The sequence below is a fragment of the Taklimakanibacter albus genome, assembly GCF_016595235.1.
Classification (GTDB): Bacteria; Pseudomonadota; Alphaproteobacteria; order Rhizobiales; family Aestuariivirgaceae; genus Taklimakanibacter; species Taklimakanibacter albus.
This window is the reverse complement of record NZ_JAENHL010000008.1, coordinates 1,392,078-1,506,593: the sequence shown is the minus strand read 5'-3', so window position 1 is coordinate 1,506,593 and position 114,516 is coordinate 1,392,078. Positions and strand designations below refer to the sequence as shown.

Genomic DNA, 114,516 nt, shown 5'->3' with positions numbered 1-114,516 from the left:
CGGGCCATTCGTCTTGACGTTCTCCATCGAGACGCAGGTCCGGAAGCTCTTCACATTGCCGCCTTCGAAGAAAAGCGCGCGGGTGAGCTCGGTATATTCCTCCATGTCCCTGACATTCATGATCAGGATGAAATCCATATCGCCGGTGACGTAATAACACTGGCGGACCTGCGGGCAGGCGAGGAAACGCTCCTTCATCGTATCGAGGAGGTCGAGCCGCTCATTTTCGGTGGTGACCTCGACCACGATGGTCAAAGGCCGGCCGACCGCCGTCTCGTCGAGCACCGCGATGTCGCGCGCGATGACGCCCATCTCGCGCAAGTTTTGCAGCCGGCGCGCCACCGCCGGCGCCGACAGGCCGATGCGCTCGGCGATGATCCGCTGCGGCATCTGATTGTCGAGCTGGACGACATTCAAGATCTTCAGGTCGAAATCGTCGAGCGCCACGGGTTGCGGGTGTCGGGCCATGCAGGTCTTTCTCGCATCTTACGGCTTTGACGAGATTTCTTTGCAGAGAATGGCGCAAAATCAAGCGCAATCCTCGAGTATCTTGCAATATTCTCTCGACACATGAGCAATAGAGTACATCTCAACACACTACCGGCCTTCGGTTCGCCTCTGAGCGAGGCCGACCGGGCTACCGTCGGCCGCAGCGCCCCGGACCTCGTCCGCCCCTTTCTGGGCCTCTGGGGGCCGATCGAAACGACACCACTGATCGCACTGCCGGGGATCGCCGCGGAGGCAGACGTCGGCCAGCTCTTTCTCAAGAACGAGGCGCTGCGCCTCGGCCAGGGCAGCTTCAAGGCGCTGGGCGGCGCCTATGCGGTGATGGTCCTGTTCAAGCGGCTGCTCGAAGCCCATCTCGGTGGTGAGGTGAGCGTCGCCCAGCTCCTGTCGCCGACGGCCAGAGAATTCGCGCGAACCGTCACGGTCTGCTGCGCCACCGACGGCAATCACGGCAAGTCGGTCGCGGCCGGCGCGCGCCTCCTCGGCTGCCGCTCGGTGATCTTCGTGCATCAAGGCGTATCGGACGCGCGCACCCAGGCGCTGGGCGCCGATGAGATCGTGCGCGTGCTTGGTTCCTATGACGACTCGGTCACTGAATCGGAACGTGCCGCTCAGGAGAAGGGATGGCATCTCGTCTCCGATACGTCCTGGCCTGGCTATGAGGAAACACCCGCCTTTGTGGGGCAGGGCTACACGATCCTTAGCGATGAGGCGCTTCAGCAGATGCAGGCGCCACCGACCCATGTCTTCCTGCAGGCGGGTGTCGGCGGTTTCGCCGGCAGCATCGCCGGTTATCTGGCCGACCGTCTCGGCGCCGCCAAACCCGTCACCATCATCGTCGAGCCGGACCGCGCCGCCTGCGTCATCGCCAGTGCCAGAGCAGGCAAGCTGGTCAGCGTCACGCCGGGTGAGCCGACGGTGATGGCCATGCTCGAATGCTTCACGCCCTCGCTCATCGCCTGGCGCATCCTGGAAAAGACCGCCGACGCCTTCATGACCGTCTCGGAAGAAGACGCGAAGCAGGCCATGCGGGCGCTGGCTTTCCCCAAAGCCGGCGATCCGCCGGTCGTCGCCGGCGAAAGTGGCGCCGCGGGCCTTGCCGGGCTTCTGGCGATCGTGGGCGATAAGGACGCTCGCGCGGCGATCAAGCTCGATAAAGATAGTCGCGTCCTCGTCATCAACACCGAAACTGCCACCGATCCCGCCTCCTATGAAGCGATCGTCGGCTTCTCTCCCGAAAGGATAATTCATTGAAGATCCCGCAGCGCGGCTTCACGGCCGCCGAATTCGAGAAACGCACGGCACGCGCGCAGAAGATCATGGACCGTCATGGCTTCGATGCGCTGCTTCTCACTGCACCTCCCAATGTGCGTTATTTCACCGGCTTCGACTCGCAATTCTGGGAAAGCCCGACACGACCCTGGTTCGTCGTCGTGCCGCGCGAGGGCGCACCGATCGCGGTGATCCCGGAAATCGGCGCGCCGGAAATGGCGCTCACCTGGATCAAGGACATCCGCACCTGGGCGGCGCCGAACCCTGAGGATGACGGCCTGTCGCTGCTCAAATCGACGATCGAAAGCCTGCCGCGCAAACATGGCAAGGTCGGCGCCGAGATGGGGCGCGAAATGGCCTTGCGCATGCCGGTCGCCGAGTTCCTCCAGCTGCGCGGCAGCTTGGGCTTGAGCCTCGAAAACGGATCGCCCTGCATCTGGGAGATCCGAATGGTCAAGACCGAAACCGAGATTGCTCATATCCATTACATCTGCCAGATCGCCAGCGACGCCTATGAGGCGCTGCCTTCGCAGATTTCGATCGGCGAGAGCGAACGTGAGATTGTGCGCAAATTGCGCATCGATATCGCGCGCCGCGGTGCGGATTCGACGCCCTTCATGCCTGCCATATCGGGGCCGGGCGGCGTCGCCCAGATCGTCTGCGGCCCGCATGACCGCCTGATCGAAAAGGGTGACATCCTGTTCATCGATACCGGCTCGACCTTCGATGGCTATTTCTGCGACTTCGATCGCAATTATGCGGTGGGCCAGGTGTCGGACGACGCCAAACGCGTGCATGAGGCCTTGTGGCTCGCCACCGAGGCGGGCATCGCCGCCGCGGTGCCGGGCGCCAAGACCGATGATGTCTGGCGCGCCATGGCGACGATCATCGAGGCGGCGGGCGCCATCGGCAACAATGTCGGCCGCCTGGGACATGGCCTCGGCATGCAGCTCACCGAGCCGCCGTCGCACCGTTTGGGCGACGGCACCCTGATCGTCGAGAACATGGTTCTCACCATCGAGCCCGGCATGGAATACGCGCCGGGCAAGATGATCGTGCATGAGGAGAATATCGCGGTGACCAGGGATGGCCCGCGTCTCCTGACCAAGCGGGCGCCGCGCGAGCTGCCGGTCATCTGCTGAGCGAAGCGTATCGAGAATGTCAGCGTCCGAGCAATTGGGCGAAGGCGAAGCGCTGTCTGAAATCATAAGAGCAAGGGAGTGAAATATGAAACTGATGAAGAGCCTTCTGTGCGCTGCGACATTGCTGCTCGGTATTGCCGGCGCTCACGCGGCCGAACTGGAGACGATCGAGAAGGGCACATTGCTGATCGGCTCCGACCAGGTCTATCCGCCCTATGACTATATCGAGGATGGCGAGACCAAGGGCCTCGATGCCGATGTCATGGCGCTGATCGCGCCGAAGCTCGGTCTTTCGGTGAAATTCGTCGATACACGTTTCGCCAATCTGATCTCAGGCCTCCAGGCACAGCGTTACGACATGATCGCCTCGGCGCTTTACGTGACGCCCGCCCGCGCCAAGGTTGTCGACTATATCCCCTATGCCAAGACCGGCGGCTCGCTGATGGTGCGGGGGGATGACAGCTTCGCGCCCAAGAAGCCGGAAGAATTGTGTGGCAAAAGGGTAGGCAATCTGAAAGGCGCCGCCTGGGTGCCGGAGCTTCAGAAAGTGTCGGATGCGAGCTGCGCCTCATCTCCCATCCAGGTGCAGGAATATGCGACCTCAGCGGAAGCGGTACAGGCCTTGTTCTCGCGCGGCGTCGATGTCGTCTTCGACGATGCCGGCGTCTCGCAGGCGGCCGTTACCACGGCGGGCGGCGATCGTCTGCGTATCACTTCCGACGAGATCCTCTTCCCGATCGTGATGGGCATCGCGGTCAAGAAGGGCAACAGCGCTCTGGCCGAGCGGGTCGACGCCGAGCTCAAAGGGCTCATTGCGTCAGGCGACTACGACAAGCTCCTCAAGAAATACAATCTCGCCATGCCGACCCCGGAAGAAATCCAGAAATCTCTGACCGAGTGAGGCCTGAGATCTCATGGAATTCGATTGGACCTATCTGTTGCGGCTCTTCTGGAGCCGCGACTTCTGGAAGGCGACACTGCTCGTCGTCGAATTGAGCCTGGCCGCCTGGGCGTTGAGCGTCGTGCTGGGTTTCCTCGTCGCGTTGGCGCGCCAGTCTCCTTATGCGCCGGTGAGCCGGCTCGCCTCGGCCTATATCTGGTTCTTCCGCAGCCTGCCGCTGCTGGTGCTCCTGATCTTCGTCTACAACCTGCCGCAGGCCTTCCCCTCGACCGGCGCTTTTCTGTCCCTGCCTTTCGTCTCCGGCCTCATCGCTCTGGTGCTGAGCGAGACGGCCTATATCGCCGAGATCCATCGCGGCGCGCTGATGGCGGTCAATCGCGGCCAATATGAAGCGGGCCGTGTGCTGGGGCTGGGCAAGCTCGGCATCCAGCGCCTGATCGTCATTCCGCAGGCCTTGCGCATCGCGCTGCCGGCGCTTGGCAATGAATTCGTCTCGATCGTCAAATTGACCTCACTCGTCTCGGTGATCTCGCTGTCGGAAATTCTTCTCGTCGGCCAGCGTTATTACACGCAGAACTTCAAGGTCATGGAGACGATGCTGGCGGTCGCCTTCTATTATGTACTGATCGTCACCGTCTTCGACCGTCTGCTCAAGCTGCTCGAGAAGCGTCTCGATTTCTCCAAGAAAGAGGCGGAATTGTCGACGGCGCCGGCTGACGGGCAAGCGGTGGCGGCGACACAATTCACCGCTTCATCGCAGCAGCCGGCCATCAGCCTCGAGCGTGGCGAGAAACGTTTCGGTGAAAGCACCGTTTTCAGCGACCTCTCGCTGGCGGTAAAGCAAGGCGAGGTGGTGTCGATCATCGGACCGTCGGGCTCCGGCAAGACGACCTTGATCCGCTCCTTGAATGGTCTTGAAGCCCTCAATCGCGGCGTGGTGCATCTCCATGGCGTCGCCATCCTGGCCGGGAGCGAGGAGAGCCTGAAGCTGCCGAAGCTCAAGCATGAGATGCTGGAAATCGGCATGGTGTTCCAGAGCTTCAATCTCTTCCCGCACAAGACCGTTCTCGACAATGTCATGATGGCGCCGCTCTATCACAAGCGCGGCGGCCGGCCGGAGACCGAGGCGAAAGCGCGTCTGCTGCTCGATCAGGTCGGCATGCTCATGCATGAGAACAAATATCCGCATCAATTGTCGGGCGGCCAGCAGCAGCGTGTCGCCATCGCCCGGGCGCTCGCCATGGAGCCGCTGGTGCTGCTTTTCGACGAGCCGACCTCGGCGCTCGATCCTGAGACGGTCGGCGAGGTCCTGCGCATCATCGCCGATCTGGCGAAGTCGGGCCGGACCATGGTCATCGTCACCCATGAGATGAAATTCGCGCTCGACGTCTCCGACCGCGTCGTCTTCATGGAAAAGGGCCGCATCGCCTTCAATGGGTCACCCGATGAGCTGCGCCGGCAAGTGGCGCGGGGCGACCGGCTGGCCGATTTCGTGCGTTTGTAGGAGAATGGCGCATGGCCCTCACCAATCTCACGATCGACCCTGACCGTCTCCTGGCCCGCCTCAAGCAATTGGGCGAGATCGGCCGTGACGGTGAAGGCCGGCTCATCCGGCTCGCCGCATCCGATGCCGACAGGCTGGGCCGCGACCGGTTCGTCGCCTGGGCCAAGGCCTCCGGCCTCGCGGTCAAGGTGGACCGGATCGGCAATATCTTCGCGCTGTGGAGCGAGCCCGAGAATGCGCAAGAGGCGCCTTTGATGCTGGGCTCGCATATCGACACGGTGATCGATGCCGGCATCTATGACGGCTGTTATGGCGTGCTGGCCGGGCTCGAAGTGGTGGCGACCTTGAAGGAAGCGGGCCTCACACCGAAGCGACCCGTGGTCGTCGCCGCCTTCACCAATGAGGAGGGCGTACGTTTTTCACCTGATATGCTGGGCTCGCTCTGCTTCGCCGGCGGCATAACGCCGGAAGAGGCGCTGGCGGCGCGCGGCACTGACGGCAAGATCCTCGGCGAGGAGCTGGCGCGTATCGGTTATGCGGGCAGCGATGAAGTCGCGCGGCCGGCCGCCTATATCGAGCTGCATATCGAGCAGGGACCGGTGCTGGAACGCGAAGGCGTGGCGATCGGGGCCGTCGAAAACCTGCAAGGCATTTCCTGGCAGCGCATCATACTCGACGGCGTCGCCAATCATGCCGGCACGACGCCGATGACGATGCGCCACGACGCCGGCGCCGCGGCCGCGTCGGTGATCACCTTCCTGCAGGCGCGCGCCAGAGCGTCCAAGACCGGCACGGTGGCGACGGTCGGCACCATCGCTTTTGAGCCCAATGCCATCAATGTCATCCCGGCCCGTGCCGTCTTCACCGTCGATCTCCGTGATCCCGACGAGGCGAGCCTCAAGGCGCATGAAAAGGCGTTGGCTGATCATCTGGCCAAGCTCGAAGGCATCACGGTCACGGTCGAGCGCCTTGCCCGTTTCGAGCCCGTCGTCTTCGACCAGGACCTGGTCGCTGAGATCGAGATGGCGGCGAAGGCGCGCGGCCATTCGGTGCGCCGCATGACCTCGGGCGCCGGGCATGACGCGCAGATGATCTCACGCATCACGCCCGCCGCGATGATCTTCGTGCCAAGTATTGGCGGCATCAGTCACAATCCCAAGGAACTGACGCCCGATGCCGATCTCGTGGCCGGTGCCAATGTGCTCCTCGATGTGGTGCGGACCTTGGCCTTTCGCTGAGAGCAGCGGAATAGCAGCGGAATTTCTGCAGCGGATTAGCAGGGGAAGAGCAGCGGATCAGCAGGGATCTGCAGGGAATTTCAGAAATTCAAAAACAACAGCGGGGCGCGTGGCCCTGGTATTTCCCATGGCACGCGCCCGTCCGTGACAGCAAGAGTACATTTCCCCAAACCCCTCATGCTGAGGTGCAAGCGCAGCGAGAAGCATCCATCAGGATAGAGTGAGTTCGTTGCGAGAGACCCTTCGAGGCCCGGCTTCGCCGGGCACCTCAGGGTGAGGGGAATAGACGAGCTCCTCTCATCGCCCTCTCGGGCGCCCGCGCGGCAGGACACGCCCGATCGGCTCGTCATATTGCGGGATCGTCTCGACGCGCGGTGAATATTTGCCCTGGTCGATGAGCGTCTTCACATGGGCAGCGATCTCTTCCAGAGGCGCGAACCAGACATCGCCCTGGGCGACCAGCTTCTCCAGGAACTCGGCGAAGACATGCCAGCGCGCCAGACGGCCGGTGGCGAAGGGATGGACGACCGGCATCCACAGGCCGCCATATTCATAAGCCGCCTCGAACTCCTGCTTATAGATCTCGAAGCCTTGGCGCGGCGCCCTGACCGGCATCATGTAATGGAGATCGAAGGACTGCACCCATTGCGGCCAGTCATCGACACCCCAATGTGCCGGCAGTTCGATCAACGTGCGCCCGTCGACCCGACTCTTGATCACATAGGGAATGTCGTCGCCCATCAGGGAGGCGTCATAGACGAAGCCGCGCTCGAGCAGGAGATCGATCGAATTGGCCGAGAAATTATAGAGCGGGGCCCGCCAGCCGCGCGGCTTCTTGCCGGTGGCGCGCTCGATCACCTCGATGCCGACATCGAGCCAGTGCGCCTCGTCGGCGCGCGTCTGATCGAGCGGATTCTCGTGGATATAGGAATGATGGCCGATCTCGTTGTCGCCTTTGAGAATGGCTTCGACGGCTTCAGGATATTGCTCGATGCACCAGGCCGGCACGAAGAAGGTCTGGCGGATGCCGAGCTGCTTATAGGTGTCGGTGATGCGCGGCACCGCGACCGTCGGCCCATAGCGCAGCATCGAGATGGCCGAGACGCGGTTATGGCCATCGGTCGGATAGTCGACATGGATCAGGCTGTCGGCATCCATGTCGAAGGTGAGGCAGGCGGCGCATTTGGCGCCATTGGGCCAGGGAATGGGATTGCGGATCATTGCTATCGCACCTCTATGATTTGAAGCCGGGGCTGTTGGCCATGACGCAGAGAAGCTCGAACATCATCGTCGCGCCGGCGAGCGCCGTGGCGCCGGTCGGATCGAGCGGTGGTGAGACTTCGACCATGTCGGCGCCGATGATGTCGATGCCGTCCAGCATGCGCACCATGCTTTGAGCCTCGCGCGTGGTGATGCCGCCGATCTCGGGCGTGCCGGTGCCCGGGGCGAAGCACGGATCGAGCGCGTCGATATCGAAGGTGACATAGGTCGGGCCGCTGCCGACCAGCTCGCGCGCTTCCTTCATCACCGATTTCGGTCCGCGCTCGGCGAATTCCTCGATAAAGACGATGCGCACGCCGGCTTCGCGGGCGAAGTCGTAATTGGCAGCATCGGAAATGGCGCCGCGAATGCCGATCTGGATGAAGCGCTTGGGATCGATCAGGCCTTCCTCGATGGCGCGCCGGAACGGCGTGCCGTGATTGAAGCGGCTGCCGAAGAAGCTGTCATAGGTGTCGGAATGGGCGTCGAATTGAATCAGGCCGACCGGACCGTCGGTCGCGAGCGCGCGCAGGATCGGCAGGCTGATCAGATGATCCCCGCCCGCCGTCAACGGCCGCGCGCGGGCCTTGTGAATTTCGGCGTAGAAGCTGGTGATGCTGTCGAGCGTCGCCATGAGATCGAGCGGGTTGATCGGCGCATCGCCGCAGTCGCCGACCTTGACCTTGTCGAAGGGCGACAGGCCGGTGACATGATGGACGCGGCGCACCAGGCTCGACTGGCTGCGGACCTCGCGCGGGCCATGGCGGGCGCCGGTGCGGTTGGTCGTACCGCCGTCGAAGGGAATGCCGACCAGCGCGATATCGACCTCCTCGGGACGCGCGATCGACAGGCGCATGAAGGTCGGCAGGCCGGCGAAGCGCGGCACCACGCCTGAATCGAGCGGCTGGAAATCCGCATTGCTGAGTTTCTTGTTCATTTGCTGCCTCTCGTTACTGCTTTAGAACATCGCCGCGCCGCCATTGGGGCTGACGCATTGGCCGGTCATGAAGGTGGAGCCGGGCCCGGCGAGGAAGAGGGCCGCGGCGGCGATCTCTTCCGGCCGGCCGAGGCGGCCGAGCGGGTTGTTCGTTTCCTGGGCCAGCGTCTCGGCCGAGGTCTGCTCGATGCCGAGCATCGGCGTGTCGGTCGGGCCGGGGGCGATCGTGTTGACCAGAATCTTCGGGGCGAATTCGCGCGCCCAGGACCGCGTCATCGACAGCACACCGCCTTTCGAGGCGCAATAAAGCGAGCAGTTCTCGCGCCCGAGATAAGCAAGCTCGGAGGCGATATTGATCACCCGTCCGCCGCGGTCCTGCGCCACCATCAGCCGCAGCGCTTCGCGTCCGACCAGGAAGACGCCCTTCAGGTTGACGCCGATTTGCCGGTCGAAATCGGCGACGCTGGTTTCGAGCAGGGGCTTCTCGACCAAGATGCCGGCGCAGTTGACGAGAATGTCGATGCCGCCCGATTTGCCGACCGCGTCGAAGAGCTGGACGACGTCCTTCTCATCCGCGACATTGACGCGCCGGCCTTGGGCGCCGTTGCCCGCCGCCTTGACGGCGTCGGCAATGCTTGCCTCGCTCGCATAATCGGCGATGGTGACGGTGCCGCCTTCCTTCGCGAAGGCGAAGGCGATCGCCCGGCCGATGCCGCTGGCGCCGCCGGTGACGACTGCGTGTTTTCCGTTGAGCATGCCCATTACGCCATCACCTCGCCGCGATCGACATTGACGGCCTGCCCGGTGATGTTCTTCGCCAGGTCGGAGGCCAGAAACAGATAGAGATTGGCGACGTCATCGGGCTCCATGAGACCGGGAAGCGCCTGGCCGGCCAGGATCTGGCTCAGCATTTCGTCTTCGCTGATCTCTGCATGCGCCGCGACTTCGGTCAGGGAGCGCAGCGCGGCGCGCGTCTTCACCCAGCCGGGACACACCGCGTTCACCCGGATATTGCGCGGACCCAGCTCCTTGGCGAGGACGCGCATGAAGCCGAGATTGCCGTGCTTGGACGTCACATAGGCGGCGAATTCGGGTGCTGCGCTTTTCGACCAGACCGAGCCGGTGATGATGATGTTCGAGCCCGCCGGCATCTGGGTCAGCGCCTGGCGCGTGACGTAATAGGTGCCGATGAGATTGATCTCGATGATGCGGGCGAAGAGCGCCTCGACCTCATCGCCTTCCTCATACATCGGGGTGAGGCGCTCGAGCCCGGCATTGTTGATCAGGATGTCGAGCGGTCCAAGCCCACCGACCGATTTGCGTACTTGCGCGCGATCGGTGATGTCGCAGATTTCGGCCCTGACCGGCTTGCCGGTGGCCTTCGTCATCTGCCCGGCGGCCTCCTGGATATCGGCGGTGCTCGACAGGATCGTCACCTCCGCACCGGCGCGCACGAAACCTTCAGCCACGGCGTAGCCTATGCCGTGGCTGGCCCCGGTCACGAGCGCCTTTTTGCCTGTGAAGTCGAAAGCCCCCATTTATTCTGCTGCCTCCATGCTACGTTCTTCATTGCGGATCAGCGCCAGCACGTCGCGGCGGATCTTGCGGAAATCGGAATGATCGAGAATGTCGAGCCCGCGCTTCTCGGGCAGCGTGGCGCTGACCGGAATATCGGCGAGGATACGGGCGGGACGTTTCGAGAAGACGACAATGCGGTCGGCGAGCAGCACCGCTTCATCGACGTCATGGGTGACGAAGATGACGGTCTTGCGCTCGGCCCGGCGCAGATCCATGAGCTGGAGCTGCAGCCGTTCGCGGCTCAAGGCGTCGAGCGCGCCGAAGGGCTCGTCCATCAGCAGCACCAACGGATTGGCGGCGAGCGTGCGCGCGATGGCGACGCGCTGGCGCATGCCGCCCGATATGCGGTTGATCGTGTAATCGGCGAAAGGCGTCAGCCCGACGAGATCGAGATAATGACGGGCGATCTTTTCCTTCTCGGCCGCCGAGATGTCGCTCCGGTATTTGAGGCCGAAACGGATATTGCCGAGCACGGTGAGCCAGGGAAAGGACGAATAGGACTGAAACACCATACCCTTGTCGCGGCTCGGTCCCTCGACGAGCTTGTCTTTGAGATAGATCTCGCCCGACGTCGGCGTCTCGAGCCCGCCCACCATGCGCATCACGGTGGTCTTGCCGCAGCCCGAAGGCCCGACGAAGACGACGAACTCGCCTTCCTCGATGTCGAGCGAAAGCGGCCGCACCACCGGAATGGTGCCGCCATCAGGTGTGGTGAACTGCTTGGCGACGTCGCTGATGCGGATAAAGCTCATGCGTGGCCTCCTCTTTCACCCTCGCCCCGCGAAGCGGGGAGAGGGTAGGGGCCCGTCGCGAAGCGACGGGAAGGGTGAGGGGCTCGGGGACAATCACGACGAGGCCCCTCACCCTCCCATTGCTGCGCAATGGGGCCCTCCCTCTCCCCGCTGAAGCGGGGCGAGGGCAAGAGCGCCGTGGCGGGTTCGTACAAGCCCCTCATTGCAAATACCGGAACCAGCGCCGGTGCAGATAGCGGATCGCCTGGTCGGAAACGAGGCCGATGATGCCGATGGTGAGGATGCCGGCGAAGACTTCCGGTGATTTGCCGTAGCGCCGCGCCGTCCACAATTCGTAGCCGATGCCGGAGCTCGAGGCGACGATCTCAGCGACGATGAGATAGGTCCAGCACCAGCCAAGCGTGATGCGCAGGCTGTCGACCATATTGGGCAGCATGGCGCGCAACAGGACATCTTTCATCAAAGACGAATCGGAGGCGCCGAGGGTGCGCCCGGTCTCGATGAATTCCTTCGGCACTCGCCTTGCGTCGTCGGCGACGAGCAGGATGAGCTGGAAGAAGGTGCCGATCCACAGAAGCGTGATCTTTGAGCCTTCGCCGATGCCGAGCCAGATCAAGGTGAGCGGCACCAGCGCCGGTACGGGCAGATAGCGCACGAAATCGATGATCGGTTCGAGCAGAGCGGTGATGGCGCGATAGCCGCTCATCAGGATGCCGAGCGGGATGGCGATGAGGGCGGAAGCGAGGAAGGCCGCCCAGACGCGCCCGACGCTGATGCCGATATCGCCGATATAGCCGTCGGCGAAGAGCCGGCCCCAGGCCGCCACCACAGCGAAGGGGGACGGCAGGATCTGCGGCTGGACGAGACCGGTTTCGGCAACGAGTGCCCAGGCGCCCAGCACTGCCAGGAAGGCGGCGATGCTGAGCCACAATTCAAGCCCCGGCTGCGGTGGTCCGCGGAAGGTGACGACATCGCGCCACGCCGGCCGGCGCGCCGGCGGAGCTGCATTGCGCTCCGCCGCCGGCTTTCTGGCTTCCTCGCTCGCCACGGTCGCGCTGCTCATTTGACCTGGTTGACGATCGTCCGGTCGATATGGTCTTCCGGCAGGAGCTTCACGTCGGAAGAGCCGAATTCGAGATTGAGATCCATCGTCTCCTTGAAGATCTCATAGACGCGGCCTTCCTTGTCGACCGAGCCGATGAAGTCTTTCGATTCGGCGAGCGGCGTGTAGCGGAAATTCGGCAGCGTCGCCTTGAAGTCGTCGGGCGTGATCGAGAAGTGCTTGGCGATGATCGGGATCGCTGCTTCCTGATTGGCGTTGAAATAGTCGACGGCGCGATAGACCGCGCGCAGGAACTTCACATATTTGTCCGGGTTGGCCTTCAGCTCACCCGTATGCGCCATCACGATGTCGAGGATCAGGTCTTTCTGGTCCTTGGACGAGGTGAGGATATGGGCGCCGCGCTCCTTATGCGCGATGACGACCTGGCTCAGCACCGGCTCATAGGTGCCGATCGCCGCCACCTTGGGGTCGCTGAACACGCCGATCGCATCCGCCGCCGCGATATCGGTCAGCGTCGTGTCCTTGATCGACAGATTGCATTCCTTCTTGAGCGCCATCTGCATGATGAGGCGCGCCGGCAGGTTCGGCTCGACCGCGATGGTCTTGCCCTTGAGATCGCAGACCGACTTGATCGACTGGTCGGCCGCCCAGCCATCGCCGCCGGTCGACAGATCGATCGTGCCGATGATGATGCCTTGCGTTTCCTTGCGCCGGCCGAGCCCCTGATATTCACCGACGGTGCGCAGATAGCAGTCGATATCGCCGCGCTCCATGGCCGCCACGGCGTTGGGCATGTCGTCATCGAGGATCTCTTCGACCTCGATGCCTTCTTCCTTGAAGTAGCCGAGCTCATTGGCGAGATGGACCGGCCCGAAGCCGACCCAGACCGGATACATGCAGGTCACTTTTTGCGGATTGCCGACGCCGGCCTCCGCCGGCGCGCCGGCGAGGCTGATGGCCGCCCACGCGGTGCCGAGGCATAAAACAAGTGTTCTGAAAGACTTCAGCATGGTCGTTCTCCCTGTCCCGCGCGGTCTCTGGAGGCTGCCGCGCTGATTGCTAGCGAGCCGATCTTATTTGCTTCCGAAACCATCGGAAAAGAGGCAAGATCAGATCATTACATTCGGAAAACGGAAGTATTCATGCGCCAGCTTCTCGATGTCGATTTGCGGCTCATCCGCATCTTCCGGGTCATCGCCGAGTCCAAGGGTCTGGCCGGCGCCCAGCTCGTCCTCAATCTCAGCCAGTCACGCATCTCGACCAGCCTCGCCGAGCTCGAGGCGCGGCTCGGCGCGAGATTGTGCCGGCGCGGCCGCTCGGGTTTCGCGCTGACCGAAGCCGGGCGCGCCGTCTATGACGCCTCGCATGATCTCTTCGCGGCGGTCGACCGCTTCTGCAACGAGGCCGGCACGGTGTCGCTCAATCTGCGCCGGGTGGTGAAGCTCGGCGCCGTCGACGCGCTCGCCACCAATGCCGAAATGGCGCTGGCCCGCGCCGTCGGCCATTTCCGCCAAGCAGCCCCCTCGGTGCAGATCGATTTCACGATCTCGGGCCCGGAGGAACTGGAAAGCCAGCTCATCGCCGGGGCCCGTGACGTCATCATCGTGCCCAGCATCACCAAACGCGCCGATCTCGCTTATTTGCCGGTCTGCGCCGAGAAGCAGTCGCTCTATTGCGCCAAGGGTCATCCGCTGTTCGGCGCGGAGGAGAAGACTGCCGAGCGCGACCTGCCGCGCCATGCCATCGTGGCGCGCGGCTATCTGCACAGCCAGGACCTGAAGCGGCTCGGTTATCGCCAGGCCGATGCGACGGTGGAGATGATGGAGGCGCAGCTCATTCTCATCCTGAGTGGCGGCTTCATCGGTTACCTGCCCGCCCATTATGCGCTGCCCTGGGTCGAGCGCGGCGAGCTGCGCTGCCTGTGCGACGACAAATTCGGCTATGAATCGACCTTCTATGCGGTGAGCCAGAGGAGCGCCCGCGAGAACCCGCTTCTGCGCCGCTTCCTGGCGAGCCTGACGGAAACGAAGCGCCAGCGGGCAGTTCTCGAGCGTGTTGATTGATCGAACAATCAAAATTATTGACTCGGCCAGACTGGGACGCCTATCCTCGGGCTGAATTCAGAAAGAGCCATCAAAAGCCCTCATGCTGAGGTGGCCGCGAAGCGGCCCTCGAAGCATCCCTCAGGATAGAGTGAAGGGTGAGGATGATGAGTGGCCCGGATCAATAAGAGGAACCTCATGTCCGACACACCTGGCGCGCAATGGAATGCCGGCGACACGGAAGCGGATGCGAAATCGCATCTCCTGTCGCCGTCCGAGGAGATGGCGAAGCTTGGCCAAAGCATGCGGCCCTTGATCGCTTATGGCGAGGGCATCCATGTCGTCGACGCGCATGGCCGGCGCATCATCGACGGCCCGGCCGGCATGTGGTGCACCCAGATCGGTTATGGCCGCAAGGAGATCGCCGACGCCGTGTCGGCCCAGGCGCTCAAGCTCTCTTATAATTCGCCCTGGTACACGACCAACTCACCCTCGGCGGAACTTGCCAGGCGCATCGCCGAGGTGACGCCCGGCGATCTCAACCGCGTCTTCTTCACCACCGGAGGTTCGACCGCGGTGGATTCGGCACTGCGTTTCACCGAATTCTACAACAATGTGCTGGGCCGGCCTGAGAAGAAGCACATCATCGTGCGCCGCGAGGGCTATCACGGCAGCACCAGCCTCACCGCCGCCTGTTCCGGCCGCTCCTTCAACTGGCAGAATTTCGATATCGCGTCGCCGCGCATCACCTTCATCTCGAGCCCCAATATCCGCCAGGCGCCGGGACTCAGCGAAGCGCAGTTCCTCGATCAGCTGGTGCGTGAATTCGAAGACACCATTGCGAAGATCGGCTCCGACAAAGTGGCCGCCTTCCTGGCCGAGCCGCTGCTCGCCTCGGGTGGCGTGATCATCCCGCCCAAGGGCTATCATGCCCGCATCAAGGCAGTCTGCGAGGAGCACGACATCATCTATATTTCCGACGAGGTGGTGACTGCGTTCGGCCGCTGCGGCGAATGGTTCGCCTCCGAGAAGGTCTTCGGCGTCGTGCCCGACATCATCACCTTCGCCAAGGGCGTCACCTCAGGTTATGTGCCTCTGGGCGGCTTCGCGGTGTCGGAGCGTCTGATCGCCAAGGTCTCGGGCGAGAATGCCAAGGGCAGCTATTACAGCAACGGTTATACCTATTCGTCCCATCCGGTGAGCTGCGCCGCGGCGTTGGCCAATATGGATGTGATCGAGAAGGACGGCATACTGGAGCATGTGCGTGATGTGGCGGTCCATTTCGCCGAAGGCTTGCGCAGCCTCAAAGGTCTGCCCCATGTCGCCGACATAAGGGTCGAAGGGCTCGTCGGCTGTGTCGAATGCCTGGTCGATCCGTCCTCGCCGGAGGTGACGGATCGCGACAAGAAGCTCGGCGGCCGCATCGATACGCATTGCTTCGATCTGGGCCTCCTGGTGCGCCCGCTCGGCAATATCTGCGTCCTGTCGCCGCCGCTCATCATCACCAAGGCGGAGATCGACCAGATGATCGGCATCCTGCGGCAAGGCATCCTCAAGGCGGCCGCCGACCTCAAGGAGCCGGTCGCCGCTTGACGTGAGGACCGGACCCGCATATCGGGGGCTTTCGTCAACAAGGTAAGACGGACTTGGCTGTCAAAGCCCGCATCGCCTCGCGCGAGGATCAGGTTCAAGAACGCCGGCGTTCGCTGCTCGACGCTGCGGCCAAGGTCATCGCGCGCAAGGGCCTGACCGGCATCACCATGAACGACATCGCGCAGGAAGCGGGCTGCAGCTATGGAGTCGCCGCCTTCCATTTCAAGTCCAAGGACGGTCTCATCCAGGCGGCGCTCGATCATCTCGTCGCCGAATATGACACGGCGCTCAACCGCCCGGGCACTGAGAACGAGACACCCGCCGACCGGCTGAAAGCGATGGTGCTGCTCGACTTCGACGCCAAGATCTCCAATGCCGAGCATGTGGCGGTATGGAGTGCCTTCTGGGCGGAATCGGCGCGCAATGCCGAATATCGCCGCCGTCTGGTCGAGCTCAAGGCGCGTTACCATGCCTTCGTGAAGGCGGAAGTGGTGGCGCTCGCCAAGGCGCGCAAGCTCAAGGTCGACGCGGCGGTGATCGCCAGCACGCTGAACGCCATCGTCGACGGCTTCTGGATCGCAAATCAGGTCCAGGCCTCAGGCCTTCTCGGCCAGAAGCAGGCGCGTCATGCCTGCTTCCTCTATCTCAGGTCGATCTTCCCGGAAGATTTTTAGGCAAAGGCCTCGGCATCGGCGCCGATGCAGGACACCTTGCGCAAGGCCGCGAGATATTTGTCGAAGTTGGCATGGAAGCGTTCGGTCGGCACCGAGATGCCGAGCGCGAAACCGCTATGGGGGCCCTCGAGCGGAACGGCCAGGCAGCACAAGCCGTCCCAGAACTCCTCATTGTCCAGCGCATAGCCTTGCTGCGCGATCTGCTGCAGCTCAGTGTCGAGGCGCTCGCGTGAGGTGATGGTGTTGGCTGTCAGCGCCACCAGCGCCGTGCCGTCGAGATACTCGGTGCGCCGTTCCGGACTCGCCAGCGCCAGCAGCAGCTTGCCGGCGGCGCGGGCATGGGCATGCTCGCTGTAGCCATGCGGCACTTCGGCGGCCTGCACCGGCGATTTGCCCCTCGCCGTCGCCAGCACGGCGATACGGCCGTCGATCCACCCACCCGCATAAGAGGTCTCGCCGGTGGCCGCGACCGCGGCGCGCACGCGTGGCGCCAGATGTTCGGGCGGCGCCAGCTGGCGGCGGAAGCCATCGGCGATCGTGGCGGCCGACAGGCCCAGCACGTAGAAGTTCCGATCGTTGCGGCGCAGGATGCCGGTCATGCACAGCGTGTGCAGCAGGTGATAGGTCACTTGCCGCGGCAGGCCCACCTTCTGGCTGATCTCCATTGCCTTGAGACCACTGGCGCTTTGCGCCACGGCGAGCAGGACGGAGATGGTCCGCGCCGCGGTCTGCACCCGGGGCTTCTTGTCTTTCGTATCGTCTTCCAGAGTCATGTCAGCCGCCAATATGGGATCCGCCATTGGGATGCAACGCCTGGCCGGTCATGAAGGCCGCGCCATCGCTGCATAGAAACGCCGCCACCGTGGCGACTTCCCGAGGCAATCCCAGCCGCTTCAGCGGCGTGGCGGCGAGCATACTCTCTCCCCATCGGCGCATAAAGCCGTCGATCATCGGCGTATCGATGCAGCCGGGAGAAATGGCATTGACCCGGAGCCGGGGAGCAAGCTCCTTGGCCAGCGCCTTGGCGAGGCCGAGGACGGCGCCCTTGGAGGCACCGTAATGCGCATGGCCGGGGGAAGCGCCTTCATGGGCCGCGTCCGAGGCGATGATCACGATCGAGCCCTTGTCGGCCATGACCGGAACGGCGCGCCGGCAGATATAGAAGACGCCGTCGAGATTGATCGCCAGCGTTTTGCGCCATTGCGCGTCGGTCATCTCGGTGAAGGGATGATCCTCATAGATGGCCGCTGCCGGAATGACGAAATCGAGCCGCCCGAACCGGCTGAGACAGGTTTCCACCGCCGCCGCCGCATCCTCAGGAACCGCCGCGTCGTATTTCACGGCGATGACCCGTTCGCCGCCCGGATCCAGTGTCCGGGCTGAAGCGGCGAGGCGCTCCCCATCCAGATCGGCGAGCAGGATGCGCGCACCAAGCTCGTGGAAATGCTCCGCGATCGCCTTGCCGATGCCGCCGCCGGCGCCGGTGAGGAGCAGAACGCGGTCTTTCAGATCATACATCGAGGACTCCTTTCAATTCTGGGGCGGTTGCAGGAATTCCAGGATGAAATCATCCGGATCCCGCAGATAGCAGGCGAAGCCGCCTTTGTTCTTGCCGGCGGCGATGGCGACCGGCGTGCTGATGAAGGTGACGCCGTGCCGCGACAGGCGCTCATAAAGTCCCTGGCAATCATCGGTATGAAAGGCGAAATGCGCCGAGCCCACATCGCAGGGGCGCGTCGTTGCTTTGATGCCGGGTGGGCTCAGATATTGCAGGAGCTCGATCATGTGGCCGGATGGGTCGCCGGGCAGCTTGAGTATTGCATATCTGATATTGGCGCCCGGAAGGCCGACCAATGTCTGGATATAGGGATGGTCCTGGGTATTGCTGTAGACGACTTCCAGGCCGAGAAGATCGACATAGAAATGCAGCGACCGGTCGAGATCGGCCACCGTCCATCCGGTGTGGAATGCTGTCAGCGCCATGTCCTCTCCTCCTTCATTGCGCGTGGATCATGGATGGAGCGTTCTGCGCGCTTTTTCTGCCTTCGATCAACTCCCGGAGTGCGGCGACAATCTGGTCCACATTGGGGAGCAGTTCCGCCTGCAAAATGGGCGAGGCGGGCATGCGGTTATTCGCGCCGGCGAGCCGCTTGATGCGCAAGGGAGCGTCATCTTGATGGAATTCCCGGATGCGCATGGCGATCTCGGCGCCGAAGCCGCCGGTCTTGACGGCTTCATGCACGATCAGAACCTTGCCGTCCGATTGCGCGACGGCTTTCATGAGCGCGGTTTCGTCGAGAGGCGACAGCCAGCGCAGATCGAGCACCGAAACATCGATGCCGTCTTGCGCGAGGATCGCCGCGGCGTCGAGGGCCGGTTTGAGCATGGTGCCCCAGGTCACTATCGCCGCATCCTTGCCGTTGCGATGGAAGCGGGCAAGGCCGGCGGGTTCGGGAGCCGACGACAAGGTGACGGGCCCGCGCGTCTGGTAGAGGCTGCGCGCTTCGATGACGATGCAGGGATCGGGGTCGGCGGCGGCGGCACGCAGCAGCGTATAGGCATCCTGCGCCGTTGCCGCGAGCGCGACCTTGAGTCCGGGGAAATGCGCGAAGACCGCTTCGATCGATTGCGAATGCTGGGCGCATGAACCAGGCGTGGCGCCTTGTTGCATGCGCACCACCAGGGGGACGGACTGGCGGCCTTGCGTGATATAGCGCACATTTGTCGCCTGGTTGACGATCTGGTCGAGCGCCACGAAAACGAAATCCGCCCACATGATCTCGACAATGGGTTTGAGGCCCGCCAGGGCGGCGCCGACAGCCGAGCCCAGGATCGCGCTTTCGGCGATCGGGGTGTCGAAGACACGGGTCGCGCCGAAATCACGCTGCAGATAGCGCGCGGCGCCGAAGATGCCGCCGGACTTGCCGACGTCCTCACCATAGACGACGGTCGCGGGATCGCTTTCGAGCTCGGCGCGCAAGGCCGCATTGACCGCTTCGATATAGGTCATCTCGCGCGTTTCGGCAGGTTCCGCGCTGGCGCGGGAAGGCCGTGCCGGCGCCGTCACATGGAGGCGCGCCTCATGCGGATCGGGGAGGGGGGCCGCGAGCGCGACCTCGGCGATGCTGGCGACCGCGCTCTCCTGCTGGTCGATGACCGCTTGCGTTTCTTCCTCCGTCATGAGGCCCGTCTCGATAAGCCGCGCGGTGATCAGCGTGATCGGATCCTGCGCTTGCGCCTGCTGCTTGTCCGCTTTCGAGCGATAATGCTCGATATCGCGATTGTAATGCCCCCACAGGCGCGGCACGCGAAATTCGATCAGCCTTGGACCTTCGCCCGACCGGCACTGCTCGGCGGCGACGGCGATCGTGTCGCGCACGACGATCGGATCGGTGCCGGTGACCGTGGCTGCCGGAATGCCATAGCCTGATCCGCGCTTGGCCAGCCGGTCGATGAGGAACATGTCGGCGGTCGCGGTCAGCTCCGACCAGCCATTGTTCTCGCAGATGAAGAGGATCGGCAGCTTGCGTACCGCGGCGAAAGCCATGGCTTCATGCACCGAGCCCTGGTTCATGGCGCCGTCGCCGATCGAGGTGATGACGATGCGTTCGTTACCGGCATGAAGATTGGCCATGGCGATGCCGCAGGCGATCGGGAAGCCGGCGCCGACGATGGAGTTCTCGCCGATGAAGCGGGTACCGGGCGCCATGAAATAGGCGGAACCGCCGCGCCCGCCATTGAGGCCGGTGCGGCGATGGCAGATCTCATCCATCAGGGCCTGCGGATCGAGCCCGGCGGCGAGCGCCCAGCCATGGCCGCGATAGGTGGCGAGGATCTGGTCGTCGGGCCGCATGCCGGCGACGGCGCCGAGCGGAACTGCTTCCTGGCCGGCGCAGAGATGAGTCGAACCCATGAGCTGCGGCGGGTTGGTCTGGGTGAGAGACAGGATCTTCGCCTCGAAGGCGCGGATGAAGCTCATGCGGGCGAGCATTTCGCGGGCGAACTCGGCGTCGTTCTCATCGATCAGATCGGGCTTCAAGGTCTTCTCCGTGCACGGGCGGTTGCGGTTCGGCGCGGAACGCTAGCGGAAATATCTTGTGTATGTCAAATATTTGAGTAATCATCAGGTAATGATAATAAATAACCGAAAATAAGGCAATACTGTTAGTTTATATCATTACCTGATGATTATAAATTTACTTGACACTATTTGGTCCTTTCATATGATCCGCGCACTCGCCGAAAGCGAGGTGAAGAGGCGGCAATCATGCGCCGCGTTGTCAAGAAAAGCTCCGGGAGAGAAAAACCATGAAGAAGCAGCATCGTTTCAAATTTCCGACGCGCCGTGCCGTGCTCGTCTGGGCGGCCCTGTCGCTCGGATCGGCGACCGCCTTCGCCGAAACCACGCTGACCATCAACGGTTATGGCGGCGCGTCATGGGACGCCATCGCCAAATACATCCACGCGCCTTACACGGCGGATACGGGTGTCAAAGTGGTCAACACGACCCAGCCCAATCTCGCTCAGCTCAAGGCCATGGTGGAGAGTGGCGAGATGATCTACGAGGCTCTCGAGCTGAGCACCCAGGAATATGTGACCGCCGTCAAGAACGGCTGGCTCGAGGAGATCGATTACAGCCTCGCCGATCCCGAGAATGTCCAGCCGCCCGAGGCCAAGAAAAGTCACGGTGTTGTCTTCTCGACCTTCTCGACGATTTTCGGCTACCGCACCGACAAGTTTGCACCCGGCAAGGAGCCGAAGAGCTGGGCCGATTTCTGGAATGTGAAGGACTTCCCCGGATCGCGCGCGATGCAGAATTCGGTGACGACCAATCTCGAATTCGCCCTGATGGCCGATGGCGTGCCGAAGGAGGATGTCTACAAGGTGCTCGCCACCGATGAGGGCATCGACCGTGCCTTCCGCAAGCTCGACGAGATCAAGCCTCATGTCGTGAAATGGTGGACTGCCGGCGCCGAGCCGGTGCAGCTCCTGGCCGAGGGTGAGGTGACGATGACGACGTCCTGGAGCGGCCGTATCTTCGATCTGGCGAAGACCAAGCCGGTCAAGGCCGTGTGGAACCAGGGAATCATCGACTATGCGATCATGGCTATCCCTAAAGGCAACAAGCTCGCCAAGGAGACGATGAAATATCTGACCGCCTGGAACCATCCCGAGCGCATCGCCGAATTCGCCAAAGTCACGCCCTATCCCAATCTTGTTCCCGGCGTCGAGAACTTCCTGCCGCCCGAGGTCGCCGCCAATCTGCCGAGCACCAATGCGTCGATCCAGCTCGCAGCCGACAGCGATTTCTGGGATAGCCGCCGTGATGCTCTGCTGGAACGCTGGAACGCCTGGCTGCTCGAATAGAACTCACGATCGCCGTCTCTGAGCGCGGCCGCCAGGCGCGGCCGCGTTTCTCGTCAAGGAAAAGCCGATGATGATGAATGAGCAAAAACAGGCCAGATCGGAAGGCAGCGCATTCTGGCTCCTCGTGCCGGCCATATTGCTGCTGATCGGCCTGTTCGGCTATCCGCTGCTCAAGGTGCTGATCACCAGCATTCTCGATCCTGGATTTACACTGGCGCACTATCTGCGCATCCTGGATCGCCCGATCTATCTCACCGTCCTCGCCCGCACCGTCGAGGTGTCGCTGATCGTGACCGCGCTGTGCTTCCTCCTGGGTTATCCAGCCGCTTATTATCTCGCGCATTGCCCGCCGCGGCTCAGGACCTATCTCTTCCTTCTCATCCTGCTGCCGATGTGGACGAGCCTCTTGATCCGCTCCTATTCCTGGATCGTCGTGCTCGGCAAGAATGGTGTCATCAACTTGGGCCTGATCCAGCTTGGCCTCATCGCGGAGCCACTGCAGATGCTCTACACCACGGGCACCGTCTATCTCGCGATGGTGCAGATCCTTCTGCCGATCATGATCCTCACCTGCTACGGCGTGATGATCAAGATCGACCAAGGCCTGGTGCGCGCGGCGCGCGTTCTCGGCGCCTCGGCCTGGCGCGCGTTCGCCACCGTCTATTTCCCCTTGAGCCTTGCCGGTGTTTCGACCGGCGCGGTCATTATCTTCATCCTGGCCATGGGGTTCTTCGTGACGCCGGCTTTGGTCGGCAGCCGCCAGGATATCATGCTCGGCAATCTCATCGAGACGCAGATCAATCAGGCCGTAAATCTGGGCTTTGCCTCGGCCCTCGGCCTTCTCCTGCTCGCCGCCACCATCGCCGTCGTGATGCTGTTCCGGGCCGTCATGCGCTGGAGGTTCTCCCATGCATCCGTCTGACGACCCGGGCTGGGCCGGCAAGGGCTGGTCCATGGCCTTCACAGCCTATTTCATACTGCTCCTCATCTATCTGCTGCTGCCGCTCCTCATCGTCATCCCGGTATCCTTCGGCGAGGATCAGTGGCTGCAGTTCCCGCCCACTTCCCTGTCGCTGCGCTGGTATCGGAGCTATTTCTCCGACCCGGGCTTCATCGCCGCGACCTTCACCAGCTTCTGGATCGCCTGCGTCGTGTCGGCGCTGGCGACGGTGATTGGAACTGTGACCGCGCTTGGTCTCTCCCGCACCCGCTTCCGTGGCAAGAGCCTGCTCTACGGCTTCATCATCGCGCCCATGGTCATCCCGATCATCATCTTCGCTCTGGCGCTGTTCATCCTGTTCAATCAGCTGAAGATGACGGGCAGCGTCGCCGGCCTGATACTGGCGCATGTCGTGCTGGCCCTGCCATTCCCAGTGCTCATCGTCTCGGCGGCGCTCGAGCAGTTCGACACGACACTGGAGCGTGCCGGCCGCATTCTCGGCGCGACGCCTTTGCGGGTCTTCCTCCATATCACGCTTCCCTATCTGGCACCGGCGGCGCTCGCCTCGGCGATCTTCTCCTTCTTCGTCTCCTTCGACGAGCTGGTCATCGCGTTGTTCATCACCGGGCGCTGGGACACGCTGCCGAAGCGCATATGGAGCGATCTCAGGCTCGAGATCGATCCCACCATAGCGGCGGTCGCCGCCATTCTCATCGCCATCACCCTCATCGGCATCACCGCGGGCGAGCTCCTGCGGCGTTGGGCGATGGCGCGCGCCGCCAATTGATCACGATGGAAAAAATGAGTATGAGAAAAGCAGACATCCAGACCGGCGCCACCGTCGATTTCCAGGCGGTGGGCCGCAGCTTCGGCAAGCTCGACGTGCTGAAGGATTTCTCGCTCGCGATCGCGGCCGGAGAATTCCTCACCTTGCTAGGCCCTTCGGGCTCTGGCAAGACGACGGCGCTCAATATGATCGCAGGTTTCCTGCAGCCGACCAGCGGCGACATTCTGATCGACGGCAAGTCCATCGCCAGCCTGCCGCCGGAGCGACGCAATGTCGGCATGGTCTTCCAGAACTATTCGCTCTTTCCCCATATGAATGTGTTCGACAATGTCGCTTTCCCGCTCAAGATGCGCCGCGCGTCGGCGCAGCTGATCAAGGAGAAGGTGGAAAAGGCGCTGGAGCTCGTTCATCTCGCCGATTATGCCGCGCGCATGCCGACACAGATTTCCGGCGGCCAGCGCCAGCGTGTCGCTTTCGCCCGCGCCATCGTCTTCGCGCCGCGCGTCCTCCTTATGGATGAGCCGCTGGGGGCGCTCGACCTCAAGCTGCGCGAGCATATGCAGCTCGAGATCAAACGCTATCGCGACGAGATCGGTTGCACCATGATCTATGTCACCCATGACCAGGGCGAGGCGCTGACCCTGTCCGACCGCATCGTGGTCATGAACAACGGGCGGATTGTGCAGATCGGTGGCCCGGAAGAGATCTATGACCGGCCGGCCAACCGCTTCTCCGCCGAATTCATCGGCGAGAATAACATCCTGAGGCTCCAGCCCAACGGCAAGGCCGGGCATTGGGTGATCGAGGAATTGAAGCAGCCTTTCGCGTCTCCCGCGGCCGCGGGCCCGGCGCCTCAGGCCCTGTCGATCAGGCCGGAGAAGATCGCGCGTCTGAAGGCCGGCGAGGCGCGGGGACCTGGCAGCATCGCCTTCGACGCCACCATTGCCGAAATCCTCTTCTTCGGCGATGTGATCAAATATTCGGCCCGTCTTGCCGATGGCGCGCTGATCAAGTTCAAGGAGCATCGCGCCGCCGCGACGTCGGTGATGCGCGTCGATCAGAGCGTGACCCTGGCCTTCGCGCCCGGCGATGCGGTGCTGCTTGCCGATGAATGAGATTTCCGAGGAGGCGAGTATGGTGCTGAAGGGACAGCTGGCGCTGGTGACGGGCGCCGCGCAGGGCATTGGCAAGGCTATTTCCCGCGCTTTGGCGGCGGCGGGGGCCAGGGTGATCATGGCCGATATCAGCGCCGGAAAGGCAAGACAGGCAGCCGCCGAGCTTTCGGAACAAGGCCTCGACTGCCTGGGCGATGAGCTCGATGTCACGCGCCGTGACGCCGTCGACGCCTTCGCCGCGCGGATCGGCGCCGGTATGGGGCCGATCGCGATCCTGGTGAACAATGCCGGCATCGGCATCAACATGCCGCTCGATGACGATCAGGCGCCGAAAGTGTGGGACGACACGATTGCCGTCAATCTGACCGGCGTGTTCAATGTCTCCCGCGCCCTTCTGCCGGCGCTGAAAGAGACCCGGGGATCGATCGTCAATATCTCGTCCGTCGTGGCTTTCACCAGCGGCTTCGCCGATGCCGCCTATGTCGCGTCCAAGGGCGGCGTGCGCGCCCTGACCCAGAAAATGTGCCGCGACCTCGCCCCGCATGGCATTCGCGTCAATGCCGTAGCGCCGGGTTATGTCGATACGGCGATGGGCGGACCCAGCGATCCCGTCTATGTGGACTGGCTCAATTGGCATTGCCCGATGAAGCGCTTCGGCCGGCCTGAGGAGATCGGCGGACCGGTCGTTTTCCTGGTTTCTCCGGCCGCGAGTTTCGTCAATGGCGTGACGCTGCCGGTCGATGGCGGCTATCTGGTGATCTGAGGGAGTAAGCAATGATCAAAAGTGTCTTTCACACCTCCTGGACGGTCGAGGATCTCGAACGCTCCGTCGCCTTCTATCGCGATCTGCTGGGCTTCGAGCTCATCGGCAGGCGCGAGCGGCAGGGGACCGCGATCGAAACCGTTGTCGGTTTCCCGAAGACCGATCTGCGCATGGCTTTTTTGCGTATTCCCGGCGCTCCTGTCGGCACCTCAGGTCATCATCTGGAGCTGATCGAATATCGGCATCCCAAGGGCCGGAAGCTCGACATCCGCACCTGTGACACGGGATCGGCGCATCTGGCGCTCGAGACCACCGACATCCATGCCGACCATAAGCGGCTGCAGGCGGCGGGAGTCACCATCGTCTCCGGGCCGGTCACCTTCGATGGCGTGGCGGGCAAAGTCCTTGCCTGCTATCTGCGCGATCCCGACGGCTTCACCATCGAGTTGGTTCAACTGGCCTGACTCTGCGGCCTGGCAGGCTTGGCTACCCAGAATGCCAAAGCGGCGGCGACGAAGCTGACCGCGATGCTGGCAAGGATCGGCACCCGGTAGCTGTGGCTGATGTCGAAGGCGAAGCCGGCGGCGCTGGGTCCGATCAGCGTGCCGAAGGCGACGCTGGTATAAAGCACGCCGAGAATGCCGCCGATATGGCGCCCGCCGAAATAATCGGTGGCGACGGAAGGGATGATCGCCACCCAGCCGCCATAGAAGACGCCGAACAGGAAGGCGAACAGCGCCAGCGTCCAGAAGCTTCCCGCCAGCGCCCAGATGATGAGCGACAGAGCGATGCCCGCATGCATGGCGACGAGCGAGGCATGGCGGCCCATCCGGTCGGCAAGGCCGCCCAGGAAAAATCGCCCGGCGGTGCTGCCGACGCCGATCATGCCGAGCAGCAGCACCGCCGAGGTCGGCGCGATGCCGAGATCGAGCGCATAGGGGACGAGATGAACGAACGGCACGAAGACGCCGAAGGCGCAAGCGAGGCTCGCGGCATAAAGCCCGATGAATTGCCGGCTCCGCACCGCTTCGCCGACTGTGCTGCCGGAACGCGCGCTGGAAGCCGCTGCGGCGGTGAGCGGATCGCCATCAGGGCCCAGGCCCTTGTCGCGCGGATCATTGACCAGCAGCCATGACATGGCGATGCCGAGCAAGGCGGCTGCGAGGCCGAGCGTGATATAGGCGTGGCGCCAGCCGATGAGGTCGATGAGCCAGGCGGCGAGCGGCGGCATCACCAGCGTGCCAAGCCCGATGCCGCTCACCGCGAGACCCGAGGCGAAGCCGCGCCGGCGCACGAACCAACGTTGCACCGCGCCGACCGCCGGCACATAGGCGCAGCCGACGCCGATGCCGACACCGAGCCCATAGGCGACATAGACTTCCATGATGGTGCGCGCCAGGCCGGCGAAGACCAGCCCTGCGCCGACCAGCAGCATGCCGAGCACCGCCATGGTGCGCGCGCCGTAACGATCGGCGAGCGGCCCGCTGATGATGCCGAGCGCGAAATAGAGGAAGCCTGCCAGCGAGAAGACGAGCGATACCTCGCCGCGCGAGGCGCCGAATTCCTGTTCGAGCGGCGTGAGGAAGGCGCTGAATGTATAGGCGCTGCCGAAGCCCAGAAGCGTCACGGCGAAAGCGGCGCCGACAATGGCCCAGCCATAGAAGAAGCGTGTGGGAGCGGAGGTCGGGGTCATGTCAGGCGAGTGGATGCTGTTGATGCCAGGACGTGACCGACTGGAAGGCGGCGCCGGCGCGCACCAGCCTGGCTTCACCCAGATGCGGTGCGACGAGCTGGAAGCCCATCGGCAGGCCTTGCGCGGTGAAGCCGCCGGGCAGCGTGATTGTCGGATGACCGGTCATGTCGAAGGGGCAGGTGTAACGCTGCAATTTTGCAATAAGCGCCGGCTGCGCGCCGAGCGACTGGATATCGGCGAGGGTCAAAGGCGCAAAAGGTTGAACAGGGGTGAGCATCACGTCGATGGTTGTGAGGAGGGCATTCACGCGGCCGCGGAACTCGGCGCGCCGGAGCAGGATCTTCTGATAGTCCGTAGCAGACAGCGCCCGCCCCGTCTCGATGACGGCGCTGAGGATCGCGCCATACTGATCCTTGTGTTTCGCATAGGTCGCTTCATGCGCGACGGCGGCTTCGATGGCGCAATTGGGTGTCCAGTCGGCGATCGCCTGGGTGACGTCGGGCATGCGGATGGCGACGAATTCGGCCCCGAGCGCGGTGAAGGTTGCGATCGCGTTGGCGATCATGCTCGCCGTTTCATCATTCACATCAGCCGTGTTCCAGTCGGCATCGATACCGATGCGCAAGCCTTTCACGCCATCATCGGCGAGGCTGAGATAATCGGGCACCGGGTCCTGTAAGGCCGTCGGATCACGATCATCGCTGCCGGCGATCACGCCGAGCAGGAGGCCGGCATCCTTGGCGCTGCGCGCCATGGTGCCGATATGATCGAGCGAGGCGGCGAGCTCGGCGACGCCGTGACGGCTGACCCGGCCCCAGCTGGGTTTCAGTCCGGTGACGCCATTGGCGGCGGCGGGCCAGCGGATCGAGCCGCCGGTGTCCGACGCGATCGCGCCGTAACAGAGGCCGGCGGCGGTCGCGACGCCGGAGCCCGAGGAGGAGATGCCGGTCCAGTAATCGGCGTTCCACGGATTGGATGGCGGCGTGATCGCCGCATGATGGTCGGAATAGGCGCCCTCGCTGAGCTCGGTCTTGCCGATGAGAACGGCGCCCGCCTGTTTGAGGCGGCGCACCAGCGTCGCATCTTCGGTCGCGATCCGGCGCAGGCCGGGCGCCATGCCGGCGCCGGTCGGCGCACCGGCGATCCAGCACAGATCCTTCACCGCGATCGGAACACCCTGCAGGGGGCCACGATGGATGCCGCGCGCAATCTCGGCATCGGCGGCCCGGGCCTGGTCGAGCGCCCTATCTGCCGTCACCAGCGCGAAGGCATGGAGCTCGGGCTCCAGTTTCGCGATGCGGGCGAGCAGGGCCTGCGTCGCCTCAAGCGACGAAATTTCGCGCCGCGCGATATGCCGGCCGAGCTCGGTCATGTCCAGATAATGCACGGTATTTCCTTTAGAATACTTGAGTCATATAGATACTGTGTTATCGTTATATTCTCTCAGTAATGGCCATTTCAAACCATGATTTCTCTTCTTTTTGAATTAGAATTTCTAAATGAATAGATTGCCGCCTCTGAACGCGCTCAAGGCCTTCGAAGCGGCTGCCCGGCATCTTTCGGTCAAGGCGGCGGCCGAGGAGTTGTCGGTGACGCCGGGCGCCGTCAGCCAGATGCTCAAGACGCTGGAATTGCATCTGGGGCGCCAGCTTTTCGACCGGGTCAATCGCGGCATCGTTCTCACTGAAGCGGGACGCAACTACCTGCCGCCGGTCCGCAACGCCTTCCGGCAGATCGCGGAAGCGTCCCGCCGCGTCGCCGCGGAGGAGGAAACGGGTGTGCTGACGGTCAGCACGACGCCGTTCTTCGCCTCCGCCTGGCTGGTGCCGCGGCTCGGCTCGTTTCGTGCGGCACATCCCGACATCGATCTCCGGATTCTCACCGGCAACGGCCTTGCCGATTTCACCCGCGACGGCGTCGACGTCGCCATCCGCCATGGTCTCGGCCGTTATCCGGGACTCAAGAGCGATCATGTCCTCGCGGTGGCGATGATTCCGGTTGCCGCCCCTGATCTCGTCACGCGTTTGGGGAAACCTGCGAATCCTGCCGAGCTTCTCGACTGGCCGCTGGTGCAGGATGCTGATCGCAAGGGTTGGGCCCTGTGGTTCGAGGCACAGGGCCTCACCGAGTCAGGACCGACGCGCGGTCCTTCCTTCGATGATCCGGGTCTGCTGCTCAGCGCCATCATCGCCGGCCAGGGCGCCGGCCTGCTGCCGGATGCCATGGTCGAGACGGATGTGAAGGAAGGCCGGCTCGTACGTCTCGCCGAACCGAAGGAGATCGAGGTCTTCGCCTATTATCTTGTCTATCCTGAGCTCGCGCAGGGCCGGGCGAAGATTCAAGCCTTTCGGGATTGGATTCTTGGTGAGGAATAGAGGTTCACATCCCCCAGCCGTCATCCCGGCGAAAGCCGGGATCCATTGAAGTCTTTCCGCAATTGCAGCTCTGCCGAGCTTGCATCTATTCAATGGGCCCCGACTTTCGTCGGGGTGACGAATGCTGATTCATCCGCCAAATCGCGACTCCGGAATTCCCTTGATGCCGAGGCCGGTGATGGCGAAGAGGCTGCCACGCAGCACGCCGTCGCCGGGGAACCGCGGCAGAGGCGGCTTGGCCATCGATGTCACATAAAGAGTGTCGAGCTTCGGGCCGCCGAACATCACGCTCGTCACCTTTTTCACCGGCATGTCGATGACACGTTCGACCTTGCCGTCAGGCGTGTAACGGATCAGCTTGCCGTTATAGACCTGCGCGTTCCACAAGCAGCCTTCGGCATCGACGGTCGACCCGTCGGCGGCGCCGCCGGTCGATGTGTCGAGCTTGGTGAAGGTGCGCCGGTTCGAGACCTTGCCGGTTTTCTTATCATAGTCATAGGCCCAGATCTCGCCCGACCAGGAATCGGCGAAATAGAAGATGCGGTCATCCGGGCTCCAGCACGGGCCGTTCGACACGATGATCCCCGTATCGACCTTCGTGACCTTGAAATCCGGATCGAGACGATAGAGCGCGCCATTGGGGCCTGATTCCTGGCTGTCCATCGTGCCCGCGAAAAATCTGCCGGCGCGATCCACCTTGCCGTCATTGATCCAGTTGGCCGGGCGGTCCGGCTCGATCTCGGCGATGAGCGGACAGTCGCCCGTCGCAAAGTCGAGCGCATGGAAACCTTTCGCCAGGGAGCAGATCGCCCCCTTGCCGTCCTTGCGGATGGCGATCGAGCCGACACGCGACGGCACATCCCAGGCGCGGATCTCGGTGCCTTGCGCCGTCGCCCGGAAGACCCGCATGCCCGGTGCGTCGATCCAATAGAGCCGCTGCTGCTCGACATCCCACAAGGGGCCTTCGCCGAGCGTCGTCTTCACATCGACCAGAACGTCGATCTTCATATCGTGTCCTCCTGTGTCATCCCTTGAAACGTGGTTCCGGCAGGCCGCGCACGCCGAGGCCATGAATGGCGAAGACGCATCCCGCCTCGCGCTCGCGGTGATATTGGTTGTTGAAAGGCCGCGCCATCGAGGTCACGAAGGCGATATCGAGATCGGGACCGCCGAAAATGAGGCTCGTCGTCGACTGCACCGGCAGGCCGACGATGCGGTCGATGACACCATTGGGATCAAAGCGGATCAAGCGGCCGGAATAGACCTCAGTGCTCCACACATAGCCATCCGCGTCGACGGTGGCGCCGTCCGGCAGGCCGCGCAAATTCTCGAAGCTGGTGAAGACGCGGCGCGAGCGGACCTTGCCGGTCTCCGTGTCATAGTCATAGGCATAGATCAGCTTCTTGCCGGTATCGGCGAAATAGAGCGTCCTGCCGTCGGGGCTGAAGCATGGGCCGTTGGAGCAGATGATGTCACGGTCGAGCTCATGCACGGAGTGGTTGGGATCGAGGCGGAACAATTTGCCGACGCCGTTGCGCTCCTCGAAGTCCATCGAACCGGCGATGAAGCGGCCCTGACGGTCGACCTTGCCGTCATTCAGGCGTGGTGTCAGCTCACCCGGCTGCGTCTCGGCGATGAGCGTCACCTCGCCGGTGGCGAAATCGAGTTCATGGAAGCCGCTGCGCAGCGATACGATGGCGCCGCCATTCTCGCGCAGAGCGAGCGAGCCGACGGGCTCGGGCAACGGCCAGTGGCGGCGGTTCCCGCCCGTCACATCGGCGGAATAGACGGCGGGACCGTAAGAGTCGATCCAATAGAGCCGCTGCTCGGCGACATCCCAGAGCGGGCCTTCGCCGAGCGCGTCGCGTTCCGCGCTGAAGATCTCGATGCGCAGCATGAGCGGGCTCCCTAGAAGGATACTTTGTCACCACCCTTGAGCGCGAGGATGTCGCGCGCCTCATCGGGGGTAGCCACCTGCATGCCGAGGCCTTCGATGATCTTGCGTGCCAGCGCCACCTGCTCGGCATTGGATTTGGCGAGCTTGCCCTTGCCGGCCCACAGGCTGTCTTCGAGGCCGACGCGGATATTGCCGCCGAGCGCCGCCGCTTGCGCCGCGATACGCAATTGCGCTGCGCCGGCGCCCAGCACCGACCAGCGGAAGCTGTCACCGAACAAGCGGTCGGCGGTACGTTTCATATGGGCGACGTCTTCCGGATGGCTGCCGATGCCGCCCAACAACCCGAATACCGACTGCACGAACAGCGGCGGCTTGACCAGGCCGCGATCGAGGAAATGTGCGAGATTATAGAGATGCGCGATGTCGTAGCATTCGAACTCGAAACGCGTGCCGTTGTCGTAGCAGGTTTCGAGGATGAATTCGATGTCCTTGAAGCTGTTGCGGAAGACGAGATCGCGCGTCGCCTCGAGATGTGGCTTCTCCCAGTCGAATTTGAAAGTCTTGTATTTGTCGACCAGGTGATAGAGGCCGAAATTGATCGAGCCCATATTGAGCGAGGCGACTTCCGGCTTGAACTGCGCGGCGGGCTTCACCCGCTCCTCGACTTTCATATAGGGGCTGCCGCCGGTGGTGATGTTGATGGCGGCCTTCGTCGCCTGCTTGATGCGCGGCAGGAAACGGGCGAAAGCTTCCGGTGTCTGGTCGGGCTTACCGTTTTCAGGGTTGCGCGCATGGAGATGCAGGATTGCGGCGCCCGCTTCCGCCGCGGCGATGGCTTCCTTGGCGATCTCGTCCGGCGTGATCGGCAGATAGGGCGACATGGTCGGCGTATGGATGGCGCCGGTCACCGCGCAGGTGATGATGACTTTGCCTTTATTGTCTTTCGTCAATTTCCGATCTCCTTCGCGGCGCGCTTTTTATGCGCGGCCAATGCCATCAGTCTCTTGTCGCGCCAGACCTGCCGGTCCTGGAGCTTGTCCTTGCCGACGCGTTTGCGGCGCTCCGGCTCGATCACGTTCATGACCTCGCCGGCCCAGTCGACGCGGCGCTGCATCTGCGGGAAGAGGTTCTCATAGATACCCTGGTAGCGTTCGGCGTAGTCGCGCACGCCGCCCGGCGCATTGAGGTCGATGGTCTCGAAAGGGCCCATGAAGGACCAGCGCAGAGCCAGGCCGTCGCGGATGCCGATATCGACATCCTCGACGCTGGCATAACCATCGGCCACCAGGCGGAAGGCTTCTTCGAGGAGGGCGCCCTGCATGCGGTTCATGATGAAGCCGTCGAGCTCCTTCTTCATCACGAGCGGCGCATGGCCGGCCGACAGCAGGAACTGACGCGTACGCTCGACCGTCTCGGGCGAGGTCCAGGGCGCCGGCACCACTTCGGCGGCGGGGATCAGATAGGGTGGGTTGATCGGATGCACGACGATGCAGCGCGCCCGGCCTTTGAGGCCTTCGGTGAAGCGCGACGGCAGGATCGCCGAGGTGGAACTGGCCAGCACCGCATCGGGCCTCGATGCGGCATCGAGCGCCTCGAACACCTTGATCTTGGTGGCGAGCACTTCCGGCGTGTTCTCCTGCACATGCTGGGCCTCGGCCACCGCTTCCGCAAGCGTCGTGGCGGGCGTGATGCGGGCGAGGACCGTTGCCGGCTTGGCACCATTGAGCAGATCGTTCTGCGCCAGGTCTTCCAATACGCCGGCGATATAATCGAGTGCTTTCGCAGCGGCGCCGTCGGCCTGGTCCCACAGGCGTACCGTGGAGCCTGCGCGCGCGAAGCTGATCGCCCAGGCACGCCCGATAAAGCCCGAGCCGATGACGGCCGTCGCCGGCGGATCAGAGGGTTTCGACATTTCCATCCACTCCAAGTGATTGTCCTGAAACATTGATGCCGGCATCGGAGAGCAAGAAGGCCACCATGCTGGCGACGTCATAAGGGCTCACCATACGCCGGAGCGACACTTTCTCGAGATAGGCCTTCTCCATCTCGGCATGGCTGATGCCGATCTGCTTGGCGCGATCGCCGATCACCTTGTCGATGCGCGGGCCTTCGACGATGCCGGGCAAGATGGCATTGACGCGGATGCGATGCGGTCCGAGTTCCTTGGCGAGGCTCTGGGTGAAGCCGACGACGGCGAATTTGGCCGAGGAATAAGGCGTGCGGAACGCATAACCATGGCGGCCCGCGGCGGAGGACATGTTGACGATCGACCCGCCGCCTGACGCTTTGAGCATCGGCACGGCGAGGCGGGCGCAAAGAAATTGTCCGGTCAGGCAGACATCGATGCAGCGCCGCCAGTCGGCGATCGAGATTTCATCGACGCCGCCGGTCGGCCCGGCGATGCCGGCATTGTTGATGAGCGCATCGAGCCCGCCCCATTCCTTGGCGAGGAGCGCGAACATCCGCTCGACATCCTCGTCCTTGGCGACATCGGCCTTGGTGGCGAGCGCGTTGGGCAGGGACTTTTTCGCTTCGGCGATGGCAGGGTCGGCGATGTCGCAGATGGTGATACGGGCGCCGAGCGCCGCCAAGGTGCTGGCGATGGCAAAGCCGATGCCCGAGGCGCCGGCGGTGATGAGGACACGCTGATCCTTGAGGCCTGACAGGAAATCCGCCGGTGAAGAGGGTGCTTTATTGCTCATGGAGTCTCCTTAACTTCGTCTGTCGCGCAGCGCGATCACGGCGCCCAGAACCACGAGCCCGAACAATATGGCGCGGGTCGCATAGGGCAGTGTCGTGCCGGCGAGGAAGGTCTGCAAGGCGGTGAGCAGCAGCACGCCGCCCAGCATGCCGAGATAGTGGCCGCGGCCGCCGGTGATGAGGGCGCCGCCCACCACCACGACGGCGATGGAAGGCAAGAGATAGTCATCGCCCATGCCGAGGCTCGCTTGCCCCGAAAAGCCGGTGAGCAGCACGCCGACCAGGCCGGCGCAGAGCGAGGACAGGACATAGACGAGCACCAGGTGACGCCCGACCGCGATGCCGGATAATTGCGCCGCGCGCACGCCATTGCCGATGCCATAGATGCGCCGGCCGAAGGCGGTGCGCCCCAGGAGCGCCACGGCGAAAACGACGAAGGCGACCATGAACAAAACGACGGGCGTGAAGATCCAGATTCGCCCCGTCATGAACCAGCGCAGCATCGGCGAGGAGAAGCCATCGGGCGTGCCGTTGGAATAAAGGAGGGCGACGCCCTGCAGGAGGCCATTGGTGGCAAGCGTCATCACGATCGGTGACAGCCCGAGGAACACGATGCCGAGGCCGTTGATGAGGCCGATGAGGCAGGCGAGCAGCAGCACGGCCGGCAGCGCATAGAGGAGCGCCGCGTCGGAGCCCTTCACCATTCCGGCGAGAATGATGCCGCAGAGACCGATGGTCCACGGCACCGAGAGATCGAGCCCTCCGGTGAGGATCACGGTGCCTTGGCCGAGCGCCAGGATCGCCAGGAAGGACGACAGCACGATCAGTGAATTCCAGTAACCCGGATTGAGCACCGTATTGCCCAACCAGAATTGCGTCACCAGCACCACCAGTACGAAGCAGATGTAAGCGGGCAGCGCGTAGCGCAGTGTCTCGGCATTGCGGGTGAGGAAGGACGGCGGCGTTCCCAGCGCAATGGCCTTGGTGGAAGGCGCGAGAGCTAGCCGTCTGTCCTGCTGCGGCAGTTGCGAGACAAGCGTGCCGGCGCGGCGCGCCTGCAGTCTAGTCTTCAAGGCGCGCAATTGCTGCGCCAGCGTCGAGCTCTCCGAGATCGAGCCGGCCAGCACCGCGAGCAGCAGGATGGCCGCTTCGGCGATGGTCGAATAATAGGCCGAGATATTGAGGACGAGCAGGATATTGACGACGATCATCAGCACAAAGGCGCCGATGGCGCTGCCGAGCGGCCCGCCGCGCCCGCCGCCGAGCCTGGTGCCGCCGACCACGACGGCGGCGAACATCGACAGCAGCAGCGGATTGCCGACCAGCGGATCGCCGCTGCCTGTCTGGGCGCTGATGAAGACGCCGGCGAGGCCGTAGCAGCCGCCGGCGATTACATATACGAGGAAGCGCGTCAGGACGGTCGAGACGCCGACCGCCGTCGCCGCCTCCATGTCGCTGCCGACCGCATAAATGGCGGTGCCAAGCCTGGTATTCTTGAGCCAGGCCCACAGCAGCAGCACGACGCCGATCACCGCGATCGGCATCGGCAGGTAGCCGGTGATCGCGTCACCCAGATAGAAGGTGCCGAGCGAGGGCGAAACAAAGCCGCCGGGCTTGTCCATGATCAAGAGCGTCACGCCCTGGATGATGAACATGGTGGAGAGCGTCACCACGATCGGCTGCAGCCGCAGCACCGCGATGAAGAAGCCGTTGACGGCGCCGGTCGCCATACCGATGCCGATCCCGACGGCGGTCCACAGCATGATGCTCGCTTCCATGTCGGCCGGGTCCATCGACTGCGCCAGGACCACATTGACGAGCGAGATGACGGCGCCCGCCGAAAGATCGAAGCCGCCCGACAGGATGACGATCGTCTGGCCGATGGCGGCGAGCGCCGAGGTGGCGCCGCCGCTCGCCAGGAACGAGATATCGAAATAGCTCAACGGCCCGGCGCTGATGAGATCGACCACCGCGAGCAGGATGAGGAACACCACCGCCGCGACGGCAACGCCGCGATGCTGGGCGAGGAAGCGGCGGGCGGGCGCTGCGCTGACGGCCATACTCATGCCGCCGCCCCCGTTCTTGCATGTGCGGTTTTGGAAGAGATGAGGTCTCTCCTATTTTCCCCCTCTCCCGTCCGCAGGATGGGAGAGGGTGCCCGATAGGGCGGGTGAGGGCTCTTCCTATCGCACAGAAAACTCGAAGGAAGAGCCCTCATCCGGCCTTCGGCCACCTTCTCCCATTGCTTCGCAACGGGCGAAGGGGAAATGTGGGGAGACTTCCCGCTTTCACATATACTCATATGCGATCGCCCTTCGTCACCGCTTGCTCCTCATGGCCGAGCGCCGGGCGCATGATGGCGCCTTCGCTGAGCTTGTGTCCGTCGATCTCGGCGACGATCCGTCCGCCGTAAAGCACCAGCACGCGGTCGCAGAGATGGACGAGCTCCGGCACTTCGGTCGAATGGAACAGGATGGCGCCGCCTTTGTTGGTGAAGTCGCGCATCATCACATAAAGCTCGTGTTTGGTGCCTACATCGATGCCGCGCGTCGGATCGAAGAGCAGGAGGATGCGGCTCTGCGCCACCAGCCATTTCGAGATGGCGATCTTCTGCTGGTTGCCGCCGGAAAAGGCGCCGGCCCTGGTCCACAAAGCGCGCTCATTGACTTCGACGGTCGAGAAAGCCTGGCGCACTGCCTCGGCCTCACGGGTCTTGTCGATCAGGCCCAGACGCTGGAAGCGCTCGATCACCGGGATCGAGGCGTTGGTGCGGCCCGACAGCTTGAGAAAGAGACCTTCCGTCTTGCGGTCTTCCGGCACGAAGCCGATGGCGATATTGGGCCGCATCGCATCGACGGGCGAGGTGATGCTCGCCTTGCGGCCGTCGACCTCGATGCCGCCGGCCTTGATTTCCGCCATGCCGAAACAGGCGAGGAAAAGATCGAGCTGGCCCATGCCCTGCAAGCCGGCAATGCCGAGGATTTCGCCCTGGCGCAGATCGAAGCTCGCCTCGCTGAGCTTGTCGCCGGCCTTGAGATTGCGCGTCGACAGGACCGGCGCGCCGAAAGCGGATGGATCGCTCGGACGCTTGGGGAAAGTCTGGGCGATCGAGCGGCCGACGATCTTCTCGATGACGTCATTGTCGGAAATGCCGGCGACGGCGCCGGTCATGATGTGCTGGCCGTTGCGCAGGATGGTGAGATGATCGCAGAAGGCACGCACCTCGCGCATGCGGTGCGAGATGAAGACGATGGTCTTGCCTTGCGCTTTGAGCTTGGCGATCAGCTCGCCGAGCCAGGTGACATCGGCGCCGGACAAGGTCGAGGTCGGCTCGTCGAGGAGCAGGATGTCGGGATCGCGATAGGTGGCGCGCGCGATCTCGATCTTCTGCTGCAGAGCGAGATCGAGCTCGCCGGTTTCGGCGTCGAGATCGATATCGAAACCGATCCTGTCGAGATGCTCGGTGATCTTGGCGCGCGCCGCCTTGCGCCGGATAAGGCCCGAGAGGCCCGCTGGCGCGTAAGGCAGCATCATATTGTCGAGCACCGAGAGGTCCGGCACCAGCGTCATTTCCTGGAAGGCGGTCTGGATGCCGTGCCGGTGCGATGAACGGGGCGAGGAAAGTTGCGCCACCTTGCCGGCGATCTCGATATGGCCGGTATCGGGCTGGACGAGCCCCGACAGCAGTTTCACCAGCGTCGACTTGCCGGCGCCGTTCTCGCCCAGCAGCGCATGTACGCTGCCGGCCTTGATGTCGAAGGAGACGTCATTGACGGCGACGGTCGGGCCGAAGGCCTTGCGCACGCCTTTGACGCTGACCGCGAGTTTTTCGCTGTTCATCGGCCCGATCATGCTGAAGGAAGGTCCGCGCGGCAACTCGAGGTCGCCGCGCGGTGAAAATCAATTTTCCGGTTGGCCGACCAGCGCGGCATTCAGGCCGATCTCGGGCGTCTCGGCCGAGAAGATCGAGGCGAACCAGCCCGGATTGGAGACGAGCGACGGCAGGAACACGTTGCAGCCGTCCTTCATTTCCTGCCAGGTGCCTTCCTTACAGAGCTTCACCGTGTCGTTGGTGACGAGCGGCAAGGGCAGTGTGACCCGCTTCGGCACGTCCTTGCCTTCCAGCGCCTGCACCGCGAGCTTGAGGGCCAGGCCGCCGGAATAGGGCGGCGAGGCGTAGGAAATGCGCGGCGCGCCGAGCGGTGCATAGGGGCTGGCGGCACCTTCGACCTCAGTGCCGGCCGGCAGCATCTGGATGCGGCCGCCATTCGAGCCTTCACCGGCGCAGGGCAGCAACTGCTCGGCCGTCTTGCCTGCCTCGAGCTGCATCGCATTCGCCGTGTAGCAGCCGGCCTGCATCCACAGGCCGTTGATCTGGTCCCAGCTCCTGGTCGCGGTGATCTTCGAGAGCTCGGTGCGCGCCACGGCCTGGCTCCACATGCCGACTGCCTCACCGACGATCTTGATGTCGGGATGTTTGGCGAAGACTTCCTTGGCCGCCTTGGTGCGCAGATTGTCGACCGAGGTGCCGGGTACGCCGGTGACCAGCACGATATCGCCCTTGCCGTTGAGCTTCTTGACCAGCCATTCGGCGGTCACGCGGCCGGCCTCTTCCTGGTCGATCGAGATGTTGTGGGCGCAGGGCTCGGTGATCTCGCCGTCATAGGCGAAGACCTTGACGCCCTTGTCGCAGGCATTCTTGACCACCTGATTGAGGGCGGTCGGCGAGATCGGGAAGATCACGATGGCCTGGGCGCCCGCTTGCACCATGGCGTTGATCTGCTGGATCTGGCGCTGCGCATTGGGACCGGCGACCTGAACCTGCAAGTCGACCTTGTCGGCGAGGCTCTTATGCGCCGCCATCGCTTTGACCATGTTGGCGGCTTCCGCCTGCCAGTCATTGCCGATGAAGCTCATGCTGAGGAAGATCTTGAACTTCTCGGCGGCCTGGACGCCAGTGGCGCCGCTGATGAGGCTGGCGGCAAGCGCCGTGCCGAGAGCCAGAGTCTTGAGACGGGCAGTAATCTTCATGTCGTTAACCTCCCATGGTTGATGTGTCGTGCGCCCGGTTTGTTGTCTTGTTCCGGGAGCGAGGCCGGATAATTTCCTTGTTTTGATCAAAGATCAATGATTAATTTTGAAAGGAGAATCCCGGGCCCTTGCGGCGCAGCCGATTCAGCTTGAAAGAGCAGGTGAAATTACCGGGGGCGGGACTTCAGAGACGACGAATGACAGGCGTGCCCAGAACCAAGACCAGCCTGAAAGTGGTGCCGCTCAACCGCGAGACGCTGCAGGACCGCGTCTATCGCCGAGTCTGCGACCTGATCCTCGACGGCGAGATCGCGCCCGGCCAATTGGTCACCATCCAGTCGCTGGCGGATGCCTGCGAGGTGAGCCACATGCCGGTGCGCGAGGCGTTAAAGCGGCTCACCGCCGCCAATGCGCTGACCGTCGTCTCCGGCCGCTCGATCGGCATTCCGCCGTTGAACCGCGCCAGCCTCATGGATCTGCGCAATGTGCGCGTCGAGGTCGAGGCGATCGCCGCCGTCTGGGCCTGCCGCAACATCACCGACGCGGAGCTCGGGGATCTGGGCGCGGTCTATGACCGCCTGACGGCGGCCAATGCGACGGGCGACGCGCGGGCCTTCCTGCGCGCCAACCACAATTTCCATTTCACTCTCTATCGCGCCGCCCGCTCGGAAACGCTCCTCACCATTATCGAGAAGCTCTGGCTGCAGATCAGTCCCTATTTCAACCTGCTGCGTGGGTCGGGCAATTACATCGTCTCCAACACCCATCACCAGGCCATTGTCGATGCGCTGAACGCCCGCGACGAAAAGTGCGTCGCCGATGCGGTGCGCGCCGATATCGACGACGCCTATCTGGTGCTGCTGGATCTGGTTAGTCCATAGCTAGGAAAGGTGCCTCTTCGCTGAAGATAGGGGGCTAATTGCCCTAGACCAATTGACAGAGAATGCAAATAATGTCTCCTGTTCGGCAGATCGCTCCGAGGGCTGGGCGATTATGAGGTGATTTTTTGAAGCGAGAATTGCTGGAACTGAAGATGAATTCAGAAGCTGAGATCAAGGCCGGTGTCCTTCAGCTTCTGACATCGAGAGGGCTCGTGCAAGAAGGTGATGTCCTCATTGCGGAGTTTCCGGTTGCCTCGGCTGCAGTTCGTGCGGACTTAGTCGTCGCATATTGTGATCGATTGTTGTGTTTTGAGATAAAAACAAAAAGAGATACTTTGGCACGATTGAGTAATCAAATGCGCGGATATATGCCGGTTTTTGATGAGATTGTCTGCGTTGTAGATGAGCGCCACGTTGTGGGCGCGTTAAAAATCCTCCCGAAGCGTGTGGGATTGTGGAGCGTTGAGGCTGGCCGAATTGTGGTTGTACGAGAATGCGCCGCTAGGCGGCCCCCTAAGGATCAAATGTGCTCGGTTCTGACCGTGTCGGAGTTAAGGCGGTGTTGCCGGGATCTCGGATTGACTCAGGGTGGGGATAGAGCGCGGTTAACGCAACGGTTAAAGGGAGGGGCTTATGACTCTTTGAGGCTGGTGGCGCTTGAGCGGATTAGGAGGCGTTACGCGCGAACGAGCGGTGCTTTCTCTAGAAAGACCGCCGGTCATCCTATTGTTGGCGCCCACATTCGATTGCTCAGTCCTAGAGCAGCAAAGAGAAGCCGATTAGAGGCGCTTGTGAAGAATGAAATTGCTCGGTGGTCAGCTTGGTCGAGCGCTTAATGTCAGTTTTTAGTCAACCCAATCATCTTCTATTTCTTGAAGCGCGAGCGGTGGGTCGTCAAAATACAGTTGATGATGCAAATGAAGATTTATCCGTGTCGCCGTTGATCTGACTGGCGACACGATTGCATACGGATCGCCCTTTGCGGTTCGCTCAATCATCTGAGTGCCCCAAATTTTCATCTTTGGTTCCCATGATTTGTGAGTCATGGCGGCCTTCGCTGCTGCTTGGTACGTCGGTATCTTTTCTGGCTTAAAGAAGTACCAATTCTTAAAACTGGGATAATCAACTCGCGGAGGCGGTAAGCCTCCGCCACCTGTGCGTTTCTCTGCCCGAGCACTCCCTCGGTCGCTGTAGATCAAGCGAAATTGCCCAAGTTGGGCCTTTATCAAAGAAAAAAAGCCACGCTCTGCAATCGCTTGCTCTTTCAGGCCATTGAATGAGTCGGGGAAAGTTGTTGCAGATATAGCGATTTCTGCTCCCGGTATTTTTCCTTTTATAGTGTTGATAAGCCCGATGGCGGCGGCGGCATTGCTGAGTTCGTTCATGGTCGCCTGCTCGAAATCGAGGATAAAGAGAACGGATGTAACATTCTGCGCATTTAGAATGTCTGCAATCTGACCAATGCCTCCAAAGCCAGCTCTCGGGATTCGAAGGCAAATGCCTCGTTGCATAGCCGAAAACGTTATAATCTCCTGAGTTAAGGCGTTGATATTATTGGGGTCCAATCGAAGACAGGGAATTGCTCGCGGGTCGGCCTCAATAAATGCGCACCAATTTGAGTATCCGTTTGCCGGATCCTGAAGAGCCTCTATTTCTGAGAAGACCTTCTTAGGGTCTGCTTCGTCGTCGTCGTCATCATCATTGGCCAATGCAGCTGCGTAGAAGGGGTCTATGTCTGCGAGCCAAGGCCTCGTCTCGCCATACGCTTCCTTAAAGCGGTTTATTGACTTGGATAGAGTGTTCGCGGACAGCCAGGGTCTTATCAAGATGAGCGGAAGCATCGAATCTTTGTCAACTTCTGGAAGCTCTTCCAAAGCTTTCATCTCTGCAGGGCGGATTGCCAATATTGGCACATAGCGACAGGGCATTTGATCTGACAGCAAAGTCACTCTTCTACCCCGTTGATGCCGAGCCGAATCTTCAGCGCTACCTCAGAAACCTCAAGATAACTTGCTAGCTGTGGAGCTAGCGATCTGATGTCAACTCCCTTCAATCCTGTTCTCCAAGAGTCGACGAGAGACCAGGGCATCAGTATGTCGGCAGCTAGGCGGTTTGCCTCTGCCTCTCGTTTATTAGTCAGCTTTGAGCGATAGAGGATGCTGTCCGTTAGGCCATCCTTGATGAGGTGCTTGTGCAACAGAAAATGTGCAATTTCATGCGCAATCGTAAAACGCTGACGCGTCTTCGCCTCATGCTTGTTTACTCTAATCTGAAAGCCGGCCGACGCGTGGGTGTCGGGCTTGATCTCACCCGATATGTCTACGGGCAATGTTGCGACCTTAACCGCAAGCCCTAGGCTTTTGGCGATTGCGCCGACAGGAACTGGCGCTATTCCTTGGTGTTCAGCAATTAGTGCGATCTGACTTTCTGGCAATGCCAGCCATTCCGCGGAAGGACGATTTTTCATGGCGCTCTTCCTTTGGTTGAGGCTGTCTCGCCATATTCATCGGCTTCATTGCCCCAAATTGCATCTCCTCGCTGGACACGAAGTTGGGCCAGTTGCGCCCTAATCTTCTCGTCAATCGCTCTATCGATATAGGCCCTGATAGTTCCTTGCTCATCGGATATGGCGGATTGAATGGTTTTGTTCGCAGCTACACTGAGTTCACCACCGTCTTTCATTGCATCGACTATACATTCATTGGCTTTATCGAGTGCCTCGCGTCTCGCGAAGACAAATGCAAAAATGCCGGCTAACGGAATGACTACACCAACCACTAGAGTTAGGGCTCCCAGAACTAAGGCAATTACCTCTCCTGAATTCATGGTTTCACCAAAAAAATTGCCCCGCGGGAGCACTAGGCATGCCGACACAAAGCCGATTAGGACACCGCAAGAAATCGTTCCAAAGACAGCCGAATGTGTGAGGTCTTTCTGTCGCATCCGGCAAACCGTATCCGAATCGATTTAACTCAAGAGTGCCCTGGCGTTAGGAAATTATCAATATAGCCACGTTGGCTGCTTGACATCAACCTGTATCAGATAGGATGTCAGGGAAAATCCAACCCGATATCGAGCGCCGGGGCGCTGTGGGTCAGCCAGCCGACCGAGATGAGATCGACGCCGGATGCGGCGATGGCGGCGACCGTCTCGCGGGTGACGTTGCCTGAAGCCTCGGCGAGGCAGCGTCCATCGATCATCTTCACAGCTTCACTGAGCGTCGCAGGCGACATGTTGTCGAGCAGCACGACATCCACCTTGAGGGCGAGAACCTCTTCCAATTGCGCCAGCGTGTCGACCTCGACTTCGATCTTGGTGAGATGGCCGGCATGCTGGCGCGCCCTTTCGACCGCCGGGCGGATGCCGCCGGCAATGGCGATGTGATTGTCCTTGATCAGCACCGCGTCATCGAGCCCGAAACGGTGATTGCCGCCGCCGCCCATGCGCACGGCGTATTTTTCGAGTGCCCGCAGGCCCGGCGTGGTCTTGCGGGTGCAGACGATGCGCGCTTTGTGGCCGGAGGTCGTGGCGCAGAGATCTGCCGTCGCTGTCGCGATGCCGCTCAGATGGCAAAGGAAATTGAGCGCGGTGCGCTCGGCGGTGAGCAGAGCGCGGGCCTTGCCGGTGAAGCTGGCGATGGTCGCGCCGGCGGCGATCTTCGTGCCGTCCGGAGATTCTATCCTCACTGACATATTCGGATCGAGCAGACGGAAAGCGTGAACCGCGACATCGAGACCCGCCACGACGCCGGGCTTGCGCGTGACGAGGGCAGCGCTCGCGGTGAGAGCTTCCGGCACGATGGCGTCGGTGGTGACATCGCCAGCTAGGCCCAGATCCTCGCGCAAGGTGGCGCGGACGAGGTCATCGAAAAGAAGGGATGCGGTCATGACTGTACCTGACGGGCTAAAGGCGAGGGGGCGAGGACGGATTTCTGCGGGAAGTCTGTGCGGTAATGCGCGCCGCGGCTTTCCCGCCGGGCGAGCGCCGCCTCGGCGATCATCAATCCGACGAGCGCGGGATCGGCTGCTTCGGTGTGACCTTCAGCGAGCGGCTGCAAAGCCGCAATGGCGGCGCGCAGGCCGGTCTCGTCGCGCGTGACGCCGAGATGTTGCGAGAGAAGCGGGCGAACGGCCGACGGATGGGAGGCGCGCGGCAGGTCTTGCATCCGGGGCTTGCGCAAACGCTTGGGCGAGGAGCCTGAGAGATCTTCGCCGACCCTGAGGCCGGTGATCAGCGCCTCGGTGAGCGAATTGCTGGCGAGGCGGTTGGCGCCATGGAGACCGGTGCGCGCCACTTCGCCCGCTGCCCACAGGCCGGCGAGCGAGCTGCGGCCGGCTCGGTCCACCGCGATGCCGCCCATGTGATAATGCACGGCCGGCCGCACGGGCAGCGGATCGGTCGCGGGATCGATGCCATTGGCGCGGCAGGCGGCGGTGATCACCGGGAAATGTTCGGCGAAGCGGGCGCCGAGGCACTGTCGCGCATCGAGGAAGACGCGTTTGCCGTGTTGGAGATGTTTCCAGATGGCGCGCGCCACGACATCGCGCGGTTCGAGCTCGCCGCCGAGACGGGCACCCGTCTCATCGATCAGGATCGCGCCTTCGCCGCGCACCGCCTCGCTGATGAGCGGCATGGGCCGGCCGGGACCGTCGAGCGCGGTCGGATGAAACTGGATGAATTCGAGATCGCAGAGCCGCGCACCGGCGCGCGCCGCGAGCGCCAACCCCTGGCCGAAGCTGCCGAGCGGATTGGTGCTGTCGAGAAAGAGGCCGCCAATGCCGCCGGTCGCCAGGACCACGCGGTCGGTGACGATTTGGACGGCGCCATTTGGGCCGTGCGCCAGGATGCCGGTGACGTTGCCGTCCTCGGTGAGGAGACGGCGCGCTTCGAGCCCTTCCAGCACCGTGACTGATGGCGTGTTCTTGACGGCGTCGGCGAGCGCCCGCATCACTTCGCGTCCCGACCCGTCGCCCTGGGCATGAACGATGCGACGACGGCTATGTGCGGCTTCGAGGCCGAGGCGCAGGCTGCCATCGGGATTCGCATCGAAACGGGCGCCATGGCGGATTAGCATCTCGATCGCGTCCGGCGCCGCCGCGAGAATATCGCGCACGACATGCGGGTCGCACAGGCCGTCGCCGGCGGCGAGCGTGTCGGCGACGTGAAGATCGACACTGTCGTCGGATCCGAGGCTCGCAGCGAGGCCGCCTTGCGCCCATACGCTCGACGCCTCGCGCCCGACCGGGGCTTTCGAGAGCAGCAGCACGGGCTCAGGCGCCAGCGCCAGCGCCGTCATCAATCCGGCGACGCCGCCGCCGATGATGACCAGGCGCCCCGAGAGATGGAAAAGCTCGGCGCTCATATCGCCAGCATCCTTTCGACGGCGCGCCGCGCTTTGCCGGCGATAGCGGGATCGATCGTCACCTCATGCCGGTTGTGCTCGAGCGCCTGGCGGATGTTCTTGAGCGTGATCCGCTTCATATGCGGACAGAGATTGCAGGGGCGGACGAACTCGACTTCCGGATTGCCGACGGCGATATTGTCGCTCATCGAGCATTCGGTGAGAAGCGCAACGCGTGGCGGCTTGCGGCTGCTGATAAAGTCCGACATCACCGCGGTCGAGCCCGAGAAATCGGCTTCCTTCACCACCTCCGGCGGGCATTCGGGATGCGCCAGCACGATGACGCCCGGATGAGCTTCGCGCACGTCGCGCACATCGGCGGCGGTGAAGCGCTCATGCACTTCGCAGCGCCCTTTCCAGGTGATGATCTCGACATCGGTCTCGGCCGCGATATTGCGGGCGAGGAACTCGTCCGGGATCATGATCACCCGTTTGACGCCGAGCGACTCGACCACCTTGCGGGCATTGCCGGATGTGCAGCAGATATCGGATTCGGCTTTGACGGCCGCCGATGTGTTCACATAGGTGACGACCGGCGCGCCTGGATGAAGCGCGCGCAGGCCGCGCACGTCTTCCGCCGTGATCGATTCGGCGAGCGAGCAGCCGGCCTCTTGATCGGGAATAAGCACGGTCTTCTCGGGATTGAGGAGCTTCGCCGTCTCGGCCATGAAATGCACGCCGGCCAGCACGATGATGTCGGCCTCCGTCGTCTGGGCGAGACGCGCCAGCGCCAGGCTGTCGCCTACCAGGTCGGCCACGCAGTGATAGATTTCCGGCGTCTGGTAATTATGCGCGAGGATCACCGCGTTGCGCTGCCGCTTGAGGGTGAGGATCGCGTCGATGTCGTCGGCGAAAACCGGCCATTCGGCGGCCGGGATGAAGTGGCGGACTCGGTCGTGTAGAGGGGCGGTACGGTCTATGGAGAGTGTCATAACTATAATACTCACTTTGAGCATTTATAGCTTATACTTATCCTGAGCATAAGAAATGTCAAGGTCTGAGAAGCGGTAATTTTGTCCCGGCGGCGGCCCTTTCCGCCAACACCGCCTGGCGGAAGCGGAACAATTTGGCCGGCCGGCCGCCGGTCTCGAAGCTGGACAGGCCGGTTTCCTCGACCAACTCCTGCTGCTCGATCAGGCGGCGGAAATTCTGCTTATGCAGCAGCCGGCCGGCGAGGGCCTCGACGCTGCGCTGAAGCTGCAGGAGCGAGAAGGCGGGTGGCATCAGCTCGAAGACGACGGGGCGGTATTTGATCTTGGCGCGCAAGCGTGCAATGCCGGTGGCGAGGATGCGGCGATGATCGGCGAGCATGGCGCGGCCCGGCAGCACCGGCTTCTGTCCGCGCTCCGCTTCGGTGACGAGGCCCGCTTCATAAAGAAGCTCGTAGCGCTGCAGCACCAGCTCTTCGTTCCAGGCGAATTCGTCGAGACCGAAGGTGATGGCGGCACGTTGCCAGCGATCGGCACGCGCCGCTTTGCTGGTTGACTCATCGGCCCATTGCTTGAGGCGCGGCGCTACCACCGCCTCGAAAAGCTCGGGCGTTCCCTTGCGGTGGTCTTCCCAGGGGAAATAATCATACCAGTCGCGCCATTCGGAATCGCGGGCGTCGGCCCGGCTTTCCTCGCGGGTGAGGCCCAGATAGCTGATCGAGATGGCGCTTTTGCCCTCATGCCCGCGGTCGCGGTCGGCGAAAGTATAGAGCTGCTCCATATAGCCGATCGGATGGCCGGTCTGCTGCTCGACCCATTCCCTGAGGCCCGACTGCAGCGACCGATGGCTCGATTCGAAGGGGCCCGAGGGAAGCGCCCGGGCGTCGCGGATGGTCATGATATGCGGCGCTTCGCCGATCACCGCGACCAGGACGGCGATGAGCTCGGCGGCGATTCCGCGGCCGGCCGGGATATGCAGCGGGTCTTTCGTTTCCATCGTCATCAGAGCCATTGCTATAGCATGACGCTGGGAAACGAAACAAAAGAGCGAACCGGATCGCTCCGGTCCGCTCGCCTATGGAAGGTTAGATGCCGATCCAGATCCAGACCGGACGTCTGCGGCACCGGCGCCGCCAGCGGCCATGCCGCCAATAGGTCCGGCAGGTCCGCCGCCATCTCCGCCGCCGCCACCTGCGCCGCCGGCGGCGACGCCAGTGATCCCAGCGATGCGATGCGAGCTCGACGCCCTCATCGAGGCCGGTTTCCGGATTGGCTTTGAGTTCTTCGAGATTGGGCAGAACGCTCGAATCCGGCTTCTGACCCAGGGACGGAATACCTGCATGCGCCTCGGATTGTGGTAGAACTGCAGCAACCGCCGCAGCGCCAGCAAGACCGAAGATGCCCTTGAGCAGCAGTCTTCTATCCATGCTTCACCCCTTTCAGTTGAAAGCATTGCCTGTGTGCCCGCAAAGCGTCCACGACACTCGTGGCAACGTCATGGCAAACGAAAGGTTCCCGTACGAAAGGTATTCCCGCGGCGATCACGGTCCTTTTATCACGTTGCGTAATTGGCGTGCGCTCCTTCACCAGCAGGTATAGCCTCCGTCGATGACCAGGATGCTGCCGGTCGCGAAGCTGGCCGCGTCGCTGGCGAGATACAGCATGCCATAGGCGACCTCTTCGGGCTTGCCGAGCCGGCCCATGGGCGTGTTGTGGGTCCAGATGTCATACCAGCCCGACTTGGTGATCATATCCTTGGTCATGTCGGTCACGATAAAGCCGGGCGCCACCGCATTGACGCGGATTTTGTGCGGCGCCAGCTCGACCGCGAGCGACTTCACCATCTGATGCACGGCCGCCTTGCTCGCATTGTAATGCGCCTGCGGCTGCGGCCGGTCGACGATGAGGCCGGAATTGGAGCCGATCGCCACGATGCTGCCGCCGCCCGTTTCGGCCATGCGCTTGGCGACCGCCTGCGCGATGTAGAACTGCGCATTGACATTGATGTTCATGACATCCGCCCATTCCTGCGCCGGGATATTCAGGACATCCGTATTGGGTCCGATGCCGATGCAGTTCATCAGCACATGGAGGCGGCCGAAATCATCGGCAATCTGGGCGGTGACCTCTTCCGCCTTGCGCCAGTCGGCGAGATCACCGCCATAGAAGCGCACCTTGCGGCCCGATGAGGTGGCGAGACGCTCGGCGGAGGCGCGGCCCTGGTCTTCCAGCCGGTCGATGATGGCGATGTCGGCGCCGGCCGCGGCGCAAAGTTCGGCGACGGCGAGGCCGATGCCGCGCGCCCCGCCGGTGACGATCACGCTGCGGCCGTCGAGACGGAATTTGTCCATCGGAGTCATGGCTGTTCTCTCTTTCTCTCTAGGGATCTCTGTGAAGTTCCTGTGGGAAGCCGCCGAGATGCAGGCAGGTGCGGGTCGCGATCTCGCGGCCTTGTTCCAGGCACTGCAGCAGCGGCAGCGCCTTGAGGCGTGCGTCGAGGAAGCCGGCGATGAAAGCATCACCGGCGCCGGTCGTGTCGACCGGATCGATCGGCAGAGCGGGGAGCTCGACGACGGTGTCGCCATCGCTGGCGAGACTGCCGCGCGAACCGCGCGTGATCACCACGAGCCTGGCGCCGGCCGCGATCAGCTCGCGCGCCCTCGCGGCTGCTTCAGCGCTGGGACCGTCCGATGTCGCGAAGGCGATGGCGAGCCCGGCGACGCCGAGATTGCGTGCTTCGGCATTGACGGAGGTATCTTGCGAGACGCTGATTCCAGCCCCGGCCAAGGCCATGCGCAAGGCGCCATCGTCATTCAGCCAGCCGATATGGACATGGCGCGCCGATTTCAGGATCGCGAGATCCCGCGCATCGGTCCGGTAGTCCTCGACCACACCGAATTCCTCATGGACGAATTTACGGTCGCCCTCTTCATTGCGCGCCACTTCCGTATAGGCGGTGATGCCGGGAACCGTGCGCACATGATCGACATCGACGCCGTTTTGGCTGAGGATACGGACGGTGCGTGTCCCCGCCGCATCGGTGCCGACGGCGCCGAAATAGGCGGCCTTGCGGCCGAGCCGGCAGAGCTGCACCGCGACATTCACTGCATTGCCGCCCACCAGCGAGAAACGTTCCGCGCCGGTGAAGCGGTCGATGCAGTTGTCGCCAACAGCGGCGATCTCGAGGCCGGCCATCGGCAACCCCGTCAGTAAGCGACGCGGTTGTAATAGCGCCTGGTGGTCAAAGGATGGTTGCGCTTGACCTCGATATGCGCGTTGACGCGCTCGAGGAGGGCGGCGAGCACCACCGGCGAGACGAGGGCGCGCAGCTCCGGCCCGATGCCATCAAGCTTGATCCCGGCCGTGTCGAGCACATGCAGCTGATCCGTATATTGCTTGGCGAAATTGATGACCCGCTCGGTCAGGGGCCGATATTGGTCCTCACCCTGGAAGACGAAGAGGCTGACGCCCTTTTCGACCACTTCCAGCGTGCCGTGGAAAAAGTCGGAGGCGTGCACCGGGCGGGTGCGGATCCACTGCATCTCTTCGAGGATGCACATGCCGTAATAATGCGCCTCGGGCCAGGTATTCCCGGCGCCGGTGAAGATGTGATAGCTCGAGGCGGCGATGATGCCGGCAACCCGGTTGGCTTCGTCCTCGAAGGCGCGCTTGGCTTCGAGCAGCGCTTTCGGCAGTGCGGCCATCTCACGGGCGAGCGTGGCGTAATTCGCGATCTCCTTGCGCTGCGCCATGATCGACAAGGCGATCAGCAGCGACTGGACATAGAAGGATTCGCTCGACGTATCGTCGGCGACGAAATTGACGAGCACGTGATCGCCTTGCTCGCCGAGCGGCGTGTCCTTGTGGCCGACCAGCGTGATCACCTTGGCGCCGACCTTCCTGGCGGCGGCGAGCATCGCGATGCTCTCCTTGGTTGTGCCCGAGCGCGACGGGATGACCACGATCGAGCGCTCATTGAGATTGACCGAGCCTGAGATGATGAGCTCGGCCGAATATCCGGCATAGGCGCGGAAACTCGACTGCCGCTGCAGCAGCGCCACCGCCGGCTGCATCAGATAGGCTGCACCGCCGGTGCCGAGGAAATGAATGTTGTCGGCGCCACCTTTAAGCAGTTTGCCGATCACGGCATCGATCTCCGGCGCCAGCGCCACGGCGCCGGTCTGGATCTTGAGATAGCGGGCTTCGTCGAAATTCAGCATGATGTTCTCCTTGAATTCTTTCATTCCATCCAGGCGCCGCCGCTCACGGTGAGCGCGATGCCGGTCATGAAGTCGGCCTGGGGCGAAGCGAGGAAGCCGACGACGCCGGCGACATCATCTGGCGTCTCCAGCCGCCCGAGCGGCGTATCCTTGATATAAAGCTCCTTGACGGCCTCGGGCGTGAGGCCGCGCAACGACGCCTCCCAGTCGATCTCGCGCTGCTGCATCGAGGTGCGCACATAGCCGGGGCAGATGGCGTTGACGGTGATGCCGTCCGGCGACAATTCGCTGGCCATGGCCTGCGTCATGCCGACGACGGCGAATTTCGATGCGATGTAATGCGACAGGAAGGCCGCTTTGCCGGTCTTGCCGGCGACGCTGGCGATATTGATGATCTTGCCGCGTAGGCCGTCCTCGCGCCGCGTCTGGGTGAGCATCTGGCGCCCCGCCGCTTGGCCGCAGAAAAACGCCCCCTTGGCATTGACGTCGACATTGAAGTCCCAGTCGGCCTCGCTGACATCGACGAAGCGCTTCATCGAGCTCACCCCGGCATTGCTGCACCACAGATCGATGCGGCCGAGCGCGCCGGCGAGCTTCGCGACGGTGCCGGGAAGCGCCGCTATGTCGGTGACGTCGAGCTCAGTGGTGATGGCCTTGCCTTTCGCGGCGGCGATCAGGCTCGCGGTTTCTTTCGCCTTGGCGAGATCGCGGTCGGTGATGGCGACCTCTGCGCCGAGTGCCGCCAAGCGGAGGGCGATGGCGCGTCCGATGCCGTCGCCGGCGCCGGTCACGACCGCGGTCTGGTTCGCCAGTGTCTGATTTTCCGTTTTCATCATCACGCTACGATTACATTGGTGAGTTTCTGGAGACCGCCAAGGATCCGGGGATCGGCATCAGCGCTGGTGATCAGCGTATGCGCCGAAGACAGCGTGTCGATGACGCCGAGCGAGTTGCGCCCGAGCTTGCTGTGATCGGCGAGCACCACGACGTCGCGCGCGGCGCGCATCATGCTCTGTTTGACCAATGCCTCTTCGACATCGGGAACCGTCAGCGTGCCGGCGTTGTCGATGCCCTCGACGCCGAGGAAAACGCGGTCGCAGCGGAAGGATTCGAAGAAGCGCGCCGCCACCTGGCCCACCGCCGCGACGGGACCGCGCCTTAGCGCACCGCCGCAGAAATGCAGGTCGATCTGGCGGCAATCGATGAGGTCGGTCGCGACATTGAGAGCGTTGGTCACCACCGTGATGCGCCGCTCCTTCAGGCAGCGGGCGAAATGGCCGGTGGTGGTACCCGAATCGATGATGATCCGGTCGCCGTCACGCACCATCTCGGCGGCGCGCTCGGCGATGCGTTTCTTCTCCTTGACGAACTGGGTCGTCTTGGCGGCGAAGGAGATTTCGAAAAAGGCCGTCTCCATCAGCTTGGCGCCGCCATGGGTGCGGATGAGAAGGCCTTCGCGCTCGAGCTCCGACAGATCACGCCTAATGGTCATCTCCGACACGCCGAAGCGGCGGCAGAGCTCGTCGATGCTGGCGGTGCCGGTCTCGCTCAGATGGTCGAGCAAGGCCTTGTGGCGGTCGTTGCGCCCAATCGTCATATCGTTGCTCGATCCATAAGAATGTTCGGAGAATGGTAGTTTCAAACATTCAATAGCGACTGTCTAGCTTATTCTCAAGGAATAATGATTGATTTATGGTTGTTATTGACAATTATCGAACATCGGTTCAGCCTGAAGGCAGTCTTGAACAAAACAAGGGAGGTATCGACATGCGTATCAACAGGCGGCTGGTCAGCGCCGCGCTGGGCTTGACGGCCGGTTTCGGCCTCATGCTGGGCGGCGGCGCGTCAGCCGAGGACGCCTTCAACTGGAAACAGGCCGAAGGCCAGACATTGCGGGTGCTGCTCGATTCGCATCCCTGGCAGGAATCGATCGAGAAGCGCATTCCGGAATTCGAGGCGCTCACCGGCATCAAGGTCGAGGTGTCGGCGCTTGCCGAGGCGACCTTCTGGGACCGGCTGACGCTGGGCCTGAGCTCGGGTGAGCCGCCCTTCGACGTCTTCATGCTGTCGCCGAACCAGACCGGTTTCACCGGCTATCAGAATGGCTGGATCGAGCCGCTCGACGATTATATCGCCGACAAGAAGAAGACGAATCCCGACTACGATTTCGATGACGTCTATAAATACACGGTCAACGGCTTCCGGCTGCCGACGGCGGACGGCAAGGCCTATGGCATTCCGATCTCGCTCGAGACCTATATGCTGTTCTACCGCACCGATCTCTTCGCCGAGCAGAAGATCGACGTGCCGGCGCTCAAGACGGTCGACGACTGGCTGGCAGCGCTCGCCAAGATCGATGCCGCCTATAAGGACAAGGGCATCGCCGCCGTGGCGATCCGCGGCCAGGACCCGACCATGCCCGACGAATTGCTGGCGGCCGTCGCCGATTATTGGGGCGAGCGTCCCTTCATGGCCCAGCGCATGTTCTATTTCGACGAGAACTGGACGCCGCGCTTCACCGATCCTGCCGTCGTGAAAGGCTTCGAGCTGTGGGCGAAGCTCCTCAATTATGGACCGCCCGGCGTCGAGAATTTCACCTGGTATGAAGTCTCCAACAGCTTCGCCCAGGGGCGCACCGCGACCATCTGGTTCGACGCTTCGGTCTTTGCCGGCATCCTGAACGATCCCAAGCAGTCGACGGTCGTGGGCAAGGTCGGCTATGCCGCGGTGCCCAAGACCGAGACCGGCCACGCCACCACCCATTGGGGCTGGGGCATCAGCATGGCGGCGAAATCGCCGAACAAGGATGCGGCCTGGCTCTTCATCCAGTGGGCGACGAGCAAGGAATCCGACCTCGACACCGGCAAGGCGACCTTCGGTCCAGTGCGCGCGTCGAGCTGGGCGAAGCTCTCCCAGACCTTCCCGCCCGAATTCACCAAGGCGGTGGACGAATCCTTCAAGATGTCGGTGCCGGGCTACATGTATTTCGACGGCGCCCGCGAAGTCGCCGACCGGATCATCGACGCGGTCATCCGCATGAAAGGCGGCGAGGACTCCAAGACCGTCATGGGCGAGCTCAATGACGAGGCGGCGAAGATCGTCAAGAAGAATAACCTGACCAAGTAACTCGCAAATGCCAGCCAGGCCGGAGGCTCTCCTCCGGCCTGGGGCGTTTCAGGGCCTTCATTGATGTCTCAAGCTGCAAGCCAAGTGCTCGATCCGCGCCGGTCCTTCGTCGGCACGCGGGCCTTCTATGGCTATCTGTTCACCGTTCCGGGCTTCCTCGCGGCGTCGGCGCTCATCCTCTATCCGCTGCTCTTCGGGCTTTATGTCAGCCTGAACGACTGGAACTGGAGCAGCGGCACCGGCCGCATGACTTTCATCGGCCTCCAGAATTATGTGGAGATCGCAGGGGACAAGCTGTTCTGGAACGCGCTCCTCAACACCTTCTATTTCACCGGCGGCGCGCTGGTCGTCGAGATGGTGCTCGGCACCGTCTGCGCACTTCTTCTCAATGCCATCAGCACCGGCTCGGCCTTCTTCCGCACCATCCTCATCTTCCCGTTGATGATCTCCGACATCGTCGCCGCGATCATGTGGAAGATGCTGCTCGATCCGAGCCTCGGCTTCGTCAATTACCTCCTGTCGCTCGTCGGCATCCCCGCCATCAGCTGGCTGTCGGACGCGCATCTTGTCATCCCGGCCCTCATCCTGGTCGATGCCTGGTGGCAGACCGGCGTCATCACCCTCATCATTCTCGCCGGCCTGCAAAGTCTGCCCGAGGAGCCGCGCGAGATCGCCCGCGTCGACGGCGCCAGCGCCTGGCAGATCTTCGTCCATGTGACGCTGCCCGCCATCACGCCTTTCCTATGGACGGCGGCGATATTCCGCGTCATCGATCTCCTGCGCGTCTTCGCCATTGTCTGGGGCACGACCGGCGGTGGCCCGGCGCGCGCCTCGCAGGTCGCCCAGCATTACATCTACGCCCAGGGTATCGGCGGCTATCTCCATATCGGCTATGCGACCTCGCTCGCCGTCACCTTCGCCGCCTTCATCTGCATCACGGTGGTCGTGCTGCTCGGCGTATCGAAACGGGCGGAGGCGACATGAAAGCGTCTCGCATCGGCATCTATGCCAGCCTCATCCTGCTGGCGCTGCTTTTTGCCTTGCCCGTGGTCTGGCTGGTCTGGACATCGCTCAAACTTCCCGTCGAGGCCGCGGCGATCCCGCCGGTCTGGGTCTTCACGCCGCAATGGTCGAACTATGTCGACGCGTGGTCCGACCGCGGCTTCGCGTCGGCCTTCCTCAACACGGTGGTGATCGGCATCGGCACGGTCATCGTGTCGATCGCCTTCGGCCTGCCGATGGGGTATGGCCTGGCGCGCTCTCCCATTCGCGGCAAGCAGGCGATCGGTATCGGTATCCTGTTCCTGCGCATGCTGCCCGAGATGATCTTTCTCATCCCGCTTTATGGCATCTATCGCAGCCTCGGCCTGTTCGACACCTGGACGGGCATGATCCTCGCCTTCCAGATCATCACATTGCCCTTCGCCGTCTGGCTGCTGCGCGGCTTCGTCGAGGGTGTGCCCGTCGATATCGAGGACGTGGCGCGCGTCGACGGCTGCACCGATTTCCAGGTCCTCACCCGCATCACCATGCCGCTGATCCTGCCGGGCATCGTCGCCTCCGCGATGTTCACTTTCGTGTCGGTGTGGGGCGGCCTCCTGTTCCCGCTGGCGCTGGGCTATTCGCATGCCGAGACGATCTCCGTCGCCATCGCCAATTTCCGCGGCTACAGCAATTTCCAATGGCCGGTCATGGCGGCCGGCGCCATCATCGCAACCATTCCGCAGATTCTCTTCTTCGGCTTCGTGCAGCGCCATCTGGTGGCGGGGCTCACAGTCGGCAGCGTCAAAGGATAACGCATGATCCGGAAAAGTGGGGACCGGTTTTCCGACAAGATCATGCGCAATGTTTAAGATAGGAATGTTCAGTGGCAGACATCACCTTTGACCGGGTCGGCAAGTCCTATGGATCGACCAAGGTCATCACCGATCTGAGCCTCAAAGTGGCCGATGAGGAATTCATGGTCTTCGTCGGTCCGTCAGGCTGCGGCAAGTCGACCGCCTTGCGCATGGTGGCGGGTCTCGAAAGCGTCAGCGAGGGCAGGCTTCTCATCGGCGACCGCGTCGTCAATGATCTGGAGCCGCGCGAGCGTGACGTCGCCATCGTGCTGCAGAGCTATGCACTCTATCCGCATAAGACGGTGCGCCAGAATATCGAATTCGCGCTGAAGATCAGGGGTATGCCGAAACCAGAGGTGGATCGCCTCGTCGCCGAGGCGGCGGGCATCCTCGAATTGACGCCCTATCTCGACCGCAAGCCGCGCGCTCTGTCCGGCGGCCAGCGCCAGCGCGTGGCGCTGGGACGCGCCATTGTGCGCCGACCCAAGGCCTTCCTGTTCGACGAGCCGCTCTCCAATCTCGATGCGGAGCTGCGCGTCACCATGCGCGCCGAGATCGTCAAGCTGCGCAGGAAATTCTCGACCACGACGATCTATGTCACGCATGACCAGACCGAGGCGATGACCATGGGCGACCGCATCGCCGTCTTCGCCCCGCTGGCTGAGGCGGGTGCCAGCAATCTCATGCAATGCGACACGCCGATGAAGCTCTATCGCGAGCCCGCCAATGTGTTCGTGGCGCAGTTCATCGGCAGTCCGAAGATGAACATCCTGGAAATGGCCGTCGACACCGAGAAGGGCCGCTTCATTGCCGACGGTCAGGCCGTCGCCATTCCGCCGGCCTGGAAAGGCGCCGTTTCCGGCTGGCCCAAGGTGCTGGTCGGCATCCGGCCGGAACATCTGCGTATCGAGCCCGCCGCCGCGGCAGGCACTTTGGCTGCCGAGGTGGAGATGGTCGAGGTGCTGGGCGATGAGGCGGTGGTTCATCTCAAAGCCGCCGGCCAGCCGATGAGCCTGCGCACCACCCGCGGCGAGCCCGTGCCCACGGTCGGCGATGTCATCCGCCTGCGCCCCGACCCGGCATCGGTTCATGTCTTTGATCCACAGACAAGACAGAGACTGCGTGCCGCCTGATCCGGTGCCGACTGAGGGATCGGCCATGGTATTTGTCTCACGTCGAGGCGGTGGTTCGTGACAAGGGACAGCGCAAGGTCTGGGCGAGCACGACGCCCGCCAGCGTCAGGCCACCTCCGATGAGGTGATAGGATCTGAGCGGTTCGCCGAGCAGCATGATAGCAGCGCCCGCCGTCATCACCGGCAGGAGATTGATGAACGCCGCGCAGCGGCTGGGCCCCAGCCGGTCGATGCCGCGCAGCCAGAGAAAGGGCAGCACGACCGAGGCCACCCCGCCGGCATAGAGAATGAGCGGCAGGGTCTCTTCATTGACGGCGCGCGCCGGAGCCGGCGTCGCGAGGAAGGCCGGAAACATGACGGCGAGAGCGCACAGCGCCTGCTGATAGGTCGACAGCCAGCTCGACACCGGGATCTGCCAGCGTTTCACCAGAACACAATAGAGCGCGTAGACGATGGCCGCGGCGAGCATCAGCGCATCGCCGATACGCATGCCGTTCTCCATCAGCTTGAGCGGCATGCCCCCGCTGACGAGATAAACGAGACCCGCGAGCGACAGGGCGCCACCGACGAGCATGCCGACGGTCGGCTTCTCGCCCAGCACCGCAGCACTCAACGCCACGGTGAGGAGGGGCGTCAAGGACGTGAAGATCGCCATATTGGTCGCCGTCGTCGTTTCGGCGGCGACATAGGAAAGGCTCTGGAACAGGCACATCGCCAGGAAGCCGAGGATGAAGAACTGCCCGAGATGCGGCCAGCTGGCTTGCCGGTTGCGCCACAGCGGCCGCGCCAGGAACAGACTCATCAGAGCGACGGCAAAAACCAGCCGGTAGAAGGTGATCGCCTGCGGGCCGATGACATGAGCCGACAGGCGGGACACGACGACATTGCCGGCCCAAATCGCGATGGCCGTGAAGGGATATAAAAGAGCGAGCTGTTTTCTGAACATGGGACTGCCGGGGAATTGTGGTGGGCCGGCACGTCTAGTCGATTGCGCCTGGGTCAGTATCTCGCTAATGGAACAGTTGTTATCGAGTTTGGGACATGGAAAGCGACAGGCGAACCCGTCATCTCGATTTTCATGCCACCGCCCGGCCGATGGCGGCGATGGAGATCGATTATCCGGACGGCAGCTCGACCGGCCGCCACGCCCATCCGCGCGCCCAGCTGCTATATGCGATCGCGGGCGTGATGATCGTCAGGTCTGCGGCCGGAATCTGGGTCGTGCCGCCCAATCGGGCAGTGTGGCTGGCGCCCCATCTCGACCATGACGTGTTCATGCGCGGTGATGTGAAGATCAGGACCGTCTTTGTTTCCGAGGATGCCGCGCCCAATCTGCCGCGAGCGAGCTGTGTCATTACCGTCTCGCCGCTGCTGCGCGAGCTGCTGACGGCGGCGATCAAGGTGCCGCTCGATTATGCGCCGGGCTCACGCGATGAGCATCTGCTGCTTCTTCTGCTCGACGAATTGCGCCAATGGGAGACGCTTCCGCTCCATCTGCCGATGCCGGCGGAGCCGCGTTTACGCAGGATCTGCGAGGCGCTGACCGCCAATCCCGACGACCGGTCGACGGCAGAGACATGGGGGCTGAGCCTCGGCGTGACCGCCAAGACCATTCATCGGCTGTTCCAGCGCGAGACCGGACTTTCCTTCGCGCAATGGCGCCAGCAGGCGCGCCTCCTCAAGGCGCTGGAGCGACTGGCGCTGGGCGAGCGCATCATCGATGTGGCATTCGATTGCGGCTATGCCAGCCAGAGCGCCTTTACGGCGATGTTCCGCCGCCATTTCGGCATTCCGCCCAGCGCTTTCTATAAATGATCCTGGCAGGCGTTGACGCCGCCGGCCTCCCCCTTATAACGCTTGGTTTCCGGCAGGCCGGTTTAGCCCGGCCACCCCCCTGTCCGTAAGGCTGGCCCTGCGTCGAAGGAGGTCCGCCTGAGGGTTGCAGATGACCGTCCGTCCCTCTAAAATTCGGCATCCAATAGGAATGCACATGAAACCCTGTATCTACATTCACACGAACGAGAAGCAGATCATCGGCGCGCTCGTTTCCAAATATTCCTTCGAGCGCTTCGCCTCCGACAAGAACGCGTTCGACGTCAAGCTCATCCACACCAAGGACTATCCGTTCCTCGACGCGCATGAGGGCCGCAAATATCTGCGCGGCGGCCTCACCCGCGAATGGGTGAATGACGACCTCCAGTCCTTCACCGTGCTGCGCTTCATGCCGCCTGAGCTGATGAGGTATGAAGGCCGCTCCGTCGTCGTCGATCCGGATGTGTTCGCCGTCTCGGACGTCATGCCGCTGCTCAACCGCGAGATGAACGGCACGGCGATCATGGCGCGCAAACGCGGCGCCTCGACCGCCAAGGAATTCGCCTCGAGCGTCATGCTGCTCGACAATGCCAAGCTCAAGCATTGGCAGGTCGAGAAAAGCTTCGAAGAGATGTTCGCCTTCAAGCGCGATTATTCCGACTGGGTCAATCTCAAGCTCGAGCCCAAGGACTCGATCGGCATCCTCGAGCCGGTGTGGAACGACTTCGACACGCTGACGCGCGAGACGCGCATGATCCACAACACGCATCGCCGCACCCAGCCCTGGAAGACCGGCCTCAAGGTCGACTTCCGTCCCGCCGAGCGCGCCGGGTCCTTCAAACTGTCGAACATCATTCACCGCACGCGCCGTGCGCTGTTCGGCGAATATGGCCTTCTCGGCAGCTATCACAAGCACCCGGACAACAACCAGGAGCGGCTGTTCTTCGCGCTGCTCAAGGAATGCGTCGATAAGGGTATCGTGACCCAGGCCATGCTGGACGAGCAGATGAAGCTCAACCATGTGCGCCACGACGCGCGTGACGTGCTGGCGCGCACCCGCACGCTCGCCGAGCAGCCGCTCTTCGCAGCCTGACCCATTGCGGTGGGCGCGCGGACGGTCTGGATCCTGACGCATAGCCGGTTGGGCGACCGCCAGCAGATGGAAAAGCTGGCGGCCGCTCTCGGCTGGCCTTCTACTGTGAAACAGCTGGTCTTCCGGCCGCCCAACGTGCCGTTCCTGGCGCGGCTGCTGCTCGACCGCGGCGCTTCCGATTCTCTCGATGCGCCCTGGCCCGATGTCGTTCTATGCGGCGAGGCGCGCACCAGCGTCATCGCGCGGGATCTCAAGCAACGATCGGGTGGGCGCATTAAGGTGGTCTGCCTCGGCCGGCCCGCCGGTGATCCGGCACAATTCGATCTCGTCTTGACCACCGCGCAATATCGCCTGCCGAAAGCTGCGAATGTCGTCGAGCTGGCTCTGCCGCTGGTGGTTGAGGCGCCCGCTCTTCAGCCCGATGCCGGCGGCGATATGCCCGATCTCGCGCGGCCGGTGACCACGGTTCTGGTCGGTGGCACGGCGGTCCCCGAGCGTCTCGATGGCGCGGCGGCGACTTCCTTGGCGCGCGATCTCCTGGCCCATCAGCACAAGACGGGCGGCACATTGCTCGTCGTCACCAGCCCGCGCACCGGTGCTGAGGCGGGCGAGGTGCTGGCCCGCGCCATTCCGTCTCCGCACCGCGTGCATCTGTGGCGTAAAGGCGAGGACAATCCCTATCGCCGCTTCCTGGCGCTTGCCGATGAGGTCGTGGTGACCAGCGACAGCGTCTCGATGGTTGCCGATGCGCTGGCGGCGGGGAAAAAAGTATCGGTCTATCGCCTGCCGCGCCGGGCGACGGTCAAGGATGCCGTCGTCGAAAACCTGTTCGCGCGTGTCTATGGCGAAGCTCCCTGTCCCTTCTGGCTGAAGCCTGCCAAGTGGCTGTTCGACGCGGGCCTGATCGAGGTGCGTGCCGATCGTCCGCGCCTCTTCGAGAGGCTTGTCCGGGAAGGCCGTCTCGGCTGGTTCGGTGCGGCGCGCGCGGAAAAGCGTTTCACCGCGCCCGATGAGCTCGACGTGATCTTGCCGCGCATTCAGGCGTTGTTCTGATGGCGCGCTACGACGTGGCGATCATTGGCGGCGGCTCGGCCGGGGCGTTGCTGGCAGCCCGGCTCAGCGAAGATCCGGCGCGCCATGTGGTGCTGATCGAGGCCGGTGGCGAAGCCACCGATCCCGACATCTGGAAACCCGCGGCATGGCCCGCCTTGCAGGGCCGCAGCTTTGACTGGGACTATCGCACCGAGCCGCAGGCGGGGACCGCGGGACGCATTCATCCCTGGGCGCGCGGGCGCATCCTCGGCGGCTCGAGCTGTCTCCATGCCATGGGCCATATGCGCGGCCATCCGGCGGACTTCGCCGCCTGGGAGGAGGCGACCGGCGACGCGCGCTGGAGCTGGGAGAGACTTCTGCCGGCCTTCATGGCGATCGAGGATCACAGCCTTGGCGGTGATGGCGTGCATGGCAAAGGCGGACCGCTCCCGGTGTATCTGCCGTCCGAGGAAGTGAGCCCCGTCGCGCGCGCTTTCATCGAAGCGGGCGCCGCTCTCGGCCTGCCACGTATTCGCGGCCACAATACCGGTGAGATGGTCGGCGTGACGCCGAATTCCCTCAACATCCGCGCCGGAAGGCGGGTGACGGTGGCGGATGCCTGGCTGACGCCCGCGGTGCGCCGCCGGAAGAACCTGACGATCCTCACCGGCCGTTCCGTCCGCCGCCTGAAGCTTCGGGGAAGCCGGGTCACCGCGCTGGACATGCACGGTCCGGAAGTCACGGCCGACAATATCATTCTCAGTGCCGGGTCACTCGAAAGCCCGGCTCTCCTGATGCGTTCGGGCATCGGCCCGGAGGATGTCCTGACCGATGCGGGCGTCGATTGTGTGATCGCAGCACCCGATATCGGGCGCAATCTGCAGGATCATCTGCTCGGCGCCGGAAATCTCTATGCCGCAAGGCGCACCGTGCCGGCGTCCCGGCTGCAGCATTCCGAATCCATGGCCTATATGCATGCAGGCGATTTCACCGGAGGCGGCCGGCCGGAGATCGTCGTCGGCTGCGGCATCGCCCCGATCGTGTCAGAGCGTTTCACGCCGCCGGCGGCCGGATCGGCTTATTCGCTTCTCTTTGGCGTGACCAATCCGACGAGCCGCGGCAGCCTCAGCATTACCGGGCCTGAGCCCGGCGACCGCTTGCGCATCGATCCGGCCTATCTCCAGACCGAGCACGACCGCAGCCTGTTCCGGCAAGCGCTTGCCGCGGCGCGCGAGATTGGTCATAGGCCCGAACTCGCCGAGTGGCGCGAAAGCGAGATCCTGCCGGGCCCGCTGCAGACGCAAACGGAGATCGATCGCTTCATCGCTGAGGCCGCCATCACCCATCATCATCCCTGCGGCACCTGCCGCATGGGACATGACCTGCGTTCGGTGGTGGATACGGAGCTGAAGCTGCGCGGGCTCGACAATCTCCACATCGTCGACGGATCGGTGCTGCCCAGCCTGACCGCCGGGCCCATTCACGCCGCTATTCTGGCGATTGCCGAGACTTTCGCCCGTCAGATGATCGGCTAGCCCATTTCTCCGCCAGCGGCTTGCTCAGGATGACGAGCTCGCCCTCGAAGCGTTCGAGCGTATCGAGGATGAAATCGAGCTCGCTGGTGCGCTCATGGACGACGACATAATCATTGGGCGTCTGCGTGTCCCCCGGATAGGCGCCGGCCGGATCCTCGAAAAGATCGATCCCTGAGATCACGAGCCGCTTCGGTTGGAGCGCCACGGCGACCGCCAGCATCGTCGCGCCATTGGTCGGGCGCACGCCGTCCCAGTCGAGCTGGCCGAGGATCTGCAGTCGTTCCAGCGTCACGAAGCGCATATGGCGGCAGAGCGGATTGAAGATCTGATGGGTGACGAGCAGCGCCTCGGCGCGCCGCGTCTGGAAGGCGAAGATCGGCCGGCTGCGCAAGGTGAAGAGCGTGCGCTTCTGTCCGGTGAAGACGACCTGCGGATCGGCATAGAGACCGCGTTTGAGCCAGCGGTGATTGACGCGGAACAGGCAGTCATGGCTCTGCTGCGCCAGCGCCGGATCTTCCGAGGACGGGCCGTTGCCGAGGCAGAGGATCGCGTGAGGATGCTTGAGCGTGGCGCTGAGCTCATCGAGCGTCTCGATGCGTTCGGTGCGGAGTTTCAGAAGGTGCCGTCCGGCGGGTTTGTCGAGCCAGCCCGCGACCAGCGCCTGCAGCGGATTGCGGGCGGGCGGGCGGCGCGCCAGGAGGAAGTTGAGGCGCTGCATCGTCGCCGACTGCAAATCGAGGGAGGCAGGGTCGCCCATCGGCGCCAGCACGATGCGGTCCGGTGCGACGCCTCGCGCTTGCAAGGCCTTCTCGACCTCTGCCGATTGCGCCAGCCACATATCGACGGCGGTGAGCCGCGTGGTGTCGGGCGCATCGGCATCGGACCTGTCGCCTGCGATGAAGGCGACGCCGATCCCCATGAGATAGGCCTCGCGCACCAGGCGCTTGGGCAAGGCGTCGATCCGTCCGGCGCCGATCAGAAGGCGGGCGCGGGACATCAGAAGGAAGATCACGCTGCTCACGCGGTTGTTCCAGGGCGCGTCGATCACCGCCGCGTCGCCGAAGCGGGTGATCAGCTCCTGCTTCACTTGCGGATTGCCAGGGATGAAGAGGACGGAAATCCGCTCGCGCCGCAACGCGGTGAGCAGCGGCTCGATGGTCGCGAGCGCCGGCCGGTCGGCGACCGAGACCAGGATCGAGCGGTTCGAGGGGATCGGAACCCAGCCGCTGCGCTGGAGCGCCGATCGCGGCTTAAGACGGATGGCCATTATGTCCTTCGGCGTGGGTCCTGAATTGTCGGGTCTCCGCCAGCATATGCGCGAAGCGCGCCTCGAATGCAGCAAAAATATCGGGCATATCGTCGAGCGCCACCAAGAGCTCGTTATTGAGGTAGCGCGAGGTGAGGGTGAGATTCATGCTGCCGAACAGGACACGCCGGACGCCTCCCGCTTCGAGCAGGATGAACTTGCAATGCATCGGCAATTTTTCCGGATGCGCATAGCGGATGAAATCGATGCCTTGCGCCTGGGCGAAGGTCTCGATGCGTTTGGGCACGCGTCGCAGCGTGTCATGGGTGATCACCGTGACGGAGGCGCCATCCTTGACCTGGCGGCCGAGCAGCCTTGCGATCGACCTGTCGCGAAAATGCGACGCGGCGATTCGGATGCGGTCATATTTGTGTTCGCCGATCAGCCGGTCGACGACCGCATTGTCCCAGCGCGGATAATGAAAGAGGCCGAGCTTGCCGCTGCTGAAATCGGATTTTGCCGCCCGGTTGAAATAGAAGGGCCAGCCTTGCGCGCCGGCATGGAGCGACAGCACATGCTGCCTGAGGCTCGCCACGGCGGCGGGATCGTCGAGGGCGACGAGGCAGTTATGACCGCGATCCTGGTCACCGATCCGGCGCACCACCTCGGGGTCTTCCGGCGTGTTGCCGGACGGATTGAACGAGCCGACGAGGACGACCGGCCAGGGGTGGCTGAAGTAGTAGATCTTTTCATGCAGATGCGCCGGCAGCAGATGTTTGACGGGCTTGAAGCCGTCGCCCAGGCCATCGGCGGCAGTGAGGCGCGCCCGCACCGCCTGGTTGGCGGTGGAGAGCTTCGGTGACGCCTCGAGGCAGAGCTTGACGGTGACGCCCCTTTGCTTGGCGCGGACAAGCGCCTCGGCGAGAGCGAGATCGCGGAAATAATAGGTCGTCCACAGGATCTCGCCGCCCTGGGGCACGGCGTCCACGAAGCGGGCCAGAAGATCACGGAGGAGGCCAGGTGGCTGATCCGGGCCGCCAAAAAAAACTTGAGTCATTCCGGGCCTATATAGGTGACCGGTTCCAGGTGGGTCCAGACTTTCAAGAGCCGGACTGGTTGGGCTATTGACTCTATCCTAGCGTAAGATACTGTTGCGAAAGAAGACTGCATGAAAATGCCCGGTTGCCCGAGCTGCTTGGGCTCCTGATTTCAAACGCATAGCGTCGGTTGTTGGTCCGTTGGAAGACGTAAGGTGGCGATTCGCTGTCGGACGCCTCGCAGCGTGCCGGAATAGCTGAGGGCGTGGAGGCTCGCGATATGAAAGCCTCTCATCGATGAGACTGGGCGCGCAATGCCATTCACAGCCGAACAACTGGATCGTCTGACCGGCATCATCAGCGAATATGTGCCTCTCGCGATCGTGCTGGACCTGCCGCAACCCGGCGCAGCGCTGCCCATCAACGAGTGGCGGAAGAAATTCGTCAACGACTATCCGGGTTTTTCGCGCCAGCTCGTAGACGCTTATCATCGCCGGCACATGATCCCTCTCCTGGCGCGTGCGCTCTATCGCCGGTTCCATCGGGACGATCTCATCGCCACGAAATTCGTTGAGTTCTGCAAGGACCCGGCCAACAAGGATATCGCCTACCAGGCCGCTTTCGTTCTGCGCGCGAACATGCTGTCGGCAGCCAAGCTGCGGCACTTCATTGCCGATGTCGAGCCGAGGATGTGTGTGGTTCTCGCCGACGCGGGACCCATGGGGCTGCGGAAGGGAACCGGCTTTCTCATCGGTCCCGATCTCATCATCACGGCATATCACACGCTCAAATATCACCTGCACGATGAGGAGATGCTTGCCGATCCGCCGGGAGACTGCCGCGCGGTCTTCGATCACCTCTATGGTGACCCCATTGATACTGTAGATCCCGATGACCCTGACCTGCGGTGCATTCCATTCGCAAAGGAATGGCTGAAGAGAGCGAGCAACGAGGACAAATTCGACTATGCCCTGGTCAAGCTCGCCGAGAAGATCGGCGACGAGAGTTACGCCGCCAATGGTGGGCGACGGCGCCATTGGTTCAGCTACGCGGACTGCAAGCCTGGCCCGGATGAGCGCATCATCATTCCTCAACACCCCGAAGGCTCGAATCTGCAGCAGGATTTCGGGCGTTATGTCGAGTCCGACGACAAGGAAATCCGCATCCGCTACACGACGGAGACTTTCCCCGGCTCCTCGGGCGCCCCCTGTTTCGACGGCAAACATCGCCTCGTCGGAATGCACCATGGTGTCTACAAGCCCAACGACGTCGAGGTGTTGAACCAGGCAATCCGCTTCGATCATATCGCCCATGAGATCGACGAGTATCTCAAGGAAAGCTGCAAGGAGGCCGAGCGAGCCGAGATCTGGAGCGTCACGGCGAGCCCGCAGCCGCCCCGGCCTATTCTCGGCCGCAGAGCCCTGATCGACTGGATCAGCTCAGCCGAAGCCGTCGCAATCAAGCCAGGCAGCCGGGTTCTGGTGGTCGAGGCATCGGCACCCTATGCGGGGCGGGGCTTTACGATCGAAATTCTAAGGGCCGCGCGGCGGGAGTCGCAGGATCCCGTCGTGGTCCTCGGCAATGAGCGCGGCGCGGATGGCAAGCGCCAGCCTCTGCCGCAGCTCGCCGACGACGCGCTCAGGATCATTCTGCAGCAATTGCCATTCGCGGTCCGGTCCAATCCCTTCCCGCCGCGGCCCGGAATTGGGACGCCCGGCGAGTCGAAGCTGGAAAAATGGGTCTCCGACGATTTGCTCCGCGCCCTCGAGGAAACCCTGGCCTCCAACCGTCGGCAGACCGTCGATGAGCGGAACGTGGCGGCCGAGACTGCCCGGCAGATCAAGGTACTCGTCGAAGATGCGCGCAAGCAGGTGCAAGGGGAAGCCGAGGAAAAGCGCGTTGCATTGATCGAGGAGCAGGGGCTCAAGCTCGAAGCTTCGGCCCAGCAGGTAAATGCCCAGCCGGTGTCGCAGACCCGATGGGAGCGTATCTGGATCGCCGTGATCATGACGAAGGACACGCATCTTTCGAAGGAATTGATCGAGCTCCTGGCTGGATTGGCAAAGGCCACGAATGACGAGCTATCGCGCCTTCGGCTTCTGTTTATCGGCGACGTCCCGCAGTCTTTGAAATCGCTCAGCTTGAATACGGCCGAGGCCCTCGACCCTGCCAGCATTGGCATCGGAGATTATTCCCGCTGCGTGCAGCAGATTGCCTCGAGCCTGGGCCGCCATCCCACACCTGAATTCATCAACGGCATCGTGGCCGGCTCGAGCGAGTTCATCGATGAGAGCAAGATGAGGCCGGACCGGCTGACCTTTCTTCAAGGGGCGCTGACGCGCACTTCTACCAACCGCAAACTGTGGGATAGTTTGCAATGACCGACTGGAAAGCCATCTTCAAGGACATTGCCGACGCGACGGCCAAGGAGTCGGCCACGAGCGATGGTTCCGGACCGGCGAATACACCTCCACCGCTCCCGGAATTGACCGATGCGGTCATTATGGCTGCGATCACCGATACGTTCCGCTCGATTCCATATGGGCCGCCCCTTCCGGACGACATCCTGGCGGGCGATGAGGAGGCCGCACTTCTCACCCACTCGGTTGTGGTCACCATTGGCGGCCAGCGGCGCCTGCGATTGAGCGACGGCGCGCGAGCGGATCTTCTGCGTGAGGCCGCGGAACTGCCGCGGGTCGGCGAATTGCTCAGGCAGGCCGTCGACTATGATAGCCGTCCCGACATATTCGATGAGATCACCGGCAATCCCGCCCGCCAAGCCAGTGCCTGGCTTCGCTGCTTCCTGGCGGGCAGGCTGGGCGATATCCACAGGGCACCCCCTGACGAGCTGCGTGCCGCGTTGACGGCGCGCGCGAGTCTGACCGGTTGCCCGATGCCGGACGGGATCCCGACCATGGAGGATCTTCGTCGCGCGCTGAGCTATGCGGAGCTGCTGGAGCCTTTGCGCATCCTCATCGGATCCGAAAGCGGCTGGGCGGGCCGTGAGCCATGGGACCGGTTTGCCGGACGGAAGAAGGAGCTGGAGCGGCTGCGAAGCTTCGTCGACGAGCTTGAGTCGCTCTCGATCGGAGAAACGATCAGGCGTGGTGTCGCACGTGGCGTCGAGACCGCCGCGGGCTGGTTCGGGTTGACCAAGGCTTCGCTCCTGACGGTCATCGCGGGCGGAGGGTTGGGCAAGTCCGCCCTCATCGCAAAATTCGTGCTGGAACATGCCGTCCGCCATAGTGAGCCCGATCGCCGGACCTTTCCTTTCGTCTATATGGATTTCGATCGCGCCACCGTGCGCACGACCGATTCCCGTCTGCTGCTGCTGGAGGTCCTGCGCCAGTTGTCCTTCCAGTATCCGAGCGCTGCCGGAGACCTTGGCGAGCTCGCCGAGACCTTGCGGTCGACGCTTGGTGGAGCCCTGACGCCGGAGCGCGAGCCATATGCGGAGCTGCGTCGCATCCTGCGTGATTTCGCCGGCGTCGGCGAACGGCGCTTCCTGCTGGTTCTGGATACATTCGAGGTTGTGCAATTCGACCAACAGACCCTCGAGGCGGTCGACAACTTTCTCGCCAGATTGATCGGTGCCGAGGGATTCCCGGAGTTGCGCATCGTCATCGCCGGGCGCGAGGCGCTCGAACAGGGAATGCTCTTTCCAGTGCTGGTGGTAACGGCTCAGCCCCTTTCGCTGCGACCGCTGAATGTTTCGGATGCGATCGAGATGGCGAACAAGCTGGGCGAGTCGCTCATGGGGCAGGAGTGGAACCCCCGCTGGGCGCGACGGATCGCAGGTAAGGCGACAGAGGACAAATCGGGTCGCCGGGAGCCGTTGTCGATCCGCGTGGCGGTGGACCTGTTGAAGTCAGAGAGTCCGGAGAAACGCGACGAGCTTTCCCTTGAGATAAAGGCGAAAGGCGAGAAGGCACATGCGAGCTTTGTGGGGACCCTGTACCAACGGCGCGTTCTCGGTCATGTCAGGGGCGGATCCGACGTCGGCAAACTCGCTTGGCCCGGACTTGTCTTCCGCAATGTCACGATCGAGATCGTCCAGGAAGTACTCGCGCCGATGTGCGGTCTCACGCGCGTGGCCGCGGAGGAGGCTTTCGATCTGCTCGGAAAGGAAGTGTGGCTCGTCGATGTCGTCGAGGAGGCGACGGGCAAGGTGCTTCGCCACAAGCGGGAGCTGCGGGCCAGGACCCTGCCGCTCATGCGCCGCCACAAGGAGAAGACGGCGGAGGGCAAGGTCCTTTCATTCGACGACGTGAACAATCGCGCGATCGAATATTACCATGACCGGCGAACCCTGCCAGGCAGTCGCGCCGAATGGATCTATCATCGCCTTCTCGCCGGAGAGAGTCCGGAATCGGTCGATGAGCAGTGGTCCGATGAGTGCCGCACGCGGCTGAGTGATGCCGCCTTCGACTTCGAGCCGGACGATCGGGCGCAATTGTATATCCTCGGCAAGACGACGAGCCGCCTGGTGACTCCGCGCAAGCTTGCCGGCATGCGCCAGGCCGGCGCGTGGATCGTATTCGACCATGTGGAACGGGTTGCGCCGGAGCTCGGCGACTTCGACGACGTGGCGATACGGCCGGAGGTGATCGAGCTTGCCAAGACGCAAAAGGCTGGTCGCTTGCGGCCGGAAGCTGAGGCTGTGCGCAGGACGATCCTGGCGAAGGCGGGGCAATGGGGAACGCAGCCATTGACCGTTGGCGCCGCCTCGCCATGGGCCTCGCGGATCGATTTCGCCAGTCGCTATTTGCGTGCGCATAACGCTCTCTACGACATCGGTGAGTCCGAGCTTGCCGAGGCGGTCCACGGCGCGCAGGCGGAGGTCTATCGAAGTCTCGCCCAGGATCTCGCCACGGCCGCGATGCTCGGCAATGTATCCTACTATCAAGTGATCGATGAGAGGCTGTCCTATTGCATCGAAGACCTGCGGCCCATGACACCCAGGCTCGATGGCGGGTCGCTTCGCATGGCGGCCATCTTCGGAAATCGCTCCTGTACGCCCGCGGCCCGATTGCTGCTGGCCACGATGGGGAACTCGCCCACCTGCAGCGGCGATGAGCTGCGCCTGATCGTGAGCGAAATGGGAGCGGATTTCGTGCTGCAGGTGCTGCCCGACCAGGCGGACTTGATCGACGCGGCCCTGCAGGCGACCGGCCCGTTGCGGATCGAGGGCCTGAAGCTGGGCAAGTTGCTTTCCGAAGCTTACGACGTCATGCCGACAAAGGGCATCCAGCGTATCCGGAAATTCTTCTCATTGCGGCGCGAGGATTGGGTCACGGTGTTTGGTTACGCTTGCGCGCGGAGCGTGCCGAAGGTCGACAACGCGCTGTCAGACCAGATCAAGGAACGCCTCGATCAATATGTGTCTCATATCGGACGATCCTGGTATGATCGCTCCTTCTGGCGAAGCCCGGATGAGCTTTGGGATTCGTCCGCCGGTCGCGATTTCATTTCGCTCATGCGGATTGCGGATGAGGCCAGCGATCTTGCGGGAATGGCGCGCGTCATCGAAGAGGCGATTCCCCAGCCGGATGGCGTCGATCTGCGCCGGCTGCTGCATGCGGAGAGAACCTGGAGCGGCAATATCGAACGGCTGGTGGTGGCTGAAGGCGGCGATACCGCGGAGCGGCCGCCTTCGCCTGGGCCGATCATCGATGCCAGTGATCCCCAGAAGGGGCGCTGGGGCGGCTTGGCTGAGCGGGACGGCAGACGTTTGCTGGCAAAGTTCACGGACACGAAGTCGTCCTGGACCTTCCAGGTCGACCTGATCGTCGAATCGGCTGATGGGAGCGAACTCGTTGGACCCGTCGTGTTCCATTTGCATCATACGTTTTCGAGCAGCGCCATCCATATCCGCCGCGTCCAGGAGAAACGCCGATGTGTGCTTTATGATGTACGCGCCTGGGGGGCGTTCACGATCGGCGCGCAAGTGCGAGATAAGGACGATCAGTGGATCGGGCTCGAACTCAATCTCGCCGATCTCAGCGAGTTGCCGCGCAAGTTTCGCGAGCGCTAGAGGTGTTGAGGAGTTTCAAACGTATTTTGCCCCTTGCGCTTTCATCTGCTCTTTGAGCGCGGAGAAGGCATGCGCCCAGTTGGCCGAGCGGGCGAGGCCGCCAAAATGAAGCCCGACGACGCGAGCGCCTTCCGTCGCGAATTCGACGACAGCGGAGCCTGAATTTCCGCCCAGCGTCGAGCAGTCATGCACGAATACCCAACGATTTGCCTTGTCGTCATCGAGTGAGCCAGGCGACTTCCTGATCCGGCCGGGGGCGAATTTCTTGCACTCGAAATCATCGTCGAAAACCTTGGCGATCACCGAGGCGACTTCGTAACCTGGCGGCGGTTTCGTCTTGATCTTCCAGGGTATCGGGCGTCCCGGAAAGCCGACGGCGTAGACCCAGCTCTTCGCCTTCACCTTGTCCTCGCCGCCGTCGAACATCACAGTGCTGGGCCATGGCGCATCTGCGATCGGCGCGATCTCCAGAACCGCCAGATCCAGGCGCGCGAAATCAATTTCCCGGTTGATCCGCTCGGCGCCGCAGAACTTTACATTCACGATCTTGAAGCCCGGCTCGGGCTTGCGGCCCGCCTCACCGACAAAATCGATGGTCGTCTTGCCGGGTGAGGTAAAAGACCAGCGGCCGTTTGGTTTCTGGGTCGCGATCTCCTCGAGCACATGACGGGCCGTCACCACACAGCCTTCGGCGAAATGGACGGCGGTTCCGACAAGTGTGCCGTCCGGCTTGCTGATCCGGCCGACGGCGGCGGCGACGTTGCGGATCTCGTCCTGCATCTGCAGCAGCTTGAACTCGAAGGGCTTGTATCCCGGCGCCGCCGGATTGACGAACCCGTCCTGAATATTGAGGCTGGGCCGTTCGAATATCTGCACGACCGCCTCGAGGCCGAGAGCTTCACGAAAATTGAATTGCGCCTTGGGGTCGCCTGCCTTGCTCAGTGCCGATGCGGCGCCTTTGGCGATTTCGTGAGCGAGCTCGGGATCGCGCGTCGTGGCCAGGCGCTGCGCCAGCAGGCCCATCCGGTCCTTCGGATCGAGCCCGGCGCCGCTCGATTCCTTTCCGCCCGCACTTCCCCCGAGCTTCAAAAGCTCGGTCGAGCCTTTGTCGATCGCAACAAGTTCATCCAAGTCGAGCATTAGCGTTTCCACTCGCCGCACCAACCGATGGAGTTCAAAATATAACCCAAGGGCATATTTGTGCGCAGCTGAAGTTTACTTAGATTTCTATCTAACCAAATATTATTACTTTCGGATATTTCAAAGAGTGGAGCGGCGTTAGATATCGCGACGAGACAAACAGATGCAGTCGGGAGGAAACCATGACCAATGCATCGTCGCGCCGTGCCTTTCTTGCCAAAGCGGGAGCCGGTGCCGGTTCTCTTGCTTTCCTCGCCGGTCTTAATCGATCGGCCGAAGCTCAAGACAGCTCTCCGGTCATCGTCGGCGGACCTCTGCCCTTGACTGGCGCCGTTGCCGCCGACGGCGTCGAATTCAAGCGCGGCCTCGAAATGGCGGCCGAGGAGATCAATGCGCTGGGCGGAATATTGGGTCGTCCGATCCAGCTCGCTTTCGAGGACACCGAATCCAAGGGTGATGACGTCATCATCAGCGCCGGCCAGCGCCTCATCGACAAGCACAATGCCAATGTTCTGATCTCGGGCTACAATCTGGGCTCACAGACGGCCTTGCAAGGTGTCGCGTCGGCGGCGTCTCTCATCTATCTCCATGCCGATACGGCGCGGGCCCATACCGATCTCGTCGCCAAGGAGCCGGACAAATACTGGAGCTGCTTCATGTATTGTCCCTCCGAGCTCTATTACGGTTTCGCCTATCTCGATTTCGTCAAACATCTCGAAACCTCAGGCCAGCTCAAGCTGCCCAACAAGAAGCTGGCGCTGATCACCGGGCCCATCACCTATTCGATTAACATCGCCAAATCCATCGAGGCCAAGGCAGCCGACTATGGTTATGAGGTCTCCCTTTATGAGACCGTGCAGGCGCCGACCTCCGAATGGGGACCGACGCTCGCCAAGCTCCGCGAGAATCCGCCGGGCCTGATCGTGGTGACGCATTTCTTCCCGCAGGATCAGGCGCAGTTCATGATCCAGTTCCTCACCAACCCGACCGATAGCCTGGTCTATCTGCAATACGGCGCCTCGCTCGCCGCCTTCCGCGACATCGCCGGTGACGCCTCGCAGGGGGTTCTCTATGCGACCAATATCGGCGTTCTGCAGGACGAGATCGGCCTCGCCTTCACTAAGAGCTATATCGCCCGCAACGACCAGAAGGCCTCGCCCAATGGCGGTGGCCAGACCTATTCGGCGTTGCATCTCTATGCTGTGGCCGCGGCCCTCGCCGGAGGTCCGGGCACTCCTTATGAGGAAGAGCAGAACCGCAAGATCGCGGCGCGTCTCAAAGCGATGACGTTCCGTTGTCCGATGGGCGTCATCCGCTTCGACCAGCAGACTCAGGCGGCGCTGTCCTATCCTGTGCAGACCAAGGATCCGTCGCTCGGCATGGCGCACATCTTCAGCCAGATCAAGAACAAGGCGGAGAACGGGCATATCATTTCGCCGTCGCCCTATGACATCGCCAAATTCGAGAAGCCGGCCTGGATGAAGTGACGGAGTAGGATTTGTGCCCGGCGCCCCGCCTCTTCTCGAATGCCGCAATGTGGCCAAGTTCTATGGCGCGCTCGCTGCCGTCGATGGTGTCGATCTCGCGATCAATCGCGGCGAGACGGTCGGCATCGGCGGCCCCAATGGCGCCGGCAAGACGACCTTCTTCGATCTGATCTCAGGATTGACCAAGGTGAGCTCAGGCGCGGTGCTCTATCAGGGCGAGGACATCACGGGCAGGGCGCCTTACCTGCTGTTTCATGACGGCATGGCGCGCACCTTCCAGGTGACCAGCGGCTTCGGCGGCCTCACCGTGCTGCAGAACATGCTGGCCGCCGTCATCTATGGTGGCGGCCGCACCAAGCCCGGGCTTCTGATCGGGCGCCGCGACCGCGAAAGAGCGATGGCCTCGCTCGAGAGTTTCGGCTTGGCCGGTCTCGCCGAGAAGCGGGTGTCCGATATCACGGTGCTGGCGCGCAAAAAGCTGATGGTCGCCACGGCGGTCGTACATGAGCCGAAGATCCTGCTGCTCGACGAGCCGGTCGGCGGTCTCTTGCCGACGGAGGTCGATGAATTCATCGATCTGATGCGGAAGCTCCGCGACCGCGGCATCTCCATCGTCTTCATCGAGCATGTGATGCGCTTTCTCACCGCCGTCGCCGATCGTGCTCTGATCATGCACCAGGGCAAGCTCATCTATGACGGCGCGCCACGCGGTCTCGCCAAGGATGCGCAAGTGCGCTCGGTCTATCTGGGCTCGGAAGCGGACAGCCTGGAGATGCCGGCATGAACGCGCTTCTTGCCGTAAGGGGCCTGACGACCGGCTACCGCCATATCCGCGTTCTGCATGAGGTGAGCTTCACCGTGGAGCAGGGCGGCATCACCGCGATCATCGGACCGAACGGCCATGGCAAATCGACCTTGCTGCGCGCCCTTTCCGGGTTGCTGCCGGCCTGGTCGGGCGAGATCGCATTCGACGGCGCCGCCGTCGCGCAAAGCGCGCCGGGCCGCGCACGCGCCGGTCTGGTGCTCGTCCCGCAAGGCGACCAGCTCTTCGCCGGCATGACGGTCGAGGAAAATCTGATGATGGGCGGTTATGTGCGCCAGGACATGGCGGAGATCCGCGCCACGCTCGCTCAGGTCTTTGAGCTGTTTCCGCGCCTCAAGGAGCGCCGCGCCCAGCGTGCCAGCAGCCTGTCGGGCGGTGAGCGCCGCATGGTCGGCATCGGCCGCGGCCTTATGGCCAAGGCCAAATTGATGATGATCGACGAGCCGTCGCTCGGTCTGGCGCCGCTGATCATCGAGCAGATCTATCAGGCGCTGGCCGAGCTTGCAGCCCGAGGCCAGTCGATCCTGGTCGTCGAGGAGAATCCGGGCCGTGTCGCCAAGGTGGCGACCACTTTCCATCTGATGGATGGCGGCCGCTTCGCCTGGAGCGGCTCTTCGGCCGACCTCAAACAGTCAGGCCATATTCTCAATACCTATCTCGGCGGACACTGACATGCAGGCCGTTCTCCAGATCCTCATCACCGGTCTCACCCTGGGCGCGATGTATGCGCTCGCCTCCGTCGGCCTCGCTTTGACCTATGGCACCATGCGCATGTTCAACATGGCGCATGGGGTCTTCATGACGGTCGGCGCCTATGCCACCTATATGGCGGCTTCCCTCTGGGGCCTGCCGCTGCCGCTGGCTTTCCTGTTCGGTCTGGCCGCCGGCGGACTGATCGGCGCCGTCATGCATCTGCTCGTCATCCGCTTCATGCTCGACACCGAAGGCTTCGAGGTTAATATCATCGTGGCCACGGCGGGCGTCGCCATCCTGCTGCAGGATCTTCTCCTCAAATATTACGGCGCCTATCCATTTCGCCAGCCGGCACAGATCGAAGGCGTGTTCCGCATCGGAGATATCGCCGTCACCTATCAATCGGTCGGTATCCTGGTCATGGCGGCGGTGCTCATCGGCGGCATCGCCTGGCTCCTGACCCATACACGTTTCGGCCTCGCCATCCGCGCCACCGCCATGAACCGCGAGGCGGCATTGCTCATGGGTGTCGAGGCGGGCCGCACTTATCTGCAGGTGCTCATCATCGCCGGCGTGCTCGCCGCCGCCGCCGGCATCCTCATCTCGTCGCTGGCGACGCTTTCGCCCGACATGGGCGCCAATCCGCTGCTGCGCGCTTTTGTGATCTGCGTGGTGGCGGGCCTCGGCAGCGTGACCGGCGCCGGCATCGCCGCCCTGGCTCTCGGCCTGTGCGAGGCGGCGATCCAATATTATCTTGGTGTCCGCTACGGCTTTCCCATCATGCTTCTCCTCGTCATCGTCGTCTTGATCTGGAAGCCGGCCGGTCTGTTCGGTCAGCAGGAGGTCGTCCGCTCATGATGCCGGCGCAAGAAATGAGCCGGCATCTCCTGGGCGCCGTGCTTCTCCTCGCTGCTTTGTCGGCCTTGCCCTTCCTCGTCACCGAGCGTTATGCCCTGGGTGAGTTCATCACCTTCCTCATCTGGGCTTCGGTCGCGGTGCAGTGGAATGTGCTGACCGGCCATGCGGGAGTCTTCTCGCTCGGGCAGATGCTGTTTTTCGCGATCGGCTCTTATTGCGTCGCGATGTTCGCGGTCTATTTCGGCCTGCCGCCCTGGGCATCCATGCCGGTGGCGGGACTCGCCGCAGGCGTCGCGGCCTTGCTCATCGGCCTTGCCTGTCTCAGGCTTGCCGCCGCTTATGTGGCGCTCCTCACTTTCGCCATCGCCTATATGGTCTACACGCTCATCATCACCGATTCCGCCTGCTACATCACGACCGGCGGCACCTGCACGCCCTTCTTCGGCGGCACCAATGGCTTCTCCCAGTTCGTCGATCTCGGTTTCCGCAAACTGCTGAAAGGCAATTGGATCGTCGGCAACTACTTTTCGGTCCTGGCCGTCTTTGCGCTCTCTTTCATCGCCTCGATCATCGTGATCCACGGCCGGCTGGGTCTCGCTTTCCGCGCCACCAGCGACAGCGCCATCTATGCCGCGGCACGCGGCATCAACCGGACCAAGTTCCAGCTCATCGCCTTCGTCGTCACCGCTTTTTTTACCGGGCTGGCAGGCGCTTCCTATGCCGCGCATTTCCGCTTCGCCGGCCCCAGCCTGTTCGAGCTGTCGACACTCATGTTCGTCCTTTCGATGGTGATCGTCGGTGGCCTCAAATCGACCTGGGGGCCGATCTTCGGGGCGGCCCTGATGATGATCCTGGTCGAGGTCGGCAAGAGCATGGGCGATGTGCGCAATACCCTGATCGGGCTCGTGCTGGTGATTTTCGTGTTGCTTCTGCCGAAGGGCGTGGCGGGAGCCTGGGCCATGCTTGTGGACAGGCTGCGTCGGTCACATGCAGCGTCATCCGGGCTCGAGCCTGCTATTCCATCGCATCTTCAGGCGCCGCGCACCCGCCCACTCGCCGCGCCCGAAGGCTTTGTGCCGGCGACGCCGTCTTATTCCGCCCGCTTCAGCCCAGAGGTAACGGCACTGCCGATGGCGTTCTTCGGCGTTCAGTTCAGCGAAACTTCGCCGGCGAGCACCAGCGCGATCGCGTTCCAGCAGCAGGGCTTCGCGAAACCCTTCGGCCCTTCCTTCTGGGATCGCGCCGAATATGTCGATGAGCGGGGCTGCATCAACAGTGTTCTCGTCGGCTATTGGGACGATCGGCAGACCTATGATCGCTGGTGCGCGAGCCTGCCGGAAGACTGGTGGCGGGCCGGTGCGCCGCTCGACGGTGCACTGGGCTTCTTCCGCGAATGCTACACACCCTCCATCGCCGATACCGAAACGACGTTCTCGCATCCGCATCCGGAGGGTTATGCGACGATCGCCACCGCGATGAGCGGGATGACCGACACCCATGGCTATTGGGGAAGTGCGCGCGACCGGATACCGCGCGCCCAGACCGACGATCTGGCGCCCCAGGGGGCGCCGAAAGCCGCGCTTGCCGGTAGCAACGACACATTGCGCCGCCACATCGTCGTGACACCACACGACAATCTGTGCCTGCTGCGCTCCGGCCAGGACTGGACGGACACGGACGCAGAGGAACGCCACTTCTATCTGCACAGTGTGAAACCGAAGCTCGACGAGGGCATGGAGTTCATCCGCGACGAGGGTGGGAGGGTTGGCTGCTATTTCAATCGTTATATGACGCTGTGCGCGTCGGCGGGGCCGCTCGACAAGACCTACAGCCTGAGTGCCTGGCGCAGCCTCGGTGAGCTCGAGGCCTGGGTGAAGACCGACAGCCATCTCGCGATCTTCGCGGCCGGCACCCGGCACTACCGCACGTTCAAGGATGGGCGATTGCGCCTCTATCACGAGATGAGCGTAATCCGGGCCAAGGACCAATCCTTCGAATATTTCAACTGTCATGACCGCACCGGCATGCTCAATACTCTGAACCGGGCCTAGCGCGCATGCCGCATTTCACGACGTTGGTTTCGGCAGCCGAGGCTTTGCATGCGAGGGAAGTCTCCGCACCTGATCTGCTGCGCGATGTTCTCGACCGGATCGGCAGGGATGATCGCTTCATCCGCGCCTTTAGCGACCTGACGCCTGCGACCGCCGAAGCGGAAGCGAAAGCTTCTGAGTTCCGCCATGCGCGAGGGGACATTCTGGGGCCGCTCGACGGTGTCCCGATCGCCATCAAGGATCTGATCGACACGACACCGGCCATCTGCCGTGCCGGGCTGCCGCATCTGGCGGACTATCGCCCGAGACGCGACGCCGATGTCGTCACTCGGCTGCGTCGCGCCGGCGCCGTCATCATCGGCGTGCTCGAGACCGATGCCGGCGCATTTGGGACCCGCACGCCGCAGGTCATCAATCCGATCGCGCCCGATCTCATCGCCGGCGGGTCGAGCGGCGGCCCCGGAGCGGCGGTCTGCGCGGGGCTCGCTTATGGCGCGATCGGCACGGATACGGGCGGCAGTATTCGTATTCCGGCGGCCTGCTGCTCGGTGGCGGGCTTCAAGCCGAGCTGGGGACGGGTGAGCGCGAAAGGCGTGCGTCCCTTGGCGCAGTCCTGCGATCATGTCGGGCCATTGGCCCGCTGCGTGGCCGATCTGCAGGCGATCCAGGCGGTTCTCGATCCGCCGCGGGAGGAGGTAGCGGAGCCGGCACCCAATTTGCGGATCGGCATTGCCCCCGATTATTTCGCCGACGCCGACCCGCTGGTGCTGCGGGCGATGGCGCATCTCACATCGGCGCTCGCGGACGCTCGTCATCGGATGGTCGATCTGCGGATGCCCGCACCGGACGACATCATGGACTCGCACATGATCACCGTGACGCGCGAGGCCGCCCGATACCATACCGAGCATTTTCCCGGCCTGTGGCAGGCGCATCCCGATATTGCCCGTGACGGCATCGAGCTGGGCCGGACATTCAGTGATGTGGACTATGGCTTGGCACAGGTACGTCGCCGCCGGATCGCCGATGCGGTGGAAGGGCTATTCGAGGCCGTCGACATTCTGATCCTGCCGACCTTGCCGATGGATGCGCCGGCGCGCGAGGCCGACACCGTGTCCTTGCGGGGCCGCAGGCTGCCGGTCCTCGAAGCCACCATCCGTTATACGGCACTGTTCAACCAAACCGGGCATCCGGTGGTGTCGATTCCGGCCTTCCGCCTGGCAGACGGCCGGGCGCTCAGCGTGCAGATCGTCGGCGCCCGCCACAACGACCAGAGATTGCTCGCCATTGCCCGCTATTTGGAGGATATATTCGCCGTGACCATCGACTATGACGAACTGGCCAGAGCCGCGCAGATGGATGTGCGCCGTTTGCGCCGCCGTTACGCGTGAGGAGACCTGCATGCCGCATGATCATGATGACCACGACCATGACCACGATCCGCTGGAACAGGGCCCGAGCCTGAGGGTGCGGGCGCTCGAGGAGCTGATGGTCGCCAAGGGCCTCATCGATCCGGCGGCGCTCGACCGCATCGTCGAATATTATGAGCGCGAAACCGGCCCGCGCAATGGCGCCAAGGTAGTGGCGCGCGCCTGGCTGGAGCCGGATTTCCGCGACTGGCTGCTCCGCGACGGCACCGCCGCCATCCACGCGATGGGCTTCACCGGCTATCAGGGCGAGCATATGCGCGTCGTCGCCAACACGCCCAAGCTTCACAATGTCGTCGTCTGCACCTTGTGCTCCTGCTATCCCTGGCCGGTGCTCGGTTTGCCGCCGGCCTGGTACAAGGGCGCTGCCTATCGCTCGCGCGTCGTGCGCGAGCCGCGCGCCGTGCTGAAGGAATTCGGTCTCGACATCGGCACCGATATCGAGATCAAGGTGTGGGATTCGACGGCGGAGATCCGCTACATGGTTCTGCCCCTGCGCCCGGCCGATACGGAGGCCTTCACCCTCGAACAGCTGGCGGGGCTCGTCACCCGCGACGGCATGATCGGCACGGCGCGGCTTTAGGTCGGAGGAAGACTATCATGGACGGAATCCACGATCTGGGTGGCATGCATGGCTTCGGCCCGGTTCCCATCGAGACGGGGGATTATGTCTTCAAGGCGCAGTGGCAGCGCCGGGCCTTCGCACTGGCGGAATTGCTTGGAGGCCCCGTGCCCTATAGCGCCGACCAGCACCGCCAGGAGATCGAGCGGATGCCCGCCGCCGACTATCTGAAGTTGGATTATTTCGAGAAATGGATCGTCGGAGCGGAAGCCCTGCTGCTGCAGGCCGGGCTCGTGAGCGAGGAGGAGCTGCGCACCGGGCGCAAGCTTTTCGACGTCGATGTCGCCCGCCATCCAAAGGTCGATGCGGAAAATCTCGTCGCCATCATGCGTTCCGGCGCGCAGCTGAATTTTCCTGATGATGCGCGGAGGCCGCGTTTCACGGTGGGACAGACTGTGCGCGTGACGAAGGACTCGCCCTCAGGCCACACACGCGCGCCGCGTTATCTGCGCGGCCGGACGGGACAGGTCGTCGCCGGTCACGGCGTATTCCAGTTCGCCGATGCGGTCGCGGCGGGCAGGGGGCCGGAGCCGCAGCATTGTTACACCGTCGCCTTCACCGCCCGCGAGCTCTGGGGCCGCGATGCCGAAGCCGCGGATATGATTCACGCCGATCTGTGGGAGAGCTATCTTGAGCCAGCCTGATCACCATCGCCTGGCGATTGCGGCGCTCGAACAGGCGCGGCCGCAGCATTCCCAACTGTTTCAGGCGCCGTGGCAGGCGCGCATCTTCGCCCTAATCGTCGAAGCGGTCAAAGAAGGTCACTTTCCTTGGACCGATTTCCAGGCCCGTCTGGTCGCCGCCCTAGCGCGCAACGAAGATGCCGACGGCTGCGAGACCGATGAATATATCGAAAGACACTATTTCGATGCCTGGCTCATCGCCGCCGAGGAGACGCTTCAGGCGCTGGGATTGATCGCGGCCGGAGAGGTCGAGCGGCAGATCGAAACCGTGCGCGCCGAGGTCGACAGGATCCGCAGCATCCAGCAGCCTTTAGAGCCCTTTCCGTTTTGATCGAATCGTTCCGATTCGATCAAAACGGGAAAAAGGGCTCGTAAACATATAATCTGGAGCGCTTCCTTATCGCCAAAGTCGAGCAACTTTGGCGGGAAGCGCTCTAGCCTTCATTCACAAATGAAGATCACACGACGGCCATGGTCATGAGCAGGTCGTAGAACTTCACTTCGGCGGGCGTGCGCGCGGCGGATTTCCGCCGGATCACCTCATAGATCGAGTCATAGGCATAAAGCTCGGGCCGGATCGAGCGCATCTGCTTCTTCGCCGTCCATTGCTCGGCATAATGAACCGGGAGGAAGGCTAGATACTGTCCCGACAGGATAAGATGGGCGAGGCCTTCGATACTATGGGCCCGCGCGGTGAAATTGAGATTGCGCTCGTTCTCGGGCAACTGGTCGGCCGACACATAGCCGCGCTGGGCATGTTCGCAGGCCTCAATGGCGGCGAGGTCGATTTTGGGTGCCTGTTTGTAGAGCGGATGTTTCTTGCCGCAGAACAGCTCCATGCGCGAGGTGAATATCGGTGCATAGCTCAGCTGTGACAGCCGGCGCGGGAAGAAGCCGATGGCCATATGGGCCTGGGCGCCGAGGACCATCTCCTCGAGCTTGTTCGGCGGCGCGACATGGACGGTGAAATCGACCGAATGAGTGAGCTTGCCGAAGCGCTCGATGGCGTCACCGAGCTGGAATTTGTGGTGAAAGACGGCATTGTCGATGATGCCGATCTGCAGCTCGCCGACCAGCCTGTCATGGCCGAGCGCCACGCTGCGGAAATCCTCGATGTGATTGAACAGCGCATTGGTCGCGTCATAGACGCGCTGGCCGTCTTCGGTGAGCGCGAAGCCGGCGCGGCCGCGTTGGCAGAGCGACATTCCGAGCCGCGTCTCGAGATTCTTGATGTGGATGCTGATCGTCGCCTGGCTGACATTGAGCTCGGTCTGGGCCAGCGCGAAGCCGCCGCTGCGTGCCACCGTCATGAAGACATGCAGGAGCTTGAGATCGACAGTGCTGATCGAGGGAATGGTCATCGCCGTAAACTTAGAGAATGTTCTAAGCGAATATTATCACTTTCGAATGGGTCAATATAGCGGCTTCTGCGAGAAGTGGAGATGGTTCAACGGGGCAATGCGTGTGGCGGTGGGCAAGCTGAACAGGATCGAGATCGACAGCGCACGGCTCTGGCGCGATCTCGACGCCTCGGCGCGGATCGGACCGGGCCGGGCCGGTGGCCTCAGCCGTCTGGCCTTGAGCGACGACGACAAGGTCATGCGCGACACGTTCGTGAGCTGGTGCAAGGAAGCGGACCTGAGGGTGCGGGTCGATGCCTTCGGCAACATCTTCGCGCGCCGCGCCGGACTGGAGGAGTCCTCGCCCGCGATATTGATCGGAAGCCATCTCGACACCCAGATCGCCGGTGGGCGTTATGACGGCATATTGGGTGTGCTCGCCGGGCTCGAAGTCATCCGGACATTGAACGATCACGCTGTGGCGACGCGGCGCCCCATCGAGGTCGTGAGCTGGACCAATGAGGAGGGAGTCCGCTTCCAGCCGCCGATGCTGGGATCAGGGGCCTTTGCGGGTATATACGACCCCGACTGGGTTCATCGCCAGCTGGATGGCGGCCGTGCGACCTTCGCCGCCGAACTGGAGCGTATCGGCTATCTCGGCCCGGATCATTTGTGCCCCACGCAGTACGACTCTTATTTCGAGCTCCATATCGAGCAGGACGATGTGCTCGACGCCGAGGGGCTTCATGTCGGGATCGTGACCGGCGGTTTCAAATCCTTTGGCCTGGAGCTCTGCGTCGCCGGCGAGAATGCGCATTCCGGGCCGACGCCGATGCGCCGGCGCCGGAACGCTTTGGTGGGCGCTTCCCTGCTGATCGCCAGGCTCAACGAGATCGGCTGGTCGCATGAGCCGGAAGGGCGCACGACCTGCTCCCGCCTGACGGTCGAGCCGAACCGGTATGGGATCATTCCGCATCTTGCCGAGTTGACCGTCGATCTGCGGCATCCCGATGCGGCGACGGCGGCGGAGATGTGTTCGCAATTCCGTGATTTCCTGCCGCTCGCGGCGCTGAAAGCGAATGTCGAGATTGCGGTTGCAAGGGAATGGAGTTTCGGCGACGTCGCCTTCGATGCGAAGCTGATCAATCTCGTCCGCAGCGTCGCCTCGGACCTCGGCGTATCCCACCGGCATCTCATGAGTGCGGCCGGACACGACGCCTATAATATCTCGAAGGTCATCCCGACCGTGATGCTCTTCACGCCGTGCCGGGATGGCGTCAGTCACAACGAGAGAGAGCATATCGAGCCGGCCTATACCGCGCCGGGTGTGAATGTTCTTCTCAACGCGGTCCTGCGCCGCGCCACTGCATGAGGCAACCTCGCGGAACCAAGAGGGACTATGCGGCGTTGTTCCCGCGTCCATAAAAATAAGGGAATGGCTCAATGCTCAAAGGTGGCTTGTTGTGGCTGATCGGTATCCCGATTCCGGTGATCGTCGTCCTCTATTTCATGGGCTACCTGCATTGAGGAATCGCGCTGCTAAGCCGGCGTGAGTCCAATTCTCTCGTCGCGCCGCCGGAGCCATGCGATGACCGGCAATGACAGGAGCACCATCCACCCCTTGCCGATCACCTGGCCTTCGAGAAAGGCGAGGCTGCCGAAGGCCAGATAGAGAAACACCAGGCTGTCGATGACGAGGCCGATGGCGCTGCTGACGGCGACCGCCCGTACGAGCCCCTTCTTCTGCAGTGGTGTATAGACGAGAAGATCGGCAGTTTCCGACAGAAGAAAGGCTGCCGCCGAGGCGATAACGAGATGCGGCGGCGCGAAGAATGCCGACAGGAGCGCACCGGCGAGAATGCCGGCCGCCGCCACCTTGAGGCCGAGACGGCGCTGGATGAGATCGCGCAGGATCAGAGCGAGGCCGACCATCAGCACGCCGGAAGGCGCCAGTATGCCGGGCGCCACCGGAACGAGGCACGGCCCTTGCGGCGTACACACCGTGCCGACATGCAGGATGAGCCAGTTCGCCGCCGGTATGCACAGAGCGAAGGCGATGAGGAAGATGATGCCTTCGCGCCGGCGCAGTATCTTGAGATCGTCCTCCATGGTCACTCTCCTTCAGCCGCGGCCGCGATAGGGGGCGACGCCCTGGTCGGGGAGCCACAGCCCCTTGGGTGGCTCGCCGGTCTGCCAGAAGACATCGATCGGAATGCCGCCGCGCGGATACCAGTAGCCGCCGATGCGCAGCCAGATCGGCTTGGCGGCGTCGCAGAAACGTTTCGCCACATAGACGGTGCAGTGCTCGTGGAAGGCGCCGTGATTGCGGAAGCTGTGCAGGAAAAGCTTCAGCGACTTTGATTCGACCAGCAGTCTGTCGGGCGCGTAGTCGATGACCAGATGGCCGAAATCCGGCTGGCCGGTCACCGGGCACAAGGAGGTGAATTCCGGACAGGTGAAGCGGGTGAGATAAAGTGTGCCTTCCTGCGGATTGGGCACGACGTCGAGCTGCGCCTCTTCGGGCGAGGCGGGAATGCCGGCGCTGCGGCCGAGCTGCGGAGGTGGAACGGGATTGCTTGTCATGGCGGTTTTCTACCACTTCCGGCTGAATCCGAATACGGGTCATTGGCGGGAGTGATGGTCACCGGTTATGCTCGGGCGATCTTTGGGAGGCGAAGATGCTGGCGCGGTTATTTGGATTCCTGGCTGTGGCCCTGTGCTTATGCACATCGGCAGTCTTTGCCGCGGACAGCGAGGTTCTGCGCTTTTCGGTCCGCGGCAAGCCCGTCGCGCAAATGAGCATGGCGGAGCTGAAGCAGAAGCTTCCCGTCACGGAGATCACCGTCTGGGAGCCGCATGAAGACAAGAACGTGACATATGAAGGCTTCGAAATCGGCAAGCTCTTCGCCGCCGTCTATGGCGACACATGGAAAGAGATCGATGAGGTGCTGTTCACCTGCGTCGACGGCTATCAGCCCGTCCTGCCGATGGACCGGTTCACCCGCCATGCCGGCTATCTCGTCTACCGGCGACAGGATCAGACGGTGTTCAATGTCCAGAACCGCTTCCAGAATGAAAAGGACGTGCCGCTCGGGCCCTATTATCTGGTGTGGGACAATCTCAATTCTGAGGAATTGCGCGCCGACGGCGCCAATGGCTGGCCTTATCAGGTGGTCGGCATCGATCTGGTGAATTTCGTCGACCGCTTTCCGCGGCTCAGCCCGCCGGAAGACGCCTCGGCCCAGGCGAAGAAAGGTTTCGTCGCCTTCCGGGAAAACTGCATGGCTTGCCACACGGTGAATGGCGAAGGCGGCGACAAGGCGCCCGAACTCAATTACCCGGTGAGCGTCACCGAATATGTGCCCGATGCGTGGCTGCGCAAGTGGATCATGGATCCGCGCACGATCCGCTACAATGCCACCATGCCGGCTTTTGCCGCGCACCCGCAGCGGGACGCCCTCATCGACGACGTGCTCGCTTACCTGAAGACGATGGCGGGTCACAAGCAGAAGCCCGACTAACCAACTCTCTCCAAAAGGGAACTTTGTGCTTCCGGCGTGGTTAACCAGACGGCCTGCCAAAGCGGGGCCGCGCTTTTCCGAGCCGGAGTGTGCTGATGAGCAAGCTGTGGCCGTTCTTAGCCGTGATTGTCGCCGCATGGATCTTCCCGGCCACCCCGCGTTTCGTCCTGGCGCATGACTGGTACGGCTACACAGCCGATCCCGTATATCAATCGAACTGTTGTGGCGGCCATGATTGCGCACCGGTGGATCCGGCCTGGGTCAGCGAGGTGCGGGAGGGGTATCGGCTGACCATGACCGTCGACCAGGCGCGGACGGTCAATCCCGATGCGCAGGCGCCTGTCGATGCCGTCGTGCCCTGGAAGAGGATCCAAAGCCCGCCCGAGGCCGAGCATCCTTTCTACGCCTGCATCTATGACATGGACCGCACGGCGCCGCGTTATGGCGTGATCTGCTTCTTCGCCACGCCGGTCATGTAGCAAGCGCGCGCGTTGCCTCCGTCAGGGCTTCTGCCATCGTCTCGAGAGCGTGGAACTGGCTGTAGTAATTGATCCCGTTGTCACGTTGATGACTGCAGCCGATTTGCGAGGAGAGATGCCAGACGAACCCATGCGAGTTGAATTCGAGAAGATAGAGCCGGCCGGTCGCGTGCTCGCGAATGATGTCGACGCCCATGACGGGCAGATGCGGCAGGGACGCATGGAGTGAGGTGGCGAGCTCGATGACGTCCTCCTCATAGCAGAGGGTCATCTTTCTCTTCATGCTGTTGGCCGCGATCGGAATATTCAGGGGCTCGCTGCCTGCGCTGTCGAATTCGGGATGTTTTTCGGTCGCCGTCGAGGCCACGCAGTAGATCGGCCGGCCCAGCATGGTCATCACGCGATGACAGGCGATGAAAGGCCCTGTCTCGATATAGCGCTGCGCCACGAACTCATGCCCGAAAAGGGGATGATCGGCGGGCAGCTTGGCGGTATCGACCCAGCCGACATCCCGGGTGCGGACCAGCCGGACGCCTCGCCCTCTTATGCCGCGGTTCGGCTTGACGACGGTGAAAGGCCCCCAATCCGCTTCATCGAGCGTCAGGCCGGAGGATATCAGCCGGGCCTCCGGGACTGCAAATCCGGCTTGCTTCATCAAATTGATTTCTTCCATCTTGCTGACGGCGCGAGAGATGAGCCGTCGCCCGCGCGCCGCGGGATCGATGGGTGTCGGAGCGAAGGAGAAGATGAGCGTTGGCCGCTTGGCCATCGTGGGCCAGAAATTGGCGGGCGGGGGCGTGGCGACCGACAGGACATAGACGTCTATGTCGGGGGCCGGCCCGACCATCATGTTTCGGATCGTCAGATAGTCCGAAACGGACTGGCGATCGGGAAAGTGAACAAGGACGAGATTATAAGTTTCGGCCATGAAACCTGCCTCCGGTAGAGGCGGTTTAACATAAAAGTTGACTTTAGGTAAATGTCGTAATTGGTGCGCTGTGACGGCGTTGCGGTCGACCGGCTCCGGACACGCCCTGTACATTTTTAGCAGCTTCACTTGGCTGTCGTACCACTGTGGGACAATAGCGACATCGATCGCGCAGTATTTGTCAGCGCCCGCAAATAACGATGTGATTTCATTGTTTTGACTGGACGTAAAATCAATGAGGGTATACTTAAGAAATAAATAACGGCGACAGAGTTGCGAGCGATTCTGGGGGCAACGCTGGCGGCGGGCAAAGGGGAAAATGAGGCACGCATCAGGGTTCGTGTTTTTCACGACGGCGAAAGCTATTGCGCCTCCATCCCAGGCCGATCATTTCGGTAAACTGCTTCTAGGTTCCGTCGCCACGGCAGCGCTGTGGCTGGGCGCGCCGTCGATCGCCATTGCGGGCTGCACCGTAGCGCCCGGCGTCATCACCTGCACCGGCGACATGCTGGCCGGCGCCAACTATTCGCAAGCCAATACGACGCTCACCGCGAATGGGCTGTCGACCAATGCCGGCGTGATCATCCTCAATGGTTCGGGCGGCAATGGCAGCAACGGCACCGATGGCATCGGTGAAAATGCCGACGGCGGTGGCGGCGGCACGACGACGATATTGAATTACACCGGCACGCCCCATACCGGTGCTGGTCTCATCGCGCGGGCGAATGGCGGCAATGGTGGCGAGGGTGGAACCGGCGTCTCCTTCATCGTTCCCATACCTATCCCGCCCTTTGTCGCGCCGGTGATCATAAATGCCGGACATGGCGGCGCGGGCGGGAATGGCGGCTCCGTAACCGTCAACAGCAGCGGCGACCTTTCGACGTCCGGCGAAAAGGTTCACGGCATCCTTGCCGAAGCGAATGGCGGCAATGGCGGCGATGGCGGCAATGTAACCTCGATTCTCGGTGTCTGGGGCGAAGGTGGAGACGGTGGTAAGGGCGGCGCCGGCGGCTCTGTCGCCGTAACGACGACCAGTGGACTCATCACCGTGCAGGGCAAAGGGGCTTCCGGCATCTTTGCGCAAAGCAATGGCGGCGTTGGCGGTAGCGGCGGTTCTCTCAACGGCGCCGCGATCGCCGGCCAAGGCGGCAGCGGGGCCGCGCCCAAGGACGGCGGCACGGTGAATGTGAGCAACGCCGCGGGCGTCGATACCTTTGGGATAGGCGGCATCGGTATTTTCGCTCAGAGCATCGGCGGTTATGCGGGCTCGGGCGGCAGTGCCACGGGGGCGTTCGCCTATGGTGGCAGCGGCGCGAGCGCCGGCAATGGCAACACGGTTATCGTCGGCAATTCCGGATTGATCCATACGCGGGAGGTCGACGCCCATGGCATCTTCGCCCAGAGCGTCGGCGGCGGCGGCGGCGCTGGCGGTTGGAGCGGCGGCGTCGTTTCCCTCGGCGGCAGCGGCGGCTTCGGCGGCGCCGGCAAATCGGTCACGGTCACCAATTCGTCGGCCGGGGTGATCACCACCGACGGCGCGCGCTCCATCGGCATCTTCGCCCAGTCGGTGGGCGGTGGCGGCGGCGATGGCGGCAATAGCGGTGGCCTCGTCTCGATCGGCGGCAGCAGCACGGGCGGCGGTGCCGGCGGCATCGTCGTGGTCAACAATTCCGGCAAGATCGTCACCAACGGCGTTTCCTCGCAGGCCATTCTCGCCCAATCGATCGGCGGCGGTGGCGGCAATGGCGGCACCAGCGGTGGGATGGTCACGATCGGCGGTGCCGGTGGCGGCGGCGGCAATGCCGATACCGTCACGGTCAATAATTCCGGCGACCTCGAAACCTGGGGCAATGATTCGACCGCCCTCCTGGCGCAGAGCGTCGGCGGTGGCGGCGGCAATGGCGGCGGCGCCTATTCGGGCTCCGCTTTCGTCGGCTTTTCCCTGGGCGGCACCGGCGGCACCGGCGGCGAAGGCAAGAAGGCGACGGTCAATCTGTCGCAAAATTCCAACGATCCGGCGATCATCAAGACGCATGGTGAGCGCTCGAATGGCGTGACCGTTCAATCGGTGGGCGGCGGCGGCGGCAATGGCGGCGCCAGCGTGCAGACCACTGTGGGCTACGCCGGCAGTCTGGCGATCGCCATTGGCGGCAAGGCCGGGGGTGGCGGCAAGGGCGGCGAGGTCGAGCTCACGGGCTATGCGGATGTCACCACCACGGGTGTGAATTCCGACGGCATTATGGTGCAGTCGGTCGGCGGCGGCGGCGGCAGCGGCGGCTATGCGATTGCCATTTCGGCGGCGGCCGGCGAGAGCGCGGCGATTGCCGGCTCGATCGGCGTCGGCGGCGCGGGTGGCGGCGGTGGTAATGGCGATCTGGTCACCGTCAATGCCGGCGGATCGATCAAGACGACCAATGACTTCTCCGAGGGCCTGATCGCGCAATCGGTGGGTGGCGGCGGTGGCTCGGGCGGATATTCGGTGTCGATTGCCGTGGCGGGTGCGGGCGCCACCGCGGGCGCCGGTGCGATCGGCGTCGGCGGATCGGGCGGCACGGGCGGCACGGGCGGAACCGTGATCGCCACCTATACGGGCAATGTCGAGACCGGCGGCAAGGAATCCGATGGCGTTGTCATCCAGTCCGTCGGCGGCGGTGGCGGCAATGGCGGCTTCTCGGTTGCCGCCGCAGTCGCGGGTTCGGGCACCGGCAGTGGCGCGGTGGGCATCGGTGTGGGCGGCTCGGGTGGCTCCGGCGGTAATGGCGGCATCGTCAATGGCACGGTGACCGGCAATATCAAGACCACGGGCGCCGGGTCGAACGCTCTCGTCGTTCAGTCGGTGGGCGGCGGTGGCGGCAATGGCGGCTTCAATGTCACCGGCACCATCGCGGGTGCCGGCACCGGATCCGGGGCGATATCGATCGGCGTCGGTGGCTCGGGCGCCGGCGGCGGTCATGGCGAGGCGGTCACGGCGAAGCTGACCGGCAATGCCACCACGAGCGGAACCGACGCCGATGCGGTCGTCGTTCAAAGCGTCGGCGGCGGCGGCGGCAATGGCGGCTTCAATGTCTCGGGCACCATCACCGGTGCGGGAACCGGATCGGGCTCCGCCGCCGTGGGCGTCGGCGGCGCTGCGGGACTTGGCGGCAATGGCCAGGTGGTCATCGCCGACGTCATCGGCAGTATCACGACGACCGGCCTCGATTCGAACGGCTTCACCGCGCAATCGATCGGCGGCGGCGGTGGCAATGGCGGCTTCAATGTTTCAGCGGCGATTTCGGTCTCCGGCAAAGGCGCGGGCGCGGTTGCCGTCGGCGTCGGCGGTGCCGCGGGCGGTGGCGGTAATGCCGAGAAGGTCGATGTCAGCGTCACCGGCAATATCGAAACCACGAAAGACGGTTCCACCGGCTATCTGGCGCAGTCGATTGGCGGCGGTGGCGGCAATGGCGGCTTCAACGTATCAGGTGCGATCGGCGCCGCCTCGACGGGCGCCGGCGCGGTCGCGGTCGGTGTCGGCGGCGCGGGCGGCAGTGGCGGCACGGCGGGCATCGTGATTGCCGATCAGACGGGCAACATCACGACCTCCGGCAAGTCGTCGAACGGATTTGTCGCCCAGTCGATTGGCGGCGGCGGCGGCAATGGCGGCTTCAATGTCTCGGGTGGCATCGCCGCCGGGGGCGACGGGGCGCTCGCCGTCAGCGTTGGTGTCGGCGGCATGGGCGGCGGCGGCAAGAACGCCGAGGCGGTGACCGCGACGATCATCGGCAATGTCAAAACCAGCGGCGATAAATCCCAGGGTGTCATCGTCCAGTCGATCGGCGGCGGCGGCGGCAATGGCGCCTTCAATGTGACGGGCAGCATTTCCCTCTCGCAGAAGCTCGCAGGTGCGGTGGGTGTCGGTGTCGGCGGCTTCGGCGGCGGCGCCGGCGATGCCCGCAAGGTGACGTCGACCATCACCGGCGATATCGAGACCAAAGGAAAAGACGCAACGGCGCTCTTCGTGCAGAGCCTCGGCGGCGGCGGCGGCAATGGCGGCTTCAATGTGACGGCCGGCATTTCGGGATCTTCCGATGATGGCGGCTCGCTGGGCGTCGGTGTCGGCGGCTTCGGCGGCGATGGCGGCAAGGGCTGGGATGTCGTTTCCAACTCCACCGGCAATATCACGACGGAAGGCGACGGCGCGAAAGGCGCCGTGATCCAGAGCCTCGGCGGCTCCGGCGGCTCCGGCGGCATCAATGTCACCGGCAATGTGTCGCTCACCGGCGGCAAGTCCGCGGCGATCGGTGTCGGTATCGGCGGCTTCGGCGGCAAGGGTGGCGACGCCCTGACCGTGACCGGCAGCCATACCGGCAATATCACCACGCAAGGCCACGATGCCGATGGCATCCTGGTGCAGTCGCTCGGCGGCGGCGGCGGCAATGGCGGCCTCAATGTCACGGGCTCTGTCAGCGCCTCGGTCAGCGACGGCGGCGCCCTCGGCTTTGGCCTCGGCGGCTTCGGCGGCAATGGCGGCAGGAGCAATAATGTCGATTTCGATGTGATCGGCAACGTGACCACGCATGGCGATCTGGCCGATGGTGTGACGATCCAGAGCATTGGCGGTGGCGGCGGCAATGGCGCGATCAATGTCACCGGCAGTCTCGGTTTGTCCTTCGCGGCCGATGCCGGCGCCGCCTCTATCGGTATTGGCGGCTTCGGCGGCAAAGGCGGCGATGCCGGCAGCGTGACGGCGGTCGTGACCGGCAACGTCATCGCCGATGGCACAATGGGTGTGAATGGGGGCGCGCCGACGCTCGTCGACGGCGTCAACCGCTGGGCGAACGGCTCGAACGGCGTGATCGCCCAGTCGATCGGCGGTGGCGGCGGCAATGGCGGCCTCAACGTGTCGGGCTCCATTTCGGGCAGCGCGGTTTTCGGCAAGAGCTATGCGGTGTCGCTTGGCCTCGGCGGCTTCGGCGGCGGCGGCGGTGACGCCGAGTTCGTCAATCTCACCGCCAAGGCGCCGATCATGTTCCAGTCGGTCGGCGACTATAAATCCGCGGTCATCGCGCAATCGATCGGCGGCGGCGGCGGCAACGGCGCCACCAACGTCTCGGGCAGCATTACCCTGAACGGAAATCTGACGGCGGGTGTCGGCGGCTTCGGCGGCGATGGTGGTTTGGGCAAGCGCGTCGATGCCGATGTCGAGGGCAAGCTCAAGGCCAATGGCTATCAGGCCCGCGGCCTCGTGGCACAGTCGATCGGCGGCGGTGGCGGCGACGGCGGCATCAATATCAGCGGCGGCATCAATATCGCCAGCGATGGCAAGAGCAATCCGTCGCTCGTCTTCGGTCTCGGCGGCTTCGGCGGCGACGGCAACAAGAGCGGCATTGTCGATGTGAAGCAGGTCGGCGAGGTCGAGGTCGGCGGCACCGATTCCATCGGCATATTGGTTCAGTCGATCGCCGGCGGCGGTGGCAGCGGCGGTCTGAATGTTGCCGGCAATCTCGCCTTGGGGCCGGGCTACAGCGCCGCCATCGGCATTGGCGGTAATGGCGGCACCGGCGCTGATGCAGGCGCGGTGACGCTCGACAGCGATGGCAAGGTCGTGGTGTCGAGCAACGTCGCGATTGCGCCGGACGACGAAGATTATGATCGGGCCAAGCAGACATTCGGTGAGCGTGGCGGCGGCATCCTGGTCCAGTCGATCGGCGGCGGCGGTGGTGTCGGCGGCCTCAATGTGGCAGGCGTCATTTCGCCGAAGGGCAATCCCATCGTCGTCGGTGTCGGCGGCAGCGGCGGCGCTGGCGGCAATGCCGGTACGGTGACGGTCAATCGCGGACTTGTGACGCAAGCCTTGCTCAAGACGACTGGCGATGAGTCGAATGGCCTGACCGTCCAGTCGATCGGCGGCGGCGGCGGCAATGCCGGCATGAATATCGGCATCTCCCTCAATGGCAGTGCCGGAGACAGCCAGCCGAAGCAGATCTCAGTCGGCATCGGTGGTTCAGGTGGCGCCGCCGGCATCGGCGGCGATGTCACGGTGAACCAAAAGGGCGACATCGAGACTCACGGCGACCGCTCCGACGCGCTTTTCGTGCAGTCGATCGGCGGCGGCGGCGGCAACGCCAATATCAACATCGTGGGCGGCATCAACAAAGACGCCACCGGCGTGAATGTAGCCGTAGGCGGCGGCACCGGTGACGGCGGCAAGGGTGGCGTCGTCATCGTCCACCACACCGGCAATATCTCGACCGAAGGCGATGATTCGGGCGCGATCTTCGCGCAGTCGGTCGGCGGCGGCGGCGGCAATACCCGGACCAGCACCGCCGTTGCGGTGAAGTCGAAGAACGCCATCAATGTCGGTATCGGCCGCGAAGGCGGCACCGGCGCCGATGGCGGCGACGTCACGGTGACATCGGATGGCGACCTGACGACCAAAGGTGAGCGCTCGGTCGGCGTCCTGGCGCAGAGCGTTGGTGGCGGCGGCGGCAAGAGCGGCACGATCGCGATCGGCGTGAAGGCGACGCAAGGCTCGGGCGATGAGGCGCAAGCGGGCAGCGCCGGCATTCAGGTCGGCTTGAAAGGCGGCGACAGCGGCATTGGCGGCGACGTCCTCGTCGAGACGTCCGGGTCGATAGGGACCGGAGGCACCGGATCGCATGCGATCTTCGCCCAGTCGGTGGGCGGCGGCGGCGGTATCGGCGGCGGTGTGCTGACACCCGTCATCAAGGAGAATTTCTCGGCGCGTGTCGGCGTCGGCGGCGAAGGCGGCACCGGCTCCGATGCCGGCACCGTCACTGTGAAGAACAAGGCGCAGCTGACGACGACAGGCGCCAGCGCCGCCGGCATCACAGCGCAATCGACGGGCGGTGGCGGCGGCACCGGCGGCCAGATCATCCAGGTGACGCTCGCCAGCGGCGGCGAGGGCAAGGATAACAATTCGGGATCCGTCAATATCGGCGGCAAGGGCGGTGAAGGCGCCAATGGCAAGAAAGTCTGGGTGACCAATTCCGGCCTCATCACCACCGGAGGCAAGGATTCCTTCGGCATCCAGGCCCGCTCGGTGGGCGGCGGCGGCGGCGATGGCGGCCTGGTCTTTACCGGAACCCTGGCCTTCAAGGGCAACAGCAACTCGCTCGAGATGGCTGTCGGCGGTGAAGGTGGCAAAGGCGGCACCGGCGGCATGGCCGAGGTGCTGAACGAAGGTACGATCTGGACCAAGGGCGAAGGGGCCTTCGGTATTCAGGCCATGTCGCTCGGCGGCGGCGGCGGCGATGCCGGTCTCGTCGCCAATCTCTCGCTCTCCGTTCCGCAGGGCGAAAACGGCTCGAAGCGCATCGTTGCGAATATCGGCGGCACTGGCGGCGAAGGCGGCATAGGCGGCGAAGTGCTGGTCACCAACCGCCCGGACGCGGACGACAAAGGCGGCGTGATCTACACCGAGGGCAAGAAAGCCCATGGCATCTTCGCGCAGTCCGTCGGCGGCGGCGGTGGCAATGGCAGCTCGGTGGTCTCGCTGAACTTCGCCGGCACCGGCAAGAACAGCGCGCTCATCGGCCTCAATATCGGCGGCAAGGGTGGCACCGGCAATGATGCCGGCAAGGTCACCGTCATCAATGAAGGCAAGATCACCACGACCGGCGAAGAAGCCTATGGCATCCTCGCCCAGTCGATCGGCGGCGGCGGCGGCAATGGCGGCATTGCGCTGGCCGTCAATGCGGTGATCTCTTCGAAGAGCATGGCACCGGTGCTGGCACTCGGCGGCCTCGGCGGATCGGGCGGCGATGGCGGCGTGGTCAACGTCGAGAACAGCGGCGAGATCATCACCACCGGCAAAGGCTCGCATGGCATCGTGGCGCAGTCGATCGGCGGCGGCGGCGGCAATGCCAATGTCGGCATCGGCATCGGCGGCCTGTCGACGCTCATTGCCAATCCGTTGTCCTTCGCGCTCGGCGCCGGCTGCACCGCGCTTGAATGTTATTCGGGCGGTGAAGGCGGCAGCGTGACCGTCATCAATACGGGCAAGATCACCGTCTCGGGTGAAGGCGCACAGGCCATCAAGGCGGAAAGCCTGAATGGCGGCGGCGGCGATTTCGTCATGGACTTCACCGGCATCACCAGCCTCGCCGGCGGCAATGCTCTGCCGGGCGTCGATGACGACAACACCCAAACCCGCATCACCGAAGATCCGGTTGTGACGCTGCTGGCGGGTGGTGACCGTACCACCAACAGCACGGCGGGCGCCGTCAAGGTCGTTACCAATGGCGGCAGCTATGCGACCGGCAATTTCGCCACCGGCGCCGGCGTGCAGGCCGTCGGCGGCGGCGGCGGCAATATCTTCGCCAAGCTGGCGCTCAACGACGAAAGCGAGATGGATCCGCTCAAGATCCTCCAGCAGCTCGGCGGCAAGGACGGCAGCAACAACAATGGCGGCGACATCACCGACAGCACGCTGACCGGTGAAATCGGCATGTGGGGCGATCTGGGCTCGGGCCTCTTCGTCCAGACGGTCGGCGGCGGCGGCGGCCGCTCGAATATCCAGCTCACCTCGATACAGGGCATGGTTGCCGGAGGCATCGATCTGCGTCTCGGCGGCACGGACGGAACCAACGAGTCCGGCGGCGACATCAAGATCACCCAGTCCGGCGTCATCTTCACGGATGGCAAGGCGTCCTTCGGCAGCCTGACCCAGTCGATCGGCGGCGGCGGCGGCTATGGCACCTTCAACATCAAGGACGGGGCTCCGGCTCCGTTGGCGGCGCGCAGCGCCGGCCCGATGTCGGCGGCCTCGGTCATGGCGCTTCTGTCGTCGGCGACCGTGACGGCCGGCGCGGATGGCGGCAGTACTCTCGATGGCGGCGATATCGATTTCACCAAGAATGACGGCACCGGCACTGCGGGCGATCTCGCCGTCGCCCTCATCAAGCAGAGCGTCAGCTCCGGTGGTGGCACCCAAGTGGTTCTCGCTGTCGATGAGCTCTTCGTGAATCTCGGCGGCACCAACGGCGCCAGCGGCAATGGCGGTTCGGTCAAGCTCACCAATAACGGCGCCGTCCAGACCGCGGGTGCTCAGGCACATGGCATCCTCCTGCAGTCGATCGGCGGTGGCGGTGGTTTCGTGACCACCGATGCCAGCGCGGTCACGACCACATTGCGCAGTGACAATACCGGCAATGGTGGAGCTGTCACGCTCATCCAGAACAACGACGTGGTCACCAAGGGCGGCGACGCCTTCGGCGTGATCGCGCAATCGATCGGCGGCGGCGGTGGCCTCGTCAACGGCGCCTTTGCCGGACTCGTCGGCACCGGTGGCTTCGTCCACGACACGTTCTTCGCCGGCAGCGCCGGCGGCACCGGCAATGGCGGCACCGTAACGCTCGATCTCAACGGCTCGGTCGTCACCGAGGGCGCCCGCTCGACGGCGGTCTTCGCCCAGAGCGTCGGCGACGTGGGCGGCGACATCAAGGTCACGCTGGCGGCCGGCAAATATGCAGTGGGCGGCACTTCGGGCACATCCGTCGCTTTCGACGGCGGCGCGACGAACTTGTTCACCAACAACGGCTATGTCTTCACCGACGATGAGATCGAAGGTTATGCCGTGACCGGCACGTCGGGGAACGACTCGATCCTCAACAACTTCTACATGGCTGGCATCGTCGATCTCGGAACCGGCGCCAATGGCTATACCAATGCGCAAACGGCGCGCTTCGACATGGGCAAGCTCGTCAACCTCAATGACGGTACGAACAAGCTGCTGAACAACGGCATCCTGGCGCCCGGTGCCAGCAACGCCATCGACACCGTCTACACGACGGCGCTGAAGGGCAATATCGAGCAGTCGACAACGGGCTTCTATGAAGTCGATCTCGACTTCGTGGCGGGTAATGCGATCACCGGCCTTGCCGATCGTATCAATGCCACCGGTGAAGCCGCGCTCAAGGGCACGGTGGATCTGAAGATCGTGAATCCGACGCAGGTTTCGCCGGGTTATCACGAGGTGACCATTTTGAGCGCCGATGGCGGCGTCACCGACAAGTCGCTCGGTCTCAAGGCGCCGGCTTCCGCCGTCGCCAAATATGAGATCCTTTATCCGAATCCCGAGGATGTCGTGTTGAGCTACGACATCGATTTTGCCGGTATCGGCGGCGGAATGAATCGCAACCAGACACGGGTCGGCGATTATGTCAACCGGTTCCAGATTGCCGATTCCAAGACCCAGCTGGCGCCTCTGGTCGGTTACCTGTTCCTCCTGCCGACGCTCGAGGATCTACAGAACGCCTACGCCATGCTGACGCCGGAGGTCTATGCGAGCAATCTCGCCTCGACCCTGATGGCGGTGGACGATTTCAGCCAGGCGTTGATGAGCTGCCGCCAGGTTTCCGGCGAGTTTCATTTCGTCGCCCAGGGCGAATGCGGCTGGATGCGCGTCTCAGGGAGAACCACAAGCTACGACAAGTCCTTCCAGTACAGCGGCTATGACGAAGACGTCTATCAGGTCGCGGGCGGCATCCAGAAGAGCATCGGCGACGACCGCTTCGTCGGCTTCGGTCTTTCCTATGAATCGACCGACGCCCAATTGGCGGATCTCGCCAATGTCGAGGGTGATCGCGTCCAGGCCGGCGTCGTGTTCAAGGGACGCGTCGGCGGCACCACCGCCGCGGCGTCGCTCATCGGCGGTTATGGCTGGTTCGACACCACCCGCCGCGTGGCGCTTGCCGATCTTGGCGGCAATGCCGAAGCCACGCAGCAAGTGGGCATTGCGGCGACCCGTATCCAGATCGCGCATGCCTACGACTTCGACGACAGCTACTTCCGCTTCGGCGTCGATGCTGCCGTCTCCGCGCTTTTCCAGGACGACTTCACGGAAAAGGATGGCGGGCTCGGCAATCTCGCGGTTCAGGACCACATCAATGCGAATGGCTTCGTCATGCCCTTCGTGGAGTTCGGCGGCGAGACGTCGATGAGCGACGGCGGGGCTCTGCTGCGCGCCTGGTCCAAGCTCGCGGTCGTGCAGTACATCGATCCCGATACGCGGGTCTATACCGGGCTCGTCGGGCCCTCGGGCGATGTTTCGCCCTTCTATGCCGATGCCGAATTCGACAGCACGCTGGGCCGGCTCGAGCTCGGTCTCGATGTGCTCTCGCAAGGCGGCCTGGTCATCGGCCTGAGCGGTGTCGGCGTCATGGGCGAAGACGTCGAGTCCTATCAGGGCAATGCCAAGGTCTCGGTGCCGTTCTGAGCTTTCTAGTCTGCTAGTTGGGTATAGGTCCTGGCGGCAAGGCTCGCAAAGAGGCTTGCCAAGGCCAGCCAGAAGAGGTTCGCCGAATAGGTCTCGATGCCGAAAGGATGTTTGGCGCCGCACAGCGCCATGGCGAGGTCGCAGGCGGCCGACGAGGTTCCGGCGCAGAGCACGGCACCACTGAGCGACATATAGCCATTGTCGATGACCTGCCGGAAGACGAGCCACCACCATCCGGCGGCGATCGTGAGCGCCGCGGCGCCGAGAAGACCCAGGACGCGTGGGAGCGTCATGAGACGGCCCGCTTCTGGATATTGGGTGCGTCCGCGGGCTCGAGACCGAGCTCGCCGGCAATCTCGCGGCGCAGATTGATGATGGCCGGATCGTCGCGGCGGCGCGGATAGTCGAGATCGATGGTGAGCTCGTGCAGGATGCGCGCCGGCCGGTCGCTCAAGACGATCACCCGTGAGGCGAGAAGCAGCGCCTCCTCGATGTCATGGGTGACCAGGATCGCGGTGAAGGCCTGCTGCAGCCAGAGCGCCAGCAGTTCCGACTGCATGCCCATGCGGGTGAAGGAGTCGAGCTTGCCGAAGGGCTCATCGAGCAGCAGCAGCTTGGGGTCATTGACGAGGGCGCGCGCCAGCGCGACGCGCTGTGCCATGCCGCCCGACAGCTGATGCGGATAGGCGGTGGCGAATTCGCTGAGCCGTACCAGCGCCAGCGCATCGTCCACCCGCTTGCGGTGACGCTCGAGCGTGCCTTGCGCCTCAAGCCCGGTTGCGACATTCCACCAGACGGTTCGCCATGGAAAGAGGGTCGGATCCTGGAAGGCGAGGATGCGCGAGCGGTCGGGCGCCGTGACCAGCCGATTGTCGGCGCGGATATCGCCTGTCGCCGGGCGGTCGAGGCCTGCGATGAGTCGGAGCAGGGTGGATTTTCCGCAGCCCGAGGGGCCGAGAAGGGCGACGAACTCGCCGGGCGCCACCGCAAGGTCGATCGTGTCGAGCACCGGCAGGCTGGTTCCGAACAGGTCGAAATGATGGCTCACCTTGTGAATGTCGACGGCGATGTTGCGCCGCTCGAGCACATTCAGGGGCGTGATGGCGCTGGTCATCAGATGAAGCCTTTCTGCCAGCCGAGCAGGCGATCGCGCACCGCGAAGAGGAGCCGGACGATCGAGGCGCAGAGGAAGGCCATGATCAGCAGCGCCGCATAGACATTGGCATAGGCCGAATAGGCGGTCTGGAACTGGATGTACCAGCCGAGCCCATATTTGGCGCCGAGCATCTCGGCGACGACCAGCACGGCGAAGGAATAATAAAGTCCCATGAACAGGCCGACAAAGACATGTGGCAGCGCCGCCGGCACCGCGATATTGCGGATGAGATACCAGTTGGATGCGCCGAGGATCCGGCCGACATCGTAATAGGACCGGTTGACCGCGCCGACGCCCGAGGCGGTGAGGATTGCGACCGGGATGCCGGAAGCCAGCGCCACGATGAAGCAGCTCGCCGCGAAAGTGGTCGGAAAGAAAAAGAAGGTGCAGGGGATCCAGGCTGTCGCCGGCACCGGTCCGATGAGCTTGAGCACCGGCATGCCCCAATAGCTGACACCGCGCGACCAGCCGAGCGCCACGCCGATGACGTAGCCGACGACAATGCCGCTGCCGAAGCCGATGGCCCACAGGCGCAACGTATAGGCGATGCACAGAAGCAGGCGCTGCCAGTCGACCACATAGACATTGAGGAGGCCCTGAGGTGGCGAGAAGAACGGCTTGGGCAGCCAGCCGAGCTTGGCGGTGGAGATCTCCCAGAAGGTGAACCACAGGCCCAGCGCAATGAGCCAGGGCCCGTAATGGACGATCAGGCGGCCGCCGGCGCCCAGGCGCTGAACGACGAACGACAAAACCAGTAATATTGCGGCGCCGGCGCCGATCAGAGTGGCGAAGAGCTGCGTCGCGCCCCAGGGAACGACATCGGGAAAGGCGATCGTGACGATGGCGCCGAGCCCCCAGGCGCAAGCGGCGAGGAAGCCAGTCGTCCATAGAGGCCAGGGGCTGGCCCGGTCCTGGAGCTTCCCCGCTTCGATGATCTGGGTCAGATCGCTCACGCAAAGATATCCAGGGTGATGCGGTTGGCGAACTCTTCCGGATCGGTACCGGGATCGATGACCTTGGTCAGCTTCAAATCTTCGACCGAATGTTTGATGTGCTTCACCAGCTCCTTTCCGACGGGATGGTTGTGGAACACCAGGGTCGACAGATTGGCGGTCAGATCCTCCTTCGAGATGCCGGGCTTGAGCGTGTCGGCATACCACTGCGCCACTTCGTCGGGATGATTGGCGGTATATTCGTGGATCTCGAGATTGGCGGCGGCGACGCGCTGCACCGCATCCTTGTTCGCCGCGAGGAAAGGACCATTGGCGCCAAGCACGCAGCAGACGCGGCCTTCATAGACGCCCGTCTGCGTGTCGGCGAGCTGGACGAGATTATGCTGCTTCTGGATGGAATAGGCCCAGGGGTCGAGATGGGCCGCCGCATCGGCGTCACCGCGCGCCACCGCTTCGCCGAGAAGGTCGAAGGGGAACACCTGCCAGGTGAAGTCCTGCTCGGGATCGAAGCCGGCCTTGGCGAGCGTGACCGCGAAGGCGATCTTGGGCGGCGAGCCCGGATCATAGATAGCGATACGTTTGCCCTTGAGGCCGGCGAGATCGGTAATCCCTGAGGCCGGTGAGGCGAGAAGGCGCTGGCAGCCGCCATGCGAGCCGACGAAGAGTTTGACGTCAAAGCCCTGCTCGAGCGGTTTCAGCCAGTCGAGCACGAGACCGGCGCCGACATCGGCCTTGTTGGTGGCGAGCGCCTGGATGAGGGTCTGGCCGCTGGCGCCCTGATAGAAGAGTTCGACATCGACATTGTGCTTGGCATAGAAGCCCTTCGCCAGGCCGAAGCCCAAAGGCGAATGGCAGGCGGCAACTTCCGTCCAGGCGAGGCGCACCTTGGGCGCCGGCCCGGCGATCGCCGGCGCGAAGAGCCGGCTGCCGGCGATGCCGAGAGAACCTGCGGCGCCCGCCGCGGCTGAAACCTTGAGAAGCTTGCGGCGCGACACGCCGCCTGAACGTCCGGCTGGAATGGTCATGCGATGTCTCCTTGGCTCAACGAACGGATTCGGGATCAGGCGGCGCGCGAGACGCCCGAGGGCTCATGCGCTTCTTTGGCCGCGTCGAGCGCCTGGCGAATATCCGCGATGATGTCGTCGGGATGCTCGATGCCGATCGCGAGGCGCACATAGCCGGGCGTCACGCCGGCGGCGAGCTGCTCTTCCGCCGACAGCTGCTGATGTGTCGTCGAGGCCGGATGGATGGCGAGCGAGCGGGCATCGCCGATATTGGCGACATGATAGAGAAGCTTGAGGCTGTCGATGAATTTCCGCCCGGCGTCGATGCCCCCCTTGAGCTCGAAGCCGATGAGCGCGCCATAGCCGCCTTTCAGATAGTGATCGGCGCGCTGGCGTAGTTTGCCGGTCTGCAGGCCGGGGAAGATGACCTGGGTGATGTCCGCCCGCTTGGACAGGAAGTCGGCGACCTTGATCGCATTTTCATTGTGCTGGCGCACCCGGAGCGGCAGGGTCTCGAGGCCCTGGATGAACTGCCAGACATTGAAGGGCGAGGCCGCGGCGCCAATGTCGCGTAAGAGCTTGACGCGCACCCTGAGGATATAGGCGATGGGGCCCAAGGGCTTCGCCGCCTCGGTCCAGATCGCGCCGTGATAGGCGCCGTCGGGCTGGGTGAGGAGGGGAAAACGTTCGGCATGCGCCTCCCAGGGGAAATTGCCGCCGTCGATGATGACGCCGCCGATGCTGGTGCCGTGGCCGCCGATATATTTCGTGGCCGAATGGACGACGATCGCCGCGCCATGATCGAAGGGCCGCAGGATCAAGGGTGAAGCGGTGTTATCGATGATCAGCGGCACACCGAGCTCGCGTCCGATCGCTGCCACCTCACGGATCGGGAAGACATGCAGCTTCGGATTGGGTAATGATTCGGCGTAGTAAGCGCGCGTCTTGGCATCGGTGGCGCGGCGGAAATTTTCAGGGTCCGACGGATCGACGAAACGCACCTCGACCCCGAACTGCTTGAGTGTCTGCGAGAACAGCGTGACTGTGCCGCCATAGAGGTCGGTCGAGGAGACGATATTGTCGCCGGCCTGCGCGAGATTCAGCACCGAATAGGCGGACGCTGCCTGGCCGGAAGCGACCGCGAGCGCCGCGACGCCGCCTTCGACGGCGGCGATGCGCTGCTCGAACGCATCTTGGGTCGGGTTCTGGACGCGGGTATAGATATTTCCGATCTCTTCCAGCGCGAAAAGCCGCGCGGCGTGTCCCGTATCCTGGAACTGGTAGGACGTCGTCTGATAGAGCGGCACCGCGACGGCGCCCGACACCGGGTCGGAGCGATAAGTTCCGCCGTGAAGGGCGAGCGTCTCGGGATGTTTCGAGTCGGCGGTCATGATAGTTCTCCCTGATGATCGGAATGAAAAGCTCAATAGGCGGAGGCGACGGCCGGGGCGCCGTCTCGCTCACGTGGCTCCAGCAGGTCGGCATGATGCCGGCGCGCCACGTCGGGATGCGATCTGAGCCGGCTTTTGAGGTAGTTCTTGCCGACATCGCGGAAGAGCGGGTTTTGCGGATCCTGGGTGACACCTTGCGCATGGGCCGAGAGATGCGGCGGCAATGCCAGGACCGGAATGGTCGCGTCGAGCCTGGCGCCGAAGAAAAACGGCACCGACAGGCGGTCACCGCCGGCGGGCGGCGACACGACGCGATGGACATTGGCGCGCAGATAACCGTTGGACGCCATTTCGAGCACCTCGCCGATATTGATGACGAAAGTGCCGGGAATGGGCGGTGCATCGATCCAGCCCGACTTACCCTCGACCTGCAGGCCTGATTGGGTGTCCTGCAGCAGGACGGTGACGAAGCCGCTGTCCTTGTGGGCGCCGACGCCCTGGTCGCCTTCGCTTTTCTCGCGCCCCGGATACCGTACGATCTTGAGGAGCTGATTGGGCGCCGGTGTGTAGATCGGCTCGAAGATATTGGCCGGCTGTTCAAGCGCTTCGGCGAAAGCGCGCGTGATGCGCACCGCGAGATCGGTGACGAGGCCCAGATAGTCGAGAATGACAGGACGCAGCGACGGCAGGGCGGCCGGCCATTGATTGGGCCCCTGCAGCCTTGTCCAGGGCGGCGCGGAACGGTCGATGGCGCGCTCCGGCAGCTCGGCGCCGATATCGATCTGCTCGCGCCAGTCGGGCTTGCCACGTGTGTGCTCGAGGCCGGCGCGGTTGTAGCCGCGGAACTGCGCCGAGTTCACCATCTGGATGGCGAGCTTGTCGGCTTCTGGAAGCGCGAAGAACTGGCGCGACTGGGCAAGCACATCGCGGATGAGATGCTGCGGTACGCCATGGCCTGAGACATAAAAGAAGCCGATGCCATGCGCGGTCTCGCGCAGGCGGGCGAGAAACGCCTGGCGCCGGTTGGCCGCCTCGTCGAGCTCGCTCAGATCCAGGATGGGGAGTTTCTCGGTATGGAGTTCCGGCATGGCACATCTCGCACAAACGATCGGTGCCTGTTTGGATCGCATGCGCGAGCCACGCGGAGCAAAGGACTTATGCTAAACTATGCCTGTAGTTTTTCTTGCGCGCGCCAGCGATAGCGGGCCGCCGGATGCTCCGGCCCAAGGCGGGCTTGGCCCTGCCTGAACAATTTCTCGCGCAAAGTTCCTGGCGCATAGTCGCGCTTGTAGCGGCCGCGCTTCTGCAGGACGGGAACAACGAGATCGACCACATCGCTGAATGTCTCGGGCCTCACCGCGAAAGCCAGATTGAACCCGTCGATATCGGTCTCGTCGATCCAGGATTCGAGCTCGTCGGCGACATGGTCGGGAGACCCAACGATGACCGGGCCGATGCCCCCGATCGCCACGTGACTGGCGACTTCGCTCACCGTCCAGGCCCGTTGCGGATCGGCGCGCGTGATATTCTCGAGCGCGGTGCGCCCGGCCTCGCTCTCCACATGCTGGACGATCTGGTTCGGATCGAGGCGCGAGAAATCGACACCGGTCCAGCCCGACATCAGAGCAAGCGCCCCTTCGGGATTGGCATAACGGCGGTAATCGGCGAGTTTCGCCTGCGCATCGGCATGGTTGGGTGCGGTGATGACGGTCATCAAGGCGAAGATCAGCAAGCTTTGCGGATCGCGCCCGGCCTCGGCGGCGAGCTTGCGGATCGCCGCGACCCGGGGCGCGATGACCTGCTTGGAGGGGCCAGAGATGAACACACATTCGGCATGACGGGCGGCAAAGGCGCGGCCGGCGGGCGACGAGCCCGCCTGATAGAGGACGGGCGTGCGCTGCGGCGACGGTTCGCCCAGATGCATCGCGTCGAGCCGGTAATGCGGACCGCGATGTGAGATCCGGCGCACCCGTCTCGGGTCGGTGAACACGCCGCCTTTGCGGTCGCGAAGCACGGCGTCGTCGGCCCAGCTGCCTTCCCACAGCTGATAGACGACATCCATATAATCTTCGGCGACCGCATAACGCTCGTCATGGGCTTTCTGCTTGTCGCGGCCCATGCTGCGTGCCGCGCTGTCGAGATACCCCGTGACCACGTTCCAGCCGATCCGGCCTTGCGTCAGGTGGTCGAGCGTCGTCATCCGCCGCGCGAAGGGGAAGGGCGGCTCATAGGAGAGAGTGACGGTCACGCCGAAGCCCAGATTCCGGGTTGCCTGCGCCATGGCCGGCACCAGGAGCAGCGGGTCGTTGACCGGCACCTGGATGGCGTGCTTCAGCGCGGCATCGGCGGTGCCGCCGAACACGTCATAGACGCCGAGCACATCGGCGAGGAACAGGCCGTCGAACTTTCCCCGCTCCAGCGTCTGCGCCAGCTCCACCCAGTAATCGAGCCTTGCATAATCCTTCGACCGGTCGCGCGGATGCTGCCACAGTCCCGGCGACTGATGCGCGACGCAATTCATCTCGAAGGCGTTGAGGCGGATCTGTTTCGGCATGAGTAATCCAGGGCTCGCGCCGGCCCGTCAGTTCCACGCGTGACGCGGCGGCCTGACACCATTGAGCACGTGATTGCCGATATGGAAATATTTCCAACGCACCGGATCATGCAGCGTATGGGTGCGGGCATTGCGCCAGTGCCGGTCGAGATTGTGCTGGCCGAGCACCGTGCGCGTGCCGCCGAGCTCATGCAGCTTGTTGGTGGCGAGGATAGCGATCTCGGTGGTCAGCACCTTGGCCTCGGCGACTTTTACGGCTGTCTCCGCCACATTGTCGTCGGTCGGCTGGTGAACGATCCGGTCGATGGCTTTGCCGGCCTCTTCGAGCACCGCTTCGGCGGCTTGCAGCCTGATCTTGAGATCGCCGATCTGCGCGATGGTGAACACATCCTCATGGCCGTGTTCCTGGCCACTGTCGATCCAGGGCCTTGTGTGCTCACGCACGAAGCGGATGGTTTCCTCGACCGCGGCCAAAGCGATGCCAGCATCGACGGCGGCCTGGATGATCTGCGAGACGGCACCGTTGGAGGAGGGGTTCTCGCCGCCGAGATAGGCCGGGATCACGCCCGACGGGTCGACGCGGACATTGGCGATCGAAACATTGCCGCTCGCCGTCGTGCGCTGGCCGAAGCCCGACCAGCTGTCGGTGATGGTGAGGCCCGGCGCATCGCGCGGAACGATGGCGAGATGGACTTTGCCATGGGGGTCGACGGCGCCGATATGGATGTAATGGGCGAACAGCGCGCCGGTCGCGTAGAATTTCTCGCCATTGACGACATAGCCGTCGCCCTCGGGTCGGATCGTCGTCTCGAAGGCGCCGACATGCCGGCTCTTGGCCTCGGAAAACGCATTGCCCAGCCGATAGCCTTTGAGCACGCGCCCGAACCACAATTTCTTCTGTTCCTCCGAGGCCGAGGCGCGGATCGCATCGAGCGCGGCCAGATGATTCTGCGGCATCTGGCCGATCGAGGGATCGGCGGCAGAGACGATCTTGATCACTTCGGCGAGCGTTGCGAAAGAGACTTCGGCGCCGCCATAGGCTTTGGGAACCGTGATGGCCCACAGGCCGGTGCTCGAGAACCGGTCGATCTCGGCGGCGGGCAGGTGCCGTGTGCGGTCACGCTCGGAGGCTTCGGCGGCGAACTCGACCGCCAGGCTGCGCGCCAGTGCCACGGCTTCTTCATCGGACGTGATCACATGGGCGGTGGGCGCCGGATCGAAGCTCGGCGCTGTGGCAAGGCTGGTCATGGAGGCCTCCATCGGAATGTTCGCGCTTTATATCTATCGGCGCGGCCGACAGGGGTCAGCTCAGATAAATTCCGGTCTGCCTTTAGTTTTTTGTTCTGTCGGTTACAGTGGGCTGTTTACAAGCCGTTGAAATGCCAGCTTAGGCCGGCGCGAACGGCGTGGAAATCCAGATCCGCCTCGCTTTCTCTCTGGCCTTCGGGAAGGTCGAGCTTGACGTCGATCTTGCCGAGATCGGTATAGCGATATTCGAGGAACGCGCTCAGCTCGTCGGTCACGGCATATTCGACGCCGCCACCGATCGTCCAGCCCCATTTGGTCTCCTGGTTGTCGGCATCCGCGTCCGAGAGATTGTTATCGATCGAGAGCTCGGCGCCGCCGACCGCGAGGCCGCCGGTGGCATACAAAAGAGCGCGATCAGCCGCAAAGCCGGCACGCAGCCTGAGTGAACCCAGCCAGTCGATCTTGCCCTCGAGATCTGAAAGGGGGAAATCATTGATCGAGACTTCGGTATCGCCCTTCAAATCGGCGAATTCGATATCGCCCACGACGCCGAGGACCAGGCTGTCCGACTGCCAGTTATACCCGGCATGCAGGCCGCCGACGAAGCCATCGAGATTCAGGGACCCGCTGTCCTCTTCAAACGAAAAGACGGGCGGACCATTCTCGGAATTCTCGGTTGATGTATCATTGTTGCCCCAGGCGTAACCGCCTTGCAGGCCGATGAAGGGGCCGGTCCAGTCATAGACCGCGGGCTCAACGATATCGGCGGCCCGCGCCGCATTCATGCTGGCGCTCACCAGAAGGAAGCCGGCACCTGTCAAAAGAAGCTTATTCACCATGAGAAGTCCCCTGGAGACCTGACGATTCCCTCGTCCGTACTCTGACGATACGGACCGGAACCGTCAACTGCCACGGGATGGATCGGGGCATTTCTACCGACGGTGTAACATAAAAGGCACTGTCGCCATTCTCATCGCAGTGTCCGAAGCCCCCGGCACATGCGGTGAAGCCAGGGCTCGGACTCCAGATCCAGGAGCTTCTTGAAGCTCTGGCGAAAGGGTTCTTGTCGCCAGGTGAAATAGGCCGAATAGGCCTCTTCATCCGCGGCCAGTTCTTTGAGATATGCAGCCAATTTTCTAGGCTCGGGAAAGTCGGCCGCCTTTATGAAGCAGTTTTCGCCAGGGGCGAAATCCTCGATATTCGGCGCCCCGAGATAGACCGGCACGGAGCCCGCCTGCAGCGGCTCGAAGAATTTCTCGGTGACATAGTCACGGCTGCAGGCGTTCTCGAACGCGATGGTGAAGCGGTAATGCGCGATCGCGGCGAGCTTTGACGGGATGCCGCGATCATTGGCCAGAGTGCGGTTGCGCATGAAGGATCCATAGGAATCGATCGCCATATGCCGTGCCAATTCCTGCAAATAGGCTTGGCGTCCGCTATGATCATACCGGCTCGACACGAAGGACGCGGCGAGCACCGGCTCATGCTTCGGGACCGGCGGCCGGCGGAAAGCCTCGACCATCACATGCGGGATCACATAGGTGACCGGCGCGTCCGAGGTGAGCCGATAGGTCATGGTCAAGTCGAAATGGCGCATGAACCTGATATTGCGCGACCAGGGATAATGCTCGTCGCATTCCATCGACCAGCCGATCCAGCGCTGCCCCGGCCGTTTCTCGAAAGGAAACCGCCAGTCCCATTCGGACCTGGCGATCATCTGATCCTGCCGCCAGTCGGGGATGTGAAAGACGACGGCATCCGCTTCAGTAAGGCGCGCCCGGTCGGTGGTGACCTCCACGTCCGGCGGAAATGGCGCCGCGGGTATGTTTCCGCCCATCGAATCGTGGATCAGGACCAGCATGGTGAGAACCTAGCGAGCAGAGTGTGATTGCTCAATCAGGGGCAAGGCGGTTAGAGTTCCATCACATGACGAAAGCTGACCCGTTCTACCGCCGCATCGAAGGGCTCGTCCGCAATGAGATCGAAGGCGGCTATTTCGTCAGCGACGTCGCGCGCGGAAAGGTCCACTTTCTGAACCCCACCGCGGCAGCAGTGTTCGAGCTCTGCGATGGCGCGCATGACGCCGATGCCATCGCTTCAGTACTTACCGCCGCTTTCGGTCTCGCGGCTCATCCCACGTCCGATGTCGAAACCTGTCTCGCCTCTCTGCGCGATGAAGGACTCATCGAGGCCGTGCGTTGACAGTCCGGAGCGGCGCAATTACAAGTGGCGGTCGAGGGATGATCTGTGCCGGAAAGGGTATGATATGGCTGCTGCCCATACAAACGCGATCGACTCTACCAACGCACTTAAGAAGGTGGCGGCACTTGCCGGCGCAAGATATGAAGCGCCGAGAATTCTCTCTTACGCGCTCGATGACGTGAAGCCGCTCGCCCAGATGGCCTCGACCGGCAACGGCTGAAGAGTCCCGAGCACAGCGGCCGCGCCATGAAAGGGCGGGGCGCGCCATGACCGGCCGGGTGAGTGTCTGCGCCGCCATGATCGTGCGGGACGAGCAGCATTTCCTGCCAGGCTGCCTGGCCTCGCTCACAGGAACCGTCGATGAGATCGTCATCGTCGACACCGGCTCGCGCGATGCAACCATCGATATCGCCAGCAGCACCGCCAATGTCCGGCTGCTGCATCACCCATGGACGGGGGACTTCGCCGCCGCGCGCAACAGGGGCCTCGATGCGGTGCGCACCCAATGGGTGCTCTATATCGATGCTGATGAGCGCCTGAATTTGCCGTCCGGCGGCGCGCTCGGTGATTATATCGATGCCGGCGCGCTTGCCGGCCTCGTACGTTTCAGGCCGAAAACAGGCTATACGCGCTATCGCGAATGGCGCCTCTTCCGCAACGATCCGCGCCTGCGCTTCGAAGGCCGGATTCACGAGACGGTCGAGCCCGTCATCCGGGCGATCAGCGCCCGCGAAGGCCTTACCATCCAGCAGACGGAGGCCGAGATCGATCATCTGGGTTATGACGGCGTGCAGGCGCACAAGCATGCACGCAACCTCGGCCTTCTCGAAGAGGCGGTGCGCATTGATCCCGACCGCGCCTATTTGTGGCAGCATCTCACCGAGACGCTGGCGGCGATGGACCGTCCGGAAGAAGCCAAGACCGCGGCGCTGGCAGGCCTCGCCGCCGCCGCCCGCCGGCCTTCCGACAAGCAGAACGCCGCCGCCAGCCTGATCACACAGTTCCTGGCGCGCCGCGCGCTCGAAGCGGGTGAAGATCCGCTGGCGCTTGTCGAGGACGGCCTGGCGCGTCTGCCGGAAGATCACGCTTTGACCTTCCTGCAGGGCCGCGCGCTCCTCGCCGCCGGTCGGCCGGAAGACGCGCTCGCCATTGCGGGGCGCCTCGCCGCCATCGATCCCGATGCGCTGACTGCCAGGATGCTTGCTTTCGATCGTCGCATCTTCGAGGAGCAGGCCTGCGAGCTGGCGGCGGTGGCGGCGTTGCGCCTCGGCCGGCAGACCGAGGCCGCGGCCTGGTTCGACAAGGCGGCACGTTTCGCGCCCGATGATCTCTCCTACCGCCTGCGGGCCAGAGCGCTTGCGGCGAGCACTGCCCCATGACGGCGAAATTCAATCTCGTCCTGGTCCATAGCGCGGGATGGCAGGCGGTCGCCGACTTCGAGGCGATCAAGCGCCATGTCGAAGAGCTGGCGCCCGACATCGAAGTGTTCGTCGTCTCGAACGAGATGCCCTCATCCTATACGCGCAAGAAGGCGGCGGCGCGGCCGAGCCTCGTCTTTTCGCCGATCAGGCTGCTTGCCTTCGCGCCGGCGCGCGGCAAGGTCTATGCCGGGCAACCGATGTCCAAGCTCGTCGAGATGCAGAAGCTCGCCGCCGGCGGCATGCGGGTGCCGCGTTTTACGGAGATCCGGCCCGACACGATCCTGTCGCCGAAAGACTACGGGCCCCATACGATCGTGAAGGCGTCCTACGCGTTTGCCGCCTGGGGCCAGGGCATCGAATTGCAGCTGACCGAGAATGTGCGCTACCGGCCGCCGGAAGACTATCCGAAAGACCATCCCGGTCGCCGCGCGCCGATGGTGGCGCAGGCCTATATCGATTGCGGCCATGCGATGAGCTGCCGCGTGCTCACGCTTTTCGGCGTGCCGATCTTCAGCTATCTGCGCCGCGCGACGAAGCCTCTGGCGCTCGCCGGAAAGACCGGACCCTTCGAGGTGCCCGATTTCCTGCCGGCGCCGCCCGACATGACGGCCCATGTCACGCAAGAGTCCGACATGCTTGCCTTCGCGGCCAAGGCCTATGGCGCCATGCCGGAGGTGGCGCTGCAGGCCTGCGATATCCTGCGCGACAAGGAGGGCGGGCTTCATCTTCTCGAAATCAACCCGGGTGGCGGCACCTGGATGTTCTCCAGCAAGAATGCGCAGGTCTACAAGGATCGGCTCGGCACCGATGATCTGGCGGCCTATTTCGATGCCTTCCAAGTCTGCGCCCGCGTTCTCGTCGAGCGCACGCGGGCCGAGGCGAAGTGAGCCTTAGTCGGGAGGAAGCTCAATCTCGACAATCCGCAATGCGCCGGGCCCTATATTTTCCAGGGCGCATTCGGCTTCCGGCGGGATCTGAATGGATTCGGCTTTCTGCAACTGCCGGGTTGCTCCCGCAATCGTCACACCGGCCGTGCCCATGAGAACGAGCCAATGCCTGGCGCGATCGAGGACGCTCGGCACGGAAATCCGTTCGCCAGGCAAGAGATCCATTTGGCGAATCCCCGGGTGGCCAGAAGATGAGGAATGTTGCTTCAACTGCTCCACGAGCTTCTTCACGCCGGATGAATCATCGCGGCGGGAGACGAGCACCGCATCGGAGGTCACCACGACGGCAAGATCGTTGACGCCCGCCAAAGCCACGAGAGGACCGTCGCTGAGGACAAGATTGTCTCTGGCCGCAACGAAAGCGGCATCCCCCTTCACGGCATTGCCGGCCGCATCGCGCCGGGACAGCTCATGGATCGTCGCCCAGGAGCCGACATCCGACCAGTCGAACGAGGCGCTGACCACCGCCGCCCGGGAGGTCTTCTCCATGACGGCATAGTCGAAGGACAGGCTCACCGCCCGGTCGAAGGCGGTGGCGTCGAGATGATGGTCCTGCCCCTCTGTCCGCGTATGACTCACGGCCTCCCGCAACGCGGCCAATGTCGCGGGATCGGTCTCTCCATAGGCATCGATCACCGCTGTCGTTTCAAACAGAAAGTTGCCGGAATTCCAGAGATAGCCTTGGCGGACATAAAGAGCGGCCGTTTCCTCATCCGGCTTCTCCACGAATCTCTTCACCGCCCGAATGCCGGGCTCCATGGCGGCACCGGCCTCGATATAGCCATAGCCGGTCGCCGGGCGATCGGGCGCGATGCCGAAAGTGACGATATGGCCCGATCGCGCCGCGCCGAGCGCCGCGCGGCAGTCGGCCCGAAAGGCTGCGATATCGTGGATCACATGGTCGGCGGCAAGCGCCAGGATAGGCGCCTCGTTACCCCGGCTGAGCGCAATGAACAAGGCCCCGGCCAATATCGCGGGCCCCGAAGCGCGGGCGTCGGGCTCGAGCAGGATATCGGCGCGGACACCCAGCTCATCCAGCTGCGCCGCGGCGAGCGACCGGTAGCTACGATGGGTGATGATGACCGGCGGGGTGAACAGCGTGGCGTCCGTCGCGCGCCGCACGGTCTCCTGGAACGTCGACAGGCCGCCGTCAAAGAGTGAAAGAAACTGCTTCGGCCGGCTTTCGCGCGAGGCGGGCCACAGCCGTGTACCGGCGCCGCCACAGACGATGAGGGGAGTAATCAGCACGGCAAAAGCATGGAGGTGTTTGTCTTTGTCGTCAATTGCCGGGAGGCTGAGCTTTCTTGCGGTCCATGGCGATCTCGATTATGTCTCGAAAGATGACATCAGGGGCCAGGCGCGCTCTCATTACCGGCATCACCGGCCAGGACGGATCCTATCTGGCCGAATTCCTGCTCGGGAAGGGCTATGAGGTGCATGGGATCAAGCGCCGCGCCTCGTCGATCAACACACAGCGGATCGACCACCTCTATCAGGACCCGCATGTCCCCGATCCAAGGCTGATGCTTCACTATGGCGATCTCGGCGACAGCTCCAATCTGACGCGCCTCCTCGCCGAAATCAGACCCGACGAAGTTTACAATCTCGGCGCCCAAAGTCATGTGGCGGTGAGCTTCGAGATGCCCGAATACACGGCCGATATCGATGCCTTGGGCACGTTGCGTCTGCTCGAGGCGATCCGTTTCCTGAAGCTGGAGACGAAGACGCGCTTCTATCAGGCCTCGACATCCGAGCTCTACGGGCTCGCGCAGGAGACGCCGCAAAACGAGGCGACACCGTTCCACCCGCGCAGCCCCTATGCGGTGGCCAAGCTCTATGCCTATTGGATCACGGTCAATTATCGCGAGGCCTATGGTCTCTTTGCTTGCAACGGCATCCTCTTCAACCATGAGAGTCCGCGCCGCGGCGAGACCTTCGTGACGCGCAAGATCACCAGGGGGATGACGAGAATTGCGCAAGGGCTCGAGCCCTGTCTCCATCTGGGCAATCTCGATGCCAAGCGCGACTGGGGACACGCCAGGGATTATGTGCGCATGCAATGGCTGATGCTTCAGCAGGATGAGCCGGAAGACTATGTGATCGCCACGGGTGAGCAATTCTCCGTGCGTGACTTCATTCTCTGGACAGCTGGGGAACTGGGCGTCGTGCTGCGTTTCGAGGGCAGTGGAGTCGAGGAGCGCGGGGTCGTGGACGCCGTCACGTCGGATCTGGCGCCGGGGATCAAGCCGGGTGATGTCATCATCCGCATTGATCCGCGCTATTTCCGCCCCGCGGAGGTCGAGGACTTGCTTGGCGATCCGTCCAAGGCGCGGGAAAAACTCGGCTGGCGCGCCGAAATCACCGCCCGGGAGACCTGCGCCGAAATGGTGGCGGAAGATCTGAAAGTCGCCCGGCGCGATGCCTTCCTGAGAGACCACGGCTTGGCGGCGGATAGCTGAATGCGCGCCACGAAACTCTATCTCGCCGGGCATGAAGGCATGGTGGGATCGGCCATCTTGCGCCGGCTGGTTGCGCGCGCGGACATCGAGTCCGTAAGCCGCAGCCACGCCGAGCTCGATCTCACTGACCAGGCCGCGGTGCGTGCTTTCATGGAAAGCGAGCGTCCTGACGTCGTGATCCTCGCCGCCGCCAAGGTCGGCGGCATATATGCCAATGCCACCTATCCCGCCGAATTCATCTATCAGAACCTGATGATCCAGAGCAATGTGATCCATCAGGCCTATGCCGCCGGCGTCAGGCGATTGTTGTTTCTCGGCTCGTCCTGCATCTATCCGCGCGCCGCGCCACAGCCGATGCGCGAGGACGCTCTCCTGACCGGAGAGCTCGAAGCCACAAACGAGCCTTATGCCGTCGCCAAGATCGCCGGCATAAAAATGTGCGAGAGCTACAACCGGCAATATGGCGTCGATTATCGTTCGGTGATGCCGACCAATGTCTTCGGCCCCGGTGACAATTTCCATCCCGAGAATTCCCATGTGCTGCCCGCACTTCTCCGCCGGTTTCACGAGGCGGCCCGCGCCGGCGCCCCGGAAATCGTGGTCTGGGGCAGCGGCACGCCGCGGCGCGAATTCCTCTATGTCGATGACATGGCCGAGGCTTCCTTGTTCGTCATGGATCTGCCGCAGGAGACCTACAGGGCGAATACGCAGCCCAGGCAGTCTCATATCAATATCGGCACGGGCGAGGATATGAGCATCGCCGAGCTGGCGCAGGCGATCGCCCGCCTCACCGGCTTCACCGGCCGCATCGTCTATGACACGACGAAGCCGGACGGCGCGCCGCGCAAGCTCATGGACACTTCCCGGCTCGCCGCGATGGGGTGGAAGGCGCGAAGGCCTTTCGAGGCTGCTCTGCAGGCAACCTATGCGTGGTATCTGCAAAACCGCGAGAGATAAAGTCAGATCTGCCTTTAGTTTTTTGTTCTGTCCGCCGGCATCGAATTGCGCGAGCCTGTGGGTCGGGCAAAAGAAGGGCGCAGGCCGATGACACCGCAGGATTATCAGCACGAGCCGACTGATGGACCACCGCTCGGCCTGCTCATCATCTTCGCGGCAACCTTCGTGCTGGGCCTCGCCGTGACGGTGCTTCTGCCGTTTCTGGTCTAGCCATCTTTGCGCCGCTCGGCGATCAGCCGGCGCGTCAAGGGTATGAGCTCGCGGCCATAATCGATGGCGTCATCGAGGGGATCGAAGCCACGAATGAGGAAGGTCGTGATGCCGAGATCGTAATAGTCGATGAGCGCTTCGGCGACCTGCGCCGGCGTTCCCACCAGCGCGATCGAATTGCCTTTGGCCCCGGTCAGAGCGGCCATGTCGGTCCATACGCGCTTGTCGAGACGCGAGCCTTGGGCAGCAGCCTTGAGCAGTCTGAGCGAGCCTTCATTGACGGGCCCGCTCTCCCG

Annotated in this window: 102 protein-coding genes (2 of these 102 running past the window's edge); 47 read left to right on the top strand and 55 right to left on the bottom strand. The window is 63.2% G+C overall.

Going from position 1 to position 114,516, the window contains the following annotated elements:
- Nucleotides 1-468, bottom strand: the 5' portion of a protein-coding gene (locus JHL16_RS30130; protein ID WP_200188569.1) for an Lrp/AsnC family transcriptional regulator. It extends 12 nt beyond the left edge of the window; 468 of the gene's 480 nt are visible here — the first part of the coding sequence; its start codon is at nt 466-468; the stop codon falls past the left edge of the window.
- 102 nt (nt 469-570) lie between these two features.
- Here JHL16_RS30130 and JHL16_RS30125 point away from each other — a divergent pair, with 102 nt between their 5' ends.
- From JHL16_RS30125 to JHL16_RS30105, 5 genes are all read left to right on the top strand, one after another.
- Nucleotides 571-1,761, top strand: a complete 1,191-nt coding sequence (locus JHL16_RS30125) for a diaminopropionate ammonia-lyase (protein WP_200188568.1) — start codon at nt 571-573, stop codon at nt 1,759-1,761.
- Nucleotides 1,758-2,921, top strand: a complete 1,164-nt coding sequence (locus JHL16_RS30120) for a M24 family metallopeptidase (RefSeq protein ID WP_200188567.1) — start codon at nt 1,758-1,760, stop codon at nt 2,919-2,921. The genes JHL16_RS30125 and JHL16_RS30120 overlap by 4 nt, the downstream gene beginning before the upstream one ends.
- Nucleotides 2,922-3,006: 85 nt before the next feature.
- Nucleotides 3,007-3,822: an ABC transporter substrate-binding protein gene (locus tag JHL16_RS30115; RefSeq protein WP_246771210.1), complete on the top strand. Its 816-nt coding sequence runs from the start codon at nt 3,007-3,009 to the stop codon at nt 3,820-3,822.
- A gap of 13 nt (nt 3,823-3,835) precedes the next feature.
- Nucleotides 3,836-5,326, top strand: coding sequence for an amino acid ABC transporter permease/ATP-binding protein (locus JHL16_RS30110; RefSeq protein WP_200188566.1), 1,491 nt, complete (start codon nt 3,836-3,838; stop codon nt 5,324-5,326).
- An 11-nt stretch (nt 5,327-5,337) separates the two neighbouring features.
- On the top strand, nt 5,338-6,564 hold the full coding sequence (locus tag JHL16_RS30105; RefSeq protein ID WP_200188565.1) for a Zn-dependent hydrolase: 1,227 nt from the start codon (nt 5,338-5,340) through the stop codon (nt 6,562-6,564).
- A 297-nt stretch (nt 6,565-6,861) separates the two neighbouring features.
- On the opposite strand, the gene JHL16_RS30100 is transcribed toward JHL16_RS30105, so the two are convergent.
- From JHL16_RS30100 to JHL16_RS30070, 7 genes are all read right to left on the bottom strand, one after another.
- The gene (locus JHL16_RS30100) at nt 6,862-7,785 is read right to left on the bottom strand and encodes a polysaccharide deacetylase family protein (protein ID WP_200188564.1); all 924 of its coding nucleotides are present in this window, start codon (nt 7,783-7,785) and stop codon (nt 6,862-6,864) included.
- 13 nt (nt 7,786-7,798) lie between these two features.
- Complete coding sequence (gene speB / locus JHL16_RS30095) at nt 7,799-8,761, bottom strand: agmatinase (protein ID WP_200188563.1); 963 nt, start codon at nt 8,759-8,761, stop codon at nt 7,799-7,801.
- Between the two features lie 21 nt (nt 8,762-8,782).
- Nucleotides 8,783-9,523, bottom strand: coding sequence for an SDR family NAD(P)-dependent oxidoreductase (locus JHL16_RS30090; protein ID WP_200188562.1), 741 nt, complete (start codon nt 9,521-9,523; stop codon nt 8,783-8,785).
- Nucleotides 9,523-10,299, bottom strand: a complete 777-nt coding sequence (locus JHL16_RS30085; RefSeq protein ID WP_200188561.1) for an SDR family NAD(P)-dependent oxidoreductase — start codon at nt 10,297-10,299, stop codon at nt 9,523-9,525. Before JHL16_RS30085 ends, JHL16_RS30090 begins: the two co-directional genes overlap by 1 nt.
- Nucleotides 10,300-11,091: an ABC transporter ATP-binding protein gene (locus tag JHL16_RS30080; RefSeq protein WP_200188560.1), complete on the bottom strand. Its 792-nt coding sequence runs from the start codon at nt 11,089-11,091 to the stop codon at nt 10,300-10,302.
- 199 nt (nt 11,092-11,290) lie between these two features.
- The gene (locus JHL16_RS30075; RefSeq protein ID WP_200188559.1) at nt 11,291-12,154 is read right to left on the bottom strand and encodes an ABC transporter permease; all 864 of its coding nucleotides are present in this window, start codon (nt 12,152-12,154) and stop codon (nt 11,291-11,293) included.
- On the bottom strand, nt 12,151-13,164 hold the full coding sequence (locus JHL16_RS30070) for an ABC transporter substrate-binding protein (protein ID WP_200188558.1): 1,014 nt from the start codon (nt 13,162-13,164) through the stop codon (nt 12,151-12,153). Before JHL16_RS30070 ends, JHL16_RS30075 begins: the two co-directional genes overlap by 4 nt.
- Nucleotides 13,165-13,296: 132 nt before the next feature.
- Here JHL16_RS30070 and JHL16_RS30065 point away from each other — a divergent pair, with 132 nt between their 5' ends.
- The 3 genes from JHL16_RS30065 to JHL16_RS30055 all read left to right on the top strand — a co-directional run bounded on the left by JHL16_RS30065 (nt 13,297) and on the right by JHL16_RS30055 (nt 16,463).
- A complete protein-coding gene (locus JHL16_RS30065) occupies nt 13,297-14,217 on the top strand; it encodes a LysR family transcriptional regulator (protein ID WP_200188557.1) in 921 nt (306 codons plus the stop codon).
- Between the two features lie 177 nt (nt 14,218-14,394).
- Nucleotides 14,395-15,789: an aminotransferase gene (locus tag JHL16_RS30060; protein WP_200188556.1), complete on the top strand. Its 1,395-nt coding sequence runs from the start codon at nt 14,395-14,397 to the stop codon at nt 15,787-15,789.
- Between the two features lie 53 nt (nt 15,790-15,842).
- Nucleotides 15,843-16,463, top strand: coding sequence for a TetR family transcriptional regulator C-terminal domain-containing protein (locus JHL16_RS30055; protein WP_200188555.1), 621 nt, complete (start codon nt 15,843-15,845; stop codon nt 16,461-16,463).
- On the opposite strand, the gene JHL16_RS30050 is transcribed toward JHL16_RS30055, so the two are convergent.
- From JHL16_RS30050 to JHL16_RS30035, 4 genes are read right to left on the bottom strand one after another with little or no spacing between them, the layout of a single operon-like run.
- Nucleotides 16,460-17,236 (bottom strand): IclR family transcriptional regulator, encoded by a 777-nt coding sequence (locus JHL16_RS30050; protein WP_200188554.1) that lies wholly within the window; start codon nt 17,234-17,236, stop codon nt 16,460-16,462. The two genes, JHL16_RS30055 and JHL16_RS30050, sit on opposite strands and share 4 nt — an antisense overlap.
- Nucleotide 17,237: 1 nt before the next feature.
- The gene (locus JHL16_RS30045; protein ID WP_200188553.1) at nt 17,238-17,981 is read right to left on the bottom strand and encodes an SDR family NAD(P)-dependent oxidoreductase; all 744 of its coding nucleotides are present in this window, start codon (nt 17,979-17,981) and stop codon (nt 17,238-17,240) included.
- 12 nt (nt 17,982-17,993) lie between these two features.
- Nucleotides 17,994-18,446: a VOC family protein gene (locus JHL16_RS30040; protein ID WP_200188552.1), complete on the bottom strand. Its 453-nt coding sequence runs from the start codon at nt 18,444-18,446 to the stop codon at nt 17,994-17,996.
- Between the two features lie 13 nt (nt 18,447-18,459).
- Complete coding sequence (locus JHL16_RS30035; RefSeq protein WP_200188551.1) at nt 18,460-20,502, bottom strand: alpha-ketoacid dehydrogenase subunit alpha/beta; 2,043 nt, start codon at nt 20,500-20,502, stop codon at nt 18,460-18,462.
- Nucleotides 20,503-20,771: 269 nt separating this feature from the next.
- Here JHL16_RS30035 and JHL16_RS30030 point away from each other — a divergent pair, with 269 nt between their 5' ends.
- The 6 genes from JHL16_RS30030 to JHL16_RS30005 all read left to right on the top strand — a co-directional run bounded on the left by JHL16_RS30030 (nt 20,772) and on the right by JHL16_RS30005 (nt 25,899).
- Nucleotides 20,772-21,830: an ABC transporter substrate-binding protein gene (locus tag JHL16_RS30030; protein WP_200188550.1), complete on the top strand. Its 1,059-nt coding sequence runs from the start codon at nt 20,772-20,774 to the stop codon at nt 21,828-21,830.
- Nucleotides 21,831-21,897: 67 nt separating this feature from the next.
- Nucleotides 21,898-22,752 carry an ABC transporter permease gene (locus JHL16_RS30025; protein WP_200188549.1) on the top strand — a complete coding sequence of 285 codons (855 nt, stop codon included), beginning with the start codon at nt 21,898-21,900 and terminating at the stop codon, nt 22,750-22,752.
- On the top strand, nt 22,739-23,557 hold the full coding sequence (locus JHL16_RS30020) for an ABC transporter permease (protein ID WP_200188548.1): 819 nt from the start codon (nt 22,739-22,741) through the stop codon (nt 23,555-23,557). The genes JHL16_RS30025 and JHL16_RS30020 overlap by 14 nt, the downstream gene beginning before the upstream one ends.
- A gap of 20 nt (nt 23,558-23,577) precedes the next feature.
- The gene (locus JHL16_RS30015) at nt 23,578-24,672 is read left to right on the top strand and encodes an ABC transporter ATP-binding protein (protein ID WP_200188547.1); all 1,095 of its coding nucleotides are present in this window, start codon (nt 23,578-23,580) and stop codon (nt 24,670-24,672) included.
- Between the two features lie 19 nt (nt 24,673-24,691).
- Nucleotides 24,692-25,435, top strand: a complete 744-nt coding sequence (locus JHL16_RS30010) for an SDR family NAD(P)-dependent oxidoreductase (RefSeq protein WP_200188546.1) — start codon at nt 24,692-24,694, stop codon at nt 25,433-25,435.
- An 11-nt stretch (nt 25,436-25,446) separates the two neighbouring features.
- The gene (locus JHL16_RS30005) at nt 25,447-25,899 is read left to right on the top strand and encodes a VOC family protein (protein WP_200188545.1); all 453 of its coding nucleotides are present in this window, start codon (nt 25,447-25,449) and stop codon (nt 25,897-25,899) included.
- Here the strand turns inward: JHL16_RS30005 and JHL16_RS30000 are convergent.
- Nucleotides 25,887-27,128, bottom strand: coding sequence for an MFS transporter (locus JHL16_RS30000; RefSeq protein ID WP_200188544.1), 1,242 nt, complete (start codon nt 27,126-27,128; stop codon nt 25,887-25,889). The two genes, JHL16_RS30005 and JHL16_RS30000, sit on opposite strands and share 13 nt — an antisense overlap.
- Nucleotide 27,129: 1 nt before the next feature.
- The gene (locus JHL16_RS29995; protein ID WP_348647298.1) at nt 27,130-28,515 is read right to left on the bottom strand and encodes an amidase; all 1,386 of its coding nucleotides are present in this window, start codon (nt 28,513-28,515) and stop codon (nt 27,130-27,132) included.
- A gap of 112 nt (nt 28,516-28,627) precedes the next feature.
- On the opposite strand from JHL16_RS29995, the gene gcvA reads away from it, so the two are divergent.
- Nucleotides 28,628-29,503, top strand: a complete 876-nt coding sequence (gene gcvA / locus JHL16_RS29990) for a transcriptional regulator GcvA (RefSeq protein ID WP_200188543.1) — start codon at nt 28,628-28,630, stop codon at nt 29,501-29,503.
- Between the two features lie 129 nt (nt 29,504-29,632).
- Here gcvA and JHL16_RS29985 read toward each other — a convergent pair whose 3' ends face one another.
- The 8 genes from JHL16_RS29985 to JHL16_RS29950 all read right to left on the bottom strand — a co-directional run bounded on the left by JHL16_RS29985 (nt 29,633) and on the right by JHL16_RS29950 (nt 39,131).
- Complete coding sequence (locus tag JHL16_RS29985) at nt 29,633-30,511, bottom strand: SMP-30/gluconolactonase/LRE family protein (RefSeq protein ID WP_200188542.1); 879 nt, start codon at nt 30,509-30,511, stop codon at nt 29,633-29,635.
- A 16-nt stretch (nt 30,512-30,527) separates the two neighbouring features.
- A complete protein-coding gene (locus JHL16_RS29980) occupies nt 30,528-31,400 on the bottom strand; it encodes an SMP-30/gluconolactonase/LRE family protein (RefSeq protein WP_246771209.1) in 873 nt (290 codons plus the stop codon).
- Nucleotides 31,401-31,411: 11 nt separating this feature from the next.
- Nucleotides 31,412-32,281, bottom strand: coding sequence for a 3,5-dioxohexanoate:acetyl-CoA acetone transferase (kce, locus tag JHL16_RS29975; RefSeq protein ID WP_246771332.1), 870 nt, complete (start codon nt 32,279-32,281; stop codon nt 31,412-31,414).
- 65 nt (nt 32,282-32,346) lie between these two features.
- On the bottom strand, nt 32,347-33,312 hold the full coding sequence (locus JHL16_RS29970; protein ID WP_200188540.1) for a 3-hydroxyacyl-CoA dehydrogenase: 966 nt from the start codon (nt 33,310-33,312) through the stop codon (nt 32,347-32,349).
- A complete protein-coding gene (locus tag JHL16_RS29965) occupies nt 33,296-34,102 on the bottom strand; it encodes an SDR family oxidoreductase (RefSeq protein ID WP_200188539.1) in 807 nt (268 codons plus the stop codon). Before JHL16_RS29965 ends, JHL16_RS29970 begins: the two co-directional genes overlap by 17 nt.
- Nucleotides 34,103-34,111: 9 nt before the next feature.
- Complete coding sequence (locus JHL16_RS29960) at nt 34,112-36,166, bottom strand: ABC transporter permease (RefSeq protein WP_200188538.1); 2,055 nt, start codon at nt 36,164-36,166, stop codon at nt 34,112-34,114.
- A 232-nt stretch (nt 36,167-36,398) separates the two neighbouring features.
- Entirely contained in the window at nt 36,399-37,940 is a 1,542-nt protein-coding gene (locus JHL16_RS29955) for a sugar ABC transporter ATP-binding protein (protein ID WP_200188537.1), read from the bottom strand.
- 60 nt (nt 37,941-38,000) lie between these two features.
- Nucleotides 38,001-39,131: a sugar ABC transporter substrate-binding protein gene (locus JHL16_RS29950; RefSeq protein WP_200188536.1), complete on the bottom strand. Its 1,131-nt coding sequence runs from the start codon at nt 39,129-39,131 to the stop codon at nt 38,001-38,003.
- Between the two features lie 197 nt (nt 39,132-39,328).
- Here JHL16_RS29950 and JHL16_RS29945 point away from each other — a divergent pair, with 197 nt between their 5' ends.
- Together JHL16_RS29945 and JHL16_RS35555 are read left to right on the top strand one after the other, a co-directional pair.
- A complete protein-coding gene (locus tag JHL16_RS29945; RefSeq protein ID WP_200188535.1) occupies nt 39,329-40,012 on the top strand; it encodes a GntR family transcriptional regulator in 684 nt (227 codons plus the stop codon).
- Nucleotides 40,013-40,164: 152 nt separating this feature from the next.
- Complete coding sequence (locus tag JHL16_RS35555; RefSeq protein ID WP_420884589.1) at nt 40,165-40,848, top strand: sce7726 family protein; 684 nt, start codon at nt 40,165-40,167, stop codon at nt 40,846-40,848.
- Between the two features lie 9 nt (nt 40,849-40,857).
- Here JHL16_RS35555 and JHL16_RS29935 read toward each other — a convergent pair whose 3' ends face one another.
- The 13 genes from JHL16_RS29935 to JHL16_RS29875 form a co-directional block, all read right to left on the bottom strand.
- Nucleotides 40,858-41,961: a beta family protein gene (locus JHL16_RS29935; RefSeq protein ID WP_200188533.1), complete on the bottom strand. Its 1,104-nt coding sequence runs from the start codon at nt 41,959-41,961 to the stop codon at nt 40,858-40,860.
- Nucleotides 41,958-42,479: an ImmA/IrrE family metallo-endopeptidase gene (locus tag JHL16_RS29930; RefSeq protein ID WP_200188532.1), complete on the bottom strand. Its 522-nt coding sequence runs from the start codon at nt 42,477-42,479 to the stop codon at nt 41,958-41,960. The genes JHL16_RS29935 and JHL16_RS29930 overlap by 4 nt, the downstream gene beginning before the upstream one ends.
- Nucleotides 42,476-42,955 carry a hypothetical protein gene (locus tag JHL16_RS29925; RefSeq protein ID WP_200188531.1) on the bottom strand — a complete coding sequence of 160 codons (480 nt, stop codon included), beginning with the start codon at nt 42,953-42,955 and terminating at the stop codon, nt 42,476-42,478. The genes JHL16_RS29930 and JHL16_RS29925 overlap by 4 nt, the downstream gene beginning before the upstream one ends.
- 107 nt (nt 42,956-43,062) lie before the next feature.
- Nucleotides 43,063-43,899: a carboxylating nicotinate-nucleotide diphosphorylase gene (gene nadC / locus JHL16_RS29920; RefSeq protein ID WP_200188530.1), complete on the bottom strand. Its 837-nt coding sequence runs from the start codon at nt 43,897-43,899 to the stop codon at nt 43,063-43,065.
- A complete protein-coding gene (locus JHL16_RS29915) occupies nt 43,896-45,374 on the bottom strand; it encodes an L-aspartate oxidase (RefSeq protein ID WP_200188529.1) in 1,479 nt (492 codons plus the stop codon). The genes nadC and JHL16_RS29915 overlap by 4 nt, the downstream gene beginning before the upstream one ends.
- Entirely contained in the window at nt 45,371-46,345 is a 975-nt protein-coding gene (gene nadA / locus JHL16_RS29910) for a quinolinate synthase NadA (protein WP_200188528.1), read from the bottom strand. The genes JHL16_RS29915 and nadA overlap by 4 nt, the downstream gene beginning before the upstream one ends.
- Nucleotides 46,346-46,403: 58 nt before the next feature.
- On the bottom strand, nt 46,404-47,345 hold the full coding sequence (locus tag JHL16_RS29905; RefSeq protein ID WP_420884588.1) for an NUDIX hydrolase: 942 nt from the start codon (nt 47,343-47,345) through the stop codon (nt 46,404-46,406).
- 82 nt (nt 47,346-47,427) lie between these two features.
- Entirely contained in the window at nt 47,428-47,769 is a 342-nt protein-coding gene (locus JHL16_RS29900; RefSeq protein WP_200188527.1) for a protamine-2 (modular protein), read from the bottom strand.
- Nucleotides 47,770-47,925: 156 nt separating this feature from the next.
- Nucleotides 47,926-48,702, bottom strand: coding sequence for a glucose 1-dehydrogenase (locus tag JHL16_RS29895; RefSeq protein ID WP_200188526.1), 777 nt, complete (start codon nt 48,700-48,702; stop codon nt 47,926-47,928).
- 19 nt (nt 48,703-48,721) lie between these two features.
- Nucleotides 48,722-49,537: a PfkB family carbohydrate kinase gene (locus JHL16_RS29890; protein WP_200188525.1), complete on the bottom strand. Its 816-nt coding sequence runs from the start codon at nt 49,535-49,537 to the stop codon at nt 48,722-48,724.
- A gap of 11 nt (nt 49,538-49,548) precedes the next feature.
- Nucleotides 49,549-50,562, bottom strand: coding sequence for an SIS domain-containing protein (locus JHL16_RS29885; protein ID WP_200188524.1), 1,014 nt, complete (start codon nt 50,560-50,562; stop codon nt 49,549-49,551).
- Nucleotides 50,563-50,582: 20 nt separating this feature from the next.
- Nucleotides 50,583-51,398 (bottom strand): SDR family NAD(P)-dependent oxidoreductase, encoded by an 816-nt coding sequence (locus JHL16_RS29880; protein WP_200188523.1) that lies wholly within the window; start codon nt 51,396-51,398, stop codon nt 50,583-50,585.
- The gene (locus JHL16_RS29875; RefSeq protein ID WP_200188522.1) at nt 51,398-52,159 is read right to left on the bottom strand and encodes a DeoR/GlpR family DNA-binding transcription regulator; all 762 of its coding nucleotides are present in this window, start codon (nt 52,157-52,159) and stop codon (nt 51,398-51,400) included. The genes JHL16_RS29880 and JHL16_RS29875 overlap by 1 nt, the downstream gene beginning before the upstream one ends.
- A gap of 170 nt (nt 52,160-52,329) precedes the next feature.
- On the opposite strand from JHL16_RS29875, the gene JHL16_RS29870 reads away from it, so the two are divergent.
- The 4 genes from JHL16_RS29870 (at nt 52,330) to JHL16_RS29855 (ending at nt 56,659) form a co-directional block, all read left to right on the top strand.
- Complete coding sequence (locus JHL16_RS29870) at nt 52,330-53,688, top strand: ABC transporter substrate-binding protein (RefSeq protein ID WP_200188521.1); 1,359 nt, start codon at nt 52,330-52,332, stop codon at nt 53,686-53,688.
- Nucleotides 53,689-53,751: 63 nt separating this feature from the next.
- On the top strand, nt 53,752-54,672 hold the full coding sequence (locus tag JHL16_RS29865) for a carbohydrate ABC transporter permease (RefSeq protein WP_200188520.1): 921 nt from the start codon (nt 53,752-53,754) through the stop codon (nt 54,670-54,672).
- Nucleotides 54,669-55,484 carry a carbohydrate ABC transporter permease gene (locus tag JHL16_RS29860; RefSeq protein ID WP_200188519.1) on the top strand — a complete coding sequence of 272 codons (816 nt, stop codon included), beginning with the start codon at nt 54,669-54,671 and terminating at the stop codon, nt 55,482-55,484. The genes JHL16_RS29865 and JHL16_RS29860 overlap by 4 nt, the downstream gene beginning before the upstream one ends.
- A 71-nt stretch (nt 55,485-55,555) precedes the next feature.
- Nucleotides 55,556-56,659 carry a sn-glycerol-3-phosphate ABC transporter ATP-binding protein UgpC gene (locus JHL16_RS29855; RefSeq protein ID WP_200188518.1) on the top strand — a complete coding sequence of 368 codons (1,104 nt, stop codon included), beginning with the start codon at nt 55,556-55,558 and terminating at the stop codon, nt 56,657-56,659.
- 37 nt (nt 56,660-56,696) lie between these two features.
- Here JHL16_RS29855 and JHL16_RS29850 read toward each other — a convergent pair whose 3' ends face one another.
- Nucleotides 56,697-57,605, bottom strand: coding sequence for a DMT family transporter (locus tag JHL16_RS29850; RefSeq protein WP_200188517.1), 909 nt, complete (start codon nt 57,603-57,605; stop codon nt 56,697-56,699).
- Between the two features lie 95 nt (nt 57,606-57,700).
- Here JHL16_RS29850 and JHL16_RS29845 point away from each other — a divergent pair, with 95 nt between their 5' ends.
- The 4 genes from JHL16_RS29845 (at nt 57,701) to JHL16_RS29830 (ending at nt 62,131) form a co-directional block, all read left to right on the top strand.
- Nucleotides 57,701-58,474, top strand: a complete 774-nt coding sequence (locus tag JHL16_RS29845; RefSeq protein WP_200188516.1) for an AraC family transcriptional regulator — start codon at nt 57,701-57,703, stop codon at nt 58,472-58,474.
- Nucleotides 58,475-58,649: 175 nt separating this feature from the next.
- The gene (locus tag JHL16_RS29840; protein ID WP_200188515.1) at nt 58,650-59,564 is read left to right on the top strand and encodes a hypothetical protein; all 915 of its coding nucleotides are present in this window, start codon (nt 58,650-58,652) and stop codon (nt 59,562-59,564) included.
- A 9-nt stretch (nt 59,565-59,573) separates the two neighbouring features.
- Complete coding sequence (locus JHL16_RS29835) at nt 59,574-60,617, top strand: ELM1/GtrOC1 family putative glycosyltransferase (protein ID WP_348647296.1); 1,044 nt, start codon at nt 59,574-59,576, stop codon at nt 60,615-60,617.
- Complete coding sequence (locus JHL16_RS29830) at nt 60,617-62,131, top strand: GMC family oxidoreductase (protein ID WP_200188513.1); 1,515 nt, start codon at nt 60,617-60,619, stop codon at nt 62,129-62,131. Before JHL16_RS29835 ends, JHL16_RS29830 begins: the two co-directional genes overlap by 1 nt.
- On the opposite strand, the gene JHL16_RS29825 is transcribed toward JHL16_RS29830, so the two are convergent.
- Together JHL16_RS29825 and JHL16_RS29820 are read right to left on the bottom strand one after the other, a co-directional pair.
- Nucleotides 62,085-63,398 carry a hypothetical protein gene (locus JHL16_RS29825; RefSeq protein ID WP_200188512.1) on the bottom strand — a complete coding sequence of 438 codons (1,314 nt, stop codon included), beginning with the start codon at nt 63,396-63,398 and terminating at the stop codon, nt 62,085-62,087. The genes JHL16_RS29830 and JHL16_RS29825 overlap by 47 nt on opposite strands.
- A complete protein-coding gene (locus JHL16_RS29820; RefSeq protein WP_200188511.1) occupies nt 63,382-64,365 on the bottom strand; it encodes a phospholipase D-like domain-containing protein in 984 nt (327 codons plus the stop codon). Before JHL16_RS29820 ends, JHL16_RS29825 begins: the two co-directional genes overlap by 17 nt.
- 363 nt (nt 64,366-64,728) lie before the next feature.
- Here JHL16_RS29820 and JHL16_RS29815 point away from each other — a divergent pair, with 363 nt between their 5' ends.
- Both JHL16_RS29815 and JHL16_RS29810 read left to right on the top strand, forming a co-directional pair.
- A complete protein-coding gene (locus JHL16_RS29815; protein ID WP_200188510.1) occupies nt 64,729-66,795 on the top strand; it encodes a trypsin-like serine peptidase in 2,067 nt (688 codons plus the stop codon).
- Nucleotides 66,792-70,448 (top strand): pYEATS domain-containing protein, encoded by a 3,657-nt coding sequence (locus JHL16_RS29810; protein ID WP_200188509.1) that lies wholly within the window; start codon nt 66,792-66,794, stop codon nt 70,446-70,448. Before JHL16_RS29815 ends, JHL16_RS29810 begins: the two co-directional genes overlap by 4 nt.
- Nucleotides 70,449-70,463: 15 nt before the next feature.
- Here the strand turns inward: JHL16_RS29810 and JHL16_RS29805 are convergent, their stop codons facing one another.
- On the bottom strand, nt 70,464-71,588 hold the full coding sequence (locus tag JHL16_RS29805) for a trypsin-like serine peptidase (RefSeq protein ID WP_200188508.1): 1,125 nt from the start codon (nt 71,586-71,588) through the stop codon (nt 70,464-70,466).
- A gap of 182 nt (nt 71,589-71,770) precedes the next feature.
- Here JHL16_RS29805 and JHL16_RS29800 point away from each other — a divergent pair, with 182 nt between their 5' ends.
- Genes JHL16_RS29800 through JHL16_RS29760 form a run of 9 tightly spaced genes read left to right on the top strand, consistent with a single transcriptional unit; the run spans nt 71,771 to nt 80,563 of the window.
- On the top strand, nt 71,771-73,075 hold the full coding sequence (locus tag JHL16_RS29800; RefSeq protein ID WP_200188507.1) for an ABC transporter substrate-binding protein: 1,305 nt from the start codon (nt 71,771-71,773) through the stop codon (nt 73,073-73,075).
- Nucleotides 73,076-73,088: 13 nt separating this feature from the next.
- Nucleotides 73,089-73,859 (top strand): ATP-binding cassette domain-containing protein, encoded by a 771-nt coding sequence (locus tag JHL16_RS29795; protein ID WP_200188506.1) that lies wholly within the window; start codon nt 73,089-73,091, stop codon nt 73,857-73,859.
- Complete coding sequence (locus tag JHL16_RS29790; protein ID WP_200188505.1) at nt 73,856-74,569, top strand: ABC transporter ATP-binding protein; 714 nt, start codon at nt 73,856-73,858, stop codon at nt 74,567-74,569. Before JHL16_RS29795 ends, JHL16_RS29790 begins: the two co-directional genes overlap by 4 nt.
- A 1-nt stretch (nt 74,570) precedes the next feature.
- On the top strand, nt 74,571-75,449 hold the full coding sequence (locus JHL16_RS29785; RefSeq protein ID WP_200188504.1) for a branched-chain amino acid ABC transporter permease: 879 nt from the start codon (nt 74,571-74,573) through the stop codon (nt 75,447-75,449).
- A gap of 14 nt (nt 75,450-75,463) precedes the next feature.
- Nucleotides 75,464-77,500, top strand: a complete 2,037-nt coding sequence (locus tag JHL16_RS29780; RefSeq protein ID WP_210346109.1) for a phenylacetaldoxime dehydratase family protein — start codon at nt 75,464-75,466, stop codon at nt 77,498-77,500.
- Between the two features lie 5 nt (nt 77,501-77,505).
- Nucleotides 77,506-78,891, top strand: coding sequence for an amidase (locus tag JHL16_RS29775; RefSeq protein ID WP_200188502.1), 1,386 nt, complete (start codon nt 77,506-77,508; stop codon nt 78,889-78,891).
- Nucleotides 78,892-78,901: 10 nt separating this feature from the next.
- Nucleotides 78,902-79,510 (top strand): nitrile hydratase subunit alpha, encoded by a 609-nt coding sequence (gene nthA / locus JHL16_RS29770; protein ID WP_200188501.1) that lies wholly within the window; start codon nt 78,902-78,904, stop codon nt 79,508-79,510.
- 17 nt (nt 79,511-79,527) lie between these two features.
- Complete coding sequence (gene nthB, locus JHL16_RS29765; protein WP_200188500.1) at nt 79,528-80,193, top strand: nitrile hydratase subunit beta; 666 nt, start codon at nt 79,528-79,530, stop codon at nt 80,191-80,193.
- Entirely contained in the window at nt 80,180-80,563 is a 384-nt protein-coding gene (locus JHL16_RS29760) for a nitrile hydratase accessory protein (RefSeq protein ID WP_200188499.1), read from the top strand. The genes nthB and JHL16_RS29760 overlap by 14 nt, the downstream gene beginning before the upstream one ends.
- Before the next feature lie 127 nt (nt 80,564-80,690).
- Here the strand turns inward: JHL16_RS29760 and JHL16_RS29755 are convergent, their stop codons facing one another.
- Complete coding sequence (locus JHL16_RS29755; protein WP_200188498.1) at nt 80,691-81,593, bottom strand: LysR family transcriptional regulator; 903 nt, start codon at nt 81,591-81,593, stop codon at nt 80,691-80,693.
- Between the two features lie 97 nt (nt 81,594-81,690).
- Here JHL16_RS29755 and JHL16_RS29750 point away from each other — a divergent pair, with 97 nt between their 5' ends.
- Entirely contained in the window at nt 81,691-82,944 is a 1,254-nt protein-coding gene (locus JHL16_RS29750) for a Zn-dependent hydrolase (RefSeq protein WP_200188497.1), read from the top strand.
- Between the two features lie 167 nt (nt 82,945-83,111).
- On the opposite strand, the gene JHL16_RS29745 is transcribed toward JHL16_RS29750, so the two are convergent.
- A complete protein-coding gene (locus JHL16_RS29745; protein WP_200188496.1) occupies nt 83,112-83,681 on the bottom strand; it encodes a VUT family protein in 570 nt (189 codons plus the stop codon).
- A 12-nt stretch (nt 83,682-83,693) separates the two neighbouring features.
- Nucleotides 83,694-84,155 carry a preQ(1) synthase gene (gene queF / locus JHL16_RS29740; RefSeq protein ID WP_200188495.1) on the bottom strand — a complete coding sequence of 154 codons (462 nt, stop codon included), beginning with the start codon at nt 84,153-84,155 and terminating at the stop codon, nt 83,694-83,696.
- Between the two features lie 95 nt (nt 84,156-84,250).
- On the opposite strand from queF, the gene JHL16_RS29735 reads away from it, so the two are divergent.
- Together JHL16_RS29735 and JHL16_RS29730 are read left to right on the top strand one after the other, a co-directional pair.
- Nucleotides 84,251-85,093 (top strand): c-type cytochrome, encoded by an 843-nt coding sequence (locus JHL16_RS29735; protein ID WP_200188494.1) that lies wholly within the window; start codon nt 84,251-84,253, stop codon nt 85,091-85,093.
- Nucleotides 85,094-85,188: 95 nt separating this feature from the next.
- Nucleotides 85,189-85,572 (top strand): hypothetical protein, encoded by a 384-nt coding sequence (locus tag JHL16_RS29730; RefSeq protein ID WP_200188493.1) that lies wholly within the window; start codon nt 85,189-85,191, stop codon nt 85,570-85,572.
- On the opposite strand, the gene JHL16_RS29725 is transcribed toward JHL16_RS29730, so the two are convergent.
- Nucleotides 85,565-86,851, bottom strand: coding sequence for an ATP-grasp domain-containing protein (locus tag JHL16_RS29725; protein ID WP_200188492.1), 1,287 nt, complete (start codon nt 86,849-86,851; stop codon nt 85,565-85,567). The two genes, JHL16_RS29730 and JHL16_RS29725, sit on opposite strands and share 8 nt — an antisense overlap.
- Between JHL16_RS29725 and JHL16_RS29720 the strand changes: the two genes are divergently transcribed.
- Nucleotides 86,841-97,718, top strand: coding sequence for an autotransporter outer membrane beta-barrel domain-containing protein (locus tag JHL16_RS29720; protein ID WP_200188491.1), 10,878 nt, complete (start codon nt 86,841-86,843; stop codon nt 97,716-97,718). The genes JHL16_RS29725 and JHL16_RS29720 overlap by 11 nt on opposite strands.
- Before the next feature lie 5 nt (nt 97,719-97,723).
- Here JHL16_RS29720 and JHL16_RS29715 read toward each other — a convergent pair whose 3' ends face one another.
- The 10 genes from JHL16_RS29715 to JHL16_RS29670 all read right to left on the bottom strand — a co-directional run bounded on the left by JHL16_RS29715 (nt 97,724) and on the right by JHL16_RS29670 (nt 107,885).
- Nucleotides 97,724-98,011, bottom strand: coding sequence for a hypothetical protein (locus JHL16_RS29715; RefSeq protein ID WP_200188490.1), 288 nt, complete (start codon nt 98,009-98,011; stop codon nt 97,724-97,726).
- Nucleotides 98,008-98,832 carry an ABC transporter ATP-binding protein gene (locus JHL16_RS29710; RefSeq protein ID WP_200188489.1) on the bottom strand — a complete coding sequence of 275 codons (825 nt, stop codon included), beginning with the start codon at nt 98,830-98,832 and terminating at the stop codon, nt 98,008-98,010. Before JHL16_RS29710 ends, JHL16_RS29715 begins: the two co-directional genes overlap by 4 nt.
- Complete coding sequence (locus JHL16_RS29705) at nt 98,832-99,827, bottom strand: ABC transporter permease subunit (RefSeq protein WP_200188488.1); 996 nt, start codon at nt 99,825-99,827, stop codon at nt 98,832-98,834. Before JHL16_RS29705 ends, JHL16_RS29710 begins: the two co-directional genes overlap by 1 nt.
- Nucleotides 99,824-100,852 carry an ABC transporter substrate-binding protein gene (locus tag JHL16_RS29700; RefSeq protein ID WP_200188487.1) on the bottom strand — a complete coding sequence of 343 codons (1,029 nt, stop codon included), beginning with the start codon at nt 100,850-100,852 and terminating at the stop codon, nt 99,824-99,826. Before JHL16_RS29700 ends, JHL16_RS29705 begins: the two co-directional genes overlap by 4 nt.
- A gap of 35 nt (nt 100,853-100,887) precedes the next feature.
- Nucleotides 100,888-102,222, bottom strand: a complete 1,335-nt coding sequence (locus tag JHL16_RS29695) for an O-acetylhomoserine aminocarboxypropyltransferase/cysteine synthase family protein (RefSeq protein WP_200188486.1) — start codon at nt 102,220-102,222, stop codon at nt 100,888-100,890.
- A 32-nt stretch (nt 102,223-102,254) separates the two neighbouring features.
- Entirely contained in the window at nt 102,255-103,310 is a 1,056-nt protein-coding gene (locus JHL16_RS29690) for an isopenicillin N synthase family dioxygenase (protein WP_200188485.1), read from the bottom strand.
- Nucleotides 103,311-103,387: 77 nt separating this feature from the next.
- On the bottom strand, nt 103,388-104,776 hold the full coding sequence (locus JHL16_RS29685) for an LLM class flavin-dependent oxidoreductase (protein ID WP_200188484.1): 1,389 nt from the start codon (nt 104,774-104,776) through the stop codon (nt 103,388-103,390).
- A 27-nt stretch (nt 104,777-104,803) separates the two neighbouring features.
- Nucleotides 104,804-106,024 carry an SfnB family sulfur acquisition oxidoreductase gene (locus JHL16_RS29680; RefSeq protein WP_246771206.1) on the bottom strand — a complete coding sequence of 407 codons (1,221 nt, stop codon included), beginning with the start codon at nt 106,022-106,024 and terminating at the stop codon, nt 104,804-104,806.
- Nucleotides 106,025-106,140: 116 nt separating this feature from the next.
- Nucleotides 106,141-106,863 carry an outer membrane protein gene (locus JHL16_RS29675; protein ID WP_200188482.1) on the bottom strand — a complete coding sequence of 241 codons (723 nt, stop codon included), beginning with the start codon at nt 106,861-106,863 and terminating at the stop codon, nt 106,141-106,143.
- A gap of 131 nt (nt 106,864-106,994) precedes the next feature.
- A complete protein-coding gene (locus JHL16_RS29670; RefSeq protein ID WP_200188481.1) occupies nt 106,995-107,885 on the bottom strand; it encodes a glycosyltransferase family 10 fucosyltransferase in 891 nt (296 codons plus the stop codon).
- Between the two features lie 65 nt (nt 107,886-107,950).
- Here JHL16_RS29670 and JHL16_RS29665 point away from each other — a divergent pair, with 65 nt between their 5' ends.
- The 4 genes from JHL16_RS29665 to JHL16_RS29650 all read left to right on the top strand — a co-directional run bounded on the left by JHL16_RS29665 (nt 107,951) and on the right by JHL16_RS29650 (nt 110,534).
- Nucleotides 107,951-108,226, top strand: coding sequence for a PqqD family protein (locus JHL16_RS29665; protein WP_200188480.1), 276 nt, complete (start codon nt 107,951-107,953; stop codon nt 108,224-108,226).
- Between the two features lie 64 nt (nt 108,227-108,290).
- Nucleotides 108,291-108,446, top strand: a complete 156-nt coding sequence (locus JHL16_RS29660) for a hypothetical protein (protein WP_200188479.1) — start codon at nt 108,291-108,293, stop codon at nt 108,444-108,446.
- Between the two features lie 46 nt (nt 108,447-108,492).
- On the top strand, nt 108,493-109,605 hold the full coding sequence (locus JHL16_RS29655; RefSeq protein ID WP_200188478.1) for a glycosyltransferase: 1,113 nt from the start codon (nt 108,493-108,495) through the stop codon (nt 109,603-109,605).
- Nucleotides 109,602-110,534, top strand: a complete 933-nt coding sequence (locus JHL16_RS29650) for an ATP-grasp domain-containing protein (protein WP_200188477.1) — start codon at nt 109,602-109,604, stop codon at nt 110,532-110,534. Before JHL16_RS29655 ends, JHL16_RS29650 begins: the two co-directional genes overlap by 4 nt.
- Before the next feature lie 3 nt (nt 110,535-110,537).
- Here JHL16_RS29650 and JHL16_RS29645 read toward each other — a convergent pair whose 3' ends face one another.
- Nucleotides 110,538-111,842, bottom strand: a complete 1,305-nt coding sequence (locus tag JHL16_RS29645; protein WP_200188476.1) for a sugar phosphate nucleotidyltransferase — start codon at nt 111,840-111,842, stop codon at nt 110,538-110,540.
- Between the two features lie 80 nt (nt 111,843-111,922).
- On the opposite strand from JHL16_RS29645, the gene gmd reads away from it, so the two are divergent.
- The 3 genes from gmd (at nt 111,923) to JHL16_RS35350 (ending at nt 114,220) form a co-directional block, all read left to right on the top strand.
- Nucleotides 111,923-113,053, top strand: coding sequence for a GDP-mannose 4,6-dehydratase (gene gmd / locus JHL16_RS29640; RefSeq protein WP_246771205.1), 1,131 nt, complete (start codon nt 111,923-111,925; stop codon nt 113,051-113,053).
- Nucleotides 113,054-114,010 (top strand): GDP-L-fucose synthase, encoded by a 957-nt coding sequence (gene fcl / locus JHL16_RS29635; protein ID WP_200188475.1) that lies wholly within the window; start codon nt 113,054-113,056, stop codon nt 114,008-114,010.
- An 87-nt stretch (nt 114,011-114,097) separates the two neighbouring features.
- Nucleotides 114,098-114,220 carry a hypothetical protein gene (locus JHL16_RS35350; RefSeq protein WP_281436058.1) on the top strand — a complete coding sequence of 41 codons (123 nt, stop codon included), beginning with the start codon at nt 114,098-114,100 and terminating at the stop codon, nt 114,218-114,220.
- Here the strand turns inward: JHL16_RS35350 and JHL16_RS29630 are convergent.
- Nucleotides 114,217-114,516: the final stretch of an LLM class flavin-dependent oxidoreductase gene (locus JHL16_RS29630; RefSeq protein ID WP_200188474.1), read on the bottom strand. It continues 777 nt past the right edge of the window; 300 of the gene's 1,077 nt are visible here — the last part of the coding sequence; its start codon lies beyond the right edge, outside the window; its stop codon occupies nt 114,217-114,219. The two genes, JHL16_RS35350 and JHL16_RS29630, sit on opposite strands and share 4 nt — an antisense overlap.

Excerpts from the sequence above, each read along its gene's own strand:
- JHL16_RS30125 (WP_200188568.1), top strand. The coding sequence starts at position 571 with ATGAGCAATAGAGTACATCTCAACACACTACCGGCCTTCGGTTCGCCT.
- JHL16_RS30115 (WP_246771210.1), top strand. The coding sequence starts at position 3,007 with ATGAAACTGATGAAGAGCCTTCTGTGCGCTGCGACATTGCTGCTCGGT.
- JHL16_RS30110 (WP_200188566.1), top strand. The coding sequence starts at position 3,836 with ATGGAATTCGATTGGACCTATCTGTTGCGGCTCTTCTGGAGCCGCGAC.
- JHL16_RS30105 (WP_200188565.1), top strand. The coding sequence starts at position 5,338 with ATGGCCCTCACCAATCTCACGATCGACCCTGACCGTCTCCTGGCCCGC.
- JHL16_RS30100 (WP_200188564.1), bottom strand. The coding sequence starts at position 7,785 with ATGATCCGCAATCCCATTCCCTGGCCCAATGGCGCCAAATGCGCCGCC.
- speB (WP_200188563.1), bottom strand. The coding sequence starts at position 8,761 with ATGAACAAGAAACTCAGCAATGCGGATTTCCAGCCGCTCGATTCAGGC.
- JHL16_RS30090 (WP_200188562.1), bottom strand. The coding sequence starts at position 9,523 with ATGGGCATGCTCAACGGAAAACACGCAGTCGTCACCGGCGGCGCCAGC.
- JHL16_RS30085 (WP_200188561.1), bottom strand. The coding sequence starts at position 10,299 with ATGGGGGCTTTCGACTTCACAGGCAAAAAGGCGCTCGTGACCGGGGCC.
- JHL16_RS30080 (WP_200188560.1), bottom strand. The coding sequence starts at position 11,091 with ATGAGCTTTATCCGCATCAGCGACGTCGCCAAGCAGTTCACCACACCT.
- JHL16_RS30075 (WP_200188559.1), bottom strand. The coding sequence starts at position 12,154 with ATGAGCAGCGCGACCGTGGCGAGCGAGGAAGCCAGAAAGCCGGCGGCG.
- JHL16_RS30070 (WP_200188558.1), bottom strand. The coding sequence starts at position 13,164 with ATGCTGAAGTCTTTCAGAACACTTGTTTTATGCCTCGGCACCGCGTGG.
- JHL16_RS30065 (WP_200188557.1), top strand. The coding sequence starts at position 13,297 with ATGCGCCAGCTTCTCGATGTCGATTTGCGGCTCATCCGCATCTTCCGG.
- JHL16_RS30060 (WP_200188556.1), top strand. The coding sequence starts at position 14,395 with ATGTCCGACACACCTGGCGCGCAATGGAATGCCGGCGACACGGAAGCG.
- JHL16_RS30050 (WP_200188554.1), bottom strand. The coding sequence starts at position 17,236 with ATGACTCTGGAAGACGATACGAAAGACAAGAAGCCCCGGGTGCAGACC.
- JHL16_RS30045 (WP_200188553.1), bottom strand. The coding sequence starts at position 17,981 with ATGTATGATCTGAAAGACCGCGTTCTGCTCCTCACCGGCGCCGGCGGC.
- JHL16_RS30040 (WP_200188552.1), bottom strand. The coding sequence starts at position 18,446 with ATGGCGCTGACAGCATTCCACACCGGATGGACGGTGGCCGATCTCGAC.
- JHL16_RS30030 (WP_200188550.1), top strand. The coding sequence starts at position 20,772 with ATGAAGAAGCAGCATCGTTTCAAATTTCCGACGCGCCGTGCCGTGCTC.
- JHL16_RS30025 (WP_200188549.1), top strand. The coding sequence starts at position 21,898 with ATGATGATGAATGAGCAAAAACAGGCCAGATCGGAAGGCAGCGCATTC.
- JHL16_RS30020 (WP_200188548.1), top strand. The coding sequence starts at position 22,739 with ATGCATCCGTCTGACGACCCGGGCTGGGCCGGCAAGGGCTGGTCCATG.
- JHL16_RS30015 (WP_200188547.1), top strand. The coding sequence starts at position 23,578 with ATGAGAAAAGCAGACATCCAGACCGGCGCCACCGTCGATTTCCAGGCG.
- JHL16_RS30010 (WP_200188546.1), top strand. The coding sequence starts at position 24,692 with ATGGTGCTGAAGGGACAGCTGGCGCTGGTGACGGGCGCCGCGCAGGGC.
- JHL16_RS30005 (WP_200188545.1), top strand. The coding sequence starts at position 25,447 with ATGATCAAAAGTGTCTTTCACACCTCCTGGACGGTCGAGGATCTCGAA.
- JHL16_RS30000 (WP_200188544.1), bottom strand. The coding sequence starts at position 27,128 with ATGACCCCGACCTCCGCTCCCACACGCTTCTTCTATGGCTGGGCCATT.
- gcvA (WP_200188543.1), top strand. The coding sequence starts at position 28,628 with ATGAATAGATTGCCGCCTCTGAACGCGCTCAAGGCCTTCGAAGCGGCT.
- JHL16_RS29985 (WP_200188542.1), bottom strand. The coding sequence starts at position 30,511 with ATGAAGATCGACGTTCTGGTCGATGTGAAGACGACGCTCGGCGAAGGC.
- JHL16_RS29980 (WP_246771209.1), bottom strand. The coding sequence starts at position 31,400 with ATGCTGCGCATCGAGATCTTCAGCGCGGAACGCGACGCGCTCGGCGAA.
- kce (WP_246771332.1), bottom strand. The coding sequence starts at position 32,281 with ATGTCGCCCTATCTGCCGATCACGCCGGACGAGATCGCCAAGGAAGCC.
- JHL16_RS29970 (WP_200188540.1), bottom strand. The coding sequence starts at position 33,312 with ATGTCGAAACCCTCTGATCCGCCGGCGACGGCCGTCATCGGCTCGGGC.
- JHL16_RS29965 (WP_200188539.1), bottom strand. The coding sequence starts at position 34,102 with ATGAGCAATAAAGCACCCTCTTCACCGGCGGATTTCCTGTCAGGCCTC.
- JHL16_RS29960 (WP_200188538.1), bottom strand. The coding sequence starts at position 36,166 with ATGAGTATGGCCGTCAGCGCAGCGCCCGCCCGCCGCTTCCTCGCCCAG.
- JHL16_RS29955 (WP_200188537.1), bottom strand. The coding sequence starts at position 37,940 with ATGAACAGCGAAAAACTCGCGGTCAGCGTCAAAGGCGTGCGCAAGGCC.
- JHL16_RS29950 (WP_200188536.1), bottom strand. The coding sequence starts at position 39,131 with ATGAAGATTACTGCCCGTCTCAAGACTCTGGCTCTCGGCACGGCGCTT.
- JHL16_RS29945 (WP_200188535.1), top strand. The coding sequence starts at position 39,329 with ATGACAGGCGTGCCCAGAACCAAGACCAGCCTGAAAGTGGTGCCGCTC.
- JHL16_RS35555 (WP_420884589.1), top strand. The coding sequence starts at position 40,165 with ATGAATTCAGAAGCTGAGATCAAGGCCGGTGTCCTTCAGCTTCTGACA.
- JHL16_RS29930 (WP_200188532.1), bottom strand. The coding sequence starts at position 42,479 with ATGAAAAATCGTCCTTCCGCGGAATGGCTGGCATTGCCAGAAAGTCAG.
- JHL16_RS29925 (WP_200188531.1), bottom strand. The coding sequence starts at position 42,955 with ATGCGACAGAAAGACCTCACACATTCGGCTGTCTTTGGAACGATTTCT.
- nadC (WP_200188530.1), bottom strand. The coding sequence starts at position 43,899 with ATGACCGCATCCCTTCTTTTCGATGACCTCGTCCGCGCCACCTTGCGC.
- JHL16_RS29915 (WP_200188529.1), bottom strand. The coding sequence starts at position 45,374 with ATGAGCGCCGAGCTTTTCCATCTCTCGGGGCGCCTGGTCATCATCGGC.
- nadA (WP_200188528.1), bottom strand. The coding sequence starts at position 46,345 with ATGACACTCTCCATAGACCGTACCGCCCCTCTACACGACCGAGTCCGC.
- JHL16_RS29905 (WP_420884588.1), bottom strand. The coding sequence starts at position 47,345 with ATGACGATGGAAACGAAAGACCCGCTGCATATCCCGGCCGGCCGCGGA.
- JHL16_RS29900 (WP_200188527.1), bottom strand. The coding sequence starts at position 47,769 with ATGGATAGAAGACTGCTGCTCAAGGGCATCTTCGGTCTTGCTGGCGCT.
- JHL16_RS29895 (WP_200188526.1), bottom strand. The coding sequence starts at position 48,702 with ATGACTCCGATGGACAAATTCCGTCTCGACGGCCGCAGCGTGATCGTC.
- JHL16_RS29890 (WP_200188525.1), bottom strand. The coding sequence starts at position 49,537 with ATGGCCGGCCTCGAGATCGCCGCTGTTGGCGACAACTGCATCGACCGC.
- JHL16_RS29885 (WP_200188524.1), bottom strand. The coding sequence starts at position 50,562 with ATGCTGAATTTCGACGAAGCCCGCTATCTCAAGATCCAGACCGGCGCC.
- JHL16_RS29880 (WP_200188523.1), bottom strand. The coding sequence starts at position 51,398 with ATGATGAAAACGGAAAATCAGACACTGGCGAACCAGACCGCGGTCGTG.
- JHL16_RS29875 (WP_200188522.1), bottom strand. The coding sequence starts at position 52,159 with ATGACGATTGGGCGCAACGACCGCCACAAGGCCTTGCTCGACCATCTG.
- JHL16_RS29870 (WP_200188521.1), top strand. The coding sequence starts at position 52,330 with ATGCGTATCAACAGGCGGCTGGTCAGCGCCGCGCTGGGCTTGACGGCC.
- JHL16_RS29865 (WP_200188520.1), top strand. The coding sequence starts at position 53,752 with ATGTCTCAAGCTGCAAGCCAAGTGCTCGATCCGCGCCGGTCCTTCGTC.
- JHL16_RS29860 (WP_200188519.1), top strand. The coding sequence starts at position 54,669 with ATGAAAGCGTCTCGCATCGGCATCTATGCCAGCCTCATCCTGCTGGCG.
- JHL16_RS29850 (WP_200188517.1), bottom strand. The coding sequence starts at position 57,605 with ATGTTCAGAAAACAGCTCGCTCTTTTATATCCCTTCACGGCCATCGCG.
- JHL16_RS29845 (WP_200188516.1), top strand. The coding sequence starts at position 57,701 with ATGGAAAGCGACAGGCGAACCCGTCATCTCGATTTTCATGCCACCGCC.
- JHL16_RS29840 (WP_200188515.1), top strand. The coding sequence starts at position 58,650 with ATGAAACCCTGTATCTACATTCACACGAACGAGAAGCAGATCATCGGC.
- JHL16_RS29830 (WP_200188513.1), top strand. The coding sequence starts at position 60,617 with ATGGCGCGCTACGACGTGGCGATCATTGGCGGCGGCTCGGCCGGGGCG.
- JHL16_RS29825 (WP_200188512.1), bottom strand. The coding sequence starts at position 63,398 with ATGGCCATCCGTCTTAAGCCGCGATCGGCGCTCCAGCGCAGCGGCTGG.
- JHL16_RS29815 (WP_200188510.1), top strand. The coding sequence starts at position 64,729 with ATGCCATTCACAGCCGAACAACTGGATCGTCTGACCGGCATCATCAGC.
- JHL16_RS29810 (WP_200188509.1), top strand. The coding sequence starts at position 66,792 with ATGACCGACTGGAAAGCCATCTTCAAGGACATTGCCGACGCGACGGCC.
- JHL16_RS29805 (WP_200188508.1), bottom strand. The coding sequence starts at position 71,588 with ATGCTCGACTTGGATGAACTTGTTGCGATCGACAAAGGCTCGACCGAG.
- JHL16_RS29800 (WP_200188507.1), top strand. The coding sequence starts at position 71,771 with ATGACCAATGCATCGTCGCGCCGTGCCTTTCTTGCCAAAGCGGGAGCC.
- JHL16_RS29790 (WP_200188505.1), top strand. The coding sequence starts at position 73,856 with ATGAACGCGCTTCTTGCCGTAAGGGGCCTGACGACCGGCTACCGCCAT.
- JHL16_RS29785 (WP_200188504.1), top strand. The coding sequence starts at position 74,571 with ATGCAGGCCGTTCTCCAGATCCTCATCACCGGTCTCACCCTGGGCGCG.
- JHL16_RS29780 (WP_210346109.1), top strand. The coding sequence starts at position 75,464 with ATGAGCCGGCATCTCCTGGGCGCCGTGCTTCTCCTCGCTGCTTTGTCG.
- JHL16_RS29775 (WP_200188502.1), top strand. The coding sequence starts at position 77,506 with ATGCCGCATTTCACGACGTTGGTTTCGGCAGCCGAGGCTTTGCATGCG.
- nthA (WP_200188501.1), top strand. The coding sequence starts at position 78,902 with ATGCCGCATGATCATGATGACCACGACCATGACCACGATCCGCTGGAA.
- nthB (WP_200188500.1), top strand. The coding sequence starts at position 79,528 with ATGGACGGAATCCACGATCTGGGTGGCATGCATGGCTTCGGCCCGGTT.
- JHL16_RS29755 (WP_200188498.1), bottom strand. The coding sequence starts at position 81,593 with ATGACCATTCCCTCGATCAGCACTGTCGATCTCAAGCTCCTGCATGTC.
- JHL16_RS29750 (WP_200188497.1), top strand. The coding sequence starts at position 81,691 with ATGCGTGTGGCGGTGGGCAAGCTGAACAGGATCGAGATCGACAGCGCA.
- JHL16_RS29745 (WP_200188496.1), bottom strand. The coding sequence starts at position 83,681 with ATGGAGGACGATCTCAAGATACTGCGCCGGCGCGAAGGCATCATCTTC.
- queF (WP_200188495.1), bottom strand. The coding sequence starts at position 84,155 with ATGACAAGCAATCCCGTTCCACCTCCGCAGCTCGGCCGCAGCGCCGGC.
- JHL16_RS29735 (WP_200188494.1), top strand. The coding sequence starts at position 84,251 with ATGCTGGCGCGGTTATTTGGATTCCTGGCTGTGGCCCTGTGCTTATGC.
- JHL16_RS29730 (WP_200188493.1), top strand. The coding sequence starts at position 85,189 with ATGAGCAAGCTGTGGCCGTTCTTAGCCGTGATTGTCGCCGCATGGATC.
- JHL16_RS29715 (WP_200188490.1), bottom strand. The coding sequence starts at position 98,011 with ATGACGCTCCCACGCGTCCTGGGTCTTCTCGGCGCCGCGGCGCTCACG.
- JHL16_RS29710 (WP_200188489.1), bottom strand. The coding sequence starts at position 98,832 with ATGACCAGCGCCATCACGCCCCTGAATGTGCTCGAGCGGCGCAACATC.
- JHL16_RS29700 (WP_200188487.1), bottom strand. The coding sequence starts at position 100,852 with ATGACCATTCCAGCCGGACGTTCAGGCGGCGTGTCGCGCCGCAAGCTT.
- JHL16_RS29695 (WP_200188486.1), bottom strand. The coding sequence starts at position 102,222 with ATGACCGCCGACTCGAAACATCCCGAGACGCTCGCCCTTCACGGCGGA.
- JHL16_RS29690 (WP_200188485.1), bottom strand. The coding sequence starts at position 103,310 with ATGCCGGAACTCCATACCGAGAAACTCCCCATCCTGGATCTGAGCGAG.
- JHL16_RS29685 (WP_200188484.1), bottom strand. The coding sequence starts at position 104,776 with ATGCCGAAACAGATCCGCCTCAACGCCTTCGAGATGAATTGCGTCGCG.
- JHL16_RS29680 (WP_246771206.1), bottom strand. The coding sequence starts at position 106,024 with ATGACCAGCCTTGCCACAGCGCCGAGCTTCGATCCGGCGCCCACCGCC.
- JHL16_RS29675 (WP_200188482.1), bottom strand. The coding sequence starts at position 106,863 with ATGGTGAATAAGCTTCTTTTGACAGGTGCCGGCTTCCTTCTGGTGAGC.
- JHL16_RS29670 (WP_200188481.1), bottom strand. The coding sequence starts at position 107,885 with ATGCTGGTCCTGATCCACGATTCGATGGGCGGAAACATACCCGCGGCG.
- JHL16_RS29665 (WP_200188480.1), top strand. The coding sequence starts at position 107,951 with ATGACGAAAGCTGACCCGTTCTACCGCCGCATCGAAGGGCTCGTCCGC.
- JHL16_RS29660 (WP_200188479.1), top strand. The coding sequence starts at position 108,291 with ATGGCTGCTGCCCATACAAACGCGATCGACTCTACCAACGCACTTAAG.
- JHL16_RS29655 (WP_200188478.1), top strand. The coding sequence starts at position 108,493 with ATGACCGGCCGGGTGAGTGTCTGCGCCGCCATGATCGTGCGGGACGAG.
- JHL16_RS29650 (WP_200188477.1), top strand. The coding sequence starts at position 109,602 with ATGACGGCGAAATTCAATCTCGTCCTGGTCCATAGCGCGGGATGGCAG.
- gmd (WP_246771205.1), top strand. The coding sequence starts at position 111,923 with ATGTCTCGAAAGATGACATCAGGGGCCAGGCGCGCTCTCATTACCGGC.
- fcl (WP_200188475.1), top strand. The coding sequence starts at position 113,054 with ATGCGCGCCACGAAACTCTATCTCGCCGGGCATGAAGGCATGGTGGGA.
- JHL16_RS35350 (WP_281436058.1), top strand. The coding sequence starts at position 114,098 with ATGACACCGCAGGATTATCAGCACGAGCCGACTGATGGACCACCGCTC.